This window comes from Saccharothrix deserti (genome assembly GCF_009769385.1).
In the GTDB taxonomy this organism is placed as follows: Bacteria; Actinomycetota; Actinomycetes; order Mycobacteriales; family Pseudonocardiaceae; genus Actinosynnema; species Actinosynnema deserti.
Window position 1 is genome coordinate 287,482 of sequence record NZ_VKAB01000001.1, and the last position, 112,863, is coordinate 400,344.

Sequence of the window (112,863 nt, forward strand, 5' to 3'; positions counted from 1 at the left end):
AACCTGGCTTTCCACACGCTGGCGCGCGCGATCATCGTGCCGACCTACGCGCACTGACCCGGCACGCACCGATCGGACACCGATCGGGAATGAGCGCCTCACGTCGTGGGTTGCAGCACGACGTGAGGCACTTCGACTTGGTCATCATCGGCACCGGTTCCGGCAACTCCATCGCGGACGAGCGGTTCGCCGGCTGGGACATCGCGATCGTCGAGAAGGGCATCTTCGGCGGCACGTGCCTGAACGTCGGGTGCATCCCCACGAAGATGTTCGTGCACACCGCGGACGTCGCCGCCGCGCCCGGCTCCGGCGCGCGGCTGGGCGTGGACGCCCACCTGGACGGCGTGCGGTGGACCGATGTCCGCGACCGGATCTTCGGGCGCATCGACCCGATCTCCGAGGGCGGACGGCGGTGGCGGGCCGAGGAGAACGCGAACGTCACCGTCTACGCCGGCACGGCGCGGTTCACCGGTCCGAAGACCCTCGACACCGGGACCGGCGAGGTGATCACCGCGGACCGGTTCGTGCTGGCCGCGGGCAGCCGTCCGATCATCCCGGACGTGGCCGAGCTGGACTCGGTCGGCTACCACACCAGCGACACGGTCATGCGGCTCGACGCCCTGCCCGCCCGGATCACCATCCTGGGCAGCGGTTTCGTGGCGGCGGAGTTCGCGCACGTGTTCTCGTCGTTCGGGGTGGCGGTGACCGTGATCGCGCGGTCGGACCTGCTCCTGCGCCACGAGGACCGCGAGGTCGCCACCCGCTTCACCCAGGTCGCGTCGGAGAAGTGGGACGTGCGCCTGCGCCGCAAGGCGGTGCGGGCCGAGCGGGTGGACGGCGTGGTGCGGCTGCACCTGGAGGGCCCGAACGGCGCCGAGGTCGTGGAGTCCGAGGAGCTGCTGGTCGCGGTCGGCCGGACGCCGAACTCGGACCTGCTGGACCTCGCCGCCACCGGCGTGGCCGTGCACCCCGACGGCCGGGTGGTCGTCGACGCGCAGCAGCGCACGTCGGTCGAGGGCATCTACGCGATGGGCGACGTCAGCTCGGAGTACCAGCTCAAGCACGTGGCCAACCACGAGGCGCGGGTCGTGCAGCACAACCTGCTGCACCCGGACGCGCCGATCTCGTCGGACCACCGGTTCGTGCCGGCGGCGGTCTTCTCGTCGCCGCAGGTGGCGTCGGTCGGGTTGACCGAGGAGCAGGCCGTCGAGCGCGGTGTGCGGCACGTGTCGGCGTCGCAGGCCTACGCGTCGATCGCGTACGGCTGGGCGATGGAGGACACGACCGGTTTCGCGAAGGTGCTGGCCGACCCGGAGACCGGACTGATCCTGGGCGCGCACGTGATCGGCCCGCAGGCGTCGACCGTGATCCAGCCGGTGATCCAGGCGATGAGCTTCGGCCTGGACGCGAGGACCATGGCGCGCGGCCAGTACTGGATCCACCCGGCCATGCCCGAGGTGATCGAGAACGCCCTGCTCAACCTGCCGCTGGACGACTGACACCCGCCGGAGCACCCGGAACGAAGCGACCCGGCCGCACCCCTCACGCGGCCGGGTCTCCCGTTCGGGTACGTAATCGGCACATCGCGACCGGAAGACGAGGCGTTGTCAGCTACACCGTCCGGGGGCGGCCTGCGAGCCACCCCAGAGCCGTGACCAGCACCAACAGGGCGACCAGCAGGAACATCGACAGCGTCCACGTGCCGGTCGCGCCGCGCAGGACGCCGAACGCGAACGGGCCGGCGGCCGAGATCAGGTAGCCGATGCTCTGCGCCATCGCCGACAGGCGGGCGGTGTCCGCGGTGGACGAGGTGCGCAGGGAGATCATCACCAGCGCGAGCGGGAACATGCCCATGCCGATGCCGATCAGCACGACCCACAGGCCGGGCGCGGCGGCGGGGGCGAGGGCCAGGCCCAGGACGCCGAGGATCGACACCACGCCCAGCACCAGGACCACACCGGACTGGCCGGCCCACCGCGTGGCGAGCGGCGGGACGATCAGGCTCACCGGCACGCCCAGCACCATCGTGATCGCGAGGAGCAGGCCGGCGGTCGTGCGGTCGACGCCCGCGTCGCCGAGGATCTGCGGCAGCCAGCCCATCACGGTGTACGCGAGCAGCGACTGCAGGCCGAAGAACACCGTGATCACCCACGCCAGCGGGCTGCGGAACAGGGAACGGCCCGCGACCGGCCGACGGGAGACCGGGCGGGTGGAGAAGCCGTGCCGTGCCCCGGCCAGCCACACCACGAGCGCCGCCAGCGACAGGAAGGCCCACGCGCCCACGGCCAGTCGCCACGACCCGAACGCGGATTCGAGGGCCGGCGTGAAAGCCGCGCCGAGGGCCGCACCGGCGGCGAGGGCGGCCGTGTAGACACCGGTCACCAGACCGACCCGGCCGGGGAACGAGTCCTTCACGACCACCGGGATCAGCACGTTGCACACCGCGATGCCCGCACACGCGATGAACGTGCCGCCGAGCACCGCCGCCGGGCCGTCCACGACCCGCAGCACCAGACCGACCGTCAACACCAGCAACGACCACGCGACCGCGCGTGCCACGCCGAGTCGTCGACCCAACCAGGGCGCGAGGAACGCCGCGAACCCGAAGCACAGCGTGGGCACGGCGGTCAGCAGGCTCGCCCACGTGGTGGAGACGCCCAGCGACACGCGCACGTCGCCCAGCACCGAGGCCAGGCTCGTGACGGCCGGGCGGAGGTTGGCGGCGGCCAGCGCTACGCCGATCGCCAACAGGGTGCTGCCGACCAGGGCAACTTGGCGGTTCCGGCGCGCCTGACCCGAGGCAGTACCAGCAGGATGGGCCGCGATCGTCGCGTTGGCACCGGCATCGGTGGCAATGTGAGCAGTCGACGGTGACCAGTCTGGCTGGGTCTGCTGGATCGGCACCCGACTACTATCACAGACATAGGATGTTCGGATGAAAGGATGATGCTGTGCCGTTGGCCACTACTCGGCGGGCCGGGCTCGTCGACCAGGTGATCGACCAGATGAGAGGGGCGATCGCCGCCGGTGAATGGCCGGTCGGCCGCCGCATCCCGCCGGAGCCGGAGCTGGTCACCGCGCTGGGAGTGGGCCGCAACACCGTGCGCGAGGCGGTGCGCGCCCTGTCCCACGCCGGTCTGCTCGAAGTCCGCCAGGGCGACGGCACGTTCGTCCGCGCGACCAGCGAGCTGTCCGGCGCGGTCCGCCGGATGTGCGGCAGCGAGCTGCGCGACGTCCTCCAGGTGCGCCGGACGCTGGAGGTCGAGGGCGCACGCCTCGCCGCGTCCCACCGCACCGACGAGGAACTGCGCAGACTCGAGGCGCTGCTGACCGAGCGGGACGAGGCGCTGGCCGCCAAGGACTGGGAACGGCTGGTGGAGAAGGACACCGCGTTCCACGTGCTGCTGGTCAAGTGCTCCCACAACACCCTGCTGGCCGAGCTGTACCAGGGCCTCACCGAGGCGGTGCGGGCCAGCATCACGGCCACCGTGGAGACCGACCACGACGACGACCACGTGTCGCACACCGGCCTGCTGGACGCGGTGCGCGACCGTGACGCGGCCCGTGCCGCCGTCGAAGCCGGTGGCTTCCTGGAGGACCTCCTGGAGCGCCACAAGGACTGAGTCGCGGACCGGAACCGTCCGCGATCCTCCCTACAGTGGCCTCATGATCACAGCGACTTCCACGGGCCGGGAGATCACGCCGTTCCGGATCGAGATCCCGCAGGCCGACGTCGACGACCTGCGGGCCCGCCTCGCCGGCGCGCGCTGGCCCACCGACCTGCCGGGCGTCGGCTGGGACTACGGCGTCCCGGTGGCGTACCTCCGCGAGTTGGCCGACCACTGGCTGCACCACTACGACTGGCGCGCCTGGGAGGCCAGGCTCAACGCGCACCCGCAGTTCACCACCGAGATCGACGGCCAGACCGTGCACTTCCTGCACGTGCGGTCGGCGGACGACGACGCCCTGCCGATCGTCCTCACCCACGGCTGGCCGGGCTCCGTGGTGGAGTTCCTCGACGTCGTCGAACCCCTGTCACGGGACTTCCACCTGGTCATCCCGTCGATCCCCGGTTTCGGCTTCTCCGGGCCGACCCGCGACACCGGCTGGGACGTGAAGCGCACGGCGCGGGCGTGGGCGGAGCTGATGCGCAGGCTCGGCTACGACCGCTACGGCGCGCAGGGCGGCGACTGGGGTTCGAGCATCTCGCGCGAGCTGGGCATCGTGGACGCCGAGCACGTCGTCGGCGTCCACCTCAACATGCTGCTGACGTTCCCCGACGGCGACCCGTCCGGGCTGACCGACGAGGACTTCGAGCGGCTGGCCCGGCACGACGGGTTCGAGGACATGTCCGGCTACATGCGCATCCAGAGCACCCGGCCGCACACGCTCGCCTACGGCCTGCACGACTCCCCCGTCGGCCAGCTCGCGTGGATCGTGGAGAAGTTCAAGGAGTGGACCGATTCCGCCGACCGGCCCGACGACGCCGTGGACCGCGACCTGCTGCTGACCAACGTGTCGGTCTACTGGTTCACCGGCACCGCCGGGTCGTCCGCCCGCCTCTACAAGGAATCCGCGAAGGCCTGGGGCCGGGTCACACCGTCCACCACGCCCACCGGGGTGGCCGTGTTCCCGCGCGAGATCGCGCCGCCCGTGCGGCGGATCGGCGAGCGCACCAACAACATCACGCACTGGACCGAGTTCGACCGGGGCGGGCACTTCGCGGCGATGGAACAGCCCGAGCTGTTCACCCGGGACGTCCGGGCGTTCTTCAAGAACTTCAAGGCGATGTGACAGGGGCACGTCGAGGCTTCGTCACGCCGTCTCCCGCTGCTCCCAACAGGCCTGCAACGCCGCGAGCGCGGCGGTGACGGCCGGGCGGCGGGTGGCCTGGGTGCGCCACACGGCGAACACGCGCCGGGTCGGCGTCGGCCGGAACGGCACCGCGCGCACCGAGTCCGGCAACGCGCCGCGCCCCAGCCTGGGCAGCAGCGCCACGCCGATCCCCTTGGCCAGCAACGCCAACTGCGTCTCGTACTCGGCGATCCGGTAGGCCAGGTCGGGTTCCATCCCGGCGCCGCGGAAGGTGTTCACCAGCCAGTCGTGGCAGATCGTGCCCTCCGGCTGGCAGATCCACCGCTCGCCGGCCAGGTCTTCCGGCACGACCGAATCCCGTTGCGCCAACGGGTGGTCGACCGGCAGCAGCACGTCCGCGACGTCCTCGCCGAGCCGCAGCCGCGACACCGGTTCGGGCACGGCCAGCGGCGCGTTGACCCAGTCGTGCATGACGGCCAGGTCCAGCTCGCCGCGCGCCACTGCCTCCAGGCCGTCCGGCGGGTCGAGTTCGACCAGCCGCACGTCGAGTCGAGGGTGCTGCTCGGCCAGGCGCACGAGCGTCGGGGGCAGCAGGCCGCGGGCGGCGGTGGCGAACGCGCCGACGCGCAGTTCGCCGACGGCCGCGCCGCGCTGCTCCTCCAACGCCACCTCGGCGTGCTCGACCAGCGCGAGCACCTGCCCGGCGGTGGCCGACAGCAGGTGCGCCGCATCGGTCAGCGCGACACCGCGACCCCGGCGTTCCAGCAGCGTGGTGCGGGTCTCGCGTTCCAGCTTGGCGATCTGCTGCGACACCGCCGACGGCGTGTAGCCCAGAGCGGTCGCCGCCGCGCCGACCGAGCCGTGCTGCGCGACCGCGTGCAGGGCGCGGAGCCGCCCGAGATCCAACATGTAAGCGATCCTAAACCCAAACCTTCAGAATTCGTCGCTAGTGCTAAACGATGTGGGCGCTGAGACTCGGGGGCGTGAAACCACGCCACGTCGCTATCGCGGTGCTCGTCGCCACCATCTGGGGGATCAACTTCGTCGTCATCAAGGTGGGGCTGCGCGACTTCCCGCCGCTGTTCTTCTCCGCGCTGCGGTTCCTGGCGGCCGCCGTGCCCGCGCTGTGGTTCGTCGGGCGGCCCAAGGTGGCGTGGAAGTGGGTCGTCGCGGTCGCGTTGGCGCTCGGCGTGGCCAAGTTCGGGTTGGTGTTCGTGGGGATGGCGGCGGGGATGCCCGCCGGGTTGTCGTCGCTGGTGTTGCAGAGCCAGGTGTTCTTCACCGTGCTGTTCGCGGCCGTGCTGCTGCGCGAACGGCCGCGGCCGGTGCAGTTGCTGGGCATGGGCGTGGCGGCGGCGGGGATCGCGGTGATCGCGGTCGACTACGGCGTGAGCAGCCCGATCTCGGCGTTCCTGCTGGTGGTCCTCGGCGCGGTGGCGTGGGGCCTGGCGAACGTCGCCACCCGGTACGCCCGGCCGCCGGACCCGATCAACTTCATCGTGTGGGTCAGCGCGGTAGCCGTGCTGCCGCTGTTCGGGCTGTCTCTGGTGTTCGAGGGGCCGGCGGCGGACCTGGCGGCGTTGCGGGGGCTCCGCTGGACGGGCGTGGGCGCGATCCTGTTCATCGCGTGGGTGTCGACGCTGCTCGGCTTCGGGCTGTGGAACCTGCTGCTGCGGACCTACGCGGCGAGCGCCGTCGTGCCGTTCGCGCTGCTGGTGCCGGTGGCGGGGATGTTCTCGGGCTGGTTGCTGCTGGACGAGACCATGACCGCGGTCCGCCTCGGCGCGGCCGTCCTGGTGATCGTCGGCATGGCCGCGACCACCCTGAAACGCCGTGAGCCGCGGGTGGAGGCACCGCCCGCGCCGGTTGACGTGCCGGTGGCGGTGCGATGAGCCGGTTCAGGCGATCGGCGGGGCGCCGGCGGGCGGGATGACCGGAAGCCCCGCCGGCGCGCCCCGCTCCAGCAGCGCCCACACCGCGTCGGTGTCGAGGTGGTCGGCGACCAGGTCGCCGAGCAGGTCGAGCTGTGCGGCCCGCCGTCCGGCGAAGTCCACGTCCGGCGCGGGGGTGAAGCCCTGCCGTCCCGCGTGGCCTGCGGCCCAGCGCAGGAACTCGCGGCGGAACGCGTCGTTCTCCAGCAGCCCGTGCCAGTGCGTGCCGGCGACCCGGCCGCGCAGTGCGCCTTCCGGCGTGCCGTCGGGCAGCGTGACCAGGCCCTCCTCGGCGGTGCGGGTGACCTGGCCGTGGTGGATCTCGTAGCCCGTGACGGGTTCGCCGAACGCGTCGCCGTGCGGCCGGCGCAGGGTCTTGTCGGGCTGGAACCGGATGTCCACGTCGAGCAGGCCGAGCCCGGCCACCTCGCCCGCGCGCGACTCGACCGCGTCCTGGATCGTCCGGCCGAGCATCTGGAACCCGCCGCAGATGCCGAGCACCGGTCCGTCGTGCGCGGCGATCGCGTCGGCCAGGCCCGTGGCGCGCAACCAGCGCAGGTCCTCGACGGTGGCCTTCGAGCCGGGCACGACGACGAGGTCCGCGTCGGCCAGCCGGGACGGCTCGGTGACGAACCGCACCGACACGCCCGGCTCGCAGGCCAGCGCCTCCACGTCGGTGGCGTTGGAGATCCGCGGCAGCCGCACCACGGCCACCCGCAGCCACTGGTCGCCGCGCGGCGGCTCCGGACGTCCGATCACGCCGTCCGCCGCGTACGACAGCGAGTCCTCGGCGTCCAGCCACAGCTCCTCCCGCCACGGCAGCACGCCGTACACCGGGCGTCCGGTGAGGGCCCGGAGCTGCCGGAGACCGGGTTCGAGCAACGCCGGGTCACCCCGGAACTTGTTCACCACGAACCCGCTCACCAGCGCCTGGTCGGCCGGGTCGAGCAGGGCGAGGGTGCCGAAGAGGTGCGCGAACACCCCGCCCCGGTCGATGTCGCCGACCACGAGCACCGGCAGGTCCGCGGCCCGCGCGAGGCCCATGTTGGCGATGTCGTCGGCCCTCAGGTTGATCTCGGCGGGCGATCCGGCGCCTTCGCAGATCACCACCTCGAAATCGTCCCGGAGGCCGTCCAAGGTGGAGAGGACCGTGGTGAACAGCTCGGCCTTGCGCTCGCGGTAGGACAAAGCGGACACCTCGCCCACCGCCCGGCCCAGCACCACGACCTGGGAGCTGCGGTCGCCGCCCGGCTTGAGCAGCACCGGGTTGAACCGCACGCTCGGCTCCAACCCGCACGCGGCGGCCTGGACGGCCTGGGCGCGGCCGATCTCGCCGCCGTCCGGCGTCACGACCGAGTTGTTGGACATGTTCTGCGCCTTGAACGGGGCCGTCTTCACACCGCGCCGGGTGAGCCATCGGCACAGGCCGGCGGCCAGGACGCTCTTCCCCGCGTCCGACGTCGTGCCGGCCACCAGCAACGCACTGCGCACAGTGACTCCTCGCGTCGGCTGCGCCGACAATCCAACTCAGCGGCTGAGCCGACAATCAGATTCATCGGCTGAGCCGACAATCGGACTTTGTCGGTCCAGGCTGACATCATCCACGTCATGGTCGACGCCCCCGCCACCGCAGTCCTGGTGCACAGCCCCTACCTCGGGCCGGCAAGCCTCCGCCCGCTCGCCGGGGCGCTCGCCGCACTCGGCCACCCGGTGGTGTTGCTCGACCTGCGGGTCACGGTCAACGCCGCGCCCGTCCACCAGCGGCTGATCGGCGTGTTCGCCGACGCGATGGAGGACTCCCTGGTCGAGGGCGAGCTGGTGCTCGTCGGGCACAGCGGCGCCGGTCCGCTGCTGCCCGCGTTCGCCGACGCCCTGGAGACGCCCGTGCGCGGGCTGGTGTTCCTCGACGCCGAAATGCCCACACCGGGGCGCAGCTGGCGTGACGACGCGCCGGCCGAGCGCATGGCCCGCCTGAAGGAGATCTCGCGGGACGGGCTGATGCCGCGCTGGGACCTGTGGTTCGCGCCGGAGGTGCTGTCCGCGATGGTGCCGGACGTGCGGCTGCTGGAGGAGATCGTGGCCGAGGCGCCCGAGGTGCCGCTGGCGTTCCTGAAGGAGCCCCGGCCCACCGTGGCGTGGACCGGGCCCTGCTCGTACGTGAAGCTCAGCCCCGCGTACGACGCCGCGGCTTCGGCGGCACGCGAGTTGGGCTGGCCGGTGGTCGAGCTGGACAGCCACCACCTGGGCGCCGTGACGGCGCCCGACGAGGTGGCGGCCGCCCTCGTGCCGCTGATCAGCAGACGGTGAGGATCTCCGCGCCGTCGTCGGTGACCACGAGCGTGTGCTCGAACTGGGCGGTCCAGCTCTTGTCTCGGGTGGTGACCGTCCAGCCGTCGTCCCACAGGTCGTGCTCGATACCGCCGAGGGTGATCATCGGCTCGATGGTGAACGTCATGCCCGTCTCGATGACCGTGGGCACGTGCGGCGCGTCGTAGTGCAGCACCATCAGGCCGCTGTGGAAGGTGCGGCCGATGCCGTGGCCGGTGAAATCGCGCACCACGCCGTAGCCGAAGCGGTTGGCGTAGGCCTCGATGACGCGGCCGATGACGTTGAGCTGACGGCCGGGCTTCACGGCCTTGATGGCGCGCATGGTGGCCTCGTGCGTGCGTTCGACCAGGAGGCGGACCTCCTCGCTCACCTCGCCGGCGAGGAAGGTGGCGTTCGTGTCGCCGTGCACTCCGCCGATGTAGGCGGTGACGTCGACGTTGACGATGTCACCGTCCTCGACCACGGTCGAGTCGGGGATGCCGTGGCAGATGACCTCGTTCAGCGAGGTGCAGCAGGACTTGGGGAAACCGCGGTAGCCGAGCGTGGACGGGTACGCGCCGTTGTCGCACAGGAACTCGTGCGCGACCGCGTCGATCTCGTCGGTGGTCACGCCGGGCACGATGACCTTGCCGGCCTCCTGCAACGCCTGCGCCGCCAGCCGACCCGCGACGCGCATCGCCTCGATCACCTCGGGCGGCTGCACCCACGGATCGGTGTTGCGCTGGGGTGCGGGGCGGTCGACGTACTCGGGCCGCTCGATCTCGGCGGGCACCGGACGGCGGGGGGACAGCACACCTGGCTGTAGGACGGCACGCACGGACATGCCCCCCAGATTACGGCTCAGCGTGATGAGGCATGCGCCACGTGTCCGTTAAGCCTCCGACTCGGCCGTTCCGGGCGAGGCGATCGGCAGCCCCATCTCGTCGGCGGCGGTCAGGAGTCGCTTGTCGTAGGCCACGAACGCGTCGAGGTGAAGCCGGACACGTAGGGCCGAGGCGAGGTGGATCGCATCCAGCGACTTCAACGGAAGCGCCAGCGCACCGGCCGCGTCCAACAGGTCCGTGGTCATCGGCATCTCGTCGAGTTCGACCAGAAGCGACGTAGCCATGCGGATTGCCGCGTCGCCCTCCGCTCGCACCGCTCGCACCAACTCGACCCGCGCCAACGAACTGCTGACCCGTGGTACGTCACTCCGATCGTCCAACCACGAACTCAGCGCCGGGGTCTCGGCTTCGGTCAGTACCAGCTTCGCCAAGGCCGAGGTGTCGAGATAGATCACCAGCGCTCGTCCTCACGCATCTGGCGTAGCACTTCCGAGATCGGTGTGCCCGTGGCAGGGGGCAGAGGCTTCGGAAACGGTCGCCCTCGTCCACGAAGTAGCACGCCGTTCGCGACCAACTGGTCTCGCACGGAAAGTGCTTCGTCACCAGGAGGGCCGATCTCGGCGACCACTCGACCATGGTCGGTGACCGCGATCCGCTCACCGGCTTGGGCCCGACGCACGTATTCGCTCGTGTGGTGACGGAGTTCGCGAAGTCCGATCCGGTCCATGTGCAACAATGTATCACATTGATCTTGGACCGTTCAGCCCAACGCGCCCAGGAAGCGGGCCGAGGCGTCGACCGCCGGAGCGGAGCTGTTCGTGCCCAGCAGCAGGGTCGCGAACGCCACGTCGCCGCGGTAGCCCACGAACCAGCCGTGCGAGTTCGTGCCGTCCCCGAACTGCGCCGTGCCCGTCTTGCCCCGCACGTCCCCGTACGGCTTGAGCTGCGGCGCGGTGCCGGATTCGACGACCTCCCGCATCATCGCCCGCAACGGCTCCAGCACGGCCGGTGCGGGTGCGGTCGGGGTGTGGTCGACCTTCGTCTCACGACCGCGCAGCAGAGTCGGGACGGGCATCTTGCCCGACGCCACCGACGCCGCCACCAGAGCCATCCCGAACGGGCTCGCCAGCACCTTGCCCTGGCCGAAGCCGTCCTCCGCCCGCTCCACCACGTCGGTGGCGGGCGGCACGGAACCGGTGATCGTGGTGATCGCCGGGATCTCGAAGTCGACGCCCAGGCCGAACGAGTCCGCCACCTTGGTCAGCTCCTCCGGCCCCATCTCGGCCGCCAGTTGCGCGAACGTCGTGTTGCACGAGAACGCGAACGCCGAGTGCAGCGGGATCGTGCCCTTGTCGAACTCGTGGTCGTTCGGCACGATCCGGCGCCCGTCGATGGTCGTCTTGCCGGGGCACGGCAGCGCGCTGTCCGCGTTCACCTTCCCCGCCGACAGCGCCGCCGCCGCCGTCACGATCTTGAACGTCGACCCCGGCGGGTAACGGCCGGTCAGCGCCACCGCGCCCTCCGCGTCCGCCGGGCCGTTCTGCGCCACCGCCAGCACCTCGCCGGTCGACGCCTGCAACGCCACCAGCATCGCCGCCTGCGGCACCGACTCCAGGGCGTCCTCGGCCGCCGTCTGCACGGTCCGGCTCAACGCGGTCGTGATCGCCTGCGCCGGCTCCGGCGCCTGCTCGTGCAGCGTCTCCACCTCGTCACCGGCCGCGTTGACCGTGTAGACGCGCAGCCCCGCGCGCCCCGCGATCTCCTCCTCCACGGCCTTGCGCACCGCCGGCAGCACCTGCGACCCGAACGCGCGCGACGGCGGGAGCAGGCTCGTCTGGGTGGTGAACCGCACGCCCGGCAGCTCGTAGATCGCGGGCTTGACGGTCTGGTAGTCCGCGTCGCGCAGGGCCGCCACCTGGTACACCTGACCGGCGGGCAGCTTCGACACGCCGTCCACGATCGACTGCTGGGTGATGGCGGCGTCGATCGGCGTCAACGCGGCGGCCAGGGCGCCTGCCACCGCGCCCACGTCACCCGCCTCCTTCGCGTCCAGCAGGATCGACACGACCTGCTCCGGCGACAGCAGCGGCGTCCCGTCGCGGTCCAGCACCGGCGCCAACGTGGGCCGCACCTCGGCCAGGCCGAGCGACTGCTGCGCGGCGAGCTTCGGGTGCACGACCGAAGGCGCCCAGTGCACCTTCCAGTCGTCCTCCTCGCGGCGCAGGTCGAACTCGGTCTGGTAGCTCCACGCGTGGTCGTGCCCGAGGTCCCAGTCGAACCGGGCGGTGGCGTCGGCGGCGGACGACTCGCCGGACGAGCGCACCTGCTCGATCTTGGCGGTCATCCCGGCGGGCTTCAGCACCTCCCGGACCTTGCCCAGCACGTCCTTGGCGCCGGTGGGGTCGTCGGTCAGCCCGGCGGCGCCGTCGACGTCACCGGCGGCGAGCTTGGTGAGGAAGTCGTTCGTCACCTGGTCGGGACCGGGGCGTGAGGAGAACAGGCCGCAGCCGCTGACGAGCAGCAGGACCACCCCGGACAGAACCAGGCGGGACAGGGCCGGCTTGCGCGCGATCACGGCGCCGAGTATGCCCGGTCCACCGCACGGGCCCGAGAGCCGCCCGCGCGACACCCGCGCGCAGGCCTCGGAACAGCCCTCAGAACAGCACGGTCGCGTACTGGCCGACCTGGGAGAACCCGATCCTGCGGTACGCCGCCCTGGCCACGTCGTTGTAGGAGTTCACGTACAGCGACGCGGTCCGCCCGAGGCCTCTGACCAGGCGTTCGGCCACCGCCGCGGTGCCCGCCGTTCCGATGCCGTGGCCGCGGCGGTCCGGCCGCACCCACACGCCCTGGATCTGGCCGACCTTCTTCGACATGGCCCCGATCTCGGCCTTGAACACCACGTCGCCGCCCTCGAACCGGGCGAACGCCCGCCCGCCCGCGATGAGCTCGGCCACCCGCGCCCGGTAGGACGCGCCGCCGTCCTCGGCGCACGGGTCGACGCCGACCTCCTCGATGAACATGGCGACCGCGGCCGGCAGGTACCGGTCCAGCTCCTCCGGTCGCACCGGCCGGACCAGCGGGTCCAGCGGGATCGACGGGCTGCCGCCCAGCGCCATCAGCGGCTGGTCCTCACGCACCTCGCGGGCCGGACCCCAGTCCGGCGCGAGTTCCTCCCACAGACCGAGCACCTGCTCGGCGGGCCCGACCAGCGAGGAGCACATCCGGCCACGGCGGCGGGCCCGGTCGGCGAAGCCGCGCAACGCGGGCGTGTTGCCCCGCAGCGGGATGAGGTTGGGACCGGCGAAGCACAGCGCGTCGACCCGGCCGCCGCGCAGCGACCGGTGGTCGTACGCCCAGACCTCGCCACCCAGCCGCCACGGGTCGAGGCCCGCGACCTCGACCCGTGCGGCGACCATGCAGGACGCCACCGGGTCGGCCGCGAGCACGGCCAGGACCTCGGTCAGGTCCCGCTCGTCGAGCAAGCGCGCGCCAGCCAGCCTCAGCACGCCTCAAGCCTGCCAGATGGACCGCGTTACCGGCGCGTCCGCCACCCTCTCAGCCGACCGTCACGACCGGCTCGCCGCCCTCGACGGACTCGCCCATCTCCTCGGCGATGCGCATGGCTTCCTCGATCAAGGTCTCCACGATCTGGTGCTCGGGCACGGTCTTGACGACCTTGCCCTTGACGAAAATCTGGCCCTTGCCGTTGCCCGACGCGACACCCAGGTCCGCCTCGCGCGCCTCGCCGGGCCCGTTCACCACGCAGCCCATCACGGCGACCCGCAGCGGCACCTCCATGCCCTCCAGACCCGCCGTGACCTGCTCCGCCAACGTGTACACGTCCACCTGCGCGCGACCACATGACGGACACGACACGATCTCCAGCTTCCGCGGCCGCAGGTTGAGCGACTGCAGGATCTGGTGCCCGACCTTGACCTCCTCCACCGGAGGAGCCGACAGCGACACCCGGATCGTGTCCCCGATGCCCTGCCGCAGCAGCGCGCCGAACGCCACCGCGGACTTGATCGTGCCCTGGAACGCCGGACCCGCCTCGGTCACACCCAGGTGCAGCGGGTAGTCGCACTGCTCGGCCAACAACTCGTACGCCCGGACCATCACCACCGGGTCGTTGTGCTTCACCGAGATCTTCAGGTCGTGGAAGTCGTGCTCGGCGAACAGCGACGCCTCCCACAACGCCGACTCCGCCAACGCCTCCGGCGTCGCCTTGCCGTACTTCGCCATCAACCGCGGGTCCAACGACCCGGCGTTCACCCCGATCCGGATCGGCGTGCCGTGGTCACGCGCCGCCGCCGCGATCTCCTTGACCTTGTCGTCGAACTTCTTGATGTTGCCCGGGTTCACCCGCACCGCCGCGCACCCGGCCTCGATCGCCGCGAACACGTACTTCGGCTGGAAGTGGATGTCCGCGATCACCGGGATCTGCGACTTCTTCGCGATCGCCGCCAACGCGTCCGCGTCGTCCTGCGACGGGCACGCCACCCGCACGATGTCGCACCCCGCCGCGGTCAACTCCGCGATCTGCTGCAACGTCGCGTTCACGTCCGCGGTGACCGTGGTGGTCATCGACTGGACCGACACCGGGAACTCACTCCCGACGCCCACGGACCCGACCATGAGCTGCCGGGTCTTGCGCCGTTCCGACAACACCGGAGGCGGCATCGCCGGGATACCGAGCATGACGCCGTCACTCATTGGACTAGCACCTCTCACTGGAAGAGCCGGATGGGGTTGACGATGTCCGCGGTGATCGTCAACAGCGTGACCGACCCGCCGAGGAAGATCACCAAGTAGGTCAGCGGCAGCAGCCGCAGGTAGTTGACCGGTGCGCCGTCGGGCAGGCCGCGCAGCTTCCGAATCCAGTTTCGCACCCGTTCGTACAGGTTGACCGCGATGTGACCACCGTCAAGCGGGAGCAGCGGCAGGAGGTTGAACACACCCACGAAGAAGTTCAGCCCCGCCAGCATCAACCAGAACAGCTGCCACAGGCCACGGTCGACCGCCTCGCCGCCGAGCCTGCTCGCGCCCACCACGCTGACCGGGGTGTCGACATCGCGCTCGCCGCCGCCGATCGCCTCGATCACCGCGGGGATCTTCTTCGGGAAGTTGATCAGGCCGCGCCAGGTGTTCTCGAACATCTGGCCGGTGAACGCGGTCGCGCCGCCGATGGCGGTCACCGGGTTGTACTCGAAATTGGTCTGGTGGATGATCCCGATCGCGCCGACCTCGGACTTGTAGCGCGTGCCGTCCTTGCGCTGGAGCTCGCGCTCGACCCGCGCGACGTCCGCGGTGAGGGTGATCTCCTGGCCGTCGCGGAGCACCTTGAACTCCGTCGTGCCGGACCGCTCGCGGGTCTTCTGCAGCACGTCGGTCCAGGTGGGCGTGGCCGCGCCCGCCACGGACAGGATCTCGTCGCCGGCCCGGAAGCCCGCGTCCTTGGCCGGCGCCGGCGCGCCCGGCGCGCAGTCCGCGTCCGTGCTGCTCTGCACACAGGGCGTGACCTCGGCGACCAGCGCGGTGTCGCGCAGGTTCGGGATGCCCATGGTCCAGGCCATGAAGTACAGGATGATGAAGCCCACGATGAAGTGCGTGATGGAGCCCGCGGAGAGCACCACCACGCGCTTCCAGGTCTTCTGCCGGTTGAACGCGCGGTGCCGGTCCGCCGGGGCGACGTCCTCCAGCGCGGTCATGCCGACGATCTCGCAGAAACCACCCGCCGGGATGGCCTTGATGCCGTACTCGGTCTCACCGCGGCGGAACGACCAGATGCGCGGTCCGAACCCGATGAAGTACCGGGTCACCTTCATCCCGAACATCTTCGCCGTCGCCAGGTGGCCGAGCTCGTGCAGCGCGATCGAGATGCCGATCAGCAGGGCGAACAGCAAAATGCCCAAAAAGACGACCACGTCAGTCCCTTCCAGACCCCACCGAAGTGGCCACGAGTTCCCGCGCCCGCGTGCGGGCCCAATGCTCCGCCGCGAGGACCTCGGCGACGTCCGCCGGCTCGTGCGCCCAGCCGTCCGCCTCCGCGAGCACCCGTTCCACAGTGTCCACGATGGAGGTGAACGACGTGCCGCCGCCGATGAAGACCGCCACCGCTTCCTCGTTCGCCGCGTTGTACACCGCCGGGAGGCAACCGCCGCCGGAGCCCGCCTGCCTGGCCAGCCGCACCGCCGGGAACGTGTCGTCGTCCAGCGGCTCGAAAGTCCACGCCGTGGCCACGTCGAAAGTACACGCGGCGGCGGCGCCGGGGATGCGGTCCGGCCAGCCGAGGGCCAGCGCGATCGGCAGCCGCATGTCCGGCGGGCTGGCCTGGGCGAGGGTGGAGCCGTCGGTGAAGGTGACCATCGAGTGCACGATGGACTGCGGGTGCACGACCACGTCGATGCGGTCGTAGGGCACTCCGAACAGCAGTTGCGCCTCGATCAGCTCCAGGCCCTTGTTGACCAGGGTGGCCGAGTTGATGGTGATGACCGGGCCCATGGACCACGTCGGGTGCGCCATGGCCTCGGTCGCGGTGACGTCGGCGAGGTCGGCGCGGGTCCGGCCGCGGAACGGGCCGCCGGAGGCGGTGAGGACGAGCTTGGCGACCTCGTCGGCCCGGCCGCCGCGCAGGCACTGGGCCAGCGCCGAGTGCTCCGAGTCGACCGGCACGATCTGGCCGGGCGCGGCCGCCTTGAGCACCAGCGGACCGCCCGCGATCAGCGATTCCTTGTTGGCCAGGGCGAGCGTCGCGCCGGCCTTGAGGGCGTGCAGCGTCGGCGCCAGGCCGATGGAGCCGGTGATGCCGTTGAGCACCACGTCGGCGGGCGTGGAGTCGACCAGGTCGGTCATGGCGGTGGGGCCGGCGAGGATGCGCGGCAGCTTGAACGCGCCCTGCGCGTAGCCGCGCCGCTGCGCCTCGGCGTAGAGGGCGAGCGTGACGTCCTCGACCGCGGTGGCGCGGGCGACGGCCACGGCCTCGACCCCGAACTCGACGGCCTGGGCGGCGAGGGCGGCCGGATCCGCGCCGCCGGCGGCCAGTCCGACCACGGAGAACCGGTCGCGGTTGGCGGCGATGACGTCGAGGGCCTGGGTGCCGACCGACCCGGTGGAACCGAGGACCAGGACCGTGCGTGGTGTGCTCATCACCGCCATTGTTCCGGAAGCAACCTGATAACCCGCACAGCGGTACTTCGGTAACGGAACGATAACGGGCGCGTGGTCTCACCCGAACGTGGGCACTCCTCGATCAAGCGCCTCGACGGATCAGCCCGTCGCGGCCACCAGGAAGGAGAGCCCCCGTGGGCATCTTGGGTTGGATCGTCCTCGGCCTCATCGCGGGTGCCATCGCCAAGGCCATCATGCCTGGTCGGGACCCCGGCGGCATCATCATCACGATGCTGCTCGGCATCGTCGGCGCCATCATCGGCGGCTTCGTCGGCCGGGCCATCTTCGGGACCGACCTCAACACGTTCTTCGACCTGAGCACCTGGCTGCTGGCCATCCTCGGCTCGCTGATCGTGCTGGGCATCTACCGCTTGGTGACGGGCACTCGAGCCAGGGCGTGACCTCGCTCGACACACCGGAACCCCATCCACGAGTGCCCCGTCGGCAAACCGATGGGGCACTCCCGTGTGCCCAGCAGCGCTCGTCCTTGGTTCAGGCGGTGTTCGTCCTCACCCGGCAAGCCCCGCGTCGCGCGCCAGCAGGGCCGCCTGCACCCGGTTGGTCAGCCCCAACTTGGCCAAGAGCCTGCTCACGTAGGTCTTCACGGTCGCCTCGCTCATGTGCAGCCGCTGCCCGACGTCCGCGTTCGACATGCCGAGCCCCAGCAGGGCCAGCACCTCGACCTCACGTTCAGTGAGCCCCTCGACCTGACGCATCGCCTCCTGGCGCCGAGGTTGACCGACTTGGGCGACCATCCCCACCACCCGGCTGGTCACCATCGGTGACAGGTACGCCTCCCCCGCGTGCACGGCGCGCACGGCGCGCAACAGCTCCTCGGGCGCCGAGTCCTTCAGCAGGAACCCGGCCGCGCCGTCGGACAGCGCCCGGACGATGTTGTCGTCCTCGCCGAACGTGGTGAGGATCACCACCCGCACCGACGGCGCGGCGGAGCGCAGCTCGCGGGCCGCGGCCAGGCCGTCCAGCCGGGGCATCCGGATGTCGAGCACGGCGACGTCCACCCGCCGTTCCAGGGCGGTCTGCACGGCCTCGCGACCGTCACCGGCCTCGGCGACCAGCTCGATGTCGTCGGCGGTGCCGAGGATGGCCTTGATGCCTGCTCGCATCAGCGGCTCGTCGTCGGCGATGAGGACCCGGATCAACGTTCACTTCCCCTGCAGGTGGGTGTTCTTCTCGACGAGCTTGCCGTCGGCGAAGCAGAACCGCACGATCCTGGTCGCCTTCGACGAGTAGGTCTGCCGGTCGGCCACCCGGTAGTGGCACGTCGCCCCGGCGGGTTCGGGCTCGGAATCGGTCTTGAGGTCGCCCAGCGGCGGCTCGGCGCCGCCCGGCAGCATCGCCATGACCTCGGCCTCCGACTGCCCGACCGACACCGAGTCGTACAGCTCGTCGGACACCACTTTGGTGAACGGCTGCGCCCCGAGCCACGTGTAGCCGGCGACGACCACGGTGACCACGACCCCGGCCAGCAGGATCGAGCCCACGCCCGCCCACTTGCGGATGCCGGTCGGCTTGACCGGCTCGGGCGGCTGCTCGTCGAACGGCTCGTCGTCGGCCGCGGCGGTGTCCTCGTACGGCAGCACGGCCGCGATCCGGAACCCGCCGGTGGGCAGTTCGCCGACGTGCAGCATCCCGCCCGCGAGCCGCACCCGTTCGCCCAGCCCGATCAGGCCGAACCCGGCGCCCTCGAGCGGCTTGGCCCGCGGCGGGTTGTTGCGGACCTCCACCACCAGCGCGTCCGGCTCGTACTTCACGGTCACCTGCACGCTCGCCCCCGGCGCGTGCTTGTTGGCGTTGGTCAGGCCCTCCTGGGCGATGCGGTAGGCGGCGTGGCTGACCTTCGCGGGCAGCGGCACGGCTTGGCCGCCGCGGACCAGGCTCACCCGCACACCCGCCCGGCGCGCGCCGTCGACCAGCTCGTCGATCGAGTCCACGGTCCGCCGCACCTGGTCCTCGTCGGGCTCCTCGTCGCGCCGCAGCACGCCGATGACGCCGCGCAGCTCCTCCATGGCGGTGAGGGCCGCGGTGCGCAGCACGTGCACCGCCTCGCGCTGCTTGTCGCCGAGGCCGGCGTCCAGCGCCAACGCGCCCGCGTGCACGGAGATGAGGCTGAGCCGGTGGCCGAGGCTGTCGTGCATGTCCTGCGCGATCCGGTTGCGCTCCCGCAACCGGACCTGGCGCGACACCATCCGCCGCTCGCGCACCATCCGCTCCTCGCGCTCCTGGAGTGCCGCGACCAGCGCGTTGCGCTGCGCGGCGTACCGGCCGACGAGGAACGGCAGGGCGACCAGCATGCCGTAGATGGTGAGCATCACCCACGAGCCGAACGGACCGGACAGACCGGGGGTGGACACGTCCCAGGCGATCATGTGCAGGGCGAGCGAGAGGACGGCGGTGAGCAGGGCGCGTTGCCACGGCCCGATCCGGTAGCCGGCGGCGTAGCTGAGCATGATGATCAGCGCGACGCCGCCGTGCTCGGCGCTGAACGCCACCCACGTGCCGACCAGCAGCGCGACGGCGGGGAACAGCAGTCGGGCCAGGTAGAGCGCCACGTAGCCGGAGCCGACGACCACCACCGTCCACCCGGACGGCTGCCAGTCGCCCGCGATCCAGCCGGGGAACACGTCGAGGGCGAGCAGCGCCAGCACGGCCAGCAGCTCGCGCCCCACCCGCCACGGCGTGACCCGGCTGAGGCGTTCGGCGTGGGCGCGCAGGAATGCGGCGGGCGCCTCCCGGAGGTCCGGCAGGACGGGCCGGAGCCGCTGAACGACGGACGTCACAGGCGACAACGTTAAAGAACCACCCGATCGCCGGCCGCGTTCATTGGTCTCGAACATGTCCGACGAAAGTTGACGCAGGTGACGCCCGGCGGGCCCGCCACGCGACCACCAGCACGCCCACGACGAGCAGGGCCGCGCTCACCCCCACCATCAATGTCGACAAAGCGACGATTTCCGGTGACACACCCCGGCGGCCGGCCTGGGCGTAGACGAACACCGGCAGCGTCGTGGAGCCGACGCCGGTCAGGTAGCTGGACGTCACCACGTCGTCGAACGACAGCAGGAACGCGAACGCCGCGCCCGCCGCCACCGCCGGGGCCACCAGCGGCAACGTGATGGTGCGGAAGGCCACCAGCGGGCTCGCCCCGAGGTCGGCGGCGGCCTCTTCGAGGCGTTCGTCCATGCCCGCGACCCGCGCCCTGACCACGACCACCACGAAGCTCAACGAGAACGCGACGTGCGCGGCCAGCAACGCGCCGAAACCGAGCGGGATGCCGGCGAGCTTCACGCAGAACCCGAGCAGTGCCACCCCCAGCACCACCTCGGGCACCACCAGCGGCAGGCTCAGCAGGATCGTCCACACACCCCGGCCGGGGAAGGCGCGGCGCAGGCCGAACGCGGCGAGCGTGCCGATGGCGGTGGCGATGACCGCGCTGGTCGTGGCCAACCGCAGGCTCAACCCCAGGGCGTCGAGCACTCGTGAGTCGTGGAACAACTCGACGTACCAGCGGACCGACAGCCCGGTGACCCGGCTCAACGACCGCGAGTCGTTGAACGACACCACCGCCAACCACACGATCGGCGCGTAGAGGAACACGAACACCAGCACGGCGGCCGCGCCCAGGACCCAACGTCGGCGGTTCACAGCACGTCCTCGCCGCGCTTGCCCCGCAACACCAGCACGACCACCACCAGCACCAGCAGCAACACCGCCATCGCCGACCCCAGCGGCCAGTTGTTGCCGCCCCGGAACTGGTCGTCGATCACGCTGCCGAACGTCGACTGGTCCACCCCGCCCAGCAGCCGGGGCGTGACGAAATCACCCGCTGACGGCACCAGCACCAGCAACGACCCGGCCAACACCCCCGGGAACACACCGGGCAGCACCACCCGGAAGAACGTCGACGCCCGCCCGTGCCCCAGGTCGTACGACGCCTCGACCTGCCGGTGGTCGAACCGCTCGCACGCGACGTACAGCGGCAGCACCATGAACGGCAGGAACCCGTACGTCAGCCCCACCACCACCGCACCGTGCGTCAGCAGGAACCCGCCGTCGCGGTCCAACCCCACCGCACCCAACAGCCGGTTGACCAGCCCCTCACCGTCCAGCAGCGCCTTCCACGCGTAGATCCGCGCCAGGTAGCTCGACCAGAACGGCACCAGCACCGCCACCAGCAGCGCCGTCCGGAACCGCCCGCTGTGCCGCGCGATGAACCACGCCAACGGGAACCCCAGGAGCAGGCACAACGCCGTGGTGGCGCCCGCGTAGGCCAACGTCCGGCCGAAGATCGGCAGGAACGCCGGGTCCAACGCCGTCACGTACGCCCGCACGGTCCACGGCAGCACGGCCCGCGCCACACCGGTGTCGCGGGTCGCGAAGCTGAACTGCGCCACCAGCGCCAGCGGCGCGAGCAGGAACAGGCCCAGCCACACCCCGGTCGGCGCGAGCAGACCGGTGGCCACGACCCACCGCGGCCGGGCCATCAGCCGGTCTTGACCCTGGTCCACGCGTCGGCGTAACGGGCCTCCACGTCCGCGCCGAGGTCCTTGGTGAACGGCAGCTTCGCCAACTGCTCGTCCGACGGGTACACCAGCGGGTCGTTCAACAACTCCGGCTCGATCATCGGCCGCGCGGCCTCGTTGGGGCTGCCGTAGCGGATGGCGTTCGCCAGCGCCGCCCCCACCTCCGGTCGCAGCACGTAATCGATGAACTTGTGCGCGTTCTCCGCGTGCGGCGCGTCCTTCGGCACGCACAGTAAGTCCACATAGGACAGACCACCCTCGGTCGGGATGGCGTACGCCAGGTCCTCGTTCGCGTCACCGGCCTGGAACGCGTCACCGGAGTACGCCTGGGCCAACGGCACCTGGCCCGAGCTCAGCGGCTCGATCACGTCCGAGGTGATCTGGCCGATCTTCTTCTTCAGCTCCAGCAGCACGGTCACCGCCTCGGCGATCTGCTTGGCGTCCGAGGTGTTCGGGTCGTGGCCGAGTTTGAGCAGGCCGAGCGCCATCGCGTCACGCGCCTCGTCCAGGATCGTGCTGCGACCCTGCGCGGCGGCCAGGTCGTAGGCCGAGAAGCCGGTCACGTCGCCGAGCTGCGCCTTCGAGTACGCCAACCCGGTCGTGCCCCACGCCCACGGCACCGAGTACTGGTTGCCGGGGTCGTAGTCGGCCTCGGTGAACCGCTCGGCCAGGTTCTTCAGGTTCGGCAGCAGGTCGTGGTCCAGCGGCGAGAGCAGCCCGGAACGCAGGAACCGGCGCAGGAAGTTGTCGCTGGGCACCACCAGGTCGTACCCCGCCGCGCCGGAGGCGATCTTGGCTTCCATCTCGTCGTTGGAGCTGAAGTTGTCGTAGGTGACCTCGATGCCCGCGGCCTCGGTGAACCCCGACAACGTGTCCGGCGCGATGTAGTCGGTCCAGTTGTAGAAGTTCAGCTTCGCCTCGGCCACGGCGTTGGCCGCCTCGACCTTCGACGTGGGCGCGCTGCTCGTGCCGGTCGGCGCGCTGCCGACACCGCACGCCCCGGTGGCCGCCAGCGCGAAGAACGCCGACGAACGCAGCACGGTCCGGCGGGTGACCCTGGCGCTGTCGGCGTCCCAGAGGCGGGCGATCCGGAGGTTCTTCTCAGTCATCGACATCCTCCAACAACACGGTGAAGTCGGGATCCCAGGCCATCCGCACGGGCTGCCCCGGTGACCCCGCGTCGGCGATGCGGCGGGTGTTCTGGACGAACGCGACGAGCTCCGCGCCGCCCGGCACGTCCACCACGTACTGCGTGGACACGCCCGTGTAGACGACGTCGCGCACGGTGCCGGTGAGCACGCACCAGCCCGTCGGCGGGTCGTCGGCGAGGTCGTGCAGGTGCACCTTCTCCGGGCGCACGGTGGCCGCGACCCGCTGCCCGTGGCGGAGTCCGCCGCTGTTCAACGGCGCCCGCAGGCCGGTGACGCCCGGCGCGTCCAGCACCGCCCAGCGACCGTCCACACCGGACACCTTCGCGTCGAGGATGTTGGAGGTGCCGATGAACCCGGCCACGAACCGGGTCGCCGGGCGTTCGTAGACGTCCTCCGGGTAGCCGACCTGCTCCAGCCTCCCGGCGTTCATCACCGCGACGCGGTGGGACAGGACCAGCGCCTCCTCCTGGTCGTGCGTCACGTAGAGGAACGTGGTGCCGACCTCGCGCTGGATGCGCATCAGCTCGATCTGCAACTCCTTGCGCAGCACCGCGTCCAACGCGCCCAGCGGCTCGTCCAGCAGCAGGAGCCGGGGGCCGGCCGCCAGCGCGCGGGCGATCGCGACGCGTTGCTGCTGGCCACCGGACAACTGCGCGGGCCGGCGTTTGGCGTACCGCTCGAGTCGGACCAGCTCCAGGTGCGCGCCCACGACGTCGTTGAGCTTCGCGCCCTTGACGCCCTTGCGCTTGACCCCGTACGCGACGTTGTCCCACACCGACATGTGCGGGAACAGCGCGTACGACTGGAAGACCGTGTTCACGTCACGCCGGTAGGGCGGCACGCCGACCACGTCCACGCCGTCCAGCTCGATCCGGCCCTGCGTCGGGTCCTCGAACCCGGCGATCATGCGGAGCAACGTGGTCTTGCCGCAGCCGGAGGGGCCGAGGACGGAGAAGAACTCGCCTTCGTGGATCCGCAACGTGACGTCGTCCACCGCGGTCTGGTCGGAGAAGCGCTTGGTGACGCCGTCGAGGCCGACCTCGACCGGCGCGAAGGTGTCCGGCATGCGGCCCTCGGCCGGGTGGAAGCCGGGTACCGGCTGTTCGGTCAACCTCGTCGCCTTTCCGGGCAGCCCGGGGTCCGGACCGGCCTGGCAGGGTGCGATGGCGAACACGCGGCGGACGCACGGCGTACGCGCGCGAGAGCCGAGAGTAGACGTCACGGCGGTGCCGCGCACCTCACGTCTCGCGTGACGCGGGCGTGTGCGACGATGTCGCCGGTAGTGAACGTGATCGGGTAGGAAGGTCGTGCGGCTGTGTCTTCGTCCTCTGAACTGGACAAGCGTCCGGCGGTCGACACCCACGACGAGCCGTCGGCCGAGTGGGGTTGGCACGGCAGCTTCCCCAAGGGCATCAAGATCGCGGGCTGGCTGTCGACCCTCGCCGTGTTCTCCCTGCTGATCGGCAACCACCACGGCCGCACCGAGAACATCTGGGTCGTCCTGGTGGGCGTCTCGATGGCCGTCCTCCTGATCTGGGACCAGGTCCGCAGCCGCACCTCCTGGCGCCGCTAGGTTCCCGTCGCCCGCGGGCTACGCGAGCCGCAGCACTCCCGGCACCTCGTCGTTGAAGATCTCCACCAGCCAGTCGAAGACCGTGTCGCCCTCGCCCGCGCGGGCCCGCTCGATCCTCTCCCGGAGCGCGGGCCCGTGCGACGGGTGGCCACGCTTCAGCAGCAGCTCGAGCTGACGCACCGTCTCGGGGTAGCCCAGGTTCCGGCGGGACACTTCGTGATCACGCCACTCGAAGACGAAGTCCTCGTCGTCAGGCGTACCGAACCCGCCGCGCAGGCAGTCCGTGAAGGCATCGAGATTCCTGCCGAAGTACCCGCCGGGTCCGTTCACCGCTTCGCCGACGACCCGCCAGAAGTCCTCAAGACTCCCGACCTCGACACCGTCCACGACGTACACCGCTGTCACAGGTTCACGATAGGGCGGCCGTACAGGGGATTTACCCCTCGGCGGCGAGCCGGCCGCAGGCAATCAGCTTCCACCGGCGGCTCGCCCATGCCCCCCCATTTACAACTCAGGAGCATCGCCCCACGGGTTGAGCACCTTGATACCGGTGTCGACGAAGTCCTTGATGTTCCGGGTGGCCAGGCAAGCGGCGTAGTGACGGCAGATCGCGGCGATCTGCGCGTCGGCCATGCTGATCGGATGGCCGTTCGCCTCGCGCGTGGCGGCGATCTCGCCGTAGTAATCCGCGGCGACACTGTCGAAAGGCAAGATCTGATCTTGAAAGTCCTCAGCCAGAAGGTCCGAGATCCTTGCCGCCAGTACGGTCTTGCGCTGCCCCTCCGGCAGTCGAGCGACCCCGTACGCGAGCTCGGCGGCCGTCACCGCTGTGATGAAGACATCCTCAGCCGGATACCGATCGACCCAGCGGACAACGCCGTCATCCGGAACTTGCCGCATCAGTTCGGAGACGACGTTGGTGTCAAGAACGATCACTCAGGAAGCTCCGCGGCTCGTGCGGGCTCCGTCCGCTGCGGCGGCTCGACCGACAGATCCCCCACGTCGCTGAACCTTTGCCGAATTCGCGAACCCATTCCCACGCCGGACATCGGCTTGGTCAGCACCGAGGCAAGGATCGCCCGCACTTCGGCTTCCATCGACCGGCCGTGCTCGGCAGCGCGAACGCGCAACCTGGCCTTCAGACCCTCATCGAAGTCTCGGATCGTCAACGTCGCCACTGTCCACCTCCCATGCCACCACTGCTGTCAATGCTAGCACCGAGGAGAGGCGAAGCACTAACCCTCGGCGGCGAGCTGGCCGCAGGCAGCCGCGATCTCCTGCCCCCTGGTGTCCCGGACCGTACAGGCGACACCCTGCTCGTTGACCCGGCGCACGAACTCCCGCTCCACCGGCTTCGGCGACGCGTCCCACTGCGAACCCGGCGTCGGGTTCAACGGGATCACGTTCACGTGCACCAACTGACCCAAATACCGGCGCAGCAGCTTGCCCAGCATGTCCGCACGCCACGGCTGATCGTTGATGTCCCGGATCAACGCGTACTCGATCGACACACGACGACCCGTGCGATCCGCGTAACCACGCGCCGCCTCCAACACCTCGGCCACCTTCCACCGCGTGTTCACCGGCACGAGGGTGTCCCGCAACTCGTCATCCGGCGTGTGCAACGACACCGCCAACCGGACCTGCAGGTTCTCCTCGGTCAACTTCCGGATCGCCGGCACCAACCCCACCGTCGACACCGTCACCGAACGCTGCGAAATCCCCAACCCCTCCGGCGCCGGATCACAGATCCGATGCACCGCCTCCACCACACGCTTGTAGTTCGCCAGCGGCTCGCCCATGCCCATGAACACGATGTTCGACAGCCGACCCGGCCCGCCGGGCAGCTCGCCGTCACGCATGGCCGCCGCACCGCGCCGCACCTGGTCCACGATCTCCGCCGTGGACAGGTTCCGGGTCAGCCCGCCCTGGCCGGTGGCGCAGAACGGGCACGCCATACCGCAGCCCGCCTGCGACGAGATGCACAGCGTGGCGCGGTCGGGGTAGCGCATCAGGACGCTCTCGACCAGCGTGCCGTCGTGCGCGCGCAGCAACGTCTTGCGCGTCGTGCCGCCGTCGGCCTCGACGCTGCGCAGCTCGGTCCACAGCGGCGGCATGAGGTCGGCCACCAGGCGGTCGCGGGCGGCGGTGGGGATGTCGGTCATCGCGTCGGGGTCGACGGTCAACCGGCCGAAGTAGTGGTTCGACAGCTGCGCGGCGCGGAACGGCTTCTCACCGAGCGCGGCGACCGCCTCCCGACGCTGGTCGGCGGAGAGGTCGGCGAGGTGGCGCGGCGGCAGCCCGCGCTTGGGCGCGTCGAAGACGAGGGGGAGGGCAGTCATAGCACCGTCCAGTGTCCCACGGCGGCGGAGTGCCAAAGACCACAGCGGCCGTGTGCGTGGACACCTCCACGGATGGCCCAACAGCCCCTGCGATCGGCATCACCGTTGCATCGCGATACGTTCCGATATATCGTCGACACGTCACAACCGATCGACACAAGGAGCAAGACAATGTTTCACGGACACAGTCACCACGAACGCAGGCACCACCGCGAGCACGGCTTCGGCGACCCACGACGCGGGTTCGGCGGCGGCTTCGGCGGTGGGTTCGGCAGGGGCGGGCCGTTCCCCGGTCCCCCGTTGCCACCCGAGCCGCCCGGCTTCCCGGGGCACGGCCGGGGACGCGGCAGGGGCGGCAGGCAGCGCAAGGGCAACGTCCGCGCGGCGGTCCTCACGCTGCTCGCCGAACGCCCCATGCACGGCTACGAGATGATCCAGGAGATCTCCGGCCGCACGGACGGGCTCTGGCGCCCCAGCCCGGGGTCGGTCTACCCGACCCTGCAGATGCTGGCCGACGAAGGCCTCGTCGCCTCCACCGAGGAGGCGGGCGGCAAGAAGCTGTTCACGCTGACCGAGACCGGTCAGGCGGAGGCGGCGAAGCTCGAAGGCGTGCCGCCGTGGCAGCAGGTCAACGACGAGGTCGGCGTGCACGCCGCGAAACTGCGCACGGCGGCACGCCACCTCGGTGCGGCGATGCAGCAGATGGCCCACGCGGGCACGCGTGAGCAGCAGGCCCGTGCCGTCGAGGTCCTCAGCGAGGCCCGCCGCAAGCTCTACGCGATCCTCGGCGAGCTCGACGTCGAGGAAGACGACACGGAGGAGTGAACTACCAGCGGTCGTGGACCAGCGGCCGGATCAGCGAGTCGTACACCGCGCGCACCTCGTCCTGGGCCGGGGTCGACAGCGGCGCGAGGTCCGCGGCGGCCGAGTTGGCGCGAGCCTGCTCGGCGTTGCGGGCACCGGGGATGACCACGGTGACGCCCGGCTGGTCCACGATCCACCGCAGCGCGAACTGCGCCATGGTGGCGCCGGCGGGCACGAGGGGCCGCAGCCGCTCCACCGCCTCCAGACCGACCTCGAACGGCACGCCGGAGAACGTCTCGCCGACGTCGAACGCGTCACCGTTGCGGTTGTAGTTGCGGTGGTCGTCGGCCCCGAACGTGGTCGACGCGGTGTACTTGCCGGACAGCAGCCCCGAGGCGAGCGGAACGCGGGCGATGATCGCCACGCCCGCCTCCGCCGCCGCGGGCAGCACCCGCTCCAGCGGCTTGAGCCGCAGCGCGTTCAGGATGATCTGGACGCTCGCGACACCCGGTCGGGCGATGGCGGTCAGCGCCTCGTCGACCGTCTCCACGCTCACGCCGTACGCGGCGATCCGCTTGGCCTCCACCATCTCGTCCAGGGTGTCGAACACCTCGTCGGTCGAGTAGACCGGCGTCGGCGGGCAGTGCAGCTGGACCAGGTCGAGCGTGTCGACGCCGAGGTTGGCGCGGGACCGGTCGTTCCAGGCCAGGAAGTTCTCGCGGTTGTAGTTCTCCGGCGTCTGCTCGACCCTGCGACCCATCTTGGTGGCCACCGTGATGCCCGCGTCGCCGCGCTCGCGGAGGAACTTGCCGACCAGCGTCTCGCTGCGGCCGTCGCCGTAGACGTCGGCGGTGTCGAGGAAGTTCACACCGGTGTCGACGGCGGCGTGCAGCACGGCCAGCGCGTCGGACTCCTCGACCTGGCCCCAGTCCGCGCCGAGCTGCCAGCAGCCCAGACCCACGACGCCGACCTGCCGACCCAACCTGCCCGCGTTCCTGTTCTCCACGGTCCGAATCCTATGTGAGCGTTATCAGGGCAACACAATCCCGGCGGGCTTGCGTCTCACGTGGACGCGGTAGCCGACCTCGAACGACAGGCCGGGCGTCCGGGCGACGGCCTGTTCCGCGACCGCCTCGGAGAACTCGATGCGCAGCACCGCCTCCAGGTCCTCACGACGATCGAACCGCCACAGCGCGCGCACGCGGCGCAACGAGAACCCTTGTGCGGTGAAGAAGTTCTCCACCTCCGTGGGGTTGTAGCGGGGTTCGTCGGCGCACAGCCACGGCCCGTACGGCTCGGCGAGGCCGTCGAGGTCCACGATCGCCAGCGCGCCGCCGGGCCGCAGCACGCGGTCGGCCTCGCGGATACCGGGCTCGCAGCCGGGTCCGAAGAAGTACGCGGTGCGCGCGTGCACCAGGTCGGCGCTCGCGTCGCGCAGCGGCAGGCGTTGCGCCGGTCCGGCCACCACCTCGGCGTTGGGCACGTCCGCCACCCGCGCCCGAGCGCGCCGCACCAACGGCGGGTGCGGCTCGACACCGATCACCGAACGTGCCGCTCCCGCGAACACCGGCAGGTGGAACCCGTCGCCGCAGCCGACGTCGACCACGTCCCGCCCGGCCCAGTCGTACTCCTCGCGCAGCGCGCTCCAGATGACGCCGTGGACGTCCTGGGCGCGGTTCTCGACCTCGTAGACCTCGGGCCAGTGCCAGATGTTCGGGCTCGGCAGGACGTCGACGGGCCGCACGGCGGCCAACGCGGCGCGGACGAATCCCTTCACGAGACGACTCTAGAGCCGTAGCGTGATCGAATAGGGCTGCTTGCAGGAGGTACGCGGTGTCGATCGTCCCCAATTCTCCCGCTTTGGCCGAAATGCACCACGGCGCCCCGTGCTGGGTCGACATCGCCACCACCGATCTCCAGGCGACGGTCGACTTCTACACCGGACTCTTCGGCTGGTACTACTCGGACGCACCGGGCCGCACCATCGCGCTGGTCGACGGCCTGCCGGTGGCCGAACTGGTCGCCGCCGACGAGCCGAGCGCGTGGACGCTGTACCTGAACACACCGCACGCCCGCGCCACCGCCGAGAAGGCGCACGCGCTGGGCGGCGCCGTGCTCGGCGAACCGTCCGACACGGTGACCGTGCTCTCCGACCCGACCGGCGCGGTGATCGGGTTCCGCCACGTTCCACCCGACTGGGTGTTCGGCACCGATGGGCACGGCGCGTACGCGTGGGCCGAGCTGAACACCCGCGACGGGCACGCCGCGGACGACTTCTTCCACGAGCTGTGCGGGTACGAAATCACCCAGATCGGTGACGGCCAGGCGGTCGACTACACGATCTGGGCCGTCCACGGCCACACCGTGCTGGGCCGCCAGCGGATGGGCCGGGCGTTCTCGCCGGACACCCCGCCGCACTGGATGGTGTACTTCACCGCCGCACCGGAGATCGGCACGGACTCGGCCGCGTCCAGGGTGCTCGAACTGGGCGGACGCGTCGCCGTGGAGCCGTACGACACCCCGTTCGGCCGGATCACGGTGGTAGCGGACCACACCGGCGCGCTGTTCTCGGTGATCGACCCGTCCCGCACCACACCGCTGTCCGACGAGGACACCGGCGCGCCGGTGGACGACCCCTACGACGACTGACGGCGTCGGACCACTGGAATCGTCACCGCGCCGGCTAACCGGGCACGAAGACGTGCAGGAGCAGCCAGCCCACGACGGCCGACGGCAGCAGCGAGTCCATCCGGTCCATCAGCCCGCCGTGACCGGGCAGCAGGGTGCCCATGTCCTTGATGCCGAGGTCGCGCTTGATCAGCGATTCGACCAGGTCACCCGCCGTGGCGGTGACGACCAGCGCGGCGCCGAACAGCACGCCCTGCCACCACTGGCCGTCCAGCATCATGCCGACGGTGAGGGCGCCACCGGCCATGCCCGCCACCATCGAGCCCGCGAAGCCCTCCCAGGACTTCTTCGGGCTGATGGTGGGGGCCATCGGGTGCTTGCCGAACAGCACACCGGCCACGTAGCCGCCGGTGTCGGACAGCACGACGCCGATCAGGAACGCCAGGACCCGGAACACCCCGTCGTCCGGCACGACCAGCATGACCGCGAAAGCGGCGAACACCGCCACGTAGGCGACCGTGAAGATGGACGCGGTGACGTCCCGCAGGTAGCCGTCCGCGCCGTCCTTGAGCCGCCAGATCAGGCAGACCAGGATCGTCACCACGAACGCGCTGAGCACCCCGGCGCGCTCGTAAGGCCAGGCCAGCCACACCACGGCCTGCCCGCCCAGCAGCACGGGCACCAGGGCCACCCGGATACCCGCACCGCGCTGCAGCGCGCCCGCCAACTCGTACATCGACACGGCGACCGCGACGGCGACGATGCCGACGAACAGCTCGCGCACCGTGAACAGCGCGACGAGGATGACCGCGCCCAGGCCGACACCCACGGCGATGGCCGCGGGCAGGTTGCGCCCCGCGCGTGACGCGCTCTTCTCCGGCGCGCCCTGGTCACCGCCGCCTGACACTTGTTGTGCTCCTATCACGGCCGGCTACCGGCCAAGCAACGCATGCGGCCGGTGACCCGAGCCGACGAACCCGACGTGACCACTAGACCTCGAGCAGCTCGGCTTCCTTGTGCTTCACCAGGTCGTCGACCTGGGCCACGTACCGGTGGGTGACGTTCTCCAGCTCCTTCTCGGCGCGGGAGCCGTCGTCCTCACCGACCTCGCCGTCCTTGACCAGGCGGTCCAGCTCTTCCTTGGCCTTGCGGCGGATGTTGCGGATGGACACCTTCGCGTCCTCGCCCTTGCCCTTGGCGACCTTCACCATCTCGCGGCGGCGCTCCTCGGACAGCTGCGGGATCACCACGCGGATGATCGAGCCGTCGTTGCTGGGGTTCACGCCCAGGTCCGAGTCGCGGATGGCCTTCTCGACCGCGTTGAGCTGGCTCGCGTCGTAGGGCTTGATCACCGCCATGCGCGCCTCGGGGATGGCGACGCTGGCGAGCTGGTTCAGCGGGGTCGGCGAACCGTAGTACTCGACGACGATGCGGGAGAACATCGAAGGGTTGGCACGGCCGGTGCGCACCGCGGCCAGGTCCTCCTTCGCCACGGACACCGCTTTTTCCATCTTCTCCTCGGCGTCGAGGAGGGTCTCGTCGATCACGGCAGACTCCTTGGTGTGCGCAGTTCGGCTCGAATCCCAGCAGGTCTAGAAGGACGGGCGACCACCGGGGGTGCTCACCAGTGTGCCGATCTTCTCACCACGCACGGCGCGTGCGATGTTCCCCTCGGTGAGCAGGTTGAAGACCATGATCGGCATGTTGTTGTCCATGCACAGGCTGAACGCGGTCGCGTCGGCGACGTTCAGGCCGCGTTCGAGCACTTCCCGGTGGGTGATGTTGTCGAACATCAGCGCGTCCGGGTCGGTTTTCGGGTCGGCGGTGTAGACGCCGTCCACGGCCTTCGCCATCAGGACGACCTCGCAGCCGATCTCCAGCGCGCGCTGCGCGGCGGTGGTGTCCGTGGAGAAGTACGGCATGCCGGCGCCGCCGCCGAAGATCACCACGCGCCCCTTGTCGAGGTGCCGCATGGCCCGGCGGGGGATGTACGACTCGGCGATCTGGCCCATGGTGATGGCGGTCTGCACCCGGGTCTCGATGCCGTGCTCGCGTTCCAGGAAGTCCTGCAAGGCGAGGCAGTTCATCACGGTGCCGAGCATGCCCATGTAGTCGGCGCGGCTGCGGTCCATGCCGCGCTGCTGCAACTCGGCGCCGCGGAAGAAGTTGCCACCACCGATGACGACCGCGACCTGGACCCCTGTTCGGACGACCGCGGCGATCTGGCGTGACACGGTCTGCACGACGTCCGGATCGACGCCGACACCGCCTCCGCCGAACATCTCGCCGCCCAGCTTGAGCATCACCCGGCGGTAGCCGTGGGCGGGCTCGTCGTCGGCGTGATCCGCTTTCGCGTGGTCTACCTCTGCGCTCACAGGTCCTCCTCTGGACACGGCAAGGGCGGGGTCGCGACTATGCGCGCAACCCCGCCCTCACGCGAATCAGGCCTGGCCGACCTCGAACCGGGCGAAGCGGGTCACGGTGACCCCGGCCTCGTCCAGCACGGCCTTGACGTTCTTCTTGGACTCCGTCACGGAAGCCTGCTCCAGGAGCACGACGTCCTTGAAGAAGCCGTTCACCCGACCCTCGACGATCTTGGACAGGGCCGCTTCCGGCTTGCCCTCCTCGCGAGCGGTCTCCTCGGCGATGCGGCGCTCGTTGGCCACCAGGTCCGCGGGGACCTCGTCGCGGGTGAGGTAGCGCGGACGCATCGCGGCGATCTGCATCGCGGCGCCGCGGGCGGCGTCCTCGTTGTCGCCGGTGTACTCGACCACCACGCCGACGGCGGGCGGCAGGTCGGCGGCACGGCGGTGCAGGTAGGTGGTCACGGTGCCGTCGAAGACGGCGACCTTGGCCAGCTCCAGCTTCTCGCCGATCTTGGCGGAGAACTCCTGGACGACCGCGTCGATGCTCTTGCCGTCCAGGTCGGTGGCCTTGAGGACCTCGACGTCCGCCGGGCGGGTGGCCTTGGCGACCGCGACGATCTGCGAGGCCAACTCCTGGAAGTCGGCGTTCTTGGCGACGAAGTCCGTCTCGCAGCGCAGCTCGATCATCACGCCGCCCTCGGCCACGACCAGGCCGTTGGAAGTCGTGCGCTCGGCGCGCTTGTCGACGTCCTTCGCACCCTTGATGCGCAGGATCTCGACCGCCTTGTCGAAGTCGCCGTCGGTTTCCTCGAGCGCCTTCTTGCAGGCCATCATGCCTGCGGCGGTCAGCTCGCGGAGGCGCTTCACGTCAGCGGCGGTGTAGTTCGCCATCGTGCGATTTCCGTTCCTTCTGCGGTCTGATCGTCGGCTTCACCGACGTGTTTACGCGCTGGGGTGGTGCTGTGCTGCGGTGCTGCTGTGCGCACGCCGCGCCCACCTCGATCGTGGCGGGCGCGGCGTGCGACTGATCAGGACTGGACGGCCCCGGTGCCGTCGGCGGCGGGCGCCTCGGCAGCAGGTGCCTCGGCGGCAGCGGGGGCCGCGGCGGCCGGCGCGTCGGCGCCGACCAGCAGCTCCTGCTCCCACTCGGCCAGCGGCTCGTCGGTGCCGACGCCCGGCTCGGGCTTGTCGGCGCCGTCGGCGGCCTGGGTGCGGGCGCCGGAGCGCGCCATCAGACCGGCGGCGGCGGCCTCGGCCACGACCTTGGTCAGCAGCGCGGCGGACCGGATCGCGTCGTCGTTACCCGGGATCGGGTAGTCGACCTCGTCCGGGTCGCAGTTCGTGTCGAGGATCGCCACGATCGGGATGTTCAGCTTGCGCGCCTCGCCGACCGCGATGTGCTCCTTCTTGGTGTCCACGATCCACACGGCGCTGGGCACCTTGGACATGTCGCGGATACCGCCGAGCGTGCGCTCCAGCTTGTCCTTCTCGCGGTTCATCATCAGGATTTCCTTCTTGGTGAAACCCTGGAAACCGCCGGTCTGCTCCATCGACTCCAGCTCCTTGAGCCGCTGGAGGCGCTTGTGCACCGTGGAGAAGTTGGTGAGCATGCCGCCCAGCCAGCGCTGGTTCACGAAGGGCATGCCGACGCGGAGGGCCTCGTTGGCGATGGCCTCCTGCGCCTGCTTCTTGGTGCCGATGAACAGGATCGACCCACCGTGCGCGACCGTTTCCCTGACGAACTCGTAAGCCCGGTCGATGTAGGTCAGCGTCTGCTGGAGGTCGATGATGTAGATGCCGTTGCGCTCGGTGAAGATGTAGCGCTTCATCTTCGGGTTCCAGCGGCGGGTCTGGTGCCCGAAGTGCACGCCGCTGTCGAGCAGCTGCTTCATGGTGACGACGGCCATGGCCGGGTTCGCACCTCTTCGTTCAGGCGCGCCGGGCGTTGAGGCCGGCACGCGTTCCGGTTCATCGCGGCGGACCGGGTCGGACCGCCGCCCTGGTGCCCTTGCCGCCGTCCGAACCGGAGGATGTCTCGCCTCAGGACCGCCGGACGTCGTGACTCGACCACGGGAACGGGTCGGATCTGCATTGGCACGCGAAGTCGTCCCGCACTCACACGGGCCGCGCACCGAGTGTACGCCGGAGGGCAGGAGAACATCGAACCGGCCCCGGAGTTGTCCACAACCCCGTGAGTTATCCACAGTTCCGGAGAAGCCACTGGTAGCCCCCCTTGCGGCTCGGAACGCTGGACCCATGACTCCCACGATGCGAACACTGCTGGTCCTGACCTTGACAGCGCTGATGACGATACCCACAACCCCGCTCACCGGCCCGGCGAAAGCGGCCCGCCCACCACGCTTCGCCTGGCCCCTGGCGCCACCCCATCAGGTGGTCCGTGCCTTCGAGGCCCCGGCGACGGAGTACGCCCCCGGCCACCGAGGCGTGGACCTGGCCGCACCACCAGGCGCCGCCGTCTTGGCCGCCGCCGACGCGGTGGTGTTGCACGCAGGCCCCGTAGCCGACCGCACGGTGATCTCGCTGCTGCACGCGGGCGGCCTGCGCACCACGTACGAACCGGTCGAGCCGACCGTGCGCCGAGGCCAGCCGGTCCGCCGAGGCGACCGCATCGGCACCCTCCTGCCAGGCCACGAAGGCTGTCCGGCAGAGGCCTGCCTGCACTGGGGTGCCGTCCGAGTAGCCCCACCCCAGTTCCGCGCCTACCTGGACCCACTGCGCCTACTGGCCAACGGCCGAGTCCGCCTTTTGCCGAGGTCGGACACCGGTCAGCCCAGCACCACCACCGGCCGCACTCGTCCTCAACACGGACCACCACACCGCGCCAGGCCCACCGACCACTCGAACAGCGCTCCTCGCAAAACCCAGGACGCCATCGTGCCGCCCGGTCTCACACGAAACCCGCAGGCCTGACCTGACGGCGAAACCAGCGCACCACAGCCGCGACTGCGGCCGTTCTCCTCCTGCCCGGCGGCACCAGTGGCCCCTGTGCGGGGCTGACGGGCCGGGCAGCAGGCCAGGCGGGCAAAGCGGGCCGGGTAGGCAGGCGGGTCAGGGCGGACAGGTCAGGGCGGCCCCGGACGTTCGACGGGCGCGGGCGGCCATATGCCCTTGGTGGATGCCCTTGGTGGATGCGGGCGGGAGCGGGCGGCGGGAAGCGGGGGTGGGGCGGTGGGGCTAAGCCTCCAGCTGCTCGTTCAGCTTGGTGCGCAGTCGGAGCACGGCGCGGGTGTGGAGCTGGCACACGCGGGATTCGGTGACGCCCAGGACCTTGCCGATCTCGGCCAGCGTCAGGTTCTCGAAGTAGTACAGGGTGACCACGACGCGGTCCCGCTCGGCGAGCTGTGCGATCGCGTCGGCGAGCTGGCGGCGGCTGTCCTGGTCGACCAGGGTGGCGATCGGGTCTTCCGCGCCCTCGTCGGGCAGGGACTCGGCCAGTGACGAACCCGCGCCGCCGGTGTTGCGGCCGGCCGCGATCAGCTCGTCCAGCGCCACGACGCTGGTCAGCTGGAGCTGGGCGTAGAGCTCCCGCAGCTCACCGAGGCCGATCTTCAGCTCGGCGGCGAGCTCACGGTCGGTCGGGGTGCGCTGGAGGCGGCCGCCGAGGCGTTCCAGGGCTCGTTCGACGTCACGGGCCCGGCTGCGGACCGAGCGGGGCACCCAGTCCTGCGAGCGCAGGTCGTCGAGGATCGCGCCGCGGATGCGCTGCATCGCGTAGGTCTCGAACTTCAGGCCGCGCTCGGGCTCGAACTTCTCGATCGCGTCGACCAGGCCGAAGATGCCGGACTGGATCAGGTCCGCCACGTCGACGTGCGCGGGCAGACCGGTCCCGACCCTGCCGGCGACGTACTTGACCAACGGCGCGTAGTGCAGCACGAGGCGGTCCCGCAGACCCTGCTGGCGCGATTCGCCGTAGGTGTGCCACAGCGCGATGATCCCGGCTTCCACGTCATCGGCGGTGCGCGACTCGGACGCCGCGTGAGCCGGCCTCCCGGCGACCGTCGGTACGGCGTGCCCGTTGCGCGGCGGTTCGTTGAGCAAGGGCTCGCCTTCGACGCGGTGACCGTTCGTCCCAGCCGGGGTCCGCGCCGCCGACGAGGTCCCGACGTGCGCGGCGGAAGGAGAGGTCACGGTTGCGGTCCGCGAACCTCCCCCTGCGACGTCAGGAGCGGGGGTGGGTTCGGTCATGGATCGCCTTCAGCCGTTCGACGGTGACGTGTGTGTAGAGCTGAGTCGTTGCGAGCGTAGCGTGACCAAGAAGCTCTTGGACGGTGCGCAGGTCCGCTCCCCCTTCCAACAGGTGCGTGGCCGCGGAGTGGCGCAGGCCGTGAGGCCCGGTGTCGGCCGTCTCAGGTACCGCACCCACTACATCGTGGACAACCCTCCTGGCGGTACGCGGGTCGAGCCGGCCGCCTCGCGCACCGAGCAGCAGTGCCCTTTGTGAACGGTCGGTGACCAGCGCTGATCGGCCGTGTTCCACCCAGCGTCGTAGAGCCCGTTCGGCCGGAACGCCGAACGGCACGGTGCGTTCGCGACTACCCTTGCCCAGAACACGAATCACCCTTTGGGAGTAGTCCACGTCGTCGAGGTCGAGACCGCACAACTCGGCGACCCGGACACCTGTTGCGTACAGCAACTCCACCACGGCCTGGTCACGCAGCGCAACCGGATCGCCCTGTTCCGCACCTACTTCGGCAACTGCCATCGCCGCGCCGGCCTGGTCCGGCCGCAGCACCGAGGGGAGGGTCCGGTGGGGTCGGGGTGCGGCGAGTCGGGGGCCCGGATCGGCGGCGAGCAGGCCGTTCCGGGACGCCCACGCGGTGAACGTCCGGGCGGAGGCGGCGCGCCGGGCCATCGTCGTCCGGCTCGCGCCGGCGGAGTGCTGGGAAGCCAGCCAGGACCGCAATCCCGGCAGGTCGATCGCTTCCACGGTGGCGTGGTCGGGTGCGCCCCCGGCTAAGTGGACCAGCAGGGCGACCACGTCGCCGAGGTACGCGCGGACGGTGTGCGGGGAGAGTCCGCGCTCCATGGCGAGGTGGCGTTCGTAGCGGTCCAGGGCCGCCGCCACGTCGCCGGGCAGCCCACGACGCGAGCGGGCAAGATCGACACGAGGTGTCCGAGCGTGCGGCGGCGGGGACATAGCCCCTGACGCTGCGCCCTTGAGCCCACTTGGTCAAGTATCGCCACGCCAACTGCTTTCCTGGGAGCGTTTCCAACCGGTTTCGCCCCGCTGAGCGAGACCGGCCAGTTCCAATTGTGGGAGCAAAGCGCGCACTCTCGACAGCTCGACGCCGGACTCGACGGAGATCGCTTCCGGGCTGTACCCGAACGTCAGACCCAAGGCTTCGAAGACTCGCATCGCGTCGCCCTGCGGCGGCCCGGTTTCGGTGTTCCGAGTGGCTTCGACGAGATCGACGCCGAGTCGTCCGGTCGACTCGATGATCTCGGCGACGCTGGTCACCGGCAGCGCGTTCCCCGACCGCAGCAGTTCGTGGCAGCCCGACGAACTGACCGAGGTGATCGGCCCCGGGACCGCCATGAGCACCCGCCCGAGCGCCGACGTGGACGCCGCCGTGTTCTTGGCCCCGCTGCGCTGCCCGGCTTCGACCACGACGGTCCCCTCCGCGAGCGCCGCGATGAGCCGGTTCCTGGTCAGGAATCGGTGGCGCGCCGGCGTGTGTGCTGGTGGGTACTCGCTCACCAGCAGACCCTGGCTGGGAATGCGCTCCAGCAGTGCGCGGTGACCAGCGGGATAAGCGATGTCGACGCCGCAGGCCAGGACGGCGATCGTCAACCCGCCGGCCGTGATCGCGCCCCGATGAGCGGCGCCGTCGATTCCGTAGGCGGCGCCGGACACCACGGTGACGCCCGCCTCGGCCAGCCCGTACCCGAACTCGCCCGCGACGTGCTGCCCGTACCCGGAAGCGGCCCGACTACCCACCACCGCAACCGCCCGCTCGGTGATCGCGGCAAGGCTGAACCCGCCCCGAACCCACAACGCCAACGGCTCCAACCCGCACCGCAGCCCGTTGGCGGCGGCGATGGCCAAGGCGTTGAAGGGCCACCGGGGCCACTCGTCGTCCTCGGGAACCACCAACCGCCCACCGATCTTGGCCACCGCCTCCAGGTCCTGCTCCGCCTGGTCCAACGCCCGCCGAGCAGACGTCTGACTGTCGACCGCGGAAGGCACCTCCCCGGCCCGAACCAACTCCGCCGCCCGCACCGGACCGACTTCGCCGACAAACGCGACGAGCGCCGCGGCAGGCGGTTCAGCCACCCGCGAGAGGTAGGCACGGGCCAGCCGGATCTCATCGGTGCTCACGGCCACCTCCACCACTCGACAGCGGACCCACGGGCAGGGTGTTCGGAGGCCGACTCACGCGGGCCGCGGTCGAAAGGCGATCCGCGCGAGCCGAGGCGAGGGGGCGGGCCGAATTTGCCGGCCGCGGCCGGCCAGGGTGCGGCTGAGGTCGGCGCGGCCGGTGACGGCATGGCCGGCGGCGCGGCCGAAGTCGATACGGGTGGCGTCGGCGCGGTGTGGGCCGGTGCGTGGCCGCGCGCCGTGTCGTGACTGGTCATGATTTTCTGCGCTCTCGGAATTCCAGGGCCGCGGCTACGTGGTCCTCGGTGGGTTGGTCCACTTCTGCCAGGTCGGCAAGCGTCCAGGCGACTCGTAGGCACCTGTCGGACCCGCGTCCGGTCAATGCACCCTTGGCGAGTGCGCGATCCAGGACGGACGTCGTCTCGCGCGGAAGGGCGAATTCCCTTCTCAACACCGGGCCGGGGACTTCGGCGTTGGTCAACCAGCCGTGTTCCGCCCAGCGTTCCGCAGCTCTCGTCCTGGCTTTGTGCACACGTCCGCGGACGGTCGCGGTGGGTTCGGGCTCAGCTACAAACTGGCGACTCATAGCGGTCAGCGGACGCATCACCACTCTCAGGTCCACCCGGTCCAGCAGCGGGCCGGAGAGTTTGGTCTCGTACCGCCTCCTGGCCGCGGGCAAGCAGATGCAGTCGATGTCCTTCGGGGGCGCACAGGGGCACGGGTTGGTGGCCATCACCAGCTGGAATCTGGCCGGATAGCGAGTAATGCCGTCACGCCTGGCCAAGCGGACCTCGCCTTCTTCCAAAGCCGTGCGCAGGGCCTCCAGCTTCGACACTCCGAACTCGCGAGCCTCGTCCAAGAACAACACCCCGCGGTGCGCTCGGCTCAGAGCGCCGGGCCTGGCCAAGCCGGCACCGCCGCCGATCAGGGCGACTACCGACGTGGAGTGGTGCAGGGAGACGAACGGCGGGGTGGAGACCAGCGGAGCCTCCGGTGTGAGCAGCCCGGCGATGGAGTGCACGGCCGTGACTCCCAGGGCCTCCTCCATGGAGAGCGGCGGGAGTAGGCCGGCCAGGCGTTGGGCCAGCATCGTCTTGCCGGTGCCCGGTGGGCCGGTCAGGAGGATGTGGTGACCGCCGGCTGCGGCCACCTCCAGGGCCCACCTCGCTTCCGGTTGGCCGATGACGTCCGCCAGGTCCGGGCCGTCCGGTGGTGGGGCGACGGTGGGGCGGGTGGTGTGGTGGAGGGTTTCCTTGCCGGTGAGCCAGTCGAGGACGTCGGTCAGGGTTGCGGCGCCCAGGACGGTCAGGCCTTCCACCAGGGCTGCTTCCGGGAGCGCCGCTACCGGGACGATCGCCTGGGTCAGGCCTCCGCGCTTGGCCGCCAGCAGCGCCGGTAGGACGCCCCTGATGGTGCGTACCCGGCCGTCCAGTGCCAGTTCACCGAGGAGGACGGTGTGGGTCAGGCGTTCACCTGGGATCGCTTGGGTGGCCGCCAGGACCACGCAGGCGATGGCCAGGTCGTAGCCCGAGCCGTTCTTGGGCAACGTCGCCGGGGACAGCCCCAGGGTCACGCGTTGGGACGGCCAGTCGTGCCCGCTGTTCCTGACCGCCGCCTTCACGCGGTCCTTCGACTCGTGCAGGGCGGCGTCCGGGAGGCCCAGGAGCTGGGTTTTCACGGTTCCGACGCCCACGTCGGCCTCGATCTCGACCGGGACGCCGTCCACGCCGAACAACGCCACCGACCACGTTCGCGCCAGCGCCATCACACACCCCGCAAGTGGTGCAGGCGGACCTGGCCCGCGGGCGGCCATTCGATCGCGATCACGTCGAAGCGGATCTCCACGCGGCCGAGCCGATTGGCGCTCAGCCAGCGCAGGGCCGCTTTGCGGACCCGGTCGAGTTTGTCCGGCGTCACCGCTTCCAGGGGCGTGCCTCTGGTGGTGCCCGAACGGCACTTCACCTCGACCACCACCAGCCGCACGCCGTCGGTGGCGATGACGTCCAGCTCGCCCTCGTCACACCGCCAGTTGCGGGCCAGGATCGACAGGCCCTGGTGCTCCAGGTACCGGCACGCCGCGTCCTCGCCGCGTTTGCCCAGGTCGGTCGCCGTGTTCATGGTCCACCCCTCCGGAATCGGTCTTGGTCCGACCTTGCCGGGGTGGTGCGGGGGTGACTACCGGCAGTCCGCCGGCTGTGGACAACTCGGAGGGCTGTGGATGGAGGCGGTGGAATTGTCGGTGTCGGGTGGTAATGGGCCGAAGACGCGCAAAGGGGCCCACCCGGAGGCAGGCCCCTGCGACTTTGCGGGTATCAGGAGTTGAACGGACCGTCCTCGGGCAACCTGAGGTCGGGTTTGTCCAGCTCCTCGACGTTGACGTCCTTGAAGGTGATCACGCGGACGTTCTTCACGAAACGGGCGGGGCGGTACATGTCCCACACCCACGCGTCGGACATCCGCACCTCGAAGTAGACCTCGCCGTCCGCGTTGCGGACCTGCACGTCCACCGAGTTGGCCAGGTAGAACCGCCGCTCGGTCTCCACGACGAACGAGAACTGGCTGACGATGTCGCGGTACTCCTTGTACAGCGACAACTCCATCTCGGTCTCGTACTTCTCGAGATCCTCTGCACTCATTACGCCTCCGCGCGGGTAATCATCGAATCCGCGCCCCTCCTCGTCGCGAGCCTGCCACCGCTGGTCTGCGGGGTTGTCCCATTCTGGACCACGGCGGCGGCAACCACGCCGCGCGCCACAGGGTGCGGCGGTTCCAGTCCGTGCCGGAGCGCCGCAGCCGACACGTTCGCATACGACCAGCGGTGTTGCGCACTCGGGCCGTGTTCCGCCAGCGCCGCCGTGTGCTCCGGGGTGCTGTAGCCCTTGTGCTCGTCGAACCCGTAGACGGGCAGTTCTTCGTGCAACGCGATCATGATCCGGTCCCGCGTGACCTTGGCCAGCACGGACGCCGCCGCGACGCACGCGGCCACCCGGTCGCCCTTGACCACCGGCATGTTGGGCGCCGTGAGGCCCGGCACCGGGAACCCGTCGGTCAAGACGTACCCCGGATGTTCACCCAATTGTGCGACGGCTCGCCGCATGCCCTCGATGTTCGCCACGTGCACGCCGATGAGGTCGACCTCGGCGGCCGGGATCACGATCACCGCGTAGTCGAGCGCGCGCTTGAGCACCAGGTCGTACATCCGGTCCCGCGCGGCCGAGGTGAGCAGCTTCGAGTCGGTGAGCCCCTCGAACTTCGCCGCGTCACCGGCCTTGAGCACGCACGACGCCACCACCAGGGGCCCCGCGCAGGCACCGCGACCGGCCTCGTCCACGCCGGCCACCGGACCGAAGCCGCGCCTGTCCAGCGCGGCCTCGAAGGCCCAGATGCCCGCGGTCTGCCGAACCTGGACTCGAGGCGGCTTGCGGATCACCCCTCGACCCTATCTCAGCCGCGAACTCCGAAAACGCGCCCTCACTCGCTTGCCGAACAGCAGCACCGGCCACGCCGCCGCGAGACCCGCACCGGCCGGCAGGGCGTCCTGCCACGCGGGCGCGCCGATGGCCACGACCTGCGGGTTGTGGTCGCCCACACCCTGCCAGCGGGAAGGCGGCAGCACGATCACCCGCGCCTTGCCCACCACGTTGTCCACCGGCACCAGACCGCCCTCGCGGCCGTCGCCCTGGCACCGCGAGTCGCACGAGTCGTTGCGGTTGTCACCCAGCACGAACAGGTAGCCCTCGGGGACCGTGAGGTCCGCGAACGACTCCTGCACGGTGCTGCGCCCCGGCGCCCAGTACAGGTAGGGCTCGTCCAGCGGCTTCCCGTCGACCATCACCCGGTTGCGGTCGTCGCAGCACTTCACGGTCTGCCCGCCGACCGCGATGACCCGCTTGACGAAGTCCTCCTCGTTCGCCGAGGGGAACCCGAGCAGCGAACCCAGCCCCTGGAGCCCCTTGGTGACCGGGTTGGTCGGCTCGGCGGCCACGAAGTCCTGGTTGATCCAGCTGTCGGGGCCGTGGAAGACGACCACGTCACCGGGCTCCGGCTCGCTGAAGTCGTAGGTGAGCTTGTCGACCAGCACCCGGTCGCCGAAGCAGCCGTCGGAGCAGCCGTGCAGCGTCTGCTCCATCGACTCCGACGGGATCATGTAGACCTTCGCCAGGAACGACTGGATCAGCACCGCGAGCACCACCGCGACACCGATCAGGATCGGCAGCTCTTTCCAGAACGAGCCCTTGCGCTTGGCCGTTTTGCGCGTGCGGGCACGCCACTGCTCGACCTTGTCCTCGTGCTCCGGGTCCCCCTCTTCGGAGGAGCCCCGGGACGGTGCGACGTCTACCACCCGGTCAGCGTACCGATCAGGGCTGTGTGGCCCTGGTCAACCGCCTCCGCAGCTTCCGACCGAAGAACAGCACGGGCCACGCCGCGGCCAGCCCGGCGCCCGCCGGGACGGCGCTCTGCCACGCGGGCGCGCCGAGCGCGACGGCCTGCGGGTTGTGGTCGCCGATGCCCTGCCAGCGGGAAGGCGGCAGCACGATCACGCGCGCCTTGCCGATGACGTTGTCCTCCGGCACGGTGCCCGCCACGCCGCCACCGCCCTGCTTGCGCGAGTCGGTGGAGTTCGTGCGGTTGTCACCCATCACCCAGAGGTGGCCGTCGGGGACCTTGACCGGCTCGAACGGGTCGTGGTTCTCCGGTGACGTGCCGGGCTGCCAGTAGATGTACGGCTCGTCCAGCGGCTTGCCGTCGACCAGCACCCGGTGCTGGTCGTCGCAGCACTCGACGGTCTGCCCGCCGGTCGCGATGACCCGCTTGACGAAATCGCGCTCGTCCGGCGGCGCCAGGCCGATCAGCGAGGCCACCGACTGGATGCCGGCCACGATCGGGTTGTCCGAACGGCCGGAGGTGAAGTCGTTGTTGCCCCACGTCTCGGGGCCGCGGAACACCACGACCTCGCCCGGCTCGATCTCGCCGAAGTCGTAGACCAGCTTGTCGACCAGCACCCGGTCGTTGTTGCACCCGGGGCAGCCGTGGAGGGTCTCCTCCATCGACTGCGACGGGATCACGTACACCCGCGCGAGGAAAGTCTGGATCAGGATCGTCAGGACCAGAGCCGTGGCGCCGAGCACGAGGAGTTCGCGCCAGAGCGGGGGCTTCTTCTTGTCCTTCTTGGCCTTGCCGCCCGCAGCCGGGTCCGGAGTGGACTCGGCTGCGGGATCCTGACCGTCTTCGTCAGCGGAGCGGTGCACGGGATCTGCCACGTGGGCAGGCTACTGGTAGCGCGTGAACCGACCGTCAGGAGGCCGGCTTGGCCTCGCGCTTCTCCTTGATCTTGGCGGCCTTGCCGCGCAGGTCGCGGAGGTAGTACAGCTTCGCCCGGCGGACGTCGCCGCGGGAGGCGACCTCGACCTCGGCGATGTTCGGGGAGTGCACCGGGAAGGTGCGCTCGACACCGACACCGAACGAGACCTTGCGGACGGTGAAGGTCTCACGGATGCCGCCGCCCTGGCGGCGGATCACGACGCCCTGGAACACCTGGACCCGCTCGCGGGAGCCCTCGATGACGCGGACGTGGACCTTCAGCGTGTCGCCCGGCCGGAAGCTGGGGATGTCGGAGCGCAGCGACTGGGCGTCAAGAGCGTCCAGGGTGTTCATCGGTGGTCCGTCCTCGTCCTCACGTGTATTGCGTACTCCCCCTTGGGCGCGGCTCAGCCGACGTGACACACGTCAGCCGAAGTTACACACGCGCGGGGGCGGGCCTAGCGCACGCCGGATGAGTTGAACCGGGTGCAGCAACCTGTCCAGTGTGCCAGACGAGGGGCGGCCGCACGAAATCGGCCCTAGTCGAGCTCGTCCAGCAGCTTGCGGTCGTGCTTGTCGAACGCGTCCCCGGGGAGCGCGTCGAGCAGTTCGGGGCGGCGTTCGCGGGTCCGGCGCAGCGACTGGTCGCGCCGCCACCGGTCGATCGCCTTGTGGTTGCCCGAGCGCAGCACCTCCGGCACGGCGAGGTCGCGCCACACCTCGGGCCGGGTGTAGCTCGGGCCCTCCAGCAGGCCGTCGGAGAACGAGTCCTCGGCGGCCGACTTCGGGTTGCCCAGCACGCCGGGCAGCAGGCGGACGACGGCCTCGACCATCACCAGGACCGCCACCTCGCCGCCGACCAGCACGTAGTCGCCGATGGAGACCTCGTCCACGCGCATCCGGCGGGCCGCGTCGTCCACCACCCGTTGGTCGATGCCCTCGTACCGGCCGCAGGCGAACACCAGGTGCTCTTCCGCGGCCAGGTCGTGGGCCAGCCGCTGGCTGAACGGCCGGCCGGCGGGCGTGGGCACGATGAGGCGGGTGGCCGGGGTGCAGACCTCGTCCAGCGCCTCGCCCCAGACCTGGGGCTTCATCACCATGCCCGGACCGCCGCCGTACGGGCTGTCGTCGACGGCCTTGTGCACGTCGTGCGTCCAGTTCCGCAGGTCGTGCACGCCGACGCTGATCAGGCCCTTGTCGATGGCCTTGCCCAGCAGGGCGGCGCGGAGCGGGTCCAGGTACTCCGGGAAGATCGTGACGACGTCAATCCGCATCGAGCAGGCCCTCGGGCGGGTCCAGCACCACGCGCTTGCCGGGGATGTCCACCGTGGGCACGATCTGGCGCACGAACGGCACCAGGGTCTCGTCGCCGGTCTCGCGCTTGACGACCAGCAGCTCGCCGCCCGGCCCGTGCACGATCTCCAGCACGGTGCCGATCTTCGTGCCGTCCGCCAGCTCGGCGGTCAACCCCTCGAGTTCGTGGTCGTAGAACTCGTCCGGGTCGTCGGTAGGCGGCAGGTCGTCGGTGCTGGCCAGCAGCAACGTGCCGCGCAACGTCTCCGCCACGTCACGGGTCAGCACTTCCTCGAAACGCACCAGCAGCCGCCCGGAGTGGTTCCGGGCGGCTGCGACGGTGAGGTTGCGGGACGTGCCGTCGCGCAGTCTGGCGGTCAGCACCGAGCCCAGCGCGAACCGGGTCTCGGGTGAATCCGTGCGCACGTCGACGGCCAACTCGCCGCTGATCCCGTGCGCCTTGGCCACTCGGCCGACGACGACGTCCATGTGCGCGTCAGCGATCGGTGTCGACCACGTCGACGCGCACGCCACGACCACCGATACCGGCCATCACGGTGCGCAGCGCGGTCGCGGTGCGGCCGCTGCGACCGATCACCTTGCCGAGGTCGTCCGGGTGGACGTGCACCTCGAGCGTGCGACCGCGCCGGGTCGTGACCAGGTTCACCCGGACGTCGTCCGGGTGGTCGACGATGCCTCGAACGAGGTGTTCGAGAGCGTCAGCCAACAAGCTCACGCCTCATCCTTGGCGGCCTCGGCGGCCGGCTCGGCGTCGGCCTTCTTGGCGTTCTTCTTCTTCGGCGTCGTCGCCTCGGTCGACGGGGCGTCGCCCGCGGCGGCCAGCGCGGCGGCGAACAGGTCCGCCTTGCTCGGCTTCGGCTCCTTGACCTTCAGCGTGCCCTCGGTGCCCGGGAGGCCCTTGAACTTCTGCCAGTCACCGGTGATCTCGAGCAGGCGCTGGACCGACTCGGTCGGCTGCGCGCCGACACCCAGCCAGTACTGCGCGCGGTCGCTGTCCACCGCGATGAACGAAGGCTCTTCCTTCGGGTGGTACTTGCCGATCGTCTCGATCGCCTTGCCGCTGCGGCGGACGCGGGCGTCGGCGACGACGATCCGGTAGTACGGCTGACGGATCTTGCCAAGCCGCTGAAGCTTGATCTTGACGGCCACGGGTGTGGGTGCTCCTCGTGCTCTCGATGTGCTCAGGTGCGGGCAGTCCTCACCCGAGTGGGGCACGGGTGGTGAAAGCCCAGTGTCTGGGGCGCCACGGCACGGTGAGAGGGACCGACCTCGGCGAACAACCAACCATTCTGCCAGACAGGTCTACCGCACCACGAATCGGGCCACGGGGACGCCCGCGTGCTCGAGCGCTTCCCGGACTTTCTTCGCGTGTTCGACGGCTCCGGGGGTGTCGCCGTGCAGGCAGATGGAGTCGATGTCGGCCTTGAGCACGGTGCCGTCGGTGGCCACCAGTTCCCGGTGTTCGGCGAGCCGGAGCACCTGGGCCAGGATGGCGTCCGTGCTGGTCAGGACGGCGTTCGGCTGCGTGCGGGGCACGAGGGTGGCTTCCGGCGTGTAGGCGCGGTCGGCGAACGCCTCGCGGACCGGGCGCAGGCCGGCCCGTTCGGCGTGGTGGAGCAGGCGGGAGCCGGGCAGGCCGAGGACGGGGAGGTCGCCGAACGCCTTGACGCCGTCGACCACGGCTCCGGCCTGTGCGTCGTGGTGGACGGTGGCGTTGTAGAGGGCGCCGTGGGGTTTCACGTATTCGACCTTTGTGCCCGCCGCTTTGGCGCAGGCGTCCAGCGCGCCGATCTGGTACAGGACTTCGTCGGCGAGTTCGACCGGGTCGGCGTCGATGAAGCGGCGGCCGAAGCCGGCCAGGTCGCGGTAGGAGACCTGGGCGCCGACGGCCACGCCGGCGCTCGCGGCCTGCCGGCAGACCCTGCGCATGGTCGACGGGTCCCCGGCGTGGAAGCCGCAGGCCACGTTCGCGCTGGTCACGATGCCGAGCAGGGCTTCGTCGTCGCCCAGGCGCCAGATGCCGAAGCCCTCGCCGAGGTCGCTGTTGAGGTCGATCGCGCCGTCGTTCACGAGGGCATCACCCCGACCGAGACGAGGAGGAGGGTCAGGCCGGGGAGGAAGTTGTTGATCACGTGGGCCACGACGCTGGCGGTGAGCCTGCGGGTGATGAGGCGGGCGATGCCGATGGGCAGCGCGATGACGATGAGGAGCGACGTCCGCAGCGGTTCGAGGTGGCTGGCCGCGAAGATGAGCGTGGTGAGCACGAACGCCGCCCACCGGCTCCAGCGCTGCCGTTCGATCGCGCCCCACAGCAGGCCGCGGTAGATGACCTCCTCGCACACCGGGCCCAGGAAGCACACGTAGAGGAACATCGCGATGGCGGCGGCGAGGGGCAGGCCCACGCCGTCCACCAGCTCGCCGATGGCGGAGGTGGCGTTGCTGTCGCCGACCACCCTCGACCAGATCACCGCGGCCACGTAGGTGAGCACCAGGCCGAGCGCGCCCAGCTTCAGTCCCACTTTGACGTCCGCCCAGTCCCAGGCGAGCCTCAGGTCCTGGAACGGGCCGTTGCCGCGCAGGTAGGTGATCGTGACGGCGACGCCGGCCGCCAGCACCGTCGGCACGATCGAGCCGACCAGGATGAACGTGACCGAGCTGCCGATGTCCGTGCCCGAGGTGCGGGCCACCGCGGTGATGAACACCGCGCTGAGAATGAAAACCGCTTCGACGAGCAAGAACGCGCCGAAGCCCCAGCGCTGGCCGGCGCGCACCTGTTCCGGCTCCCGCCCGACCGCGCGGACACTGGCGATCAGGCCTGTCGGAGGTTCATCCGGTGGTGTCACAGCCATCCACCCTAGTCAGCCGGTGTAGAGGTAGACGGCGGGCAGCAGGTTGTTCGTCGCGTGCGCGACGACGCTGGAGGCCACCCGGCCGGTGATCATGCGGGCCGCGCCGATGGCGAGGCCCTGGGCGAACAGGCTGATCATGCGCCAGCTCTCCTCGTGCAGGAACGCGAAGATGAGGGCGGTGAGCGCGAGGATCGCGAGCCTGGGAATCCGGTAGTGGGACAGTGCTTGCCATAGGGCTCCCCTGGTGAGGAGTTCTTCGGTCAGCGGTGCGCCGAGGAAGACGAACAGCGCCGCCGCCGCCAGCCAGATCGTCCGGCCTCCGGAGAGCGCTTCGATCTGCTCCAGTGAGCTGGACTGGTCGGGGTTGAGGCGCAACAACAGGGTGCCCAGAAGCCAGGCGGCTAAAAGGGCGGTGCCACCTGCGGCCAGTCCCACTTTCAGGTCACGTGCGGTGGGGATCAGCCCGAAGTCCTTGTCGGGCCCGTTGCCCCGGTGCCAGGAGATGACGACCGGGCCGAGGCCGAGCAGGACGTTCGGCAGGAAGACCAGCAGGAGCAGCGGACCGAGCACCGGCGGGTCGGTGATGTCCACTTCGGCGAAGCGGTCGGCGGTCGCGGCGGTGAAGACGAGGGTCGCGAGGTGGTAGCCACCCAGGCCGGTGAAGAACGCCAGGAAACCCCAGTGCGCTCGACCGGTGACCTGGTCCTGCTGTTCCTCCACTCGTCCGAACGTAGTGGTCCGCGGTGCCGGAGGGCTGCCCGAGGTCGTTCAAGATCACCCTGACGGCCGCAGCGGCGCAGCGGGGTGCCGAAAGAATTCCCGTGCGCCCGCCGGATCACGGGTTTCCCTACTGGTCGCGGGCCTGTGCCGGCGCACGACCGCTCCCGCCGCTCAGCCGTGGATCCGGCCGCGCAACATGACGAGTCGGGGTCGGCGCAGGGCTTCCAGGTCTTCTCGCGGGTCGGTGTCGTAGACCACGATGTCGGCTGCCGCACCTTCGGTCAGCGACGGGAAGCCGAGCCATTCGCGTGCGGCCCAGGAGGCGGCGCCGAGGGCTTGGACCGGTGTCATGCCGACCCGGTTGAGGGCCTGGACCTCGTCCACGATGCGGCCGTGCTCGATACCGCCGCCCGCGTCCGTGCCCGCGAACACCGGGACGCCCGCCTCGACGGCCTTGGCGATGGTCTCGGTGTTCCGCGCGTACAGGTGCCTCATGTGGCTCTGGTAGCCCGGGTACTTGTCCGCGCCGGCCGCGATGGACGGGAAGTTCTCGATGTTGATCAGGGTGGGCACGAGAGCCGTCTGGTCGCGGGCCATCCGGGCGATGGTGTCGTCGGTCAGCCCGGTGCCGTGCTCGATGCAGTCGATACCGGCGTTGAGCAGGGCGGGGAGGGCCTCTTCACCGAAGACGTGCGCGGTGACCTTGGCCTTGTTCTCGTGCGCGACCTTGATCGCCTCGGTGAGGACGTCCTCGGTCCACAGGGGCGCGAGGTCGCCGGTCCCGCGGTCGATCCAGTCGCCGACCAGCTTGACCCAGCCGTCGCCGTTCGCGACCTGCTCGGCCACCGCCGACGGCAGGTCGGCCGGGTCCTCGATCTCGACGCCCAGGTACTTGATGTACCGCTTGGGCCTGGCCAGGTGCCTGCCCGCGCGGATGATCCTGGGCAGGTCCAGGCGCTCCTGCAACGGCCGGGTGTCCAGCGGTGAGCCGCAGTCCCTGATCAGGAGCGTGCCCGTCCCCCGGTTCGTGACGGCCTGGTCGACCGCCTCGGGCAGGTCCACCGCGCCCTTGGCGCCCAGGCCCACGTGGCAGTGCGCGTCGACCAGGCCGGGGACCAGGTAGCCACCGGTGCTGACGGTCGTCGCGCCCGGTACCGGCCGGGTGCGGATCCGCCCGTTGACCACCCAGACGTCCCGCGGGTCGCCGCCCTCGGGGAGGACGACGCCCCGCAGGTGCAGGCCGGTCACTTGCCGAACTTCAGCTTCGACGGGTCGAAGCCGGGTGGGAGCTGGTCGAGGGAGCCGAGGCCGGGCGGGAGTTCGTGCGCGCCGCCCTGGGGAGGCATGCCGGGCATGCCGGGCATACCGCCGGGGAGCATCCCGGGGAACCCGCCGCGCACCTTCGGCGGCGTCGGGCCGCGGCCCTTGCCCTTCTTGCCCTTCTTCCCCTTGCCCTTGCGGTTGTTCTTGCCACCGCCGCCGGGGAGGCCGAAGCGGCCGGCCATCTGGCTCATCATCTTGCGCGCTTCGAAGAAGCGGTTGACCAGGTCGTTGACATCGCTGACCCGGACGCCCGAGCCGTTGGCGATGCGCAGCCGCCGCGACGCGTTGATGATCTTCGGGTCGTCGCGCTCGGCCGGGGTCATGCCGCGGATGATCGCCTGGACCCGGTCGAGGTGCTTCTCGTCCAGGTTGGCCAGCTGGTCCTTCATCTGGCCCGCGCCGGGCAGCATGCCCAGCAGGTTCGCGATCGGGCCCATCTTGCGCAGGGCCAGCATCTGCTCCAGGAAGTCTTCCAGCGTGAGCTGGCCGGAGCCCATCTTGACCGCGGCGGCCTCGGCCTGGTCCGCGTCGAACGCCTGCTCGGCCTGCTCGATCAGGGTGAGCATGTCGCCCATGCCCAGGATCCGGCTCGCCATCCGGTCCGGGTGGAAGACGTCGAAGTCCTCCAGCTTCTCACCGTTCGAGGCGAACAGGATGGGCTGGCCGGTGACCTCGCGGACGCTGAGCGCGGCGCCACCGCGGGCGTCGCCGTCGAGCTTGGTGAGGACCACGCCGGTGAAGCCGACGCCCTCGGAGAACGCCGTCGCGGTGTTCACCGCGTCCTGGCCGATCATCGCGTCGACCACGAACAGCACCTCGTCGGGCTGCACGGCGGCGCGGATGTCGACGGCCTGGCGCATCATCTCCTCGTCGACGCCGAGGCGGCCCGCGGTGTCGACCAGCACGATGTCGTGCTGGGCCCGCTTGGCCTCCTCGATGCCCTTGCGGGCCACGTCGACCGGGTCGCCGACGCCGTTGCCGGGCTCGGGGGCGAACACGGGCACGCCCGCGCGCTCGCCGACGACCTGGAGCTGCGTCACCGCGTTGGGGCGCTGCAGGTCGCAGGCCACCAGCATCGGGGTGTGCCCCTGGCCCTTGAGCCACTTGGCGAGCTTGCCCGCCAGGGTCGTCTTGCCGGCGCCCTGGAGGCCCGCGAGCATGATCACGCTCGGCGGGTTCTTCGCCAGGTTCAGCCTGCGGGTCTCCCCGCCGAGGATGCCGACCAGCTCCTCGTTGACGATCTTGACGACCTGCTGGGCCGGGTTCAGCGCCTGGCTGACCTCGGAGCCCTTGGCGCGCTCCTTGACCTTCGCGATGAACGTGCGCACCACGGGCAGCGCGACGTCGGCCTCCAGCAGCGCGACCCGGATCTCGCGCGCGGTCGCGTCGATGTCGGCCTCGGACAGCCGCCCCTTGCCCCGCAGGTTCTGCAGGACCGAGGTGAGCCGGTCGGAAAGGGTGTTGAACACGTTGCCGCCAGACCTCGCACGTCGTCGGTGGGTTCCTGGTTCTTAGGGTAGCCGTTCACGCCGGCGTCACCGACAGCCGCAGGTGGTCCTCGCGGGTCAGCAGGGTCAGGCCCTGCCAGCCGCGCGGCGGCACGCCCTCGGCGAAGCGGGTGCGGAGCCTGGCCGCGCGGCGGACGTGCCGGGCGAACGACCGGGAGCGGATCAGCCTGCCCCGCGTGACCTGGCCGGACAGCGCCTCCTCGGCGCTGGCGTCGAGCCACAGGAAGTGCCTCGGCCGGTTCGTGAGCACGCCCACGACGACCAGACCGGCGCGGGTCGTCGGGCGGGTGGACGGTTCGTGGACCAGCAGCAGGCCGCTCGCGGTGATCGCGAACCACAGGATGCGGGTGCGGTGCACGAGGTGCACCAAGGGGCGGTAGAAGCGGTACGGCATGGTCTTGGGGAAGAGGCTCCGCAACCTGGTCCGCACCTGGTCGGAATCGAGCACGACGGCGGGCGCCCCGCCCGTGTCGGCGGCGGCGAGCAGCGTCGACTTACCCGCTCCCGGCAGTCCGGCCAGCACGACCAGTGAGCGCGGCCTCACGGCGACAGCGGTCATCGCGTCCATACTAAAGAGACGTTTCGGACGACCATGAGTTCCGACGTGTGACGGAGGCGGCCCAACCCCTCAATGGGCCGCCTCCGACCACTCGGTGGCGACGTTCCCCCCGGCCCCCCGGCGGGCGGAGCCCCGTGCCATGGCTCAAAGCTTGCCCCGGCACGGGGGTCCGCCGGCAGCGTGAGCACCCGCGGTCGGTTGTGCGTAGACCTACGCAACTTGTCCCGGCTGCAACTTGTCCCGGCTGCAACTCGTCCCGGCTGCAACTCGTCCCGGCTGCAACTCGTCCCGGCTGCGATTTCCGGCGGCGAGTCACCGCGCGGTGAGCAGGACCGCCCGTTCGATCTTGCGGCGCTGGTTGCCGTCGATGCCGTTCGGCATGGTGATGGCGAACGAGTCCACGACCGTGGAGCCCAATGTGGACACCCGCGCCCACACGATGTCCACACCGGACTGCTCCAACGTGTCCGCGACGTGGTGCAGCAGCCCGATCCGGTCCGCCGCGCGCAGTTCCAGCACCACCGCGCCGGTCGACTCGTCGTCGAACCAGAGCACCTTCGGCGGTGGCGGGTCCTGCGGCGGGCCGCCGTAGTCGCGTTCCTTCGCGGCGAGCTTGTCGGCCAGCGCGAGGGAACCGTCCACGGCCCTGGTGAGCTGTTCGCGCAACAACGTCACGTCCGGCAGGGAACCGAACCTGGGTGACACGGTGAACACGTCGACGGCTGCTACCCCAAGAGAAGGATCATGGTGGGAGCGGAGGGTCGCCGCGTGCACCTCCAGGGAGTTGAGCGCCAGCACGCCGGCGGCCCTGGAGAGCAGGCCCGGACGATCGGGCGCGACCACCGTGATGGTGGCCGCGTGGTCGTTCGGGTCGATCAGCACATCGGGTTTGCCGCTGGTCAGCACGGCCTGGGCGAGGTCCTGCTGGCGCTGGTCCAACGGCTCCGGCTTGGGCAGCGGGTCGCCCGCCATCGCCGTGCGGCAGCGCGCGACCAGGTCGCTGATCAGCGAGGCCTTCCACTCCGACCACACGCCGGGCCCGGTCGCCACGGCGTCCGCCTCGGCCAGCGCGTAGAGCAGTTCCAGCAGCACCGGGTCGCCGCCGAGGGTGTCCACCACGCGGTGCACGGTGGCCTCGTCCTCCACGTCACGGCGGGTCGCCGTGTGCGGGAGCAGGAGGTGGTGGCGCACCAGGGCGGTGAGCGTGGCCACGTCCTGCGGCCACAGGCCGAGCCGTTCGGCGATCTGGGTGGTGAGCGCGGCGCCGACCTCGGAGTGGTCGGCCTGCCTGCCCTTGCCGATGTCGTGCACCAGCGTGCCGAGCAGCAGCAGGTCCGGCCGGGACACCCTGGTCACCAGGCGTGCCGCGTGCGCGGTGGCCTGCACCAGGTGGCGGTCCACGGTCCAGGTGTGCGCGGCGTCACGGGGCGGCAGGTCGCGCACCGCGCCCCACTCGGGGAAGAGCCTGCCCCACAGACCGGTGCGGTCCAGCGCCTCCACCACGTCGATCAGGCCCATGCCGCTGCCCAGCAGGGCCAGCAGCTCCTCGCGGGCTTCCCTGGGCCACGGCTGGCGCAGCTCGGGTGCGGAGTCGGCGAGCTTGGCCAACGTGCCCGCGGCGATCGGGTGCTTGCTGCGGGCGGCGGCCGTGGCGACACGCAGCAGCAGTGCCGGGTCACGGCTGGGCATGGCATCACGGGCCAGTGCCACCTCGTTGCCGTGCAGCACGACGCCCTCGTCCAGCGGCCGTCTGGCCGGTGTCCGTCTGAGCGGGGAACGGGCGAACACGCCCAGTCCGCGCTTGGGGACCGCGGCGCGCGCCGTGCGCATGGCCACGTCCACGGCGTACACGATCGTGCGTGCGGCCGACGACATCGAGCGGGCCAGCGTGAAGCGGTCCTGGAGGCCCAGCGCGGTGGCGACCTCGTCGCCGTCCTGCGCGCGGAGCACGTCACGCGGTTTCCGCGCCACCCGGCGCAGCTCGGTGCGCACGTCGAGCAGCAGCTTGCGGGCCTCGTTGACCTCGGCGGACGGCCGGTCGGTCAGCTGCGCCGCGCTCAACGCGTCCAGCAGCGTCACGTCCCGCAGCCCACCCCTGCCGTGCTTCAGGTCCGGCTCCACGCGGTGCGCGATCTCGCCGCTGCGCGCCCACCGCCGCGACGCCGACTCGGCCATCTCGTCCAGCCGCGTGCGCACCCCGGAGCGCCACGCCTGACGCGCGCTTTCGGCCAGCCGTTGGCTGATCTCCTGGTCACCCGCGATGTGGCGGATGTCCAGCAGCCCCAGCGCGGTGCGCAGGTCACCGGCGGCGACGCGGAGCGCCTCGCCGACCGTGCGCACCGAGTGGTCCAGGCCGATGCCGGAGTTCCACAGCGGGTACCAGAGCTTCTCGGCGATCTGGTCCACACCCTTGTGCCCGTTGTGCACCAAGAGCAGGTCGAGATCGGAATAGGGCACCAGCTCTCGCCTGCCCAGACCCCCCACGGCGACCAGCGCGACACCGCCGCCCGGTCCACCGACACCCGCCTGCGAGGCGTGCGCGGTGAGCCAGAACTCGTGCAGGTCCACCAGCGCCTCGCGCAGCGACTCCCCCGTCAAACGGCGCCGACCTGGCGCGAGCAGCCGATCGCGTGCTCGCACCAGGTCGTCAGCCGTGACGACGGCCGTCTCGGCGTTATCCATACGGCCGTCTCCCATTCCTACCGAGGATCCCTATAGGGCATCCGAGCCGCGCTCCCCGGTCCGGACCCGGATGACGGTGTCGACCGGGGTGACCCAGACCTTCCCGTCACCGATCTTGCCGGTGCGCGCGGCCTCCACGACGGCGTCGAGGGTCTTCTCCACGGCGGCGTCGTCCACCAGCACCTCGATGCGCAGCTTGGGCACGAAGTCGACGGCGTACTCGGCGCCGCGGTAGACCTCGGTGTGGCCCTTCTGCCTGCCGTAGCCCTGGACTTCGCTCACGGTCATGCCCAGCACCCCGAGCTGCTCCAGGGATGCCTTCACGTCGTCGAGCGTGAAGGGCTTGATGATCGCGGTGACCAACTTCATGACTTGTTGCTCCCCTCAAGCACGGCAGTGGCGCCGGCGGTGCCACTGGACTTGCTACCGCTGCGAGAGCCGAGGCCGCTGCCGAACTCGTACGCGGTCTCCGCGTGCTCGGCCTCGTCGATGCCGGCCACCTCGGCCTCTTCGTCGGCGCGGAAGCCGACGGTGAGCTTGACCAGGTAGCCCAGGACGAGGCTCAGCACGAAGGAGTAGGCGAGCACGGCGAGCGCGCCGACGGCCTGACGCCACAGCTGGTCCACACCGCCACCGTAGAAGAGGCCGTCGATGCCCGCGGGAGCGGAGGAGCTGGCGAAGAAGCCGATCAGGATGGTGCCGGACAGACCGCCGACGAGGTGCACGCCGACCACGTCGAGCGAGTCGTCGAAGCCGAAGCGGTACTTCAGGCTGACCGCGAGGGCGCACAGGGCGCCGGTGATCGCGCCGATGGCGATGGCGCCGACCGGGGTGACCGAGGAACACGCCGGGGTGATGGCGACCAGACCCGCGACGATGCCGGAGGCGGCGCCGAGCGTGGTGGCGTTGCCGTCGCGGACGCGTTCCACGACGAGCCAGGCGAGCATCGCGGCGCAGGTGGCGACCAGGGTGTTGACGAACGCGACACCGGCGGTGCCGTTGGCGGCGACGGCGGAGCCCGCGTTGAAGCCGAACCAGCCGAACCACAGCAGACCGGCGCCCAGGACGACCAGCGGCAGGCTGTGCGGCTTCATCCGGTCCTTCGGCCAACCGACGCGCTTGCCGAGGACGATCGCCAGGGCGAGGCCCGCCGCACCGGCGTTGATGTGGACCGCGGTGCCGCCGGCGAAGTCGATGGCGAGCAGCTTGTTGGCGATCCAGCCGCCCGGGTCGACGACGTTGCCGGCCTCGTCCTTGCCGTCGAAGTCGAAGACCCAGTGCGCGACCGGGAAGTACACGAGCAGCGCCCACAGGCCGGCGAACAGCAGCCACGGCCCGAAGCGCGCCCGGTCGGCGATCGCGCCGGAGATCAGTGCCACCGTGATGATGGCGAACATCGCCTGGAAGGCGACGAAGACGGTGGTCGGGATGGTCCCGAACAACGACTCCTTGGCGAGCAGGCCGTCAAGGCCGAAGAACTCGAACGGCTTGCCGAGCAGACCGGCGCCGACGTCGGTGCCGAACGCCGTGGAATAGCCGACCAGCACCCAGAGCACACCGACCACGGCGATTGCGCCCAGGCTCATCATCATCATGTTGAGCACACTCTTCGACCGGACCATACCCCCGTAGAAGAAGGCAAGTCCGGGCGTCATCAACAGCACCAGTGCGGCACTGGTGAGCACCCAGGCGGTGTCCCCTGTATCCACGTCGACCTCCACAGCACGTCGGTTGCAGGGAGCATCGGCAGGTCCTGTTTCGCGCGGTTGCGCTTCAGGTTTCGTACAGGTGAACTGTCTGACCCCTGGTGTTACGGCCATGTTTCGCCCGCTTGAAGCGTGCGCTTCCACCCGCAACCAGTCCCGGTCACGTCGGAATTTCCGGTGACGGACCGTGCGAGGAAAGCTCGCCTTTGCGGTGGTTCGTGTGATCCTGTGGAGTGACCTGGCGACGGTGGGTCACCGACGGCGTGACGTCGTGCGTCGCACGGTCGTGGTCGAGCCTGCCAGACCGGCCGAGGCCGCCCCTACCGGGTGATGGAGGCGGCCTCCGCTCGTCCTGCTTCAGCCGGCTACTTCAGCCAGCCCGGGATGCCCGGGGTCGGACCCGCCGGCACCGGCTCCGCGTCCGGGGACGCGACCGACTGCGGCGGGGGCTCGACCGCGGCGCACCGTGCGCCGGGACGCGGGGTCTTGAGGTTGATCAGGTAGTCGTCCGTGGCGCCACGCGTGCAGTCGCTGCGGCGGTAGACGCCGTGGCCCCAGCCCTCGTAGGTCAGCAGGACCGTGGTGTCACGGCTCTGCCGGTGGGCGTTGACCGCCCACTCGTACCCGGTGGCCGGGTCGTAGAGCGAGTTCATCATCAGGATCTTCGGCGCGTTCTTGATCTTCAGCCGGTGCTGCGGGTTGTTCACCTTCTCCGGCAGGCCGATGCAGCCCGCCGTGGCGCGGTGGCCGAGCGACGAGCCGCGCATGTGCGGCGCGATCTGGTTGGTCCGGTCCACCAGGGCGGAGAACTCGCGGTAGTCGCGCACCGGGACCGACCAGTCCTGGCAGAACACCGCCGGGAACGGGTTCCGCGCCGTCTCGACCCGCGCGGTGAAGGAGGACGGCGCCGCCGGTCCCGCGTCCAAGGCGACCAACAAGTCGGCCAACTGCGCCCACCGGGGACCGTAGAACGCACCGAACGCGGTGCCGATGATGTCTTGAGCGGTCACCTTGTAGGAGGGGTCTTCGGGGTCGACGATCTCGCCGCGGTCGGCGCGGTCGAGCAGGTCGTCCCAGAACTTCGCCACCTCCCGGCCGTGCAGGGCGCACGACTCGGTGCGGTCGCACCACTTCACGAACTCGCCGAACGAGGACTCGGCGGTCGCGGCCTCGGTCTCGTTGAACCGCCACGTGCCGAGGCTGTGGTCCATGTTCGAGTCGATCACCATGGCGCGGATGTTCCGGCCGTACCGCTCGGCGTACTGCTGGCCGATCAGCGTGCCGTACGAGACGCCGTAGTAGTTGATCTTCTGCTCGCCGAGCGCCTGGCGCAGCGCGTCGACGTCCTGGACCACCGCGCCGGTGTCGGCGTGGTCGTGGATCGGGCCGCTCTGCGCGCGGCAGTCGGCGGCCAGCTCGCGGTTGTAGGCGGCGAGCGCCTCGAACTCCTGCTGGTTCGTCGGGTAGAGCGACGGCTGCTTGTTCAGCACGTCGATCGAGCACTTCACCGGCTGGCTCCGGGCGACGCCGCGCGGGTCGAAGCCGATGATGTCGAAGCGCGCCAGCACGTCCGGGCTGAAGTAGCCGTTCGCGGTCAACGCGAACTGCACGCCCGAGCCGCCCGGTCCGCCGGGGTTGACGACCATGATCCCGACGCGCTTGGCCGGGTCGGTGGCCTTGCGGCGGGCCACGGCGAGGTCGAACTTCTCGCCGTTCGGGTTCGCCCAGTCGATGGGCAGGCGCAGCGTGCCGCACTCGACCTCGGCCAGTTCGGGACACGGCTTCCAGTCGATCCCCGGCGCGCCCTGCGCCTGCGCCTCCGGTTCGGTTTCGGCTGACGCTAACGACGTCGTCCCCGTGACGAGCGCGAGGACGGTGGCCACACCGCCCAGCGCTCTGATGATCGGTCGCACAGGTTCCTCCCTAGTTCCTGTTCACCCTTTCGGGTGTCCGCAGGTTTCCAGGGCGGTTGAACACCTCACAACCGACTGAAGTCGGACACGCCATCAGCCCGTGGGCTGACGATTTTTCCTCCGATCAAGCAAGATCCAGGTAGCGCTGGGTGATCACCCTGAGGCCATCCGTGGTCAAGCCGCCGAACAGCCGCAGGCGTGCCATCCCACCGTCCGGGTAGATGTCGAGCCGCGCGTGGGTGGCCTCGGCGTCCTGCTCGACGCGGAAGCGGTGGCGGGTGTCCGGCTGGAGGCGCGTGCGGGGCAGCACGTCGAACTCGGCGCCGGTGCGCGCGTCACGGGCCCGGATCGACGCCCAGCCCGGCGCGTTGCCCTTGAAGTGGCTGGTGTCGAGTTCCGCGAGCCGGATGACGCCCGGCGCGGCCAGTTCCACCTCGACCCAGTCGTTGCCGTCGTCACGGCGGCGCGCGGTCTCCCAGCCCTCGCCCATCACGGTGGCCTGACCGGGCGCGATGAGGTTGCCCGGCGAGCCGTAGAACATGTCGCTGCACCCGGTGATGGACGCGCCGTTCTCCAACGCGGCCAGGTCCAGCGCGTCGGGCACGATCAGCTCCGGGTCGGCCACCGGGTCGCCGAACACGCGCAGCCTGGCCACGCCGCCGTCCGGGTAGATGGTCAGCCGGACGTGCGTGTAGCGGCGGCGCGCGGACACCTCGAAGTAGTGCTTCCGGTCGCCGCCGAGCGGTGACTTGGGCAGCACGGTCTCCCAGTCGGTCAGCTCCTCCGGGCTCGGGTAGCCCTTGGCCGCGGTCGCCTCGACCGACGCGAACGGCGGGTAGTTGCCCTTGAAGAACGCGGTGTCGATCACGACGCCCTTGATCACGCCCGGCAGGCCGAGCCGGACGATCGCCCGGTCCTCGCCCGGCTCACGTCGGCGGCGGGTCTCCCACCCGTCGTAGACCTGGCCCTTGTGGCCGAACGTGTAGGTCTGGTACTCCGGCTCGGGCTTGCGGATCAGGTTCTCGCGCTCGGCGAACAACTCGTCGTTGGCCCACACCACGCTGCCGCCCACGGCACGGCAGGCCAGGTCGGGGAGTCGGGTCCAGTCGGGCGCCTGCGTCATGCGTCTCCTCTGTGCGTCTTTCTTGTTCTGTGTTTCTGCTGGGTGGGTCTCTGCTGGACGGGTGCCTACCTGGTCAGCAACCGCCCACGCGGCCGGTCGTCGATCGGCCGCCCGTGCAGCCACGTCTGCCGCACGACGCCCGCCAGCGGACGGCCGTGGTACGGCGTGACGGGGTTGCGGTGGTGCAGCCGGGCGCGGTCCACCACGAACGCGTCGTCCGGGGCGAACACGCAGAAGTCGGCGTCCGCGCCGGGTGCGATGCGGCCCTTGGTGCCCAGCCCGACCAGGTCGGCCGGGTTGGTGGCCATCCACCGGACCACGTCGGCGAGCGCGTGGCCCCGTTGCCTGGCCTGGGTCCACACGGCGGGCAGGCCCAGTTGCAGGCTCGCGATACCGCCCCAGGCGGTGGCGAAATCGCCCTGCTTCAGGTCGGGGGTGCACGGCGAGTGGTCGGTGACGACCAGGTCGATCACGTCGTCGCGCAACGCGTGCCAGAGCTGTTCGCGGTTGGCCGCGTCGCGGATCGGCGGGCAGCACTTGAACTCGGTCGCCGCGTCGCCGATCTCCTCCGCGACGAACGTCAGGTAGTGCGGGCACGTCTCGGCGGTGAGCCGCAGCCCGAGGTCCTTGGCGGTCCGGACGTGGTGGAGGGCCTGCCCGCTGGACAGGTGCAGCACGTGCAGCCTGGCCTTGGTCTCGTTGGCCAGGTCCACGACCGTGGTGACGGCGTGCGACTCGGCCCGGTGCGGCCGGGAGTCGAGGAAGCTCCGGTAGCCGGGGCCCGACTCGGTGACCTCGTGCGGGTCCTCGGCGTGCACGATGGTGAGGGCGTCCCTCGACTTGAGCCTGCCCAGGGCTGCTCTCAGCTGGTCCTCGGTGACGTGCGGGAACTCGTCCACGCCGGAGTGGATCAGGAAGCACTTGAAGCCGAACACGCCGGCGTCGTGCAGTTCCTCCAGGTCGTCCAGGTTGGTCGGCACGATGCCGCCCCAGAACCCGACGTCGACGTGCACCTTGCCGCGGGCCGCCTCCTGCTTGGTCTTCAGGGCGGCCGTGGTGGTCGTCGGCGGCAGGCTGTTGAGCGGCATGTCGATGATCGTGGTGACGCCGCCGGCCGCCGCCGCCCTGGTGGCGGTGCCGAAGCCCTCCCAGTCGCTGCGGCCGGGGTCGTTCACGTGGACGTGCGTGTCGACCAGGCCGGGGAGGAGGACTTCGTCCTCGGCGAGTTCGACGACGGTCTCGGCGTCGAGGTGGTCGGCCACCGCGACGATCCGGCCGTCCGCGACACCGACGTCGGCACGGCGTTCACCGTCGGTCGTGATCACTCGGGCCGCGCGAATCACCAGGTCCATGGCGTCACTCTTGCAGCCGATCGGCTGTGAAGCGACAGATCACGTGCCACGTCACGGAAGCGGTTCGTACTCGCGCATGGCAGCGATCGAAGTGCCGTTGGCGGTGTTGCCCTCGCGTTCGATCATGATCTCGACCAGGACCGGGCGGCTGGTGCGGTCGGCTTCCTTCCGGGCCCATTCGAGGCTGTCCCGGATCCGGCCCGGCTCGGTGACCCTGGTGGCCGAGCAGCCGTACGCCTCCATGATCTTGACGTTGTCCGAGCCGACGGTGTCGTAGTGGATGTCGACCTCGTACTCCATGTCGTAGCCGCCGTGGTCCTCGGCCATCCGGATCAGACCCAGGTACTCGTTGTTCAGCATGATCAGCACGAACGGGACGTCGTACTGGGCGCCGACGGCCAGTTCCTCCACCAGGAACTGGAACGAGTAGTCGCCCACGACGCCCACCACCTCGGCGGCCGGGTCGGTGTTCTTGAGCGCTTTCTTCACCCCGATCGCGGCCGGGATCTCCCAACCGAGCGGCCCCGCCTGCCCGCACACCTGGTAGTGCCGCGGCTTGTGCGCCTTCTGGTGCTGTCCGGACCAGATCTGGTAGAGGCCGATGGCGGTGACGAAGTAGGTGTCCGGGCCGTAGAACTCGTTGATCTCCTTGAACACCCGCGGCGCTTTGACCGGCACGGTGTCGAAGTCCTCGCGGCGCAGGAGAGTCGCCTTGAGCTCACGGGTCCGCGCGGTCCAGGCGTTCTCGGGACGAGGGCCGGTCCGGGTCTTCGCCAACTCCAGGACCGCCCGCAGGAACGCCTTCACGTCCGCGACCACGCCCAGGTCCGGGCCGAACACCTTGCCGATCTGGGTCGGCTCGACGTCGACGTGGATGAACTTCCGGTCACCGCGGTAGGTCGCCAGGTCACCGGTGTGCCGGTCGCCGAACCTCGCACCCAGCGCCAGCACCAGGTCGCTCTCCAGGAACGACGCGTTGCCGTACCGCTGGGACGTCTGGATGCCCGTCATCCCGGCGTAGAGCGGGTGGTCCTCGTCGATCGCGCCCTTGCCCATCAGGGTGGCCTGGATCGGGACGCGCAGGTGCTCCGCCAGTTCCAGCAGCTCTCCGTGCGCCTCGGCCAGGATCACGCCGCCGCCCGCGAGCAGCAGCGGTCGTTCGGCGGCCAGGAGCATGTCCAACGCCCGTTCGACGCGCGCCGGGTGTGGTTCCGGTTTGGCCACCGGCAGCGGGGCGTCGATGGTGTGGTCCCACTCGATCTCCTGCCTCTGCACGTCGATCGGCAGGTCGATCAGCACCGGTCCCGGCCGGCCGGACCGGGCCACGCGGAACGCCTCCCGGAAGATCCACGGCGCCTGCGCGGCCTCCTTCACCTGCACCGCCCACTTGGTGACGGGCGCGGCGACGGCCACGATGTCGACCGCCTGGAACGCCTCCTGGTGCAGCTTCGTCGTCGCCGCCTGGCCGGTGATGCACAGGATCGGCACCGAATCCGCCTGCGCGGTGTAGAGACCGGTGATCATGTTGGTGCCCGCCGGACCGGACGTCCCGATCGCCACGCCGACGTTGCCGGTCGTGCGCGACCAGCCGTCGGCCATGTGCGTGGCGCCTTCCTCGTGCCGGACGATCAGGTGCTCGATCGTGCCGTCTTCCTCCATCGCCTTGTAGAGCGGCAGGATCGCCGCTCCCGGGCAGCCGAAGACCGTGTCGACCCCTTCGCTCTTCAGGACTTCCACGACCGCTTGCATGACGGGGACTCTGGCCATCAGGCCCTCCCGGAGAAGTTCTCGACGACCTTCAACAACGCCGAGTGGTCGAGGGATCCGTACCCCTGTGCCCGGCCGGACGCGATGAGCTGGGCGATCAGCCCCGTCACCGGTAGTGCGACGTCGACCTGGCGGGCCGCGGCGAGCGCGATGCCCATGTCCTTGTGGTGCAGGTCGATGCGGAAACCCGGCTGGAACTCGCGCGCGATCATCGTCTCGCGCTTGAGGTCCAGGATCCGGTTGGCGGCCAGCCCGCCCGCCAGCACGTCCAAGCCCGCCTTGGCGTCCACTCCGGACGCTTCCAGCAGCACGATCGCCTCGGCCACCAGGGCGTAGATGCCGCCGACCATGAGCTGGTTCGCGGCCTTCACCACCTGGCCCGCGCCGTGCGGGCCGACGTGGACGACCGTCTTGCCGAGGGTGTCGAGGATCGGCCTCGCGGCGGCGAAATCGGCCTCCTCACCGCCGACCATGATCGACAACGTGGCCTGCTCCGCGCCGGTCTCGCCGCCGGAGACCGGCGCGTCGAGCACGCGCACACCCCGTTTCGCGCCTGCCTCGGCCACGGCGAGGGACGTCTCCGGGCGGATCGTGCTCATGTCGATCAGCAACGTGCCGTGGGCGACCTCGTCGAGGACCGTGCCGAGGACGACCTCTTCCACCTGCGGGTGGTTCGGCAGCATGGTGATGACGACTTCGGCGTCCTCGACCGCGTCACGCGCGCTCGCCGCCGCCGTGCCGCCCGCCGCGGTGAGCTTGGCGAGTGCCTCCTGGTTCAGGTCGAATCCGGTGACCTGGTGGCCCGCGGCGACCAGGTGGGCGGACATGGGCGTGCCCATGATGCCCAGTCCGATGAAACCGATCCTGCTCATCGCTGCCCCTTCCCCGTGCTCCGGTCCTTCTCGGGAAGCCAGTCGAAGCCGCCGGTCGTCGCCTTGTACTCGAGGCCGACGTAGCCCTGGTAGCCGTTGGCCTCGAGCTTCGAGAGGTAGCCGAAGAGGTCGAGTTCCCCGGTGCCGGGCTCGCCGCGGCCCGGCGCGTCGGCGATCTGCACGTGGCCGATGCGGTCCACGTGGTCGGCGACGACGGCGTCCAGGTCGTCACCGTTGACGGCGAGGTGGTAGAGGTCGGCGAGCAGCGCGACGTTCTCGCGGCCGACCTGGTCGATGAATTCCAACGCGTCGGCGGCGGTGAGCAACGGGTAGTCCGGCGCGCCGGAGAGCGGCTCCACCAGGACCACCGCGCCGATCTCGGCGGCCACGTCGGCGGCGTACGCGAGGTTGTCCAGCGCCGTGTCCGTGGTGGGGAAGTTGCCGTGCAGCGCGTTGAAGGCGCGGCAGCCGAGCCGGGTGGCGATACCGGCCGCGATCTCCACGTTGGCGCGGAACTCCGACTGCCTGCCGGGCCACGCCACCAGGCCGCGGTCGCCGGCGGGCATGTCGCCCGCGAAGAAGTTGAGCCCGACCAGCCGGACACCGGCGTCGGTGACGGCCGCCTCGAACGCCTCGATCTCGCGCGACGGCGGCACGGCTTCGGCGAACGGCCACCAGAACTCGACCGCGTCGAACCCGGCCGCCCGCGCCGCGGCGGGCCGTTCCAGCACCGGGAGGTCGGTGAACAGGATCGACAGGTTGACGTCGTACCGCATAGGCTTAACCTTCCACAATGCGGAAGCTATCTTCCGTACATCGAGAGAGTAGGCAGGTTTTCGACGGCGGCGCAAGACTGTTGACACGCTCGGAGGGCGCTCGTACCGTCCCTCTTTGCGGAAATGTGATTCCGCGATACAGAAATAGGGAGCCTTAGTGCCCGATCTAGAGGGGTTCAACTCCGCGCCTCCGGAGCAGCTCCGGCCCCTGCTCACCGAATGCCTCGCGGTACCGCGCTGGGTCGACGCGCTGCTGGCCGGCCGCCCCTACGCCGACGTGGACGCGCTGCTCGCCGCATCCGACCGGTTCGCCGACCTGAGCGACGACGAGGTCCACGCCGCCATCGCGGGCCACCCGCGCATCGGGGAGAGGACCGCGGGAGACGGCGTGTCCGCCAAGTGGTCCGCCGACGAGCAGTCCGGCGTCACGGCGTCGCTCGCCGACCGGCTGCTGGCGGCCAACGCCGCCTACGAGGACCACTTCGGCCACATCTACCTGGTGTGCGCGACCGGGCTGAGCGGCGAGCAGATGCTGGCCGACCTCTCGGCGCGGATGGACAACCCGCCGGACGTGGAACTGCGCGTGGTGAACCGGGAACTGGCGAAGATCGCGGCACTGCGGTTGAGGAAGGTGCTGGCATGACCACGCTCTCCACCCACGTGCTCGACGCCGAGCTGGGCCGCCCGAAGGTGGGCGTGCCGGTCCGGTTGGAGCGGGACAGCGCCGTACTGGCCGAGGGCCTGACCGACGACGACGGCCGGCTGAGGTTCACCGACACGCTGTTCCCCGGCGTGTACCGGCTGGTGTTCGAGGTCGACGCGCTGTTCTACCCGGAGATCGCCATCACGTTCCGGGTCGTCGCGGAGCGCGAGGGCGGCCCGCCGCACCTGCACCTGCCGATCCTGTTGAGCCCGTTCGCATTCACGACCTACCGAGGGAGCTGACCCATGGCCATCGTCCTGGGGCCGAACCAGTACGGGAAGGCGGAGAACCGCCTCGTCACGGTGACCCGCAACGGCGCCGTGCACACGATCAAGGACCTCACGGTCAGCACCTCCCTGCGCGGCGACCTCGCGGACACCCACCTCACCGGCGACAACGCCAAGGTGCTGGCGACCGACACGCAGAAGAACACCGTCTACGCCTTCGCCAAGGAGTCGCCGGTCGGCGAGATCGAGGACTTCGCGCTGCGCCTCGGTCGGCACTTCGTCTCCACGCAGGAGGCCATCACCGGCGCACGCGTGCTCATCGACGAGCACTCGTGGGAGCGGATCGAGGGCAACGACCACTCGTTCGTGCAAGGCAGCAACGAGAAGCGCACGACGGCGGTGACCGTCGAGGGCGAGCGCGCGTGGGTCGTGTCGGGTGTGCGGGACATGGTGGTGCTCAAGTCGACCGGGTCGGAGTTCCACGGCTTCCCGCGCGACAAGTACACGACGCTGAAAGAGACGAACGACCGGATCCTGGCCACTTCGGTGACCGCGCGGTGGCGGTACCAGAGCCTCGGCGGAGCCGACGATCAGACCACCGTCGGGATGGACTGGGCGAAGAGCTTCGCCGAGATCCGGCGGTTGCTGCTGGCCACGTTCGCGGCCAAGCACAGCCTGTCGTTGCAGCAGACCCTGTACGCGATGGGCGAGGCGGTGTTGCGGGACCGGCCGGAGGTGGCCGAGGTGCGGCTGTCGATGCCGAACAAGCACCACTTCGCGGTCGACCTGTCCGCGTTCGGGCTGGAGAACGACAACGAGGTGTTCTACGCCGCCGACCGGCCGTACGGGCTCATCGAGGGGTCCGTGCTGCGTGACGACGCCGAGGACGCCGGGTCGGCCTGGTACACCCTGCCGTCGTTCTGACCCCGGCCGCCGACCGTGCTCCCGGGCCCTGGGAGCACGGTCAGTTCCGGTCAGTTCCCGGTCACTTCCCTCCGGTGCAGCGCCATCCGCTGCAACCGCCAGGAGTGGAACAGGTCGGCTTCCTCGTACCAGTCGACGACGGTCGGCCGGCGGGCGGTGACCATGAACTCCAGCAGGATCTCGCGGTACGTCGCCAGCGGCACGCCCACGCCCGGCGGGAAGTCCGTGTACGCCTCGTCCACGTACGGCGCGTCCGGTTCGCCCTTCGGCCAGCCGGTGAACTCGTTGTCCACGTAGTTGAGGTAGCCCCACGGGCCGCGGATGGCGAGCACCAGGTTGTGGTCGCTCTCCCCTTCCGCGTCCAACTCGCGCCCGAAGTGCTCCAGCATCCCGTCGTTGCACTCCGGCCGCGCCAAGGCGGCGATGAGCACGTCCACGTCCGCCGCGCACGCCACCACCTGGTAGCGGAACTCCGCCCGCTCCAGGTCCGGCAGCCCGGTCCACAACCCGGCCCGCATGGTCATGCACACACCCTGGCCGCTGCCGGGCGGATCGGCTGTTTACCGGTTCGAGGATCACCCCATCAAGCGACGCCGCGCGGTCATTCCCTCCTGGCGAGCGCCTGGAGATCGGTCACGGTGAGTCCGGTGGCGCGGCGGATCTCGTCCTCGTCCAGGGCACCGCAGTCCAGGGCGCGGATGAACGACGTGGACAGCGCCTGCGCGGTCGCGGGCTCGTCCAGCACCGAGCCACCGGCGCGTTCCACGTACGCCTTGAGCCTGCGGGCGTCCGCCTCCACGCCTTCCAGGTAGAACGCGTGCACGGCCGCGTACCTGGTCACCAGCTGCGCCGGGTGCAGGTCCCAGCCCTGGTAGAAGCCGTGCGCCAACGAGCGGCGCACCAGCCGGTAGTGCGTGCGCCAGCCCTCGTGGACGTCGTCGCCCACCGGCAGCACGTTGGTCGAGCCGTCCGACAGGGCGACGCCGGTGCCCGCCGCGGACACCTGCATGACGTTGCGCGCGAAATCGCACGCGCCGTGCGCCAGGTGCTGGTGCGCCGCGCCAAGACCGCAGCCCGCCGTGTAGTCGTACGTGCCGAAGTGCAGGCCGGTCACCCGGCCGCGGCCCGCCTCGATGAACCTCGGGATGGCCAGCCTGCCCTGCGGGTCCACGATCGACCGGGTCGTCTCGATCTGGATCTCGAACCGCAGCGGCAGCCCGAACAGGTCCAGGACGTCGCCGAACACCTCCACCTGCGCCACCGAGGTGACCTTCGGGAACGTGATCACGAACCCGTCGGGCGCCTCGCCCAACGCGGTGAGGAAGACGTCCAGCGTCCGGATGCCGCGCTCGCGCAGCGCCCTGGTGTCGAACGACTTCATCCGCAGCCCGAACCGCAGCGGCGCCACACCGTCCCGCAGCCAGTCCCGCACGACGAGCGCGGTGCGTTCGGCGTCCGCGTCCTCCTCTTCGTCGGAGCGGACGCCGTAGCCGTCCTCGAAGTCGATGCGCAGGTCCTCCACCGGCTCACCGCCCAGCTTCGACCGCACGCGGCCGTGCACGACCTCCGCCAGTTCGGGCGGCAGGCCGAGCACGTCCGCGAGGCCGTCGGGTGCGTGGTCGTCCAACGCCGCAAGCGCTTGCGCACCCCAATCGCGCAAGGTGGACGACGTCACGCGGTCGGCGGGCGCGTAGCAGGTGTGCACCGGCTGCCTGCCCGCCGGCGCGCGCAGCTCCACGTCGGACAGCCGCGCGGTGACCGCCCGCACCGCCTCCGCCGACAACGACGTCCGCGGCACGTCAGCCGATCCGCTCGTAGGCGGGCAGGGTCAGGAAGTCCACGAACTCGTCGGCCAGCGCGACCTGCTCGAACAGCTCCACGGCCAGGTCCAGGTGCTCGCCTTCGAGCTTCTCGCGCACCTGCGCCAACACCGTGCGGACCAGGTCGGCGGTGACCGGCGTGCCGTCGTCCAGCACCACGTCGTTGTGCACCCACTGCCACAGCTGGGACCGGGAGATCTCGGCCGTGGCGGCGTCCTCCATCAGGTTGTGGATGGCCGCCGCGCCGTTGCCGCCGAGCCACGACAGCAGGTACCGCACGCCGACGTCCACGGCCGACTCCACGCCCGCGCGGGTCGCGCTGCCGCCGGCGGACTTGAAGTCCAGCAGCTGCTCGGCGGTGACGGACACCTCGGGCCGCAGCACGTCGAGCTGGTTGGGCTTGTCCCCCAGCTTCGCGTCGAAGATCTCCCGGCACACCGGCACCAGGTCGGGGTGCGCCACCCACGAGCCGTCGAACCCGTCACCCGCTTCACGGTTCTTGTCCGCGCGCACCTTCTCCAGCGCCTGCGCGGTGACCTCCGGGTCACGCCGGTTCGGGATGAACGCGGCCATACCGCCCATCGCGAACGCACCGCGCTTGTGGCACGTGCGCACCAGCAACTCGGTGTAGGCGCGCATGAACGGCGCGGTCATCGTGACGCTGTTGCGGTCGGGCAGCACGAAGTCGGAGCCTGCGTCGCGGAAGTACTTGATGGCGCTGAACAGGTAGTCCCAGCGGCCCGCGTTCAGGCCCGACGCGTGGTCGCGCAGCTCGTAGAGGATCTCCTCCATCTCGAACGCGGCGGGGATCGTCTCGATCAGCACGGTCGCCCGGATCGTGCCGTGCGGGACGCCGAGCCGTTCCTGCGCGGCGGTGAACACGGAGTTCCACAGCCGGGCTTCGAGGTGACTCTCCATCTTCGGCAGGTAGTAGTACGGCCGGCCGAGTGACGCATTGTGGAAGAAGTGCAGGCCGAAGTCGACCAGCGCGCCCACAGCGGGCCTGCCGTCGATCTCGATGTGCCGCTCGGGCAGGTGCCAGCCGCGCGGCCGGACCACGATCGTCGGCCGGGCCACGTCGTCGCGCAGCGCGTAGTGCTTGCCCTCCGGGGACGTGTGCTCGATCGTGCCGCGCGCCGCGTCGTAGAGGTTGACCTGGCCGGAGACGACGTTGTGCCAGTGCGGCGTGTTGGCGTCCTCCAGGTCGGCCAGCCACACCTTCGCGCCGGAGTTCAGCGCGTTGATGGTCATCTTCCGCTCGGTCGGGCCGGTGATCTCGACCCGCCGGTCGAGCAGCGGCTCGGGCGCTTCGGCAACCCGCCAGTCGCCCTCGCGGACTTCCCTGGTCTCGTCCAGGAAGCCCAGCGGGCGGCGCTGCGTGCGGCGGCGCATCAACGCGGCGTGTTCGAGCCCGAACGACCGGTGCAGGCCGGCCACGAACTCCAGCGCGTCCGGCGTGAGGATCTCGTCCCCGCGCTCCACTTCGCCCCCGAGGACGCGAACACCGGACATGGAAGTCCACCTCGATTCCGATCGGTTTCTACTTCGCGGACTATAGTTTTCACAACGCGGAACGGCAACGAAGGAGTGATCCACGTGGCACGAGAGTCCACCGGCGGCGTCCAGTCGCTGCAACGTGCCTTCGACCTGCTGGAACGCCTGGCCGACGCGGGTGGCGAGGCGAGCCTGTCCGAGCTCGCCGCCACCTCCGGCCTGCCGCTGCCGACCATCCACCGGCTGATCCGCACCCTTGTCACGCTGGGGTACGTGCGGCAGAACAGCAACCGCCGGTACACGCTGGGCTCCCGGCTGATCCGGCTCGGCGAGAGCGCGTCGCGGCAGTTCGGCACGTGGGCGCGGCCGTTCCTGGCGCAGTTGGTCGACCAGGTGGAGGAGACCGCGAACCTGGCCGTGCTCGACGGCGACGAGGTGGTGTACGTGGCGCAGGTGCCGTCACGGCACTCGATGCGGATGTTCACCGAGGTCGGCCGCCGGCTGCTGCCGCACGGCACGGGCGTGGGCAAGGCGATGTTGTCGCAGCTGCCGCGTGACGAGGTGCGCGCCCTGCTGTCCCGCACCGGCCTGCCCGCCTACACCCCGAACACGATCACCGACCCGGACGAGCTGCTGGCGTCGTTGGACCAGATCGCTTCGCAGGGGTACGCGCTGGACGAGAGCGAGCAGGAGCTGGGTGTGCGGTGCATCGCGGTGCCGCTGCACGGTGCGCCGACGTTGGCCGCCATCTCGGTCTCCGGCCCCGACAGCCGCCTGACCAAGGAGTCGGTGGCCCGCATCCTGCCCGAGGTCCTGGGCATCGCCAAACGCCTGACCGACCAAGCCACCCGCCCCTGACCCCGCGAGAGTCGAACACTCACGTAGCGGGAGTCGAACACTCAGGCGGCGAGAGTCGAACGCTCAGGACCCCCGAGTTCAACACTCGGAACGACCGAGTCCGGCATCCGCGCCGCGCGGCTCGTACCTGAACGTTGAATTCGGGGGTCCTGGAGGTTCGACTCTCGGGACCTGGAGGTTCGACTCTCGGGTTAGTTGAGCAGGGCGTCTACGAAGGCGGCGGGTTCGAAGGGGGCCAGGTGGTCGGGGCCTTCGCCGAGGCCCACGAGCTTGACCGGCACGCCCAGCTCGCGCTGCACCTGGAACACGATGCCGCCCTTGGCGGTGCCGTCGAGCTTGGTCAGCACGATGCCGGTCACGTTCACCACCTCGGCGAACACGCGCGCCTGGGTCAGGCCGTTCTGGCCGGTGGTGGCGTCCAGGACGAGCAGCACCTCGTCCACCTTCGCCTGCTTCTCCACCACCCGCTTGACCTTGCCCAACTCGTCCATCAAGCCGGTCTTGGTGTGCAGCCGGCCCGCCGTGTCGATCAGCACGGTGTCGACGCTCGCTTCCACGCCCTGCTTCACCGCCTCGAACGCCACCGAAGCCGGGTCCGCACCCTCGGCGCCACGGACGGTCGACGCACCCACGCGCGAGCCCCACGTCTCCAGCTGGTCGGCGGCGGCGGCGCGGAAGGTGTCCGCCGCACCCAGCAGCACGGTGCGGCCGTCGGCCACCAGCACGCGGGCCAGCTTGCCGGTCGTGGTGGTCTTGCCGACGCCGTTCACGCCGACCACCAGCACGACCGCGGGCTTGGCCCCGGACGTGCCGTCGGAGTGCGGCAGGGCGTTCACCGCGCGGCCCATCTCGGGGTGCAGGGCGTCGACCAGCACGTCGCGCAGCAACGCACGCGCGTCCTCGGACGTGCGCACCCCGCGCGCCACGATCTGCTCCCGCAGCGCCGTGACGATCTGGTCCGTGATCGCCGCACCCAGGTCCGCCATCAGCAGCGTGTCCTCGACGTCGGTCCACGAGTCCTCGTCCAGGTCGCCCGCGCCGAGCAGTCCCAGCAGGCCCTGCCCGAACGTCGACCGCGACCGCGACAGCCGCCCGCGCAGCCGCTCCAGCCGACCGGCCGTCGGCTCGATCTCCTCGATCTCCGACGCCTCTACGGGCAGGTCCACCTCGACGAACCCGCGCTTGACCGAGTCACGCGGCACCGCCGCGTCGTCACCGACACCGGGCTGGCCGTCGACCTCGGTGCGATCGGCCACCGGGTGTTCGACCGGTTCGATCACCTCGACGGGTTCGGCACTCTCGACCGGTTCGGCCTTCTCGACGGGTTTGACCTTTTCGACCGGTTCAGCCTTTTCGACCGGTTCAGCCGTGTCGACGGGTTTGGCCACCGGTGGCGCGGGCGCGTTGAACGTGATCGCGCCACCGGCTTGGTACCCCTTCGCCGGCTGGTCCTGCTCGGGCTCGGTGAGACTGATCCGCCGACGCCGCGCCAGCACGACGCCCGTCACGAGGGCGACCGCCAGCAGTACGGCGACGACGACGATGATCCAGATCAGGGACGTGGTGGACACGTCGCAATCCTCGCACGCCACGGTATGTTGACGATCGACGAACCAGATTGATTTCCCGCAACTTTCCCACCAGGACTCTTGCGCGTGCGGGCGGTGTGGAATAGACCACAGGGCGTGAAGGTGATCGGGCTCATCTCGGGCACGTCGATGGACGCCATCGACGTGGCCGTTGCCGACCTGTCCCTGGACGGCCGGACCGTCGTGCTGACCCCTGTCGAGCACGCCGAGCACCCGTTCCCCGAGGACCTGCGCGAGCCGCCCACCAGCGCCGCCGACCTGTGCAGGCTGGACACCCGGCTCGGCCAGGCGTTCGCCGAGGTCGCCGCCCGGTACGAGGGCGAACTCGTGTCGTCACTCGGCCAGACCGTGCACCACTGGGTCGAGGACGGCCGCTGCCTGGGCACGCTCCAACTGGGCCAGCCCGCGTGGATAGCCGAAGCCACCGGACTGCCGGTGGTGGCCGACCTGCGCGTCCGGGACGTCGCCGCGGGCGGCCACGGCGCGCCGTTGGCGAGCACCCTGGACGCGCTGTGGCTGGCCGGACTCGACGAGCACGCCGGGTTCGACAAGCCCGCGGTCGCGCTGAACATCGGCGGCATCGCCAACATCACCAAGGTATCGCCCGAAGGTGTGGTCGCCTACGACACCGGACCGGGCAACGCGCTCATGGACGCGGCGATGACCGTGCTGTCCGGCGGCCTGCGCACGCAGGACACGGACGGCGAGTTCGCCCGCCGCGGCCGGGTGCACGCCGAACTGCTCGACCGGCTGCTGGCCGACCCGTACTACGCCCGGCCCGCGCCCAAGTCGACCGGCAAGGAGCACTTCGACCGCGCCTACCTCGACCGGGTCTCCGAGGGGCTGACCATGCCCGCCGAGGACTTCCTGGCCACGCTGACCGAACTCACCGTGCGCACGATCGCCGCCGAGTGCGAGGGCACGACGGTGATCGGCTCGGGCGGCGGGATGCGCAACCCGGTGCTGGTCGAGTCGTTGGCCCGACACGTGGACCTGCGCACGAGCGACGAACTGGGACTGCCCGCGGACGGCAAGGAGGCCTACCTCGCCGCCCTGCTGGGCTTCCTGACCTGGCACGGCCTGCCCGCGAACGTGCCGTCCGCCACCGGCGCCGCCGGTCCGCGCCCGCTGGGGTCGATCACCCCCGGCCGCTACCCGCTGCGCCTGCCCGAACCCGCGATCACGGCCGTGGACAGGTTGACGATCAGCACGATCAGCACGACGAGCACGATCAGCACGACGAGCACGGCCAGCCGCCGGGAGCGGCAGTCGGATGGAGGAGACCATGCGCGCACTTGACGTCGGCATCATCGTGCTGTTCCTGGTGGGCATGCCGCTGCTGGGCGTGTGGATCGCCGGGAGGCAGCGCTCCGCCGCCGACTACTTCGTCAGCGAGCGCCGCATCTCGTGGTGGGTCGTGTGCGTGTCGGTGGTGTCGGCGGAGACGTCCACGCTGACCGTGCTGAGCGTGCCGACGATCGCCTACCTGGGCCCGATGACGTTCCTGTCGCTGTCGGTCGGCTACCTGATCGGCCGGATCGTGGTGTCGTTCGTGCTGCTGCCGAAGTACATCGCGGGCGAGCTGATCACCGCCTACGGGTTCCTCGGCAAGCGGTTCGGGCCGGGGCTGCAGAGCACGGCGTCGATGACGTTCCTGGTCACCCGGCTGCTCGCGGACGGCCTGCGGCTGTTCGCCACGGCCATCCCGGTCAAGGTCGTGCTCGCCGCGTACGGGGTGAACGCGTCGTACTGGGTGATCGTGGCGGTGCTGGGCGTGGCGATGGTCGTCTACAGCTTCCTCGGCGGCGTGCGGGCCGTGGTGTGGGTCGACGCGATCCAGATGCTCTGGTACGTCGTCGGCGCGTTCGCGGTGATCATGGTGCTGAGCGGGAAGCTGCCCGACGGGTGGTTCGGCGCGGCGGCCGACGCGGGCAAGTTCCAGGTCTTCGACTTCGACGCCAGCCCGTTCACCTCGCAGTACGCGATCGTGACCGCGTTCGTCGGCGGCGCGGTGCTGTCCATGGCCTCGCACGGCGCGGACCAGCTGATCGTGCAGCGGCTGATGGCGACCAAGGACGTGCGCGCGGCGCAGAAGGCGCTGATCGCCAGCGGTGTGGTGGTGTTCCTCCAGTTCGCGCTGTTCCTCTTCATCGGCGTGATGCTGTGGGCGTTCTACAAGGCGGCCCACCCGGTCAACGACCTCGGGTTGAACAACAACGACGAGCTGTTCGCGAGCTTCATCGTCAACGAGCTGCCGTCCGGGCTGTCCGGGTTCGTGATCGCGGGCATCCTGGCGGCGGCGCTGTCGTCGTCGCTGGGCGCGCTGGCTTCCTCGACCGTGACGGACGTGGTCCAGCGGGTGGTGCGGCGGCCGATGAGCGAGGCCGAGGTGTTCCGGCAGGGCCGGATCTGGACCGTGGTGTGGGCCGGGCTGCTGATCGTGTGCGCCGGGCTGTTCGCCACGCTGACCAGGCGCGGCAACCCGATCGTGGAGCAGGGTCTGTCCATCGCCGGGTTCACCTACGGTGCGCTGCTCGGCGCGTTCCTGCTCGGGTTGCTGTTCCGCAAGGCCAAGCAGCTCGACGCGATCGTGGCGTTCGGCGTGACCGTGGTGGTGATGGCGTTCGTCATCCTGGGCGTGAAGTTCGTCGGGCCGGATGCGCACCTGGAGATCAATTTCGCGGCGGCGGCCCCCGCCAAGAAGATCTTCTCCCTGGCCTTCCCCTGGTACACGCCGTTGGGTGTGCTGGTGACGTTGATCGTGGGTGGGCTGATGTCGTTGCGGCACAAGGGTTACCAGCCGCCGGACATCGGGGACGACGTGGTGTCGGTCAAGGCGGCGTGAACACCGGTTCGCAGCGGTCCACGGCGGTTCAGGCGGCGTCGTTGGCGCGGTAGGCGACCAGTTCGAGGTGGAGGCGGAAACCGAGCCGGTCGAACAGCCGTTGGGAGGAGCGGTTGCCGGCGAGGATCGCGGCGGCGGCCTGCGGTCGTGCGCCGGACTTCTCGGCGAGCTTCCAGATCAGCTCGGTGACCAGCGCCCCGCCGACGCCGTGGCCGCGCACGTCCGGTTCAACGGCCACGAAGTCCAGGTAGAACTCGCCCGGTTCGGCCTTGCCGGAGGCGTAGCCGAGGACCCGGTCGCCGTCCATGGCGACCACCACGGTGTGCGAACGGCTGCCGTCCACGAGTTTTCGCCCGGACAGGTACGTCTTGGGGAAGCACCGCTCGTGCAGCACGGCCACCGCCTCGTGCACGGCCGGGTCGGTCGGCAGCACGCGCATCTCGCGGGCCGGTCCGGTGCGCGGGCAGCTCGCCTCGCGCAGCAGCAGGTTGCGCAGGCCGTCGCCGCCGAGGACGTGTATGCCGCACGCGCGGGCGGCGGAGAAGGCGTGCCGTTCGGCGAACGCGGCCAGCCGCCGGTGCCCGGTGTGACCGAGCAGCTCGCGGTCGGCGACGCCGTCGAGCAGCGGCGCGGCGTGGGCGTAGAGGGTGTCGGCGGTCTGGTCCCAGATCCGGCTGCCCGCCGGGTGGTTGACCGGCACGTCGACGAACGGCCCGTGCAGGTAGGCGCGGCCGGAATCGGCGTCGACCTCGACGCTGAGCGCACCGCACACCCAGCCGGAGTCGTCGGTGGCGACCACGGTGCACGAGGCCCAGTCCGGCTCGAACTCGGCCAGCTCCGCGGAGATGTCGCCGAGCGCCTCGCCGAGGTAGCCGATGTGGTGCGCGTCGTCGGCCTGCAACCGCAGGATCAACGCGAGAACGGCGTCCAGGTCGTCCTGGGCGGCGGGACGGATGTCGTACATGTCTGGAATGGTCACCCGCGAGGTCGGACGAATGCGAGGGAGTTTTCGGTGCTGGACGGGCGGGACGTGACGGAGGTCGCGCGGCGGTGCGCGGCGTTCCTCGACGGGGCGGTGGACGCCGACTGGACGGCGGTCGTGCCCGGCATGGACTGGACGGTCGCGAAGACCGTGGCGCACATCTCGGACTGCCTGCTCTGGTACTCCACGGACCTCCTCGCCGGGCCGAGCGAGCTGAGCACGGCCGACGTCGCGGTGCGGCCCGACTCGTCGCCCGCCGACCTGGTGCGGACGCTGCGGACGTTCGCCTCCGTGCTGGCGGCGGTGGTCGAGGCGACTCCGGCGGACCACCGCGGCTGGCACCCGTGGGGTCTGGCGGACGCGGCCGGGTTCGCCGGGATGGGGTGCGACGAGATGCTGGTGCACACCCACGACGCCGCTCGCGGCCTCGGGCTCGAGTTCGCGCTGCCGCCGGAACCGACCCGGAAAGTGCTGGCCCGGATGTTCCCGGAGGCCCCGACCGACCGCGACCCGGCGGAGACGCTGCTCTGGGCGAACGGCCGCATCCCGCTCGGTGACCTGCCGAAGCGCACCGGATGGCGCTGGCACTGCGCTCCCCCGGGCTCCTAGCGTCAAGGTCATGACGGACGACGTCCTCGACATCCCCTTCGCCGACGCCTTCGCCTTCGACCCCTCGCCCACGTGGGCGAGGCTGCGGGAGGAGGCGCCGGCGGTCCGGGTCCGCACCCTCGCGGGCGCGGAGGTGTGGCTGGTGACCCGCTACGACGACGTGAAGCTGGTGCTGGCCGACCCGCGGTTCTCCCGTGCGGGCGTGGTGGCGGCGGGCGCGCCTCGCGTGGGCGTGTCCCGGCCGTTGCCCGGCACCCTGCCGACCACCGACCCGCCCGAGCACACCCGGCTGCGCAAGCTGGTGTCCGGCGCGTTCTCGCACCGGCGGATCGAGCAGACCCGGACGTGGGTGCGGGAGCTGTGCGAGGAACTCGCGGACGACGTGGCGGACGGCGTGGACCTGCGGCGGGTGTACGCGCTGCCGTTGCCGATCCAGGTCATCTGCACGCTGCTCGGCGTGCCGTACGCGGACCGGGAGAGGTTCCGGGAGTGGGTCGAGCTGGCGTACAGCCTGGAGATGTCCGAGCAGGCCAGGGTCGAGGCGGCGATGGCGAGCCTGCTGGAGTACATGGGCACGTTGGTCGCGGCGAAACGGCGGGACCCGCGGTCGGACGACCTGCTCGACGAGCTGTGCACGACACCGCTGACTCACGACGAGCTGGTCGCGTTCGCACTGAACCTGCTGGTCGCGGGGCACGAGACGTCGGCCAACCAGATCACCAGCTTCGTCGCCACCCTGCTGCACGAGCGCTCGCAGTGGGAACGGCTGGTGGACGACCCGTCGCTGGTGCCGAGCGCGGTGGAGGAGCTGATGCGGTTCACCCGGCTCAGCGAGGTCGGGCAGCTGCGGGTGGCGCTGGAGGACGTGGAGATCGCGGGCGTGGTGATCCGCGCGGGCGACGGCGTGATGGCGTCCATCGGCTCGGCCAACCGCGACCCGCGCGCGTTCCCGGACCCGGACTCGCTCGACCTCGCCCGCACCCCCAACCAACACCTGGCGCTGGGCATCGGCCCGCACTTCTGCCTCGGCGCGCAGTTGGCCCGGATCGAACTCCAGGAGGCGCTGTGGGTGCTGCTGCGGCGGTTCCCCGGGCTGCGCGCGGCTCGGCCGGTCGAGGAACTGGCGTGGCGGAGGGTGCTGGTCAGCGGTCTCGCCGAGCTGCCCGTGCGGGTCTGATCGAGTCTCGACACGGCGACGCGACGGCACCGATGACCGACATCTATTGCCGCGGGTTTCGCATTGGGGAACCCTGGGAGGGTGAGCGAGGAAACGATCCAACTCGAACTCAACGACAGCGGGGTGGCGGTAGACCTACCGATGCCTGCCAACCAGCGGGACACGGTGCAGGAGGTCCCCTACCGGCCGGTCGAGTTCCGTGACGACGACCTGCCCAGCGCGTTGGAGCGCGCCGCCTCCTGGCTGCGGCAGACCCAGGACTGGCTCGGTGAAGCGGTCGACGTGATCGCGGTCCACCTGGACTACGACGACACGAAGGGTTCACCGTATTACGCCCTCAAGTTGCTGTGCAACGAGGAGGACTTGGCAGGCGTGCCGCGTGTGGTGCGCGAACACGAGAGCACTACTGACGAGTAACGTACGCTGGTGACATGCCAGATCGCGTGTACCCGCCGGTGATCGCCGCGGCCAAGCTGATGTTCCGCGTGCTCGACATGCGCATCAACGTGGAGGGCGCGGATCACGTGCCGACCACCGGCGGGGCCGTGCTGGCCTCGAACCACGTCTCCTACCTCGACTTCATCTTCGCCGGCTACGGCGCGCAGCCCGCGCGCAGGTTGGTCCGGTTCATGGCCAAGCACGAGGTGTTCAAGCACTCCGTGTCCGGCCCGCTGATGCGCGGGATGCACCACATCCCGGTGGACCGGACCGCCGGGCAGGCGTCCTACCAGCAGGCGTTGGACGCGCTGCGGGCCGGTGAGGTCGTCGGGATCTTCCCGGAGGCCACGATCAGCCGGTCCTTCACCGTCAAGGAGGTGAAGAGCGGCGCCGTGCGGCTGGCGTCCGAGGCGGGCGTGCCGCTGCTGCCGACCGCCGTGTGGGGCACCCAGCGGCTGTGGACCAAGGGCAGGCCGAAGTCGCTGACGCAGCGGCACGTGCCGATCACGATCCTCGTGGGCGAGCCGATGGAGCCGACCACGGACGACGCGCTGCGCGAGCGGATGCAGGAGCTGCTCGACGACGCCCAGGCCCGTTACCCGGAGTCGGGCGAGGGCCAGTGGTGGCAGCCCGCGCACCTCGGCGGCGCGGCACCGACGCCGGAAGAGGCCAAGCAGCTCGACGCCCGCTGAACGCCTTTCAGGCCCACTTCTCGACGACCTCCGTCAGCCGCCGCTCGAAGGTCATGAACGCGTTGCCCTCACCGCCGTCGCATACCACGACGAGCTCGCCGGACACCGTGACGCAGCAGGCGAGCCCGCGTGGGCTGCGGCGGATGCCGACGACGTCCTCGATATCGGCTCGACCGCCGGCCGGGTCGCGGTAGAGGCAGACGGAGAGGGCGTCGTAGGCAAAGTCGCCCTCGTCCAGGAAACCGGCGAACGGCGCGGGGTTGTCGCCGTCGACCTCGACGAGGTCACCGGCGGTGGTGACGGCGATCCCGCCCTCGGCGAACAGGACGTCGTGCTCCCACAAGGTGGCCCGCTGGATGCCGAAGCGCTTCTTCGCCTTGTACTCCGCCGAGATGCGCGTCGACGCCATGCCGATCTCGGCGGCGACCCGGGCGAACGCCCTGGCCTGACCGCGCCACACCTCGCGGTGCTCCGGCAGGCGCGCCATCACGTCCGCGTTGAGCCGCTGCAACCGACTCCGCTCCCGCCGCACCTGCTCGACCCGTGCCCGGAGCCGGTCCTCCAAGTCGCCCATGAGGCGACCCTACGCACAGATCAACGGGTCAGCGGGGCAGCGGACGTAGTGCTCCGCGGGCGTCCCCGCCAGAGGGGTCCCCTGATTTCATCCTGCCGGCCGGCACCGACATTTCGGGCGTTCGGGGCCGAGCCTGTGGACAACTCGTCCGGCTAGGCAGGCGGGGCAGGCGGGGTTGACTCGGCTTCAGCATCGGGCGCGGCTTCGGCGGCGGCAGGTGCCTCGACCTGGGCGGCGACGGCGGCAGCGGCAGCGGCCTTCTTCGGCTTGGTCTCGCCGCGCAGGCGTTGCGAGATCACCTGGCTGATGCCGTCACCGCGCATCGACACGCCGTACAGCGCGTCGGCGATCTCCATCGTCGGCTTCTGGTGCGTGATGATCAGCAGCTGTGAATGCTCTCGCAGCTGCTCGAACAGGCTGATCAGCCGGTGCAGGTTGGTGTCGTCCAACGCCGCCTCGACCTCGTCCATCACGTAGAACGGCGACGGCCGGGCGCGGAAGATCGCGACCAGCATCGCCACCGCGGCCAGCGACTTCTCGCCACCGGACAGCAGCGACAGCCGCTTGACCTTCTTACCCGGCGGCCTGGCCTCCAGCTCGATGCCGGTGGTCAGCATGTCGTCCGGCTCGGTCAGCACCAGCCGGCCCTCGCCGCCGGGGAACAGCACCTTGAACACGATCTCGAACTCGCGCGCGACGTCCTCGTAGGCCGACGTGAAGACCTCCAGGATCTTGTCGTCGACCTCCTTCACCACGGTCAGCAGGTCGCGCCGGGTCGCCTTGATGTCCTCCAGCTGGTTGGACAGGAACTTGTAGCGCTCCTCCAGCGCCGCGAACTCCTCCAACGCCAGCGGGTTGACCTTGCCCAGCAGCGACAGGTCCCGCTCGGCCCGCTTGGCCCGCCGCGCCTGGGTGTCCCGGTCGTAGGGGATCGGCTGCGGCGCGGTCACCATCTCGCCGCGTTCCTTCGCCGCCTCGTACTCGGCGATCTCCTGCGGTGACGGCGGGATGAACACGTCCGGGCCGTACTCGGAGACCAGGTCCTCCAGGCCGATGCCGAACTCCTCGGCGACCTTGGTCTCCAGCTGCTCGATGCGCATCCGCTGCTCGGCGCGCAGCACCTCGTCCCGGTGCACGGCGTCGGTCAGCTTCTCCAGCTCACCGGACATCTCGCGCACCAGGTTGCGGATCTGGGCCAGGAACGCCTCGCGCTGCGTCTTGCGCTCCTGCGCGGTGTCACGTTCACGGGCCGCGCGCGTCAACGACGCGGCGATCTTCTCCAACGCGATCTCGCCGCCGCGCACCACGGCCTTGGCCACGACGGCACCCCGTGCCCGTGCCGCGTGAGCGCGCTGGGCACGTTCCCGCGCCTCGCGCTCGGCACGTGCCGCACGACGCAGGCCCTCCGCCTTGCCCTGCAACGCACGGGCGCGTTCCTCGGCGGTCCGCAGCGCCAACCGGGCCTCGACCTCGCCCTGACGGGCGGCGGCCAACTCGGAGGCCATCTCGTCGCGGTGCGAGGTGTCCGGCTCGTCGTCCAGCGGCTGCTCCTGCGCCACCAGCAGCCGTTCTTCCAGCTCACCGAGCTTGAGCAGGTTCTCCTCGCGGGCGGCCTCGACCTTCTCCCGCTGCACCCGCACCCGCTCCACCTCGGCCTCGGCCGAACGCACCGCCGCCGCCAGCCGGTTCAGCCGCTCGGACGACCGGGCGCGCCGCACCTTGGCCTCGTTGAGCTGCTCCTTCACCGCCGCGACCTCGGCACGGCGGGCCTGCTGCTCGGCGCGTGCGCCCTCGAGAGCGGCCGTGGACTGCTCCAACGCGCGCTCGGCCAGCGCCAGCTTCTCCGACGCCTCGTCCACCGCGGCCTGGACCTCGATGACGCTCTGGCTGCGCCCGGACCCGCCGACCGCCCAGTCCGCGCCGAGCACGTCACCGTCCCGCGTGACCGCCCGCACCGACGGTTGCGAGTCCACCAAGCCCTGCGCGGTGCCGAGGTCGTCCACCACGGCGACCTTGTCCAACGCCCGGTGCAACGCGGGCCGCAGCCGTTCGGGCGCCTGCACCAGGTCGACGGCCCACCGCGCGCCGCCAGGCAGCGACGGCCAGCCGGTCCGGTCGACGGTCGCCGCCGCACCGCCCACCAGCACCCCGGCCCGACCGGTGTCCTGCTCCTTCAACAGCTCCAACGCCGCCACCGCGTCCGCACCGGACGCCACCGCGACCGCGTCCGCGATCGGCCCGAGCGCCGCCGCCAACGCGACCTCCGCACCCGGCTCCACGGTCAGCAGCGCCGCGACCGACCCCAGCAACCCCGGCAGCCGGGACGCCAGCAACGCGCCCGCGCCGTCCTTGCGGGTCAGCCCCAGCGACAGCGCGTCCACCCGCGCCTTCCACGACGCGATGTCGCGTTCGGCAGTCCGCTCGGCCTTGACCAGCTCCTCGACCCGGCGGCGGGCCGCGTCGTCCGCCTCGACGGCCAGCCGGTGCCGCTCGTCCAGGCCGACGTCGTCCTCGTCCTCGGTCCCGGTCACCTCACGGGCCTCGGCCAGCTCCTGCTGCACGACCTCCGACCGCTCGACCGCCTCGGCCAACGCGGTCGACATCCGCTCGATCTCCTCGGCGGTCGCGCTCGTCTTCGACCGCAGCGCCTCGACCTGCCCGGACAGCCGCGCCAAGCCCTCGCGCCGGTCGGCGATGGCCCGCACCGCGGCCAGGTGCGCCTTCTCCGCCGCGGACACCATCCGCTCCAGCTCGGCCCGCGTCTCCACCGCCTCGGCCAGCCCGACCCTGGCCTCCGTCACGCCGTCCTGGAGTTCCTGCTCCAGGACGGCGGTCTGCTCGGCCTCGGCCTCCAGCTCGTCCGGGTCACGGCCGCCGCGCGGCGCGTCCACGGCCGCCGACAGGTGCCGTTCCCGCTCCACGGCCAGCCGCACCGTGCCGCGCAGCCGTTCTTCCAGGGCCGACAGCCGGTACCAGGTGTCCTGGGCCTGCTGGAGCTTCGGCGCGTCGGCCGCGACCTGGTCCTCCAGCTCGTTCTGCTGGACCTGGGCCTGCTGGAGCGACTTCTCCACCTCGGCCCGGCGGGCGCGGGCGGCGGCCTCGTCCTGCTCCTCGCGGGCCAGCGCCTCGCGCTGCGTCACCAGGTCGTCGGCCAGCAGGCGCATCCGGGCGTCACGCAGCTCGGACTGCACGACCTGGGCGCGGCGGGCGATCTCGGCCTGCTTGCCGAGCGGTTTGAGCTGGCGGCGCAGCTCGGCGGTGAGGTCGGTGAGGCGGGTCAGGTTCGCCTGCATCGCCTCCAGCTTCCGCAGCGCCTTCTCCTTGCGCTTGCGGTGCTTGAGGACGCCCGCGGCCTCCTCGACGAACGCCCGGCGCTCCTCGGGCTTGGACTCCAGGATCGCGGCGAGCTGGCCCTGCCCGACGATCACGTGCATCTCGCGGCCGATGCCGGAGTCCGACAGCAACTCCTGGATGTCCATCAGCCGGCACGAGTTGCCGTTGATCTCGTACTCGGTGGCGCCCTCGCGGAACATCCGGCGGGTGATCGACACCTCGACGTAGTCGATCGGCAGCGCGCCGTCGGAGTTGTCGATGGTCAGCGTCACCTCGGCGCGGCCGAGCGGCGCGCGGCCGGACGTGCCGGCGAAGATGACGTCCTCCATCTTGCCGCCGCGCAGGTCCTTCGCACCCTGCGTGCCCATCACCCAGCGCAACGCGTCGAGCACGTTCGACTTGCCGGACCCGTTCGGTCCGACTACACAGGTGATGCCCGGCTCGAAGCGCAGCGTGGTAGCCGAGGCGAAGGACTTGAAGCCCTTCAGCGTCAGGCTCTTGAGGTGCACGCGAGGCAGAGTACCCGTGAACGGCGAGTACCAGTCGTAGGCGGTCCGGCGCTGACCAGCGGTATCACTGTCGACGGCATCACGGTCGGACCGAGACCAGCACCTTCATGTCGACGACCAGGTCGAGCCGTTCGATCTCGTCCACCGGGAACGACGTGGAACCGGGGATGCGCTCGTCCGGCGAGTGGTCGCTGCCCCACCAGCCGCCGATCTCGGTGCGGCCGGCGCGGTCGTGGACGATCAGCTTGCACCTCACGCCCTTGGGCATGTTCTCGATGGTCATCCACAGTTCGGTGCCCCAGGACTTGCGCACGAGGTCCGCGCCGGCCGCCACGCCGGAGGTGGTGTCGGTCGCCTGCCAGGTGACGGCGGACGCGGCAGGGCTGTCGCCCCCGGTCAGTCGCGGCACCACCAGCACGGCCAACGCGACCAGCACGACGAGAACACCCGCGCCGACCAGCAACGACCAGCGCCGTCTCCGGGGCGGCGGTGGCGGCGGCACGGGTTCGGGTTCCGGCGGCAGCGGCCACAGGTCCGGATCGGGCACGGGGTCCTCGAACGGCAGCTCCAGGTCCGCCAGCTGGACCTGGCCCAGCAGCCCCGGCAACGGCGCCAGCCGCACCATCTCCCGTCGGCAGTGGGAACAACCGTGCACGTGCCGCTCGAACACCGACCGCTCCGCCGGGTCGAGCGAGCCGAGCAGGTAGGCGCCGAGCACCACGGTCTGGGAGCAGCTCACGACTCGGTCACCCCCCGCTCCTCCAACGCGTCGCGCAGCGCCCGCAGGGCGTAGAAGCAGCGCGACTTGACCGTGCCGGGCGGGATGCCCAGCACCGCGGCGGCCTCGGCGACCGAACGCCGCCGGTAGTACAGCTCGACCACCACGTTGCGGTGGTCCGCGGTCAGCGCGCGCAGCGCCTCCGCGACCTGCCAGCTCTGCAGGACGTGCTCCACCTCGTCCGCGACGGGCGGGAGGTCCCCGGGCTCGATCGGCACCTCCGAGTTGCGGCCGCCGCGTTTGCGGAAGCCGGAGATGACCAGGTTCCTGGCCACCGTGTAGAGCCACGGGCCCGCGTCGGCGGGAGTCAGTTCGTCGGCGTGCCGCCAGGCGCGCAGCAGCGTCTCCTGGACCACGTCCTCCGCCTGCTGGTGGTCACCGCCGACCATGCGCAGGACGTAACCGTGCAACGGGCCGCGCCAACGGCCGTACAGCTGCCTGACGACATCTTCGCCACGGTCCACATCGAAGTAGTACGCCATCGGGCCCGTCGGCGTTCAACGCTCGACGAAACCGGTGAGACCGCCGCGGGCCTCCGACCAGCGCTCCACGATCGAGTCCACCCGACCGGGGGCAGCGCCGGAACGGAGTGCGGTCAGCAGATCCCGGCACGCCGCCTCCGTGCCCTCCGCGTTCACCTCGACCCGACCGTCCCTCAGATTGGACGCCGAGCCCACAAGTCCCAGCTCAAGCGCCCTCGCGCGGGTCCACCACCGGAAGCCGACGCCCTGCACGTGACCCCGCACCCAAGCGGTGAGGCGCACGGTTCGCTCTACTCCAGCCACGACAGCCATCCTGACATTTCACCCGTTAGTGGTACGGTGCGCGACCGTGACAGCACGGCGCGGTAACCGATCCGTGATCGGCGGACTCGTCGGCCTGCTCCTCGGCGCAGCCGGTGCGACCGGTGTCGCCTTCGCGAGCCCGGACCAGCTCGCCCCGTTCATCGGGGAAAGCGCAGCACAGAGCCGCGGTTCCGACAACGTCGGCGTCGGCGGCGTGGGCGGCGTGGGCGGCGTCGGCCAACCGGTGCCGGGCACCGAGCCGCAGCTCCTGCCGACCACCACCGAGGCGCCGCCGCCCCCGGACACCACCACCGAGGCGACGACCACCACCAACCCGACCACCACCACGACCGAGACGACGACCACGCCGCCGTCCGAGCCGGCCCCCGCGCCCACCACGACGACCGCGCCCGCCGAGGTGCCGCAGGTCCAGCAGGTCGTCGCCCTGGTGAACGAGGCCCGCGACCTCGCCGGCTGCAAGCCGCTGGAGGTCGACGAGCGGGTGGTCAAGGCCGCGCAGGGCCACAGCACCGACATGGCCGCACGCGACTACTTCTCGCACACCACCCCCGAGGGCGTCGACTTCGCCCAGCGGATGCGCACGGCGGGCTACCCGAGCCCCGGCGGCGAGAACATCGCCATGGGGCAGCGCTCCGCCGACCAGGTCATGCGGGCCTGGATGAACTCCGACGGGCACCGCCGCAACATCCTGAACTGCGGGTTCACCACCATCGGTGTCGGGCTGGACACCCGCGGCTGGTACTGGACCCAGAACTTCGGCTGGTAAAAGACCGTCGAGCACACCATGGGAGAACCGTTGTACGAGACCCCGGAGCCCGAGCGCCCCCGCCTGCGCGTGTCGCCCCACGTGCTGCTGGCCGCGTCCGGTGTCGCCGTGTCGACGATCTTCGCCACCGTCGCGTCCCTGGCGGGCGCGTCCCCGGACGCCTCGCCCGCCGAGCAGCAGCCGCGTGAGGACGTCGTGAACCGCAACACCCTCACCACGACGCCACGCGACTCGTTCGGCCCCTCGGTCACCCTGACCACGACCGAGACGTCCACCACCACCACGACGACCGAGACCACCGAGGCGACGACCACCTCCCGCCGCACCCGGGTGACCACGGTGACCAGGCCGGACGGCACCACCACGACCACCACGGTGGACGACCCCCAGCCGCAGCCCACCACGACCACGCCGCCGGTCGACCCGCCGACGACGAACCCGCCGGTGACCACCACGACGCCGCCAGTCGTCACCACGACCAACCCGCCGGTGACCACCACGCCGCCGTCGGAGCCGTCGGGGTTGTCGGAGCCGTAAACGAGGTCGTGCGCCAGGGGTAACGGTCCTCCACACCATCGGGTGGAGGACCGCTCTGACGATGAGGCGCCCGGCGCGATCCGCCGATAACTCGAACACCTGACCATCCCGTCCGGGTCCCCACAGGGAGATGGTGTGTTCGAGGAAGATCATCAAGCGGCACCGAAGAAGAAGCTCTCGTCGGTGGTGCTGCTGGCCGCCGGTGGCGCCGTCGTCGCCACCGTGATGGCCACCCTCGCGTCGGTGCTCGCGGCGGGCGGTCCGGTGGCCGGTCCACCGGAACCGCGCGCCGACGTGCAGGTGACGTCGGACAAGCCGGTGATCGCCGCACCTCACCGCAGGACCGACACTGTGGTGGTCACGGTGTCCACCCGCGTGCCCGCCGGACAGCCCCGCGACGTGACCGGCTCGGAGCCGGAGGACTCGAAGCCGGAAGAGCAGGCGGACCAGGCGCCGGAGACCACCACGACGTCGTCCGAACCGCAGCTCACCACCCAACCGCCGAGCAACCCGCCGACGTCCTACGACCCGCCGACGTCGTCCTCCTCGCCGTCCAGCACCACCACGACGACGGACAGCCCCTAGCTACCAGACGTCGCCGTCACGCCAGTCGCAGGTCAGGTCGCCCGTCAGGTCGAGCGGCACCACCGGCAGGACGAAGATCGCGTCGTCCTCGTCCTCGGTGCGCTCGACCCCGGTGGGCGTCAACGCGAACGTCCTCCCCCGCCACCGCTGCCACCCACGCGCCGCGTAGAACGCCAGGGCGTCCTCCGACGCGCCGAGGGGGTACGCGCCGCGCACGACATCCTCCAGCGCCGCCATCACCGCACCGCCGACACCCTGGCGGCGGCGGTCCGCCCGCACCGCGACACCCTCCACGTACCCCACCCGCAGCGCCCTGGTCTTGTGCGGGACACCCGCAACCCGGCTCGCGTGGAGCAGCCGGCGCTGCACCACCGAGCCGTGACCGATCAGCTCGTCGCCGTCCCAGACGAGCGCGTGCACGCCGCCCAGGCTGTGCTCCCAGTCCTCGTCACCGAAATCGCCGTCGAACGCCTCGTCGAGCAGCTTCCGGGCGGCGGCGAGCACCGCCTCGGGCAGCTGCCAGGTGTGCAGCACCGAAACACGTGACACGGTTCACACCCTATGCCCGTCACGATCACCCGCCCCGTCCCGCTCCACCCGTGACGAAAGGACGGGGACATGGCAGAGCACATCGTGGTGGTCGGTGCGGGTTACGCGGGACTGGCCGCGGCCAAGCTGGCGGCGAAGTGGACCGATTCCCGGGTCACCCTGGTCAACGCGCGGGACCGGTTCGTGGAGCGGGTCCGGCTGCACCAGCTCGTGGTCGGGCAGCGGCTGCGCGACCTCCCGCTCGAAGACCTCCTGAAAGGCACCGGCGTCGAACTGGTGGTGGACCGGGTGACCGGCATCGACGCCGACACCCGCAAGATCGAGCTCACCGGCGGGGCGCTGGCCTACGACCGGCTGATCTACGCCCTGGGCAGCCACGCGAACCTGGACGGCGTCCCGGGCGCCGCCGAGCACGCGCACGCGGTGTCCACTCTTGAGGGCGCCGAAAAGCTGGCCGCCGCCCTCAAGAGCGCCCGCACGGTCGCCGTCACGGGCGGTGGGCTGACGGGCATCGAGGCCGCCGCCGAACTGGCCGAGTCGCGCCCGGACCTGGACGTCCTGCTGGTCACCGGCGGCGGGTTCGGCCAGGCCCTGTCGGAGAAGGGCAGGCGCTACCTGACCAGGGCGTTCGACCGGCTCGGCATCCGGGTCCGCGATCACGCGAACGTCACCGAGGTCCGCGCCGACGGCCTGGTGCTCGGCACCGGCGAGCTGATCACCGCCGACACGGTCGTCTGGACGGCCGGTTTCCGCGTGCCCGACCTGGCGGCACGGGCCGGGTTCGCGGTGGACGCGAGGGGCCGCATGGTGGTGGACGAGACCCTGACGTCGATCTCCCACCCGGACGTCATGGCGGTCGGTGACGCCGCCGCGATCAAGCGGCACGACGGCCTCGAACTGCGCATGGCGTGCGCGACCGGCCTGCCCACGGCACAGCAGGCCGTGCGAGGCCTGGCGAAGCGGCTCAACGGCCGGGAACCGGGTCCGCTCGGCTTCCGGTACTTCAACCAGTGCATCAGCCTGGGCCGCCGGGACGGGCTGATCCAGTTCGTGAACGCCGACGACAGCCCGAAGGAACGCGTCCTCACCGGCCGGTTGGCGGCGCGCTACAAGGAACTCGTGGTGCGCGGCACGATCGTGTTCGAACGCCACCCCACCCTGCCGGTGGGCTGAGCCCTCACCGGGCCGCCAGACCGGCGTCCACCAGCGCCATCACCGTGTCCGCGAGGTCCGCCGACCGCGCGACGGGCAGCTGTCCGGAGAGCAGCAGCGAACACAGGCCGTGCAGGACGCACGCCATGAGGACGGTCACGTCGGCCACGTCGTGGCCGGCCAGCTCGCCGGACGCCTGCGCGTCGACGATGGCGGACGACATGAGCCCGTGCACACGCTGCTCGGCCGCCGCCGGCTCCGCGTGCACGTCCCGGCGCGGCACCTCGCCGCCGAACATCAGCCGGTACAGCGACGGGTTGGCCACCGCGAACTCCACGTAGGCCCGCCCGATCCCGTGCAGCCGGTCGAGCGGTCCGCCCGACGCCGCCTCGGCCGCCGCGTGCAGTTCGTCGAAGCCCCGCGCCACGACGGCGGCGACCAGCGCGGCTTCGTCGGCGAAGTGCCGGTAGGCCGCCGTGTGCGACACCCCAGCCGCCGCGGCGGCCTTGCGCAACGTCAGGCCCTCGGTGTCCTCGGCGACGACCAGCGCTCGGGCGGCCGTGACCAGGGAGGCGCGCAGGTCGCCGCGGTCATGAGGCCTCCGGGGCAATGTCGCCACTGGTAACTCCCTCACCCTGATCGACCCCGACGCACGGCGGCGGAAAAGTCGCGCAGCCCAGGCTCGATTCCCGTCAGGGCTCGAACCGGTACCCCATCCCCGGCTCCGTCACCAGGTGCCGGGGGTGCGCGGGCTCGGGCTCCAGCTTGCGCCGCAACTGGGCCAGGTAGACGCGCAGGTAGTGGGTCTCCTTCGCGTACGCGGGCCCCCACACCTCCTGGAGCAGCTGCTTCTGCGCCACCAACCGGCCCCGGTTGCGGGCCAGGATCTCCAGCAGACCCCACTCGGTGGGCGTCAGGTGCACCTCGACACCGTCCCGGCGCACCTTCTTCGCCGCCAGGTCCACGGTGAACGACGCCGTCTCCACGATCGCGTCCCCGCCCTCCACGACCGCCGAACGGCGCACCGCCGCACGCAGCCGGGCCAGCAGCTCGTCCATCCCGAACGGTTTGGTCACGTAGTCGTCGGCGCCCGCGTCCAACGCCTCCACCTTGTCCACGGAGTCGACCCGCGCGGACAGCACGATGATCGGCACGGTCGTCCAGCCGCGCAGGCCCGCGATGACCTCGGTGCCGTCCAGGTCGGGCAGCCCCAGGTCGAGCACCACCACGTCCGGCTTGCCCTCGGCCGCCGCCTTGAGCGCGGTCGTGCCGTCGTGCGCGGTCAGGACCGAGTAGCCGCGCGCGGAGAGGTTGATCCGCAACGCCCGCACGATCTGCGGCTCGTCATCGACCACCAGCACCTTTGTCACGCTGAGACACTACGCCGGGTGCCCCGGCCGCCCCCGTGCCCGACTACGTTCGGCGAACTTCCTGACACCACCTTGACGCGCTTCCAAACGCCTTTTATGCCGTTTTGACAGCCCCTAGTCCGCATCGGTGCGGAAAGCGTGAGTACATCCGGGTGCGAATGAATCCGTTTACTGGACAGCCGTACTGCGACAGTGCGAATGTCCTGTCCGAATTCGGACAGGTGCTCACTCACGGTGAGCAATGAGGAGATCTGATGACCACCAGCGTGACTAATCAAGACGCGTTACAACTCGTGGTCGCCGTGCACCGGCTGATCCGGAGCCTGCGCCAGTCCTCGTCCGTTCGGCGACTCCAGCCCACCCAACTGCTGGTGCTCGCGGAACTCGCGTCGCAGGGACCGATGCGGATCGGGGAGATCGCGGTGCGGGCGCTGTGCTCGCAGCCCACGGCGACCACGGTGGTGACGGGTCTGGAATCCGGTGGCCTGGTGCGGCGCGAGTCCGATCCCGCCGACGGGCGGGCCACCATCGTCGAGCTGACCGTTCTCGGTCGGGACACCATCATGTCCCTGGCCCACGGCGAGGCGGAGCTGCTGTCCGAACGGCTCGCCCAGCTGTCCACAGAGGAACGCGACGCGCTGAGGTCCGTCACCCCGCTGCTGCGCAGGCTCGCCGACCCGGCGCGCTGACCCCGATCACCCCCGCGTGATCAGCCCGGGGTGTGATCGTGATCGGACCCGCGGACGCGGCTGGCAGCGCGGGCACGAGTACGAGGAGCGGTTCATGAACGGCTCGCGCCTGATCGCCGTCCCGCACCGGTGGCACGGCTCGTTCTCCTGCCCGTACACGGCCAGGGACCGCTCGAAGTAACCCGACTGGCCGTTCACGTTGACGTAGAGCGCGTCGAACGACGTGCCGCCCTCACCCAGCGCCTCGTGCATCACCTGCGTGGCGTGCGCCAGCAACTCGGCGGCCTTCGGCCTGGTCAGCCGGTCCGCCGGGCGCAGACCGTGCAGCTCGGCCCGCCACAGCGCCTCGTCGGCGTAGATGTTCCCGATACCCGACACCAGCGTCTGGTCGAGCAGGGCGCGTTTGACCTCGGTGCGCCGTTTCCGCAACGCCGCGACCGCCGCGTCCGGGGCGAACGCCGGGTCCATCGGATCACGCGCGATGTGCGCCACCGGCTGCGGCAGCAGGGTGCCGTCGACCTCGACGAGTTCCGCCAACGCCAGACCGCCGAACGTGCGCTGGTCCACGAACCGCAGTTCCGGGCCGTCGTCGGCGAACCGGACCCGCACCCGCAGGTGCTTCTCGTCCGGCGCGCCGACGGGCTGGACCAGCATCTGGCCGCTCATGCCGAGGTGCGCGAGCATCGCGTCGCCGCCCGACAGGTCGACCCACAGGTACTTGCCGCGGCGACGCGCGGCCTCCAGTCGCTGACCGGTCAAGCGCACGGCGAAATCCGCCGCACCGGGTAGGTGGCGGCGGATCGCTCGTGGGTGGAGGACGTCGACCTCGGCGACGGTCCTCCCGGCCACGTGCTCGTGCAGACCTCGGCGGACGACCTCTACCTCGGGCAGCTCGGGCACGGGCGGGTGATCAGTCCTCGGACTCGCGCTCGGCAGCGGCGGCAGCGGCCTCTGCCTGCTCGAGCTCTTCGAGCATCTCGTACGCGGCGGCCTGCGGCTTGGTCGGCTTGAGCATCCAACCGCCCGCCTGGGCGGTGTCGCGCACGAGGACCAGGCCCTGGATGCCGCCGTTGCGGCTCGCGTTCAACGGGCGGGAAGGACGCGCGTGGCGCGCGCGCCGGTTCGTCCGGACGTTCGTGGCATACATTTCGGCGTCAGTCTTCCTGAGTAGGTGCAGCCTGAGGTGAAGCCTGGGGTGGAGTCTGTGCCGTCGCCGAGTTGGGTGCGTGGCCGTTCCCGGACGTGCCGGTTTCCTGCTCGGCGCGGACCCGTTCGTGCAACACGCGGTAGGCGGCCTCGGCCGCCTTCTGCTCGGCTTCCTTCTTCGTGCGCCCATCGCCAGTGCCGTAGGCCTGACCACCGACGAACACCGTCGCGGTGAACTCCTTGCGGTGGTCCGGACCCTGGTCGTCCACCCGGTACTCGGGTACGCCCAGGCCTGCCGAGGCGGTCAGCTCCTGAAGACTGGTCTTCCAGTCCAGCCCGGCGCCCCGCAGTGGCGCTTCGGCCAGCAGTGGGTCGAACAGGTGGTGAACCAGTTGACGCGCGGTGTCGATGCCGAATTGCAGGTAGACCGCGCCGATGACGGCTTCCAGGCCGTCCGCGAGGATGCTCGCCTTGTCCCTGCCGCCGGTCAGCTCCTCGCCGCGACCGAGCAGGAGATGCCCGCCCAACCCGTCGTCCCCGAGCCCCCGGGCCACGCCCGCCAGTGCGTGCATGTTCACCACGCTCGCGCGGAGCTTGGCGAGCTGCCCCTCGGGCAGCTCCGGGTGCGCTTGGTACAGGTGGTCGGTGACGACGAGGCCGAGCACCGCGTCGCCGAGGAATTCCAGTCGCTCGTTCGGCGGCAGACCACCGTTCTCGTACGCGTACGACCGGTGTGTGAGTGCGAGCGTCAGCAGCTCGGCGTCCAACGGGACGCCGAGCGCTTCGAGCAACGGGGCGCGGTCGGCCGACCGACCGCGCGACGACCTACCCCCCACGATTCGCCGCTACCTTCGCCAGAGGGGTGATCAGGCCGGCTGGACGACCTGGCGGCCGTCGTACTGGCCACAGGCCGGGCAGGCGACGTGCTGCGGCTTCGGCTGGCGGCAGGCCTTGTTCTGGCAGGCCACCAGGTGCACGGCAGCGGTCTTCCACTGAGCGCGGCGCGAGCGCGTGTTCGAGCGCGACATCTTCCGCTTCGGGACGGCCACGACTAGTTCTCCTCTGGATTGTCACGATTCCCGTCGAACCGCTCTTGCAAGGCGGCCCAACGGGGGTCAATCGTCTCATGCCCGTGGTCGGGGCCGAGATCAGCCAGCTTGCCGCCGCAGTCGACGCACAGCCCGAGGCAGTCCGGCGAGCACAGCGGCACCTGTGGCAGCGCGAGCACGATGGCGTCGCGCACCACGGGTTCGAGGTCGATCAGGTCGTCGTGCAGACGGCTGACCTCGTCCTCTTCGGTCGTCTCGTCGGTGGTGCTGTCCGGGTACGCGTACAGCTCCGTCAGCTCCACCTCGACCTCCGCCGACAGCGGCTCCAGGCAGCGCGAGCACTCCCCTTCGACCACCGTCGCGGCCGCGCCCGTCACGAGCACACCTTCGACCACCGACTCCAGCAGGAGGTCGAGTTGGACGCTGCCGCCCGCCGGCACCTCGATCACGCCCGCCAGGCCGAGGCCCGCGGCGGGCACCGTCCTGCTCAACCCGCGGCTGGAGCCCGCACGACGCCCGAGGTCCCTGGTGTCGATGACCCAGGGCCCGGTCGCTGTGGGACGCGCGGAGGCGTGACGATGCTCAGACATGATGTTTGGTGTGCCGTCGGGGACTTACCACGACCAGCCGGTCAAGGGTACGGGACAACGGGCGTCGACGTGAAATCGGCTGGTCAAATGTCGTTCGGTCGGGTCTCACTTGGTCCTAGTCGTGGTAATCGAACGGTGCGGAGGCGCTCGCGACGGCCGGGCCGCGCAGGTGCGAACGGCCCTTCCCGACGCTGCGGAGCGTGTGCGCGAGCAGGTCCTCGAAGTCGGCCAGCTTGCCGTCCACGTACGCGTCGCACTCGCTGCGCAGCCGGATGGCCTCCGTCTGGGCGGCCTCCAGCACGCGGGCGGACTCGGCGTGCGCGGCCTGCACGACCTCGGTCTGGTCGACCAGGCGCGCCTGCTCCGCCCGGCCCTCCTCGATCGCGCGCTCGTAGTTGGCCCGGCCCGCCTGGACCATGCGGTCGGCTTCGGCGTGGGCACGGCCCACCAGGTCCTCGTACTCCTGGCGGCCCGCGGCGACCGTCCGCTGCGCCTGGTCCTCGGCCTCGGCGACCATCCGCTCGGCGCGGGCACGCGCCTCGGACAGCATCCGCTCGGCCTCGTGCTGCGCCTCGGACACCATCCGGTCGGCGTCGGAGCGGGCCTTGCTCAGGCTCTGCTCCGCGTCGTGCTGCGCCTTTCCGACCAGCTCGTCGCGGTGGTCGAGCACGTCCTGGGCGTCGTCCAGCTCCGCGGGGATGGCGTCGCGCACGTCGTCGAGGAGTTCGAGCACGTCACCGCGCGGCACGACGCACCCGGAGGTCATCGGCACGCCACGCGCTTCCTCGACGATCGTGACCAGCTCGTCGAGGGCCTCGAACACCCGGTACACGTCACACTCCTCGCGCCCACAGCAGTACCCGTCCTAGTGTGCCCTGCCGATCTCTTCGCCGCCGGGAGATCGGCAGGGCGTGTCCGGCTACCGGGTGATGTCCACGAGGACGAAACTCGCGTAGTGGTCGGGCGTGTAGAAGTACAGCTTCGGCGAGGCGTTGCCGGTCACGATCCGCCGCGCGCCGCGGGTGGAGACGCCGGGCGTCTTGACCGTGTACTCCTTGTAGTAGCCGGTCGAGCAGGCCGGGAGGATGCCCTCGCGGTTGTAGAAGGTCTGGTTGTCCTGCGAGTACGGGTAGGGCCCGCCGCGCTGGATCAGGCGGACGGTGTCGGTGGCCTGGGCGGGCAGGCCGGACAGGGCGACCTTGCGAAAGCCCGACGTGTCGCCGCAGGCCGCCTGAGCAGCCAGGACGGGCTCGGCGGCGGACGCCGCGGCGGACGTGGCGGACATGCCGGCGAGAACCAGCAGCAGGGAGAGCAGCACCTTGACGGTGCGCGATGTGATCTCGCTCATGGTAGTGAACGGTAACCACACCGAGTGACGGCTCGGCAGTATCTGAGTTAACCGGGTGTGACCGGTCAGCGACCCTCAGCGAGCCGTGCGATGAGCCGGTCCTTGATCGTGGGCGGCAGCAGGCTGGAGACGTCGCCGCCGTAGGTGGCCACGTCCTTGACCAGGGAGCTGGCCAGGAAGCTGTAGATGGGGTTCGTCGGCATGAACAGCGTCTCGACGCCGGTGAGCTGGTGGTTCATCTGCGCCATCTGCAACTCGTAGTCGTAGTCGCTGACCGCGCGCAGGCCCTTCACGATGGCCTTGATGTCGTTTTCGAGGCAGTAGTCGACCAGCAGGCCGTGCCAGGCGTCGACGCGGACGTTCGGCCACTGCGCGGTGACCTCGCGCAGCATTTCGGTGCGCTCCTCGACCGAGAACAACGTCTTCTTGTTCTTGTTGATGAGCACGGCGACGACGACTTCGTCGAAGAGCTTCGCCGCTCTCCCGATGATGTCCAGGTGTCCGTTGGTGGCCGGGTCGTAGGAGCCGGGGCACACGGCACGCGTCATGGTTTCGGACGGTAGCACCCGATCGGACGCATCCACTCAGGTGCGTGGTCCGCATCACCCGGTGGCGTCAACGTGTTCGGCCCAATGCAGCGCGGTGTCGCCGTATCGCTTGCTGCGCAAGGATTCCACGGCACTTGGCCAAATCGGTTCAGGACTGCGCGCGCCGCGTTCCACGATGATCAGCGAGCCCGGTTTCGTCCAACCACGGGTGACCAGCGACTCGAGGAGCCGGTTGAGCTGTTCGTCGGTGACGGCGTAGGGCGGATCGGCGAAAACCACGTCGCACGGCTCGTCCGGCGCGGTGGCCACGACGGCCTCGGCGGTGCGGTTGAGGACCGTCGCGCCGGGCAGCGCGACCGTTTTCGCGTTCGTCTTCAGGACTTCGGCAGCCCGCTTGTCCGACTCCACGAAAGTGGCCTTGGTCGCACCCCGGGACAGCGCTTCGAAGCCGAGCGCGCCGGAGCCCGCGTAGAGGTCGAGCACGGTGGCGCCGTCCAGGTCGACGAGCGCTTCGAGGGAGCTGAACAACGCCTCGCGGACGCGGTCGGAGGTGGGACGGGTGCCGCGTGGGGGCACTTGCAGTCTTCGGCCACCGGCGGCGCCCGCGACGATCCTGGTCACCCCGTCATCGTCCCATCGGCGTCATCGCCCGAGGTGCGCCCCACCGTTGACGGCGACCACCTGGCCGGTGATGTGCCCGGCCTCCGGCGAGGTGAGGAACGCCACGGTGGCCGCCACGTCCGCCGGGGTGCCGGCCCGGCCGTTGGCGGTCTGCGCGACGAGCGTGCTCCGGCGCTGCTCGGACATGTCGCCGCCGAAGAACTCGGTGTCCTCGATGAAACCCGGTGCGACGACGTTCGCGGTGATGCCCCGGCCGCCGAGCTTGAACGCCAACTCGGCCGTCCACGCCTCCACCGCCGCCTTGGCCGCGCCGTAGCTGCCGCCGCCGCGCCTGCCCGCGATGGAACCGATGGTGACGACGCGGGCGTTCTCGGCGAGGCGCGGCTGGAGCGCCGTGGTGACGAGGACGGCGGTGACGACGTTCGCCTCGTACATCGCGAGCCACTGCCGTTTGAGATCGTCGCCGCCGACCAGGCCGCCCGCGTTGTTGACCAGGACGTCCACCCGCTCGGGCAGGTGTTCCCGGGCGGCGTCGACGGCCTCCGGGTCGGCCGCGTCGAACGCCACCGCCCGTGCGCCGATCTCGTCCGCGGCCTGCTCGAGGACGTCCTCGCGACGCCCGGTGATCACCACGTCGAGGCCGCGCGCGACCAGTTCCTCCGCGATGGCCCGACCGATGCCGGTGCCGCCGCCGGTCACCACTGCTGTTCTCGTCATGCGAGTGCTTGCCACCATCCGTCGACCGCCGGGGGTTGATCGACATCGATCCTCTCACCCGGACGTGGGACGGCAAGCGGGATTTCGTGCGCCTTGGCCTCGCGCCACACCCGGTCCACCGGCTCGGACCAGTCGTGGAAGGCGAGGTTGAAGGTGGCCCAGTGGACCGGGATCAGCAGGCCGCCCTGCACGTCGCGGTGCGCGGCCACGCCTTCCTCGGGCGTCATGTGGATGTCCGGCCAGCCCGGTCCGTACGCGCCGATCTGGATCAGGGAGGCGTCGAACGGGCCGTGCTCCTGGCCGATCTTCTTGTAGCCGTCGAAGTACCCGGTGTCACCGCTGTAGTAGACGCGGTGCCGCGGCCCCTTCACGACCCACGACGCCCACAGCGTGTTGTCCCGCTGGAAACCCCGGCCGGAGAAGTGCTGCGCGGCGGTGGCGGTGAGCGTGACGCCGGCCACCTCGTGCGACTCGTCCCAGTCCAGTTCGACGATCCGGTGCTCGGGCACCTTCCACCGGCGCAGGTGCGCGCCGATGCCGAGCGGCACCACGAAAACCGCGTCCTGGTCGTTGGTCAGCGCGCGCACCGTCGGCAGGTCGAGGTGGTCGTAGTGGTCGTGCGAGATGACGACCGCGTCCACCCTGCCGACCTCGTGCAGCTGGTGCGGCACGGGGTGCAGCCGGCGCGGACCGACCACTGGGGACGGTGAGCACCGGTCGCTCCACACCGGGTCGACCAGGATGCGCGCGCCGTCGATCTCGATCAACGTCGACGCGTGGCCGTACCAGGTGATGTGCAGCCCGTCCGGCGTGCCCGCGACCGGCGGCACCAACGGCACCTCGCCCACCGGGTGCCGTTGCTGGCCGCCGAAGAGCATCTCCCGCATCGTCCCGGCGGCCCCGTCCGGCATGGTCCGGGTCTGCGCGGCGTTGTGGAACTTCCCGTCGCGGTACTGCGGCGACCGCCGCACCCGCTCGCCGTCGGGCTTGCCGCCCAAGGCCGAGGGCACGTCGCGCGCCGCCCAGGCGACGGCGCCGGCCGTGAGGGCGAGCAGTGCTGCGGTGACCTTCTTCATGCCACCTCCAACGCGAGGTCCGCCGACCCGGTTCCCACCGGATCACCATGTGGCACCGAACACGATCCCGCGCATCGACGGCCGCGGTAGAGCAACCGGGCCGGACACCGTGTCGGTGTCCGGCCCGGAAGAGATGCCGCGTCAGTCGAGCACGATCAGCAGATCCCCGCCCTCGACCTGCTGCACGCCCCGCACCGCCAGTCGCTTCACCCGCCCGGCCTTGGGCGCGGTGATCGCCGCCTCCATCTTCATCGCCTCGATGGTCGCGATGGTCTGCCCCACCTCGACCTCGTCCTCCTCCGCCACGCTCGGCGTGACCACGCCCGCGAACGGCGCGGCGACGTGACCGGGGTTGCTCCGGTCCGCCTTCTCCGCCACCGGAACCTCGGCGGCGATCGACCGGTCGCGCACCTGGATCGGCCGCAACTGGCCGTTCAACGTCGCCATCACCGTGCGGAAACCACGCTCGTCCGCCTCACCGATCGCCTCCAGGCCGATCAGCAGCCGCACCCCCGGCTCCAGGTCGACCTGGTACTCCTCGCCCGGCTTCAGCCCGTAGAAGAAGTCCTTGCTACCCAGCACACTCGTGTCGCCGTACGCGTCCCGGTGCGCCTCGAACTCCTTCGTGGGCGCCGGGAACAGCAGCCGGTTGAGCGTGCCGCGGCGGTCGTGCTCCAAGCCCTTGATGTCGTCGTCGGTCAGCTCCGCCACGCCCTTCGGCGCGGCACGGCCCTGCAACGCCTTGCTGCGGAACGGCTCCGGCCAGCCGCCGGGCGGGTCGCCAAGCTCACCGTGCAGGAACCCGATCACCGACGCCGGGATGTCGTACCGGCCCGGGTCCGCCTCGAACTCCTGCGGCGAGACACCCGCGCCGACCAGGTGCAGCGCCAGGTCCCCGACGACCTTGGACGACGGCGTCACCTTGACCAGCCGACCCAGCATCCGGTCGGCCGCGGCGTACATGGACTCGATCTCCTCGAACTTCTGCCCGAGCCCGAGCGCGACCGCCTGGGTGCGCAGGTTCGACAGCTGCCCGCCGGGGATCTCGTGCCGGTAGACGCGACCGGTCGGGCCGGGGATGCCCGACTCGAACGGCGCGTAGACCTTGCGCACCGACTCCCAGTACGGCTCCAGGTCGCACACCGCCTGCAGGTCCAGCCCCGTGGCGTGCTCGGTGTAGTCCGTCGCGGCCACGATCGCGGACAGCGGCGGCTGCGACGTGGTACCCGCCACCGACGCCACCGCGCCGTCCACCGCGTCCACACCGGACTGGATGGCCGCCAGGTACGTGGCGAGCTGCCCACCCGCCGTGTCGTGCGTGTGCAGGTGCACCGGGAGGTCGAACTCCTTGCGCAACGCACTCACCAGCCGGGCCGCCGCGGGCGGGCGCAACAGGCCCGCCATGTCCTTCACCGCGAGCACGTGCGCGCCCGCGCCGACGATCTGCTCGGCCAGCTTCAGGTAGTAGTCGAGGGTGTAGATCCGCTCGTCCGGGTTCGACAGGTCGGACGTGTAGCAGAGGGCGACCTCGGCGACCGCCGTGCCGGTCTCGCGCACCGCCTCGATGGCCGGGCGCATCTGCTCGACGTCGTTGAGGGCGTCGAAGATGCGGAAGATGTCGATACCGGTCTTCGTGGCCTCTTCGACGAACGCGCTGGTCACGGCCTCGGGGTAGGGCGTGTAGCCGACCGTGTTCCGACCGCGCAGCAGCATCTGGAGGGTGATGTTCGGTACGGCTTCACGCAGTGCGGCGAGCCGTTCCCACGGGTCCTCGGCCAAGAAGCGCAACGCCACGTCGTACGTCGCACCGCCCCACGCCTCCAAAGACAACAACTGCGGCGCCATACGGGCCACGTGCGGCGCGATGGCGAGCAGGTCCTTGGTGCGCACGCGGGTGGCGAGCAGGGACTGGTGCGCGTCGCGGAACGTGGTGTCCGTGACGCCCAGCGCCTTGCTCTCCCGCATCCAGCGGGCGAAACCCTCCGGCCCGAGCTCCACCAGCTTCTGCTTGGACCCCGCCGGCGGCTCGGCGTTCAGGTCCACGGCCGGCAGCTTCACCTTCGGGTCCACAACGGACGGACGCGGGCCGTTCGGCTTGTTCACCGTCACGTCGGCCAGGTAGGTGAGGATGCGCGTGCCGCGGTCGGCGGAGTGCCGGGCGGTCAGCAGGTGCGGGCGCTTCTCGATGAACGAGGTGGTGACGCGACCCTCGAAGAAGTCCTCGTCGTCCAGCACCGCCTGGAGGAACGGGATGTTCGTGGACACACCGCGGATGCGGAACTCGGCCACCGCGCGGCGGGCGCGGGCCACCGCGGCGGAGAACGTCCGGCCGCGGCAGGTGAGCTTGACCAGCATCGAGTCGAAGTGCGCGCCGACGGCCGTGCCGACGCCGATGGTGCCGCCGTCCAGCCGGACGCCCGAGCCGCCCGGTGAGCGGTAGGCGCTGATCATGCCGGTGTCCGGGCGGAAACCGTTGGCCGGGTCCTCGGTGGTGATGCGGCACTGGAGGGCCGCGCCGCGCAGCTGCACGGTCTCCTGGCTCAGGCCGAGGTCGTCCAGGGACTCGCCGCCCGCGATGCGCATCTGCGACTGGACCAGGTCCACGTCGGTCACCTCTTCGGTGACCGTGTGCTCGACCTGGATGCGCGGGTTCATCTCGATGAAGACGTAGTTGCCGCGCGGGTCGAGCAGGAACTCGACGGTGCCGGCGTTGCGGTAGCCGATGTGCCGGGCGAACCGCACCGCGTCGTTGCACATCCGCTCGCGCAGTTCGGGGTCGAGGTTCGGCGCGGGCGCGATCTCGATGACCTTCTGGTGCCGGCGCTGCACCGAGCAGTCGCGCTCGAACAGGTGCATCACGTTGCCCTGGCCGTCGGCGAGGATCTGCACCTCGATGTGCCGCGGCTCGATCACGGCCTGTTCGAGGAACACCGTCGGGTCGCCGAACGCGGACTCCGCCTCGCGTGACGCGGCTTCCAGGGCTTCGCGCAGCCCGCTCTTGTCCTCGACGCGCCGCATACCGCGCCCGCCGCCGCCCGCGACGGCCTTGACGAAGACGGGGAACGTGATGTCCTCGGCGGCCCGGAGCAGGGCGTCGATATCGCTCGACGGGTCGCTGGACTTGAGCACCGGGAGGCCGGCCGCACGGGCCGCAGCGATGGCGCGGGCCTTGTTGCCGGTCAGTTCGAGCACGTCCGAGGGCGGGCCGACGAACGTGATGCCGGCGTCGGCGCAGGCCTTGGCCAGCTCGGGGTTCTCGGACAGGAAGCCGTAGCCGGGGTAGACCGCGTCGGCGCCCGCCTTGCGGGCGGCCTTGATGATCTCTTCCACGGACAGGTAGGCCCGGACGGGGTGGCCGGGCTCGCCGATCTCGTACGACTCGTCGGCCTTCAGCCGGTGCAGGGAGTTGCGGTCTTCGTGGGGGAAGACGGCAACCGTGCCGGCGCCCAGTTCGTAGGCAGCGCGAAAGGCCCGGATCGCGATCTCGCCGCGGTTGGCGACAAGAACCTTGCGGAACATGCGGCGTTCCCTCCCGGTTACTCGGCGAGTCCCGCCCGACGGTGCCGTGGTGGCTGGGCTGGGCAGGACACGATGAATCAAGGCACGCTACCGTGCGCTTCCCGCCCTTCGGGAGTTCCATCTCACGTGACGGACGTCATCGTGATCGGTAACTCTCCCGGTCAAGGCGGGTGCGACCTGGGACCACGCACCGGGATTCTCCCTTGCGCGACCGCCTTGCGCAGCCCCCGCCAGGGCTCGTACGCGGGCGGCGGATTGACGGTCCGTACATCACGGTTCAGCGGTCCGTGTTCACCCCACACGGGGGATCACGTGCTCGTTACGGTGTGTTCCCAACATCAGGTGACTACTGCTGGCGACTTCTCGGTAGGGTTGGCCCATGGCCGGGGCTGAAGGGACTGGGCAGCCTGCTGCCCGCACCCATTTCGACGTCGTTCTGCGCGGGTACAACCAGCGCCAGGTGAACGAACGGGTGACGCGACTCGAGTTCGACCTCAAGAACTCGAACAGAGCGCGTGACGCGGCGTCGACCCAGGTCGCCGAGCTGAGCAAGCTGCTCGGCAGCACACGTGCCGAGTTGGACAAGGTGAAGGCGCAGCTGAGCAAGCTGGCCAGCAGCCCGACCAGCGCCTCCAACGTCACCGAGCGCGTGCGCGTGATGATGACGTTGGCCGAGGAGGAGATCGCCGACATCCGCAAGGGTGCGCTGGACCAGGCGAACGCCACCCGGGCCGAGGCCGAGCGCGCGGCGGCCGAGGGCAAGGCCATGCACCAGCGGGCGATGGGCGAGCTGGAGGACCGGCGTCGGCAGCTGGAAGGGGCCCACCAGCAGCGGACGAAGGAGCTGGAGCGGCAGTACGACGAGCGCCGCGCCGAGCTGGAGCGCTCGCACGAGGAGCTGCGCACCAAGCTGACCGGCGAGCACGAGGCGCTGATGGCCGAGGTCCGCGCCGACCGCGAGCGGCTCACCGCGGACTTCGAGGCGAAGACGGCGGAGCTGGAGGCGAAGCGCGTCGAGCTGGAGAAGAAGTACAAGGGCTACCACGACGACCTCGACAAGGAGTACGACGAGCTGCGCACCAAGCTCCGCAAGGAGCACGAGGTGCACGTCGTCGAGGCCAAGGCCGAGGCCGCGAAGCTCCTCGAAACCGCCCGCGCCGAGACCGCCGAACTGCGCGCCGAGACCGAGAAGCAGATCGCCGAGCAGGAGGCCGAGGCCCTGGCCAAGGCCGAGAAGGCGGTGGCCGAGGCCAACGCCCAGGCCGAGAAGACGATCACCGAGGCGGACGCCCACGCCGACCGCCGCACCACGGCGGCGGACGCGAAGCTGGCCGAACTGCACCGCGTGCACCGGGCCCTGAACGAGCAGTTCGCCGCGGCCCAGGAAGCGGTGTCCCGAGCGGTGGCCACCCTCAAGCCGCTGGACGACGAGGCGGAGGCCGACGCGAAGGCCGACGCGAAGGCGGCCACCGGCACCGCCACCAAGCCTGCCACCAAGCCCGCCGCGAAGCCCGCCGCCGACGCCAAGCCCGCCGCGAGCACCAAGGCGGCGAGCGCCAAGACCGCGGACGCCAAGGCGAAGGACGTCGACCCGTCCGAGCAGCCGACCACCCAGCTGCCGATCCCCAAGTCGGGCAAGCAGGCCAGGTAGCCCGCACGCACGGCGGGTTCTCCGAAATTGTCGGACCCCGCCGGCAGAATAAAAAAACAGGGATCCCCTGGTCGGGGACCCCTGCGGGGCATCGCTCGCGCGACCCAAATCCGAACCACCGGACTCAGACCACCGAACTCAGAACCACCGGACTCGGGCTGCCGCGCTCGTGGACTACCGCACTCGTCGACTACTGAGCTCGTCAACTACTGGGGCAGCTGATCGGCCGGGACGACCTCGGCCTGGTCCGGCACGGTGATCTCGACCGACTTGCCCCAGTCGCGGAACCGGGTCGTCGACTGCTTGACGACCTTGCCGTCCAGCTCGAACCGGTACTCCGCCTTCACCGGCGCGCTCGTGTCGTCCACCCACACCGTCGCGGCGATCGTCACCCCGTACTCGGCCAGCTGGGTGTGCTGCAACTGGATGTCCTGGTCCTCGATGACCTTCGCCATCTTCAACGGGTCCACCACCAGGTCGAACCGGGTCACCGGCACACCGTCCAGCTGCTCTGACCCCTTGCCCGCGATCAACGCCGCCCGCGGCTGCACGTAGTCGAGTTCCGCGCCCGCCATCGCGCTCGGCCCGAAGCCGCGCAGCAACGCGGACACCTCGCCGCCGTTCGCCGGCGTGTAGAAGCCCCACTTCTTGCCCGCCGGCATCGGCGCGCCCTCTACCTGCACGTACATGCCGTCGCGCACGACCACCAGCGCGATCTTCTTCGGCTGCCCGCCGGTCGACACGTCCATCGTCATCGACCCGGCCACCCCGTCGGCGTCCTGCCGCACCGCGCCGTCCACGACGTTGCGGACCTCGGTGCCCTGCCCGTCGGAGGCGAACCCCTCGGTGTGGAACACCGCCGTCCCCGACTCGGCCCGCCGCTGCTCGATCCGCTCGGCGAGCACCGCCAGATCGCCCTTGGGCAGCGACGACGTGGACGGAGCCGGATCACCGGCCGGAGCGGCCGTGCAGGCCACCAACGCCAGCGGAACGAGGGCGAGCAGGAATCGGCGCACGAGTCAGGGTACCCAGGCGGCGAGGTCGGCTTCCCAGCCGACCGAGCCACCGCCTGCGGACCAGGCCGCCCACCACGCGAGGTCGCGTCGGTCGTTCGCGACTCATTTTACGGCGATCACGCTTTTCGATCGTCGGGAAATCAGGCGCGAACGCTCGACCTCCCGGGCGGCCGAGCCGCGGTCTGCGGAGCAGCGGCCATGTCACAGTCGACCGAGCCCGCGACGCCGGAGGCGGCGCAATCCAACACAGCAATCAAATCAAGCCTTCTCCAGGTACTCCGCCCGCTCGTCGTCCAGCAGCCCGGCCACCAACCCGGCCAGACCGGGGTGCGCGGCCAGCTCCGGGTCCGCCTCCACGACCTCCTGCGCCACCACCCGAGCCTCGGCGATCACGTCCTCGTCGCGCAGCAGCGACAGCATCTTCAACCCCGACCGCCGCCCGGACTGGGCCGCGCCGAGGATGTCGCCCTCGCGCCGCAGCTCCAGGTCCAGCTGCGCCAGCTCGAAACCGTCCAAAGTGGACTCCACCGCGCGCAGCCGCTCCATCGTGGACGTACCGTCCGGCATCTCCGTCACCAGCAGGCACAGCCCCGGCGCGCTGCCCCGACCGACCCGGCCGCGCAGCTGGTGCAGCTGGCTCACCCCGAACCGGTCCGCGTCCATGATCACCATCACGGTGGCGTTCGGCACGTTCACGCCGACCTCGACCACGGTCGTGGCGACCAGCACCTGCACCTCGTTCGCCGCGAACGTCCGCATGACGGCGTCCTTGTCGTCGGCGGGCATCCGGCCGTGCAGGATGTCGATCCGCAGCCCCCGCAACGGCCCCTCGGCCAGCCGGTTCGCCACGTCCACCACGGCCAGCGGCGGCCGACGGTCGACGGCGTCACCCTTGGCCGGGTCCTCCTTCGGCGGCTCCGCCCCGTCGTCCTCCGAGTCGCCGTCACCGATGCGCGGGCACACCACGTACACCTGGTGGCCCTTGCGCACCTCTTCGTGGATGCGCTGCCAGGCCCGGTCCAGCCAGCCCGGTTTCGACGCCACCGGCACCACGGACGTGCTGATCGGCGACCGCCCCTGCGGCAACTCGCGCAGCGCGGACACCTCCAGGTCGCCGTACACGGTCATGGCCACCGTGCGCGGGATCGGCGTCGCCGTCATCACCAGCACGTGCGGCGTGGACCCGCCGGCACGCCCGCTCAACGCGGCCCGCTGCTCCACCCCGAACCGGTGCTGCTCGTCCACCACGACCAGCCCCAGGTCGGCGAACTCCACCTTGTCCTGGATCAACGCGTGCGTGCCGACCACGATCCCGGCCTCACCGGACACGATCTCCAACAGCGCCCGCTTCCGCGCCGCCGCGCCCATCGACCCGGTCAGCAACGTCACCCGCGTCGCGTGCTCGGCCCCACCCAGCTCACCGGCCTGCCCGAGATCACCCAACAACTCCCGCAACGACCGCGCGTGCTGGGCCGCCAGCACCTCCGTCGGCGCGAGCATCGCCGCCTGCCGCCCGGCGTCGACGACCTGCAACATCGCCCGCAACGCCACGATCGTCTTCCCCGACCCGACTTCCCCTTGGAGCAGCCGGTTCATCGGGTGCTCGCCGGACAGGTCGTGGGCGATCTGCTCGCCGACCTCGCGCTGCCCCGTCGTCAACTCGAACGGCAGCCGGGCCTCGAACGCGTCCCGCACCAGGCCGGGCCGGGGCGGGCACGCGGGCGCGGGGCGGGCCGTGGCCGAACGGCGGCGTTGCGCCAGGGCCAGCTGCACCGCCATCGCCTCGTCCCACTTCAACCGCTGCTGCGCGACGGTGATCGCCGCCCAGCCGTCCGGCCGGTGGATGTCCCGCAACGCCTTCTCCAACGGGATCAGCCCACGGGCGGCGCGCAGCGACTCGGGCAACGGGTCCTCGGTCACCCCGTCCCACACCGCGAGCACCTGCTCCACGCAGTTGGACACGTTCCACGACTGGATGCCCTGCGCCGCCGGGTAGACCGGGATGAACGCGCCCGCGAAGCCCGCCCCCGAGGAATCCGCCCCCGCCTCGTCCGTGCCGTCGAGCACCTGGTAGTCGGGGTGGGCGAGCTGGAGCTTGCCGTTGAACATGCCGACCTTGCCCGCGAACATCGCCTCGCGCCCCGGCAACAGCTCCCGCTCGACCTTCCGCGAGCCGCGCCCGAAGAACACCAGGTGCAGGTCGCTGGTGCCGTCGGTGATGACGGCCTCCAGCAGCTCACCGCTGCGCGACTTCATCCGCCGCTGCCGCGCGCTCTTCACCCGCGCCTGCACGGTCACGTGCTCGCCCAGCTCCAGCCCGGCGATCTCGGTCAGCTTGCCGCGCTCGTCGTAGCGGCGCGGGTAGTGCCGCAGCAGCTCACCGACCGTGGTCAGGCCGAGGCCGGCCTCCAGCGCGTCGGCGCTCTTCTTGCCGAGCACCGACACCAGCTTCTCGTCGAAGGTCGTCATCTCGGCCCATTCAACTACTCGACACCGACAACCAGCAGCGCGTCCCGCTGTCCGCCCTGGTAGGCGGCCAGTTCCACCTCCGGGTGGGTGACGCGCAGGTGATCTTCCAGCACCCGCTCGACCCCGTCCGGGGCGGCCCGCCCCAACAGCACGGTGACCAGTTCGCCGTTGCTGGCGAGCATCCGGTCGACCAGCCTGCACGCCAGGTCGCCGACGTCGGCCCCACCGGGCTCGATGAGCACGACCTCGCCGTCGAGCATGCCGAGCAGGTCACCGGGCTGACACCGGCCGACCCAGGTGATCGCCTCGCGCTCGGACACCGCGACCTCGCCGCGCCGGGTCGCCGCCGCGGCCTCGGCCATGGCCACCACGTCGTCACCGGCGCGTCGGGACGGCGAGTGCACGGCCAGCGCCGCCAACGCCTGCACCGGCGAGAACGTCGGCACGACCACAACGTCCTGACCTGCGGCGACGGCCTGCGTCACGGCCTCGTCCAACGGCTCGCGCAACGCCGGGTCACCGGGCAGCACGGTCACCTGGCGCGCCCGCGTGCTCACCACCACGGCCAGCAGGTCGGCCGCCGTCACCGCGTCACCGGGCTCGAACACCACCGCGCCCTCGGACCGGAACAGCTCCGCCGCCCCCTCGCCCTCGACCAGCGCGACGATCGCCCGGTCGCGCACGAACCGGGTCGCCTGGGCGGCGATCTGGTCGGCGAACCGGGCCACCGTGATCCGGTGCGGCCTCCCGGCCCTGATGCCCGCCTCGACGGCCGCGCCGATGTCGTTGCAGTGCACGTGCACGGTCCACAGCCCGGCGCCGTCACCGACCACGGACACGCAGTCGCCGATCGCCTGCAGCTCGCCCTTCAACCGCTCGACGTCCGGGCCCTCGCCATCGGACACCGCGTCCAGCAGGTACATGACCTCGTACTCGAACTCCGGCGACCCGGCCTCGCGCGCGGTGGTGAGGGACTCGCGCGGCACGGTGACGACCACCGGCGCGTCCTCGACCGCCCGCCCGGTGATCACCGCCGCCAACGTGTCCAGCAGCACGACCAGCCCGCGCCCGCCCGCGTCGACCACACCGGCCCGCGCCAGCACGGCCAGTTGACGTGGCGTGTTCGCCAACGCCTCCGCACCGGCCTTGGCCGCGACCGTCACGACGTCGTCCAGGTCGTCGGACGAGCAGTCCCGGGCCGCCTCCGCCGCCGCGTGCAGCACGGACAGCACAGTGCCCGCCACCGGCTTCGACACGGCGGCGGTGGCCAGCACGTCGGCCCGCAGCAACGCCCGCCGGAACGAGGACCCGGACACCGTGGAGGCGCTCTGCGCGCCCTCGGCCAGCCCGCGCAGCACCTGCGACAGGATCACCCCGGAGTTGCCACGCGCCCCCGCCAGCGCGCCCCGCGCGAGCGCCGCCAACGCGGCCCCGACGGTGTCCACCGGTGTCCTCAACAACGCGTCCAACGCCGACCTCATGGTCTGGAGCAGGTTCGTGCCGGTGTCCCCGTCCGGCACGGGGAACACGTTGATGCGATCCAGGTCCTCCCGGTTGGCGTCCAGGGACCGAACACAGGCGTCCGCCCACTGGCGCACCGCGACCGCATCGAGAGCCCGCATGGCGGCGAGGGTATTCGACCCGGTTTGGAGGCAGAACGGCCCACCGGCTACCCTGTCTGGGTTGCCATGCCCGGCTGAGGCTTGTGCACGCTTGCGCGCCCGCCGGGGCGTGAGTACCGATCAGGAACCTTAAGGAGTGGCTGACGTGGCTGCCGTGTGCGACGTCTGTGGCAAGGGGCCGGGCTTCGGCCATTCTGTCTCGCACTCCCACCGGAAGACGAACCGCCGGTGGAACCCGAACATTCAGACCGTGCGCGCGAAGGTTTCTTCTTCGACGCGGCAGCGGCTGAACGTGTGCACCTCCTGCCTGAAGGCCGGCAAGGTGGTGCGCGGCTGATGACCCGCGCCTGAAGCTTGTCGAAAGGCCCCCGGGATCGCATCCCGGGGGCCTTTCGGCGTTGACGCCCGGTGCCGCACACCGGGTTCAGGGCTGGTCAGCGGCTCAGGGAAGCTTCCAGTCGATCGGCTCGGCGCCCTGCTTCACCAGCAGCTCGTTGGCCTTGCTGAACGGCCGCGAGCCGAAGAAACCGCCCGCCGCCGACAGCGGGCTCGGGTGGACCGACTCCACGCACCGGTCGGCGCCCAGCAGCGGCTTGAGAGCACGCGCCTGGCTGCCCCACAGGATCGCGACCAGCGGGGCGTCCCGCTCGGCCAACGCCTTGATGGCCTGCTCGGTCACCGGCTCCCAGCCCTTGTTCCGGTGGGAGTTGGACTTGCCCGGCTGCACCGTCAGCGCCCTGTTGAGCAGCAGCACGCCCCGCTCGGTCCACGGCGTCAGGTCGCCGTTGGACGGCTTCGGGTGCCCCAGGTCGGACATGTACTCCTGGTAGATGTTGATCAGGCTCTTCGGGATGGGCCGGGTCTCCGGCGACACCGAGAAGCTCAGCCCGACCGCGTGCCCCGGCGTCGGGTACGGGTCCTGGCCGACGATCAGCACCCGCACGGCGTGGAACGGCTGCTGGAACGCCCGCAGCACGTTCTCCCCGGCCGGCAGGTAGGTGCGCCCGGCGGCGACCTCCGCCCGCAGGAACTCGCCCATCGCGGCGATCCGATCGGCTACGGGCGCGAGTGCCTCGGCCCAGCCTGCTTCCATGATTTCCTCAAGCGGACGTGCCACGGCGGGACTTTATCTCAGTCCAGCCGCCGCAGACCCTTGCGGTACAGCAAGATGTTGTCCACGTACCTGTCGACCGCCAACTGCCAGGCGCCGTCCGGCACGACGTACCCCTCGCGCACCTTCGCGGGCACGCCGAGGGCCATCGACCGCGCCGGCACGTGCCCACCGAACGACACCACCGCGCCCGCGCCGACGATCGCGCCGGTCTCCACCACGGACCCGTTGAGCACCACCGATCCCGAGGCGATCAGGCACCGGTCGGCGATGGTCGCGCCCTCGATGTGCGCGTTGTGCCCGATGACGCACTCCGCGCCGATCAACGTCGGGTGGATCTCGGTGCAGTGCACGACCGTGCCGTCCTGGACCGACGTCCGCGCGCCGACCTCGATGCGCCCGTAGTCGCCGCGCAGCACGGCCTGCGGCCACACGGACGCGTGCGCGCCGATCCGGACGTCGCCGATCACGGTCGCGTCGGGGTGCACGTAGGCGTCCGGGTGGATCACCGGCTCCGAGTCGCCCAACGCGTAGATCGCCATCGCGGTCCTCCCGGCACTAGAGCTCCTTCGCGAAGCAAAGGCTTTCCGGATGATGCCGGTAGACGCCGAAGTTGTCGATGCGCGCGTACCCGCTGGATTCGTAGAGCTTGATCGCCTCGGGCTGCCGCAACCCGGTCTCCAGGACCATCCGCTTGCGCCCGGCGGCACGTGCCACCGTTTCCAGGGACGCCAGCACGACCCGCGCGAGCCCGCGCCCGCGCATGGCGTCGACCACGTACATGCGCTTGATCTCGGCGTCGCCTGGCCGCAGCGAGTCTTGCGCCTCGTCGTGGGCGCGCCACCCGCCGCAGGCCACCGGCTCGCCGTCGACGTACCCGACCGCGAAGTGCCCCAGGGGCGGGGCGAACTCGGCCGGGTCGACCGGCGTGACGTCGCCGTCGCCGTAGCGGGTCACGTAGACCTGCTGGAGATCGGCGATCAGCTTCACCGAATCTGGATGATCATACGCGAGTGTGAATAGTTCCACACCCGCCAGGCTACCTACCGCCAGTGCTCCCAGCCAGGGGGTTTCTCGTACGCCCGGCCGTCGACGGTCACCCCGCTGCCGTGCCGGACCGTGCCGATGGTGCGCCACCCCTCGGGCACCGCCGCCGGCTCCGGGAACGTCGCCGCCAGCGCGTGATCCTCACCACCGGTCAACGCCCAGTGCCGGGCGTCCGCGCCGAGCGCCGCCGCGACGTCGATCAGCCGCGGGTGGACTTCCAGCAACTCGGTGCGGATGTCGATGCCGATGCCCGACTCGTCGGCGATGTGCCCCAGATCGGCCAGCAGGCCGTCCGACACGTCGATCATCGCCGTCGCGCCCGCCGCGGCGGCCTGGGGTCCGGCGGCGTAAGGGGGTTCGGGATTCCGCTGGGCGCCGACGACCGCGACCGGCGACCGGAACCCGCGCTGGAGCACGGCCAGTCCGCCCGCGGCCCAGCCGAGCCGCCCGCACACCGCGACGACATCACCCACTTGTGCCCCCGATCGGGTGACGGGCTCCAACCCGCCCATGTCGCCGAGCGCGGTAACGGAGATCACCAGCGTCGCGGACGACACCATGTCGCCACCGACGACACCGGCGCCCGCGACCGTCGCCTCCTGCCACAGGCCGGCGGTGATCCCTTCGACCACAGAGGACGGCGTATCGGCCGGGCACGCCAAACCGATCAGCAGGGCCGTCGGCATCGCGCCCATGGCAACGACATCAGCCAGGTTCACGGCCGCCGCCTTGCGGCCCACCTGCTCTGGAGACGACCAGTCGAGTCTGAAGTGGACACCTTCGACGAGCACGTCGGTGGACACCACCACGCGGCCGTCGGGCGCCGCGACCACAGCCGCGTCGTCACCCGGCCCGAGCAGGGTGGTAGGCGGCTGCGTCCGACCTGCCGTCACCCGGCGGATGAGACCGAACTCACCCACTTCAGCGACCGTGTCCGCGTTCCGCGGCGGCTCCGGACGCAAGATTGCCTCCCGTTCTGAGCATTCGGAACCCCAACTGGGGTACGTTGCTGTGCAGTTCCTACCCCGACCTAACCTGTCGCGACGAAGGGGCACGCCGTGGTGCACGCATACATCCTCATCCAGACCGAGGTCGGGAAGGCAGCCGCCGTTGCGGCAGAGATCTCCGGCATCCCCGGGGTGGCCACCGCGGAAGACGTCACCGGTCCGTACGACGTCATCGTCCGGGCCGACGCCGAGACCGTCGACCAGTTGGGACAGCTCGTGGTCGCCCGCATCCAGAACGTGGAGGGCATCACGCGAACGCTGACCTGCCCGGTGGTCCACCTGTAGGTCCGTGTTGTCATAACCGGGTGGCACAGGAACCGGAACCCGCCTCGCTGCTCCCCCGTCCGCTGCTCGCCGTGGCCCTCGGCCTGCCGGCGCTGCTCGCGGCGGGTGTGGCGGCCGTGGGCCTCTTCCTCGGCGCGGGGGGCAAGGACGACCCGGCCGATCCGACCGCCGACCGCTCCGGGCCCGTCGCGCTGGTGCCCGTGCCGGCGCCGAAGGCCGAATCGGACGAGTGCAAGGCGCTGCTGAGCGCTCTGCCGATGCAGCTGGTGTCGAACGGCGCCACGTTGTCGCGACGGGAGCTGGCGTCACCGGCGCCGGCCGGGGCGTTGGCGTGGGGTGACGCGCAGCACGACCCGGTCGTGCTGCGGTGCGGTCTGGACCGTCCCGGTGAGCTCAACCCGACCTCCAACCTGCGGTTGATCTCGGACGTGCAGTGGCTGGAGGTGTCCGACGGCGGGTCGGCCACCTGGTACGTGGTGGACCGGCCGGTGTACGTGGCGCTGACCGTGCCGGCGGACGCGGGCACGGGACCCCTGCAGGACATCTCGACCACGATCCGAGACACCCTCGCCAAGGGCCCCGTGAACACGAGGGGCTAGCGCAGGCCGGTGCCGCGGGCGATCGCGGTGTCGACCAGCGTGGCCAGCAGGGTCGGGTAGTCGATGCCGGTCTCGGCCCACATCCGCGGGTACATCGAGATCGGCGTGAAGCCCGGCATGGTGTTGACCTCGTTGACGACCAGCTCGTCGTAGTCGGTGACGAAGAAGTCGACCCGGGCCAGGCCCTGGCAGTCCAGCGCGCGGAACGCGGTGACGGCCATCTCCCGCAGGTCGCGGCTGACGTGCTCCTCCAGCTTGGCCGGGATGTCGAACTCGCACACGTCGTCGAGGTACTTGGCGTCGAAGTCGTACCAGTCGACCTCGCCGCCGACGATGCGCAGCTCGGCGGGCAGCGACGCCTCGACCCGGCCGTCCGGGAACTCCAGCACACCGCACTCGACCTCGCGGCCGGAGACGGCGGCCTCGATGATCACCTTCGGGTCGGTCTTGCGGGCCAGGGCGATCGCGCTGTCCAGGTGGGCCCAGTCCACGACCTTGGAGATGCCCACGGACGACCCGGCGCGCGCGGGCTTGACGAAGACCGGCAGCCCCAGGCGTTCCCGATCGGTGTCGGACAGCGTGTCCTGGTCGCGGCGCAGCACCGCGAACTCGCCGACCGGCAGTCCCGCGCCCTTGAGCAGGCGCTTGGTGAACTCCTTGTCCATGGCGACCGCGCTGGCGAGCACACCCGGTCCCACGTACGGGATGTCGGCCAGTTCCAGCAGGCCCTGGATGGTGCCGTCCTCGCCCCAGGCGCCGTGCAGGACGGGGAACACCACGTCCACGTCGGCCAGCACGTCGTTCGGCGCGACCGGCACGAGTTCGGTGCCGGACACCGGGACCAGCGAGTTGACGGTC

General features: G+C 70.7%; 120 protein-coding genes (2 of these 120 cut by a window edge). 30 read left to right on the forward strand and 90 right to left on the reverse strand.

What is annotated here, in order from left to right; all coding sequences use genetic code 11:
• A protein-coding gene (locus tag FM051_RS12840; RefSeq protein WP_158843151.1) for a YbhB/YbcL family Raf kinase inhibitor-like protein crosses the window boundary here: on the forward strand, positions 1–57 show its final stretch. 471 nt of this gene lie to the left of the window's left edge; only the last 57 of its 528 coding nucleotides appear in the window; its start codon lies off the left edge, out of view; the stop codon is at positions 55–57.
• Between the two features lie 65 nt (positions 58–122).
• Positions 123–1,499: a mycothione reductase gene (locus tag FM051_RS12845; protein ID WP_158843152.1), complete on the forward strand. Its 1,377-nt coding sequence runs from the start codon at positions 123–125 to the stop codon at positions 1,497–1,499.
• 112 nt (positions 1,500–1,611) lie between these two features.
• On the opposite strand, the gene FM051_RS12850 is transcribed toward FM051_RS12845, so the two are convergent.
• Positions 1,612–2,826 carry an MFS transporter gene (locus tag FM051_RS12850; protein WP_420803597.1) on the reverse strand — a complete coding sequence of 405 codons (1,215 nt, stop codon included), beginning with the start codon at positions 2,824–2,826 and terminating at the stop codon, positions 1,612–1,614.
• A 125-nt stretch (positions 2,827–2,951) separates the two neighbouring features.
• Between FM051_RS12850 and FM051_RS12855 the strand changes: the two genes are divergently transcribed.
• Together FM051_RS12855 and FM051_RS12860 are read left to right on the forward strand one after the other, a co-directional pair.
• A complete protein-coding gene (locus FM051_RS12855) occupies positions 2,952–3,623 on the forward strand; it encodes a FadR/GntR family transcriptional regulator (protein WP_158843153.1) in 672 nt (223 codons plus the stop codon).
• 43 nt (positions 3,624–3,666) lie between these two features.
• A complete protein-coding gene (locus tag FM051_RS12860; RefSeq protein ID WP_158843154.1) occupies positions 3,667–4,794 on the forward strand; it encodes an epoxide hydrolase family protein in 1,128 nt (375 codons plus the stop codon).
• A 21-nt stretch (positions 4,795–4,815) separates the two neighbouring features.
• Here the strand turns inward: FM051_RS12860 and FM051_RS12865 are convergent, their stop codons facing one another.
• Positions 4,816–5,724 carry a LysR family transcriptional regulator gene (locus FM051_RS12865; protein ID WP_158843155.1) on the reverse strand — a complete coding sequence of 303 codons (909 nt, stop codon included), beginning with the start codon at positions 5,722–5,724 and terminating at the stop codon, positions 4,816–4,818.
• A gap of 74 nt (positions 5,725–5,798) precedes the next feature.
• Here FM051_RS12865 and FM051_RS12870 point away from each other — a divergent pair, with 74 nt between their 5' ends.
• The gene (locus FM051_RS12870) at positions 5,799–6,707 is read left to right on the forward strand and encodes an EamA family transporter (protein WP_158843156.1); all 909 of its coding nucleotides are present in this window, start codon (positions 5,799–5,801) and stop codon (positions 6,705–6,707) included.
• A 6-nt stretch (positions 6,708–6,713) separates the two neighbouring features.
• Here the strand turns inward: FM051_RS12870 and FM051_RS12875 are convergent, their stop codons facing one another.
• Positions 6,714–8,237, reverse strand: a complete 1,524-nt coding sequence (locus FM051_RS12875) for a cobyric acid synthase (protein ID WP_158843157.1) — start codon at positions 8,235–8,237, stop codon at positions 6,714–6,716.
• Between the two features lie 117 nt (positions 8,238–8,354).
• Here FM051_RS12875 and FM051_RS12880 point away from each other — a divergent pair, with 117 nt between their 5' ends.
• Entirely contained in the window at positions 8,355–9,053 is a 699-nt protein-coding gene (locus FM051_RS12880; RefSeq protein ID WP_158843158.1) for an alpha/beta fold hydrolase, read from the forward strand.
• On the opposite strand, the gene map is transcribed toward FM051_RS12880, so the two are convergent.
• The 8 genes from map to dxr form a co-directional block, all read right to left on the reverse strand.
• Entirely contained in the window at positions 9,040–9,897 is an 858-nt protein-coding gene (gene map / locus FM051_RS12885; RefSeq protein ID WP_158843159.1) for a type I methionyl aminopeptidase, read from the reverse strand. The two genes, FM051_RS12880 and map, sit on opposite strands and share 14 nt — an antisense overlap.
• Before the next feature lie 48 nt (positions 9,898–9,945).
• Positions 9,946–10,353, reverse strand: coding sequence for a type II toxin-antitoxin system VapC family toxin (locus FM051_RS12890; RefSeq protein ID WP_158843160.1), 408 nt, complete (start codon positions 10,351–10,353; stop codon positions 9,946–9,948).
• Positions 10,350–10,625, reverse strand: a complete 276-nt coding sequence (locus tag FM051_RS12895) for a type II toxin-antitoxin system Phd/YefM family antitoxin (RefSeq protein WP_158843161.1) — start codon at positions 10,623–10,625, stop codon at positions 10,350–10,352. Before FM051_RS12895 ends, FM051_RS12890 begins: the two co-directional genes overlap by 4 nt.
• A gap of 33 nt (positions 10,626–10,658) precedes the next feature.
• Entirely contained in the window at positions 10,659–12,473 is a 1,815-nt protein-coding gene (locus tag FM051_RS12900) for a penicillin-binding transpeptidase domain-containing protein (RefSeq protein WP_238412352.1), read from the reverse strand.
• A 79-nt stretch (positions 12,474–12,552) separates the two neighbouring features.
• A complete protein-coding gene (locus tag FM051_RS12905; RefSeq protein ID WP_162470704.1) occupies positions 12,553–13,407 on the reverse strand; it encodes a GNAT family N-acetyltransferase in 855 nt (284 codons plus the stop codon).
• Between the two features lie 49 nt (positions 13,408–13,456).
• Complete coding sequence (gene ispG, locus FM051_RS12910) at positions 13,457–14,614, reverse strand: flavodoxin-dependent (E)-4-hydroxy-3-methylbut-2-enyl-diphosphate synthase (RefSeq protein WP_158843162.1); 1,158 nt, start codon at positions 14,612–14,614, stop codon at positions 13,457–13,459.
• 14 nt (positions 14,615–14,628) lie between these two features.
• On the reverse strand, positions 14,629–15,825 hold the full coding sequence (locus tag FM051_RS12915) for a M50 family metallopeptidase (RefSeq protein WP_158843163.1): 1,197 nt from the start codon (positions 15,823–15,825) through the stop codon (positions 14,629–14,631).
• A gap of 1 nt (position 15,826) precedes the next feature.
• Positions 15,827–17,047 (reverse strand): 1-deoxy-D-xylulose-5-phosphate reductoisomerase, encoded by a 1,221-nt coding sequence (gene dxr, locus FM051_RS12920; protein WP_158843164.1) that lies wholly within the window; start codon positions 17,045–17,047, stop codon positions 15,827–15,829.
• A gap of 155 nt (positions 17,048–17,202) precedes the next feature.
• On the opposite strand from dxr, the gene FM051_RS12925 reads away from it, so the two are divergent.
• Positions 17,203–17,469 (forward strand): GlsB/YeaQ/YmgE family stress response membrane protein, encoded by a 267-nt coding sequence (locus FM051_RS12925; RefSeq protein WP_077006775.1) that lies wholly within the window; start codon positions 17,203–17,205, stop codon positions 17,467–17,469.
• A gap of 108 nt (positions 17,470–17,577) precedes the next feature.
• Here the strand turns inward: FM051_RS12925 and FM051_RS12930 are convergent, their stop codons facing one another.
• From FM051_RS12930 to FM051_RS12955, 6 genes are read right to left on the reverse strand one after another with little or no spacing between them, the layout of a single operon-like run.
• A complete protein-coding gene (locus FM051_RS12930) occupies positions 17,578–18,228 on the reverse strand; it encodes a response regulator (RefSeq protein ID WP_158843165.1) in 651 nt (216 codons plus the stop codon).
• 3 nt (positions 18,229–18,231) lie between these two features.
• Positions 18,232–19,866, reverse strand: a complete 1,635-nt coding sequence (locus tag FM051_RS12935; protein WP_238412353.1) for a sensor histidine kinase — start codon at positions 19,864–19,866, stop codon at positions 18,232–18,234.
• 40 nt (positions 19,867–19,906) lie between these two features.
• A complete protein-coding gene (locus FM051_RS12940) occupies positions 19,907–20,731 on the reverse strand; it encodes an ABC transporter permease (RefSeq protein ID WP_158843167.1) in 825 nt (274 codons plus the stop codon).
• Positions 20,728–21,594 carry an ABC transporter permease gene (locus FM051_RS12945; protein ID WP_238412354.1) on the reverse strand — a complete coding sequence of 289 codons (867 nt, stop codon included), beginning with the start codon at positions 21,592–21,594 and terminating at the stop codon, positions 20,728–20,730. The genes FM051_RS12940 and FM051_RS12945 overlap by 4 nt, the downstream gene beginning before the upstream one ends.
• On the reverse strand, positions 21,570–22,718 hold the full coding sequence (locus FM051_RS12950; protein WP_158843168.1) for a polyamine ABC transporter substrate-binding protein: 1,149 nt from the start codon (positions 22,716–22,718) through the stop codon (positions 21,570–21,572). The genes FM051_RS12945 and FM051_RS12950 overlap by 25 nt, the downstream gene beginning before the upstream one ends.
• Positions 22,711–23,871, reverse strand: a complete 1,161-nt coding sequence (locus FM051_RS12955; RefSeq protein ID WP_238412355.1) for an ABC transporter ATP-binding protein — start codon at positions 23,869–23,871, stop codon at positions 22,711–22,713. Before FM051_RS12955 ends, FM051_RS12950 begins: the two co-directional genes overlap by 8 nt.
• Before the next feature lie 204 nt (positions 23,872–24,075).
• On the opposite strand from FM051_RS12955, the gene FM051_RS12960 reads away from it, so the two are divergent.
• On the forward strand, positions 24,076–24,333 hold the full coding sequence (locus FM051_RS12960; protein WP_158843169.1) for a DUF2631 domain-containing protein: 258 nt from the start codon (positions 24,076–24,078) through the stop codon (positions 24,331–24,333).
• 18 nt (positions 24,334–24,351) lie between these two features.
• Here the strand turns inward: FM051_RS12960 and FM051_RS12965 are convergent, their stop codons facing one another.
• The 4 genes from FM051_RS12965 to rlmN form a co-directional block, all read right to left on the reverse strand.
• The gene (locus tag FM051_RS12965; protein WP_158843170.1) at positions 24,352–24,738 is read right to left on the reverse strand and encodes a barstar family protein; all 387 of its coding nucleotides are present in this window, start codon (positions 24,736–24,738) and stop codon (positions 24,352–24,354) included.
• 99 nt (positions 24,739–24,837) lie between these two features.
• Entirely contained in the window at positions 24,838–25,269 is a 432-nt protein-coding gene (locus tag FM051_RS12970) for a type II toxin-antitoxin system VapC family toxin (protein WP_158843171.1), read from the reverse strand.
• A complete protein-coding gene (locus FM051_RS12975; protein ID WP_158843172.1) occupies positions 25,266–25,511 on the reverse strand; it encodes a FitA-like ribbon-helix-helix domain-containing protein in 246 nt (81 codons plus the stop codon). The genes FM051_RS12970 and FM051_RS12975 overlap by 4 nt, the downstream gene beginning before the upstream one ends.
• A 57-nt stretch (positions 25,512–25,568) precedes the next feature.
• Positions 25,569–26,675 (reverse strand): dual-specificity RNA methyltransferase RlmN, encoded by a 1,107-nt coding sequence (gene rlmN / locus FM051_RS12980; protein WP_158843173.1) that lies wholly within the window; start codon positions 26,673–26,675, stop codon positions 25,569–25,571.
• Positions 26,676–26,846: 171 nt separating this feature from the next.
• On the opposite strand from rlmN, the gene FM051_RS12985 reads away from it, so the two are divergent.
• On the forward strand, positions 26,847–27,500 hold the full coding sequence (locus FM051_RS12985; RefSeq protein WP_158843174.1) for a PadR family transcriptional regulator: 654 nt from the start codon (positions 26,847–26,849) through the stop codon (positions 27,498–27,500).
• Between the two features lies 1 nt (position 27,501).
• On the opposite strand, the gene FM051_RS12990 is transcribed toward FM051_RS12985, so the two are convergent.
• Both FM051_RS12990 and FM051_RS12995 read right to left on the reverse strand, forming a co-directional pair.
• Positions 27,502–28,485: an aldo/keto reductase gene (locus tag FM051_RS12990; RefSeq protein ID WP_158843175.1), complete on the reverse strand. Its 984-nt coding sequence runs from the start codon at positions 28,483–28,485 to the stop codon at positions 27,502–27,504.
• Between the two features lie 24 nt (positions 28,486–28,509).
• Positions 28,510–29,256, reverse strand: a complete 747-nt coding sequence (locus FM051_RS12995) for a class I SAM-dependent methyltransferase (RefSeq protein WP_158843176.1) — start codon at positions 29,254–29,256, stop codon at positions 28,510–28,512.
• 56 nt (positions 29,257–29,312) lie between these two features.
• On the opposite strand from FM051_RS12995, the gene FM051_RS13000 reads away from it, so the two are divergent.
• Positions 29,313–30,128: a VOC family protein gene (locus tag FM051_RS13000; protein ID WP_158843177.1), complete on the forward strand. Its 816-nt coding sequence runs from the start codon at positions 29,313–29,315 to the stop codon at positions 30,126–30,128.
• Positions 30,129–30,162: 34 nt separating this feature from the next.
• Here FM051_RS13000 and FM051_RS13005 read toward each other — a convergent pair whose 3' ends face one another.
• The 5 genes from FM051_RS13005 to rpsB form a co-directional block, all read right to left on the reverse strand.
• Positions 30,163–31,014 (reverse strand): phosphatidate cytidylyltransferase, encoded by an 852-nt coding sequence (locus FM051_RS13005; RefSeq protein WP_158843178.1) that lies wholly within the window; start codon positions 31,012–31,014, stop codon positions 30,163–30,165.
• 82 nt (positions 31,015–31,096) lie between these two features.
• Positions 31,097–31,654 carry a ribosome recycling factor gene (gene frr, locus FM051_RS13010; RefSeq protein ID WP_158843179.1) on the reverse strand — a complete coding sequence of 186 codons (558 nt, stop codon included), beginning with the start codon at positions 31,652–31,654 and terminating at the stop codon, positions 31,097–31,099.
• A 45-nt stretch (positions 31,655–31,699) separates the two neighbouring features.
• Entirely contained in the window at positions 31,700–32,410 is a 711-nt protein-coding gene (gene pyrH / locus FM051_RS13015) for a UMP kinase (RefSeq protein ID WP_051772088.1), read from the reverse strand.
• A 138-nt stretch (positions 32,411–32,548) separates the two neighbouring features.
• On the reverse strand, positions 32,549–33,364 hold the full coding sequence (gene tsf / locus FM051_RS13020) for a translation elongation factor Ts (RefSeq protein ID WP_158843181.1): 816 nt from the start codon (positions 33,362–33,364) through the stop codon (positions 32,549–32,551).
• 137 nt (positions 33,365–33,501) lie between these two features.
• Positions 33,502–34,380, reverse strand: coding sequence for a 30S ribosomal protein S2 (rpsB, locus tag FM051_RS13025; RefSeq protein WP_158843182.1), 879 nt, complete (start codon positions 34,378–34,380; stop codon positions 33,502–33,504).
• A gap of 397 nt (positions 34,381–34,777) precedes the next feature.
• Here rpsB and FM051_RS13030 point away from each other — a divergent pair, with 397 nt between their 5' ends.
• On the forward strand, positions 34,778–35,404 hold the full coding sequence (locus FM051_RS13030) for a M23 family metallopeptidase (RefSeq protein WP_238412356.1): 627 nt from the start codon (positions 34,778–34,780) through the stop codon (positions 35,402–35,404).
• A gap of 264 nt (positions 35,405–35,668) precedes the next feature.
• Here FM051_RS13030 and FM051_RS13035 read toward each other — a convergent pair whose 3' ends face one another.
• From FM051_RS13035 to FM051_RS13175, 29 genes are all read right to left on the reverse strand, one after another.
• Positions 35,669–36,679, reverse strand: a complete 1,011-nt coding sequence (locus FM051_RS13035; RefSeq protein ID WP_202918811.1) for a FliA/WhiG family RNA polymerase sigma factor — start codon at positions 36,677–36,679, stop codon at positions 35,669–35,671.
• Positions 36,654–37,631, reverse strand: coding sequence for a tyrosine recombinase XerC (locus FM051_RS13040; protein ID WP_158843184.1), 978 nt, complete (start codon positions 37,629–37,631; stop codon positions 36,654–36,656). Before FM051_RS13040 ends, FM051_RS13035 begins: the two co-directional genes overlap by 26 nt.
• A 33-nt stretch (positions 37,632–37,664) precedes the next feature.
• Positions 37,665–38,813, reverse strand: a complete 1,149-nt coding sequence (gene dprA, locus FM051_RS13045; RefSeq protein ID WP_158843185.1) for a DNA-processing protein DprA — start codon at positions 38,811–38,813, stop codon at positions 37,665–37,667.
• A 253-nt stretch (positions 38,814–39,066) separates the two neighbouring features.
• Positions 39,067–40,578, reverse strand: a complete 1,512-nt coding sequence (locus FM051_RS13050) for a YifB family Mg chelatase-like AAA ATPase (RefSeq protein ID WP_158843186.1) — start codon at positions 40,576–40,578, stop codon at positions 39,067–39,069.
• The gene (locus FM051_RS13055; protein ID WP_158843187.1) at positions 40,578–40,931 is read right to left on the reverse strand and encodes a YraN family protein; all 354 of its coding nucleotides are present in this window, start codon (positions 40,929–40,931) and stop codon (positions 40,578–40,580) included. Before FM051_RS13055 ends, FM051_RS13050 begins: the two co-directional genes overlap by 1 nt.
• 194 nt (positions 40,932–41,125) lie before the next feature.
• Positions 41,126–41,449 (reverse strand): DUF2469 domain-containing protein, encoded by a 324-nt coding sequence (locus tag FM051_RS13060; RefSeq protein ID WP_015104440.1) that lies wholly within the window; start codon positions 41,447–41,449, stop codon positions 41,126–41,128.
• Positions 41,449–42,243 carry a ribonuclease HII gene (locus tag FM051_RS13065; protein WP_158843188.1) on the reverse strand — a complete coding sequence of 265 codons (795 nt, stop codon included), beginning with the start codon at positions 42,241–42,243 and terminating at the stop codon, positions 41,449–41,451. The genes FM051_RS13060 and FM051_RS13065 overlap by 1 nt, the downstream gene beginning before the upstream one ends.
• Positions 42,244–42,252: 9 nt before the next feature.
• Positions 42,253–43,155, reverse strand: a complete 903-nt coding sequence (gene lepB / locus FM051_RS13070) for a signal peptidase I (RefSeq protein WP_158843189.1) — start codon at positions 43,153–43,155, stop codon at positions 42,253–42,255.
• A 16-nt stretch (positions 43,156–43,171) separates the two neighbouring features.
• On the reverse strand, positions 43,172–44,074 hold the full coding sequence (gene lepB / locus FM051_RS13075) for a signal peptidase I (RefSeq protein ID WP_158843190.1): 903 nt from the start codon (positions 44,072–44,074) through the stop codon (positions 43,172–43,174).
• Between the two features lie 34 nt (positions 44,075–44,108).
• Positions 44,109–44,468, reverse strand: a complete 360-nt coding sequence (gene rplS, locus FM051_RS13080) for a 50S ribosomal protein L19 (RefSeq protein ID WP_158843191.1) — start codon at positions 44,466–44,468, stop codon at positions 44,109–44,111.
• Positions 44,469–44,653: 185 nt separating this feature from the next.
• Positions 44,654–45,388 (reverse strand): tRNA (guanosine(37)-N1)-methyltransferase TrmD, encoded by a 735-nt coding sequence (trmD, locus tag FM051_RS13085; RefSeq protein WP_158843192.1) that lies wholly within the window; start codon positions 45,386–45,388, stop codon positions 44,654–44,656.
• Positions 45,378–45,896 (reverse strand): ribosome maturation factor RimM, encoded by a 519-nt coding sequence (gene rimM / locus FM051_RS13090; protein WP_158843193.1) that lies wholly within the window; start codon positions 45,894–45,896, stop codon positions 45,378–45,380. The genes trmD and rimM overlap by 11 nt, the downstream gene beginning before the upstream one ends.
• A 7-nt stretch (positions 45,897–45,903) precedes the next feature.
• Complete coding sequence (locus tag FM051_RS13095) at positions 45,904–46,143, reverse strand: RNA-binding protein (RefSeq protein WP_015104447.1); 240 nt, start codon at positions 46,141–46,143, stop codon at positions 45,904–45,906.
• Positions 46,140–46,577, reverse strand: coding sequence for a 30S ribosomal protein S16 (gene rpsP / locus FM051_RS13100; RefSeq protein WP_158843194.1), 438 nt, complete (start codon positions 46,575–46,577; stop codon positions 46,140–46,142). The genes FM051_RS13095 and rpsP overlap by 4 nt, the downstream gene beginning before the upstream one ends.
• A gap of 153 nt (positions 46,578–46,730) precedes the next feature.
• Positions 46,731–47,498, reverse strand: a complete 768-nt coding sequence (locus FM051_RS13105) for a LamB/YcsF family protein (protein WP_238412357.1) — start codon at positions 47,496–47,498, stop codon at positions 46,731–46,733.
• Entirely contained in the window at positions 47,495–48,277 is a 783-nt protein-coding gene (locus FM051_RS13110) for a CPBP family intramembrane glutamic endopeptidase (protein WP_158843195.1), read from the reverse strand. The genes FM051_RS13105 and FM051_RS13110 overlap by 4 nt, the downstream gene beginning before the upstream one ends.
• A 9-nt stretch (positions 48,278–48,286) precedes the next feature.
• Positions 48,287–48,997 carry a CPBP family intramembrane glutamic endopeptidase gene (locus FM051_RS13115; protein ID WP_158843196.1) on the reverse strand — a complete coding sequence of 237 codons (711 nt, stop codon included), beginning with the start codon at positions 48,995–48,997 and terminating at the stop codon, positions 48,287–48,289.
• A gap of 171 nt (positions 48,998–49,168) precedes the next feature.
• The gene (locus tag FM051_RS13120) at positions 49,169–50,245 is read right to left on the reverse strand and encodes an amidohydrolase family protein (RefSeq protein ID WP_202918812.1); all 1,077 of its coding nucleotides are present in this window, start codon (positions 50,243–50,245) and stop codon (positions 49,169–49,171) included.
• On the reverse strand, positions 50,242–51,789 hold the full coding sequence (gene ffh, locus FM051_RS13125; protein WP_158843197.1) for a signal recognition particle protein: 1,548 nt from the start codon (positions 51,787–51,789) through the stop codon (positions 50,242–50,244). The genes FM051_RS13120 and ffh overlap by 4 nt, the downstream gene beginning before the upstream one ends.
• 55 nt (positions 51,790–51,844) lie before the next feature.
• The gene (locus FM051_RS13130; RefSeq protein WP_238412358.1) at positions 51,845–52,387 is read right to left on the reverse strand and encodes an AAA family ATPase; all 543 of its coding nucleotides are present in this window, start codon (positions 52,385–52,387) and stop codon (positions 51,845–51,847) included.
• Positions 52,388–52,699: 312 nt separating this feature from the next.
• Positions 52,700–55,069 carry a [protein-PII] uridylyltransferase gene (locus tag FM051_RS13135; protein ID WP_158843199.1) on the reverse strand — a complete coding sequence of 790 codons (2,370 nt, stop codon included), beginning with the start codon at positions 55,067–55,069 and terminating at the stop codon, positions 52,700–52,702.
• A gap of 30 nt (positions 55,070–55,099) precedes the next feature.
• The gene (locus FM051_RS13140) at positions 55,100–55,438 is read right to left on the reverse strand and encodes a P-II family nitrogen regulator (RefSeq protein WP_033437621.1); all 339 of its coding nucleotides are present in this window, start codon (positions 55,436–55,438) and stop codon (positions 55,100–55,102) included.
• Entirely contained in the window at positions 55,435–56,778 is a 1,344-nt protein-coding gene (locus FM051_RS13145; protein ID WP_158843200.1) for an ammonium transporter, read from the reverse strand. The genes FM051_RS13140 and FM051_RS13145 overlap by 4 nt, the downstream gene beginning before the upstream one ends.
• Before the next feature lie 362 nt (positions 56,779–57,140).
• On the reverse strand, positions 57,141–58,688 hold the full coding sequence (locus FM051_RS13150; RefSeq protein WP_158843201.1) for an alpha/beta hydrolase: 1,548 nt from the start codon (positions 58,686–58,688) through the stop codon (positions 57,141–57,143).
• 124 nt (positions 58,689–58,812) lie between these two features.
• The gene (gene alc, locus FM051_RS13155; RefSeq protein ID WP_158843202.1) at positions 58,813–59,811 is read right to left on the reverse strand and encodes an allantoicase; all 999 of its coding nucleotides are present in this window, start codon (positions 59,809–59,811) and stop codon (positions 58,813–58,815) included.
• A gap of 65 nt (positions 59,812–59,876) precedes the next feature.
• On the reverse strand, positions 59,877–61,163 hold the full coding sequence (gene allB / locus FM051_RS13160; RefSeq protein WP_158843203.1) for an allantoinase AllB: 1,287 nt from the start codon (positions 61,161–61,163) through the stop codon (positions 59,877–59,879).
• A 51-nt stretch (positions 61,164–61,214) separates the two neighbouring features.
• Complete coding sequence (gcl, locus tag FM051_RS13165) at positions 61,215–62,912, reverse strand: glyoxylate carboligase (RefSeq protein ID WP_476655317.1); 1,698 nt, start codon at positions 62,910–62,912, stop codon at positions 61,215–61,217.
• Between the two features lie 17 nt (positions 62,913–62,929).
• Positions 62,930–63,802 (reverse strand): 2-hydroxy-3-oxopropionate reductase, encoded by an 873-nt coding sequence (locus FM051_RS13170; RefSeq protein ID WP_158843205.1) that lies wholly within the window; start codon positions 63,800–63,802, stop codon positions 62,930–62,932.
• The gene (locus tag FM051_RS13175) at positions 63,799–64,578 is read right to left on the reverse strand and encodes a hydroxypyruvate isomerase family protein (protein ID WP_158843206.1); all 780 of its coding nucleotides are present in this window, start codon (positions 64,576–64,578) and stop codon (positions 63,799–63,801) included. The genes FM051_RS13170 and FM051_RS13175 overlap by 4 nt, the downstream gene beginning before the upstream one ends.
• Before the next feature lie 157 nt (positions 64,579–64,735).
• On the opposite strand from FM051_RS13175, the gene uraD reads away from it, so the two are divergent.
• The 3 genes from uraD to pucL are packed head-to-tail and all read left to right on the forward strand — an operon-like array spanning position 64,736 to position 66,432.
• A complete protein-coding gene (uraD, locus tag FM051_RS13180; RefSeq protein WP_158843207.1) occupies positions 64,736–65,221 on the forward strand; it encodes a 2-oxo-4-hydroxy-4-carboxy-5-ureidoimidazoline decarboxylase in 486 nt (161 codons plus the stop codon).
• Entirely contained in the window at positions 65,218–65,523 is a 306-nt protein-coding gene (locus FM051_RS13185) for a hydroxyisourate hydrolase (protein ID WP_158843208.1), read from the forward strand. Before uraD ends, FM051_RS13185 begins: the two co-directional genes overlap by 4 nt.
• Positions 65,524–65,526: 3 nt before the next feature.
• On the forward strand, positions 65,527–66,432 hold the full coding sequence (gene pucL, locus FM051_RS13190) for a factor-independent urate hydroxylase (RefSeq protein WP_158843209.1): 906 nt from the start codon (positions 65,527–65,529) through the stop codon (positions 66,430–66,432).
• Positions 66,433–66,482: 50 nt separating this feature from the next.
• On the opposite strand, the gene FM051_RS13195 is transcribed toward pucL, so the two are convergent.
• The 3 genes from FM051_RS13195 to aceB all read right to left on the reverse strand — a co-directional run bounded on the left by FM051_RS13195 (position 66,483) and on the right by aceB (position 69,764).
• Positions 66,483–66,956: an Imm1 family immunity protein gene (locus FM051_RS13195; RefSeq protein WP_158843210.1), complete on the reverse strand. Its 474-nt coding sequence runs from the start codon at positions 66,954–66,956 to the stop codon at positions 66,483–66,485.
• Between the two features lie 77 nt (positions 66,957–67,033).
• On the reverse strand, positions 67,034–68,230 hold the full coding sequence (locus FM051_RS13200) for a DUF6986 family protein (protein WP_158843211.1): 1,197 nt from the start codon (positions 68,228–68,230) through the stop codon (positions 67,034–67,036).
• Position 68,231: 1 nt separating this feature from the next.
• On the reverse strand, positions 68,232–69,764 hold the full coding sequence (gene aceB, locus FM051_RS13205) for a malate synthase A (protein WP_158843212.1): 1,533 nt from the start codon (positions 69,762–69,764) through the stop codon (positions 68,232–68,234).
• A gap of 84 nt (positions 69,765–69,848) precedes the next feature.
• Between aceB and FM051_RS13210 the strand changes: the two genes are divergently transcribed.
• Positions 69,849–70,604 carry an IclR family transcriptional regulator gene (locus tag FM051_RS13210; protein ID WP_158843213.1) on the forward strand — a complete coding sequence of 252 codons (756 nt, stop codon included), beginning with the start codon at positions 69,849–69,851 and terminating at the stop codon, positions 70,602–70,604.
• 191 nt (positions 70,605–70,795) lie between these two features.
• Here the strand turns inward: FM051_RS13210 and ftsY are convergent, their stop codons facing one another.
• Positions 70,796–72,175, reverse strand: coding sequence for a signal recognition particle-docking protein FtsY (gene ftsY, locus FM051_RS13215; RefSeq protein WP_158843214.1), 1,380 nt, complete (start codon positions 72,173–72,175; stop codon positions 70,796–70,798).
• A 114-nt stretch (positions 72,176–72,289) separates the two neighbouring features.
• Here ftsY and FM051_RS13220 point away from each other — a divergent pair, with 114 nt between their 5' ends.
• Entirely contained in the window at positions 72,290–73,492 is a 1,203-nt protein-coding gene (locus FM051_RS13220) for an anhydro-N-acetylmuramic acid kinase (RefSeq protein ID WP_158843215.1), read from the forward strand.
• Positions 73,479–75,038: a sodium:solute symporter gene (locus FM051_RS13225; protein ID WP_158843216.1), complete on the forward strand. Its 1,560-nt coding sequence runs from the start codon at positions 73,479–73,481 to the stop codon at positions 75,036–75,038. The genes FM051_RS13220 and FM051_RS13225 overlap by 14 nt, the downstream gene beginning before the upstream one ends.
• 28 nt (positions 75,039–75,066) lie before the next feature.
• Here the strand turns inward: FM051_RS13225 and FM051_RS13230 are convergent, their stop codons facing one another.
• Positions 75,067–76,002, reverse strand: a complete 936-nt coding sequence (locus FM051_RS13230) for a GNAT family N-acetyltransferase (protein ID WP_158843217.1) — start codon at positions 76,000–76,002, stop codon at positions 75,067–75,069.
• A 48-nt stretch (positions 76,003–76,050) separates the two neighbouring features.
• On the opposite strand from FM051_RS13230, the gene FM051_RS13235 reads away from it, so the two are divergent.
• From FM051_RS13235 to FM051_RS13250, 4 genes are all read left to right on the forward strand, one after another.
• Entirely contained in the window at positions 76,051–76,629 is a 579-nt protein-coding gene (locus tag FM051_RS13235; RefSeq protein WP_238412359.1) for a maleylpyruvate isomerase N-terminal domain-containing protein, read from the forward strand.
• Between the two features lie 10 nt (positions 76,630–76,639).
• Positions 76,640–77,806 carry a cytochrome P450 gene (locus FM051_RS53135; RefSeq protein WP_158843218.1) on the forward strand — a complete coding sequence of 389 codons (1,167 nt, stop codon included), beginning with the start codon at positions 76,640–76,642 and terminating at the stop codon, positions 77,804–77,806.
• 81 nt (positions 77,807–77,887) lie between these two features.
• Positions 77,888–78,223, forward strand: coding sequence for a hypothetical protein (locus FM051_RS13245; protein WP_158843219.1), 336 nt, complete (start codon positions 77,888–77,890; stop codon positions 78,221–78,223).
• A 14-nt stretch (positions 78,224–78,237) separates the two neighbouring features.
• Positions 78,238–78,936 (forward strand): lysophospholipid acyltransferase family protein, encoded by a 699-nt coding sequence (locus FM051_RS13250; protein WP_158843220.1) that lies wholly within the window; start codon positions 78,238–78,240, stop codon positions 78,934–78,936.
• Positions 78,937–78,943: 7 nt separating this feature from the next.
• Here the strand turns inward: FM051_RS13250 and FM051_RS13255 are convergent, their stop codons facing one another.
• From FM051_RS13255 to FM051_RS13275, 5 genes are all read right to left on the reverse strand, one after another.
• Positions 78,944–79,510 (reverse strand): hypothetical protein, encoded by a 567-nt coding sequence (locus FM051_RS13255; RefSeq protein WP_158843221.1) that lies wholly within the window; start codon positions 79,508–79,510, stop codon positions 78,944–78,946.
• A 152-nt stretch (positions 79,511–79,662) separates the two neighbouring features.
• On the reverse strand, positions 79,663–83,352 hold the full coding sequence (gene smc, locus FM051_RS13260) for a chromosome segregation protein SMC (protein ID WP_158843222.1): 3,690 nt from the start codon (positions 83,350–83,352) through the stop codon (positions 79,663–79,665).
• Positions 83,353–83,431: 79 nt separating this feature from the next.
• Positions 83,432–84,091 carry an anti-sigma factor family protein gene (locus FM051_RS13265; RefSeq protein WP_158843223.1) on the reverse strand — a complete coding sequence of 220 codons (660 nt, stop codon included), beginning with the start codon at positions 84,089–84,091 and terminating at the stop codon, positions 83,432–83,434.
• On the reverse strand, positions 84,088–84,612 hold the full coding sequence (locus FM051_RS13270) for a sigma-70 family RNA polymerase sigma factor (protein WP_162470705.1): 525 nt from the start codon (positions 84,610–84,612) through the stop codon (positions 84,088–84,090). The genes FM051_RS13265 and FM051_RS13270 overlap by 4 nt, the downstream gene beginning before the upstream one ends.
• Before the next feature lie 15 nt (positions 84,613–84,627).
• Complete coding sequence (locus tag FM051_RS13275) at positions 84,628–84,924, reverse strand: acylphosphatase (RefSeq protein WP_158843224.1); 297 nt, start codon at positions 84,922–84,924, stop codon at positions 84,628–84,630.
• Positions 84,925–84,961: 37 nt separating this feature from the next.
• Here FM051_RS13275 and FM051_RS13280 point away from each other — a divergent pair, with 37 nt between their 5' ends.
• The 3 genes from FM051_RS13280 to FM051_RS13290 all read left to right on the forward strand — a co-directional run bounded on the left by FM051_RS13280 (position 84,962) and on the right by FM051_RS13290 (position 86,824).
• On the forward strand, positions 84,962–85,702 hold the full coding sequence (locus FM051_RS13280; protein ID WP_158843225.1) for a CAP domain-containing protein: 741 nt from the start codon (positions 84,962–84,964) through the stop codon (positions 85,700–85,702).
• A gap of 18 nt (positions 85,703–85,720) precedes the next feature.
• Positions 85,721–86,239: a hypothetical protein gene (locus tag FM051_RS13285; protein ID WP_158843226.1), complete on the forward strand. Its 519-nt coding sequence runs from the start codon at positions 85,721–85,723 to the stop codon at positions 86,237–86,239.
• Between the two features lie 135 nt (positions 86,240–86,374).
• Positions 86,375–86,824 (forward strand): hypothetical protein, encoded by a 450-nt coding sequence (locus tag FM051_RS13290; RefSeq protein ID WP_158843227.1) that lies wholly within the window; start codon positions 86,375–86,377, stop codon positions 86,822–86,824.
• Here the strand turns inward: FM051_RS13290 and FM051_RS13295 are convergent, their stop codons facing one another.
• A complete protein-coding gene (locus tag FM051_RS13295; RefSeq protein ID WP_202918813.1) occupies positions 86,825–87,373 on the reverse strand; it encodes a GNAT family N-acetyltransferase in 549 nt (182 codons plus the stop codon).
• A 69-nt stretch (positions 87,374–87,442) separates the two neighbouring features.
• Here FM051_RS13295 and FM051_RS13300 point away from each other — a divergent pair, with 69 nt between their 5' ends.
• Positions 87,443–88,546, forward strand: coding sequence for an NAD(P)/FAD-dependent oxidoreductase (locus tag FM051_RS13300; RefSeq protein WP_158843228.1), 1,104 nt, complete (start codon positions 87,443–87,445; stop codon positions 88,544–88,546).
• A gap of 4 nt (positions 88,547–88,550) precedes the next feature.
• Here the strand turns inward: FM051_RS13300 and FM051_RS13305 are convergent, their stop codons facing one another.
• The gene (locus tag FM051_RS13305) at positions 88,551–89,144 is read right to left on the reverse strand and encodes a TetR/AcrR family transcriptional regulator (RefSeq protein WP_158843229.1); all 594 of its coding nucleotides are present in this window, start codon (positions 89,142–89,144) and stop codon (positions 88,551–88,553) included.
• Between the two features lie 73 nt (positions 89,145–89,217).
• Positions 89,218–89,895, reverse strand: a complete 678-nt coding sequence (locus FM051_RS13310) for a response regulator (RefSeq protein ID WP_158843230.1) — start codon at positions 89,893–89,895, stop codon at positions 89,218–89,220.
• Between the two features lie 254 nt (positions 89,896–90,149).
• Between FM051_RS13310 and FM051_RS13315 the strand changes: the two genes are divergently transcribed.
• Entirely contained in the window at positions 90,150–90,584 is a 435-nt protein-coding gene (locus tag FM051_RS13315; RefSeq protein WP_158843231.1) for a MarR family winged helix-turn-helix transcriptional regulator, read from the forward strand.
• 6 nt (positions 90,585–90,590) lie between these two features.
• On the opposite strand, the gene mutM is transcribed toward FM051_RS13315, so the two are convergent.
• The 12 genes from mutM to FM051_RS13375 all read right to left on the reverse strand — a co-directional run bounded on the left by mutM (position 90,591) and on the right by FM051_RS13375 (position 101,198).
• On the reverse strand, positions 90,591–91,484 hold the full coding sequence (mutM, locus tag FM051_RS13320; RefSeq protein ID WP_158843232.1) for a bifunctional DNA-formamidopyrimidine glycosylase/DNA-(apurinic or apyrimidinic site) lyase: 894 nt from the start codon (positions 91,482–91,484) through the stop codon (positions 90,591–90,593).
• A gap of 10 nt (positions 91,485–91,494) precedes the next feature.
• The gene (locus FM051_RS13325; RefSeq protein ID WP_158843233.1) at positions 91,495–91,731 is read right to left on the reverse strand and encodes a hypothetical protein; all 237 of its coding nucleotides are present in this window, start codon (positions 91,729–91,731) and stop codon (positions 91,495–91,497) included.
• A 7-nt stretch (positions 91,732–91,738) separates the two neighbouring features.
• On the reverse strand, positions 91,739–92,566 hold the full coding sequence (gene rnc / locus FM051_RS13330; RefSeq protein WP_158843234.1) for a ribonuclease III: 828 nt from the start codon (positions 92,564–92,566) through the stop codon (positions 91,739–91,741).
• A 30-nt stretch (positions 92,567–92,596) separates the two neighbouring features.
• Entirely contained in the window at positions 92,597–92,779 is a 183-nt protein-coding gene (gene rpmF / locus FM051_RS13335; RefSeq protein WP_073896635.1) for a 50S ribosomal protein L32, read from the reverse strand.
• A gap of 2 nt (positions 92,780–92,781) precedes the next feature.
• Complete coding sequence (locus FM051_RS13340; RefSeq protein ID WP_158843235.1) at positions 92,782–93,369, reverse strand: YceD family protein; 588 nt, start codon at positions 93,367–93,369, stop codon at positions 92,782–92,784.
• A 115-nt stretch (positions 93,370–93,484) separates the two neighbouring features.
• On the reverse strand, positions 93,485–94,201 hold the full coding sequence (locus FM051_RS13345; RefSeq protein ID WP_158843236.1) for a DivIVA domain-containing protein: 717 nt from the start codon (positions 94,199–94,201) through the stop codon (positions 93,485–93,487).
• A gap of 87 nt (positions 94,202–94,288) precedes the next feature.
• Positions 94,289–94,717 carry a guanyl-specific ribonuclease gene (locus FM051_RS13350; RefSeq protein ID WP_158843237.1) on the reverse strand — a complete coding sequence of 143 codons (429 nt, stop codon included), beginning with the start codon at positions 94,715–94,717 and terminating at the stop codon, positions 94,289–94,291.
• Between the two features lie 65 nt (positions 94,718–94,782).
• Positions 94,783–95,265, reverse strand: coding sequence for a pantetheine-phosphate adenylyltransferase (coaD, locus tag FM051_RS13355; RefSeq protein WP_158843238.1), 483 nt, complete (start codon positions 95,263–95,265; stop codon positions 94,783–94,785).
• Positions 95,266–95,319: 54 nt separating this feature from the next.
• Positions 95,320–95,886 (reverse strand): 16S rRNA (guanine(966)-N(2))-methyltransferase RsmD, encoded by a 567-nt coding sequence (rsmD, locus tag FM051_RS13360; protein ID WP_158843239.1) that lies wholly within the window; start codon positions 95,884–95,886, stop codon positions 95,320–95,322.
• Positions 95,887–95,907: 21 nt separating this feature from the next.
• On the reverse strand, positions 95,908–96,603 hold the full coding sequence (locus FM051_RS13365) for an SDR family NAD(P)-dependent oxidoreductase (protein WP_158843240.1): 696 nt from the start codon (positions 96,601–96,603) through the stop codon (positions 95,908–95,910).
• Complete coding sequence (locus FM051_RS13370; RefSeq protein WP_158843241.1) at positions 96,600–97,679, reverse strand: MBL fold metallo-hydrolase; 1,080 nt, start codon at positions 97,677–97,679, stop codon at positions 96,600–96,602. The genes FM051_RS13365 and FM051_RS13370 overlap by 4 nt, the downstream gene beginning before the upstream one ends.
• A gap of 141 nt (positions 97,680–97,820) precedes the next feature.
• Positions 97,821–101,198, reverse strand: coding sequence for a pyruvate carboxylase (locus tag FM051_RS13375; protein WP_158843242.1), 3,378 nt, complete (start codon positions 101,196–101,198; stop codon positions 97,821–97,823).
• Between the two features lie 379 nt (positions 101,199–101,577).
• Here FM051_RS13375 and FM051_RS13380 point away from each other — a divergent pair, with 379 nt between their 5' ends.
• A complete protein-coding gene (locus FM051_RS13380; RefSeq protein ID WP_238412360.1) occupies positions 101,578–102,849 on the forward strand; it encodes a coiled-coil domain-containing protein in 1,272 nt (423 codons plus the stop codon).
• 206 nt (positions 102,850–103,055) lie between these two features.
• On the opposite strand, the gene FM051_RS13385 is transcribed toward FM051_RS13380, so the two are convergent.
• From FM051_RS13385 to FM051_RS13395, 3 genes are all read right to left on the reverse strand, one after another.
• Positions 103,056–103,865: an SCO4651 family lipoprotein gene (locus FM051_RS13385; RefSeq protein WP_158843243.1), complete on the reverse strand. Its 810-nt coding sequence runs from the start codon at positions 103,863–103,865 to the stop codon at positions 103,056–103,058.
• Positions 103,866–104,123: 258 nt separating this feature from the next.
• Positions 104,124–106,334, reverse strand: coding sequence for an ATP-dependent DNA helicase RecG (gene recG / locus FM051_RS13390; RefSeq protein WP_158843244.1), 2,211 nt, complete (start codon positions 106,332–106,334; stop codon positions 104,124–104,126).
• A gap of 14 nt (positions 106,335–106,348) precedes the next feature.
• Positions 106,349–107,956, reverse strand: a complete 1,608-nt coding sequence (locus FM051_RS13395; protein ID WP_158843245.1) for a DAK2 domain-containing protein — start codon at positions 107,954–107,956, stop codon at positions 106,349–106,351.
• A gap of 145 nt (positions 107,957–108,101) precedes the next feature.
• Here FM051_RS13395 and rpmB point away from each other — a divergent pair, with 145 nt between their 5' ends.
• A complete protein-coding gene (gene rpmB / locus FM051_RS13400) occupies positions 108,102–108,293 on the forward strand; it encodes a 50S ribosomal protein L28 (RefSeq protein WP_033437952.1) in 192 nt (63 codons plus the stop codon).
• Positions 108,294–108,398: 105 nt separating this feature from the next.
• Here the strand turns inward: rpmB and FM051_RS13405 are convergent, their stop codons facing one another.
• Genes FM051_RS13405 through FM051_RS13420 form a run of 4 tightly spaced genes read right to left on the reverse strand, consistent with a single transcriptional unit; the run spans position 108,399 to position 111,076 of the window.
• Entirely contained in the window at positions 108,399–109,073 is a 675-nt protein-coding gene (locus tag FM051_RS13405) for a uracil-DNA glycosylase (RefSeq protein ID WP_162470706.1), read from the reverse strand.
• Positions 109,074–109,087: 14 nt separating this feature from the next.
• The gene (locus FM051_RS13410; protein ID WP_158843246.1) at positions 109,088–109,609 is read right to left on the reverse strand and encodes a gamma carbonic anhydrase family protein; all 522 of its coding nucleotides are present in this window, start codon (positions 109,607–109,609) and stop codon (positions 109,088–109,090) included.
• 16 nt (positions 109,610–109,625) lie between these two features.
• Complete coding sequence (locus FM051_RS13415; RefSeq protein WP_158843247.1) at positions 109,626–110,096, reverse strand: GNAT family N-acetyltransferase; 471 nt, start codon at positions 110,094–110,096, stop codon at positions 109,626–109,628.
• A 14-nt stretch (positions 110,097–110,110) separates the two neighbouring features.
• Positions 110,111–111,076 carry a thiamine-phosphate kinase gene (locus FM051_RS13420; protein ID WP_158843248.1) on the reverse strand — a complete coding sequence of 322 codons (966 nt, stop codon included), beginning with the start codon at positions 111,074–111,076 and terminating at the stop codon, positions 110,111–110,113.
• Between the two features lie 96 nt (positions 111,077–111,172).
• Here FM051_RS13420 and FM051_RS13425 point away from each other — a divergent pair, with 96 nt between their 5' ends.
• A complete protein-coding gene (locus FM051_RS13425) occupies positions 111,173–111,406 on the forward strand; it encodes an Lrp/AsnC family transcriptional regulator (RefSeq protein WP_077009418.1) in 234 nt (77 codons plus the stop codon).
• Between the two features lie 20 nt (positions 111,407–111,426).
• Positions 111,427–112,005 carry a DUF3515 domain-containing protein gene (locus FM051_RS13430; protein ID WP_158843249.1) on the forward strand — a complete coding sequence of 193 codons (579 nt, stop codon included), beginning with the start codon at positions 111,427–111,429 and terminating at the stop codon, positions 112,003–112,005.
• On the opposite strand, the gene FM051_RS13435 is transcribed toward FM051_RS13430, so the two are convergent.
• Positions 112,002–112,863, reverse strand: partial view of a D-alanine--D-alanine ligase family protein gene (locus tag FM051_RS13435; protein ID WP_158843250.1) — the 3' portion only. It continues 206 nt past the right edge of the window; 862 of the gene's 1,068 nt are visible here — the last part of the coding sequence; its start codon lies off the right edge, out of view; its stop codon occupies positions 112,002–112,004. The genes FM051_RS13430 and FM051_RS13435 overlap by 4 nt on opposite strands.

What these genes read in the sequence shown, in the direction of transcription:
- FM051_RS12860 (WP_158843154.1), top strand. Translation starts at nt 3,667, where the DNA reads ATGATCACAGCGACTTCCACGGGCCGGGAGATCACGCCGTTCCGGATC.
- FM051_RS12865 (WP_158843155.1), bottom strand. Translation starts at nt 5,724, where the DNA reads ATGTTGGATCTCGGGCGGCTCCGCGCCCTGCACGCGGTCGCGCAGCAC.
- FM051_RS12880 (WP_158843158.1), top strand. Translation starts at nt 8,355, where the DNA reads ATGGTCGACGCCCCCGCCACCGCAGTCCTGGTGCACAGCCCCTACCTC.
- map (WP_158843159.1), bottom strand. Translation starts at nt 9,897, where the DNA reads ATGTCCGTGCGTGCCGTCCTACAGCCAGGTGTGCTGTCCCCCCGCCGT.
- FM051_RS12895 (WP_158843161.1), bottom strand. Translation starts at nt 10,625, where the DNA reads ATGGACCGGATCGGACTTCGCGAACTCCGTCACCACACGAGCGAATAC.
- ispG (WP_158843162.1), bottom strand. Translation starts at nt 14,614, where the DNA reads ATGAGTGACGGCGTCATGCTCGGTATCCCGGCGATGCCGCCTCCGGTG.
- dxr (WP_158843164.1), bottom strand. Translation starts at nt 17,047, where the DNA reads ATGAGCACACCACGCACGGTCCTGGTCCTCGGTTCCACCGGGTCGGTC.
- FM051_RS12950 (WP_158843168.1), bottom strand. Translation starts at nt 22,718, where the DNA reads ATGACTGAGAAGAACCTCCGGATCGCCCGCCTCTGGGACGCCGACAGC.
- rlmN (WP_158843173.1), bottom strand. Translation starts at nt 26,675, where the DNA reads ATGACTGCCCTCCCCCTCGTCTTCGACGCGCCCAAGCGCGGGCTGCCG.
- FM051_RS12985 (WP_158843174.1), top strand. Translation starts at nt 26,847, where the DNA reads ATGTTTCACGGACACAGTCACCACGAACGCAGGCACCACCGCGAGCAC.
- pyrH (WP_051772088.1), bottom strand. Translation starts at nt 32,410, where the DNA reads ATGCTCAAGCTGGGCGGCGAGATGTTCGGCGGAGGCGGTGTCGGCGTC.
- tsf (WP_158843181.1), bottom strand. Translation starts at nt 33,364, where the DNA reads ATGGCGAACTACACCGCCGCTGACGTGAAGCGCCTCCGCGAGCTGACC.
- rpsB (WP_158843182.1), bottom strand. Translation starts at nt 34,380, where the DNA reads ATGGCCGTCGTCACCATGAAGCAGCTGCTCGACAGCGGCGTGCACTTC.
- FM051_RS13030 (WP_238412356.1), top strand. Translation starts at nt 34,778, where the DNA reads ATGACGATACCCACAACCCCGCTCACCGGCCCGGCGAAAGCGGCCCGC.
- FM051_RS13035 (WP_202918811.1), bottom strand. Translation starts at nt 36,679, where the DNA reads ATGACCGAACCCACCCCCGCTCCTGACGTCGCAGGGGGAGGTTCGCGG.
- FM051_RS13040 (WP_158843184.1), bottom strand. Translation starts at nt 37,631, where the DNA reads ATGTCCCCGCCGCCGCACGCTCGGACACCTCGTGTCGATCTTGCCCGC.
- FM051_RS13050 (WP_158843186.1), bottom strand. Translation starts at nt 40,578, where the DNA reads ATGGCGCTGGCGCGAACGTGGTCGGTGGCGTTGTTCGGCGTGGACGGC.
- FM051_RS13055 (WP_158843187.1), bottom strand. Translation starts at nt 40,931, where the DNA reads ATGAACACGGCGACCGACCTGGGCAAACGCGGCGAGGACGCGGCGTGC.
- FM051_RS13060 (WP_015104440.1), bottom strand. Translation starts at nt 41,449, where the DNA reads ATGAGTGCAGAGGATCTCGAGAAGTACGAGACCGAGATGGAGTTGTCG.
- rplS (WP_158843191.1), bottom strand. Translation starts at nt 44,468, where the DNA reads ATGAACACCCTGGACGCTCTTGACGCCCAGTCGCTGCGCTCCGACATC.
- trmD (WP_158843192.1), bottom strand. Translation starts at nt 45,388, where the DNA reads ATGCGGATTGACGTCGTCACGATCTTCCCGGAGTACCTGGACCCGCTC.
- rimM (WP_158843193.1), bottom strand. Translation starts at nt 45,896, where the DNA reads ATGGACGTCGTCGTCGGCCGAGTGGCCAAGGCGCACGGGATCAGCGGC.
- FM051_RS13110 (WP_158843195.1), bottom strand. Translation starts at nt 48,277, where the DNA reads ATGGCTGTGACACCACCGGATGAACCTCCGACAGGCCTGATCGCCAGT.
- FM051_RS13130 (WP_238412358.1), bottom strand. Translation starts at nt 52,387, where the DNA reads ATGACCGCTGTCGCCGTGAGGCCGCGCTCACTGGTCGTGCTGGCCGGA.
- FM051_RS13135 (WP_158843199.1), bottom strand. Translation starts at nt 55,069, where the DNA reads ATGGATAACGCCGAGACGGCCGTCGTCACGGCTGACGACCTGGTGCGA.
- FM051_RS13140 (WP_033437621.1), bottom strand. Translation starts at nt 55,438, where the DNA reads ATGAAGTTGGTCACCGCGATCATCAAGCCCTTCACGCTCGACGACGTG.
- alc (WP_158843202.1), bottom strand. Translation starts at nt 59,811, where the DNA reads ATGACGCAGGCGCCCGACTGGACCCGACTCCCCGACCTGGCCTGCCGT.
- allB (WP_158843203.1), bottom strand. Translation starts at nt 61,163, where the DNA reads ATGGACCTGGTGATTCGCGCGGCCCGAGTGATCACGACCGACGGTGAA.
- gcl (WP_476655317.1), bottom strand. Translation starts at nt 62,912, where the DNA reads ATGCAAGCGGTCGTGGAAGTCCTGAAGAGCGAAGGGGTCGACACGGTC.
- FM051_RS13170 (WP_158843205.1), bottom strand. Translation starts at nt 63,802, where the DNA reads ATGAGCAGGATCGGTTTCATCGGACTGGGCATCATGGGCACGCCCATG.
- FM051_RS13175 (WP_158843206.1), bottom strand. Translation starts at nt 64,578, where the DNA reads ATGCGGTACGACGTCAACCTGTCGATCCTGTTCACCGACCTCCCGGTG.
- FM051_RS13185 (WP_158843208.1), top strand. Translation starts at nt 65,218, where the DNA reads ATGACCACGCTCTCCACCCACGTGCTCGACGCCGAGCTGGGCCGCCCG.
- pucL (WP_158843209.1), top strand. Translation starts at nt 65,527, where the DNA reads ATGGCCATCGTCCTGGGGCCGAACCAGTACGGGAAGGCGGAGAACCGC.
- FM051_RS13195 (WP_158843210.1), bottom strand. Translation starts at nt 66,956, where the DNA reads ATGACCATGCGGGCCGGGTTGTGGACCGGGCTGCCGGACCTGGAGCGG.
- aceB (WP_158843212.1), bottom strand. Translation starts at nt 69,764, where the DNA reads ATGTCCGGTGTTCGCGTCCTCGGGGGCGAAGTGGAGCGCGGGGACGAG.
- FM051_RS13225 (WP_158843216.1), top strand. Translation starts at nt 73,479, where the DNA reads ATGCGCGCACTTGACGTCGGCATCATCGTGCTGTTCCTGGTGGGCATG.
- FM051_RS13230 (WP_158843217.1), bottom strand. Translation starts at nt 76,002, where the DNA reads ATGTACGACATCCGTCCCGCCGCCCAGGACGACCTGGACGCCGTTCTC.
- FM051_RS53135 (WP_158843218.1), top strand. Translation starts at nt 76,640, where the DNA reads ATGACGGACGACGTCCTCGACATCCCCTTCGCCGACGCCTTCGCCTTC.
- FM051_RS13250 (WP_158843220.1), top strand. Translation starts at nt 78,238, where the DNA reads ATGCCAGATCGCGTGTACCCGCCGGTGATCGCCGCGGCCAAGCTGATG.
- FM051_RS13255 (WP_158843221.1), bottom strand. Translation starts at nt 79,510, where the DNA reads ATGGGCGACTTGGAGGACCGGCTCCGGGCACGGGTCGAGCAGGTGCGG.
- FM051_RS13270 (WP_162470705.1), bottom strand. Translation starts at nt 84,612, where the DNA reads ATGGCGTACTACTTCGATGTGGACCGTGGCGAAGATGTCGTCAGGCAG.
- FM051_RS13275 (WP_158843224.1), bottom strand. Translation starts at nt 84,924, where the DNA reads ATGGCTGTCGTGGCTGGAGTAGAGCGAACCGTGCGCCTCACCGCTTGG.
- FM051_RS13285 (WP_158843226.1), top strand. Translation starts at nt 85,721, where the DNA reads ATGGGAGAACCGTTGTACGAGACCCCGGAGCCCGAGCGCCCCCGCCTG.
- FM051_RS13300 (WP_158843228.1), top strand. Translation starts at nt 87,443, where the DNA reads ATGGCAGAGCACATCGTGGTGGTCGGTGCGGGTTACGCGGGACTGGCC.
- FM051_RS13315 (WP_158843231.1), top strand. Translation starts at nt 90,150, where the DNA reads ATGACCACCAGCGTGACTAATCAAGACGCGTTACAACTCGTGGTCGCC.
- FM051_RS13325 (WP_158843233.1), bottom strand. Translation starts at nt 91,731, where the DNA reads ATGTATGCCACGAACGTCCGGACGAACCGGCGCGCGCGCCACGCGCGT.
- FM051_RS13340 (WP_158843235.1), bottom strand. Translation starts at nt 93,369, where the DNA reads ATGTCTGAGCATCGTCACGCCTCCGCGCGTCCCACAGCGACCGGGCCC.
- FM051_RS13350 (WP_158843237.1), bottom strand. Translation starts at nt 94,717, where the DNA reads ATGAGCGAGATCACATCGCGCACCGTCAAGGTGCTGCTCTCCCTGCTG.
- coaD (WP_158843238.1), bottom strand. Translation starts at nt 95,265, where the DNA reads ATGACGCGTGCCGTGTGCCCCGGCTCCTACGACCCGGCCACCAACGGA.
- FM051_RS13365 (WP_158843240.1), bottom strand. Translation starts at nt 96,603, where the DNA reads ATGACGAGAACAGCAGTGGTGACCGGCGGCGGCACCGGCATCGGTCGG.
- FM051_RS13370 (WP_158843241.1), bottom strand. Translation starts at nt 97,679, where the DNA reads ATGAAGAAGGTCACCGCAGCACTGCTCGCCCTCACGGCCGGCGCCGTC.
- FM051_RS13375 (WP_158843242.1), bottom strand. Translation starts at nt 101,198, where the DNA reads ATGTTCCGCAAGGTTCTTGTCGCCAACCGCGGCGAGATCGCGATCCGG.
- FM051_RS13380 (WP_238412360.1), top strand. Translation starts at nt 101,578, where the DNA reads ATGGCCGGGGCTGAAGGGACTGGGCAGCCTGCTGCCCGCACCCATTTC.
- recG (WP_158843244.1), bottom strand. Translation starts at nt 106,334, where the DNA reads ATGACGACCTTCGACGAGAAGCTGGTGTCGGTGCTCGGCAAGAAGAGC.
- FM051_RS13395 (WP_158843245.1), bottom strand. Translation starts at nt 107,956, where the DNA reads ATGCGGGCTCTCGATGCGGTCGCGGTGCGCCAGTGGGCGGACGCCTGT.
- FM051_RS13410 (WP_158843246.1), bottom strand. Translation starts at nt 109,609, where the DNA reads ATGGCGATCTACGCGTTGGGCGACTCGGAGCCGGTGATCCACCCGGAC.